Genomic DNA, 112,060 nt, shown 5'->3' with positions numbered 1-112,060 from the left:
CAGTTACAGGCCTTGCAGCGCAGCCTCAGCCAGGCTCAGCTCCAGCAACAGGAGCTGATTCGGTTGGAAGCCGAGGCACTGTCGCTTGCCGTGCCCAGCGCCGACCTCAAGCGTCTGCGAGAGGTCACGGACAGCCTGCGCACCGCTCAAGCCAGGCTGGACGCGGTATCTACGGCATTGGAGTTCGAGCTCGAGCCCGGCGCGAAGGTGCTGGTTGCCGGTGCCAAGGTAAATGCGTCCGACCGGTTGACCGTGGTTGCGCGCACGGGCATCGACATTGAGGGGATCGGGCGCATCACGGTGCTGCCGGGCGGAGAGGATCTGCAAAGCCTGATTGCGGACCGAGATCAAAGGCGTGATGCTTGGTCCGAGCTGCTGCAGCGCCTGGGTGTTGCGAACTTGTCTGCTGCGGAGGAACGGGAGCGACAGCACGGACAGCGCGTGGCCGAAGCCAAAGCAGCGAAATCCGTTGTCGAAGCGCATGCTCCAACGGGTCTGGCTGCGCTAGAGGTGGAAGTGGTGGCGCTGACGACCAAGCTGACCGAGGCCAAGCAAACGCTGGAGACCTTGGCGGCGGCGGTCGGTGCTGAGGCGGTCAGCGTGTCCATATCGCAAGCGGAATCGGACGAGGCTGCGGCACGGTCCACCCTGGACGATGCGACATCCCGAATGAACGAGGCAAAGCTTGCCGCCAACGAAGCAAAGGCCCGAGTCGGCGCTGCACGAGATGAACTGTCCGCGGCCATGGCCACACTCAGCGACCCGTTTCGCGCCGAAAAGAAGACCACCGCCAGCCGTGCCCTGACCGATGCACTCGCGCACGAGACCACGATCCGGGCGGCCGTGGACGGGCTTGCGGAGCAGCTGCGCACGCTCAACGTGACGGTCCTACAGCAGGATGTTGAGCGCCTCGACCGAAGTGCCAGAACGTTAGAGGCCGCGCATGGCCAGCGTGCGAGCGAGATCATCCGGCTTGAAGCGGATCTAGAGGCCAAGGGAGCCTTGGGGTTGGAGGAGGCAGCCGCCGACAAACTGGGCGAACTCGACCAAGTCGGGCGACGGAGCACCGAACTTGAGCGACGCGCCAAAGCACTAAGCCACCTACTCAAACTGCTCACCGAGAAGCGCGCCACGCTGGCGCGACGCCTGCGTGCACCGCTTCAGCGACACCTGAACCACTATCTTCAGATCTTGTTCCCGGGCGCGAGCATCGAAGTAGGCGAAGACCTATCGCCCGGTCGCATCACCCGGGTCGGTACCAACGGCGCGGAGATCGGCGAGTTCGAGGAGCTCAGCGTAGGCGCTCGCGAGCAGATGGGAGTCGTCGCGCGCCTTGCGTACGCGGACCTGCTGCAAGAGGCAGGCAAGCCCACCCTGCTTATCCTCGACGACGCGCTAGTTCACACCGACAAGCATCGCTTAGATCAGATGAAGCGCGTGCTCTACGACGCCGCGAACAGGCACCAAATCCTCGTCTTCAGCTGCCATCCACACGCGTGGCAAGACCTGGGTGTCGCCGCGCGCGAGCTGTCGCAGGTAACTGGCTCCGGGGCAGGCGCCGATGGCCTATCCGCCTCCCAGTAGCGCTCAACTGCAGCTGAGACAAATCCGAGGAACGAACGTGACCGACCGCAGCGCAACCGCGACGATTAAAGGCTACTTCTACCAGTTCGACCAGACGATCGTGCGATTGCTTGAGGCGACCAAGCACGGGAGCGTCACGGTCGAGGGGGTGGAAGACATCGATCTCGACGATGGCGATAAGAGCGCTTTCGTGCAGTGCAAGTACTACGAAGGTACGGAGTACAACCACTCGGTGATCAAGGAGGCGGTCATTCACATGCTGCGGCATTTCCATGCCGCAGGCTGTTCTAGCGGCCAGGCGTTCAGGTACAGGCTGCACGGCCACTACCGCTGCGGCCAGCACAAGCTCACGCTCCCGCTGACGGACGAGTTTCTGAAAGAGCATTTCCTGACCTACACGAAGGAAAAGCAGGTCCACAAGGTGCACGAGGAACTGAAGATCACCGATGTGCAGCTTGCCGACTTTCGAGGCTTGCTGGACCTTGACGTGAATGCGCTGTCCTACGACGAGCAGCGGGCCAAGGTACTCAAACTCCTGGCATCCGAGATCCCTGAGTGCAGCCCCGATAACGCCTTGATCTTCTTCTATCCGATGGCGATCAACGTCGTTCAGGGCTTGGCCATCGAAGCGGATGAGGTCAAGAGAAGAATTACCAAAGATCAGTTCCTGAAGGCCATCAACCGCAAAGACGCGGTCTTCAGTGCATGGCTACGGGATCATCTCGGGCGCGAGTACTTCGCTCGGATGGTCCGCCGCAAGTACTTTTACTTCGGCAAGACAAAGATGCCAAAGGCCGCGAGGTTCTTCGTGATCGACATGACCAATGAGTACGAGGTGGGACAGGCCACTCGCATGCTCGTTCGCATCGGACAGTTCTTCTCACACAAGGAGCTCCAGCGAACGCCGACGGCCGACAGGTTCTGCCCGTACGTGCTGCTGCGAGGCGTGACGCCTGAGCATTTGATCGAGCTTAAAGCCAGCTTGTGGGCGCAGGGTGTGGTCTTCAATGACGGCTACCCCTTCCAAGGCGCCGAGTTCTCGCCCACCATGTTGGCGGCTGACCCGACCAAGGAAAAGCTTTGGACGATCAAGTTTGTCCCCAGTGAGCAACAACTCGCGCCGACCATTGCTGCCTGCACCGGATCGGTCGTCGACGTCTACGATTTCTACAAAGATTCGCCGCTAGACAACAGCCTCGTGCCAAGGGCCCGCGGGTTGCACTCAATCAAGAGTAACAGTGCCTATCTGCTTCAGGAGGTGATGCAGTCATGAGCGATTCTCAAGACATTAAGGCCGAAGTGATCGCTGTCTTCCCGGACAAGGTGAAGATCTCGGTGAGCAACATTTCGGCGTTTGCCAACGACAAGAGCCTCAAGGTGGGCTCGTACCTGCGAATCACCGACAGCGAGGACTGTGCACTCATCGCCATCATCGAAAACTTCTGCATTGAGGTGAATGACAAGGCCGAGCGCCGTCACATCATCGAGGCACTCCCGCTGGGAATCATCGCTAGCGGCAAGTTCATCCGCGGCGGCGACACGCTGACCATTCCGCCGACGGGCGTGACGCCAGCGACGGATGACGACATCAAGAAGATCTTTGAGGAGTCCGTGGAGCCGGCCAAGAAGTTCGCCTTTGGTTCCCTAATATCCAACGACAAGATCACTGTGCCAGTGGATGGCGACCGGTTCTTCAACAAGCACTTGGCCATAGTGGGCTCCACCGGTGCGGGCAAATCTCACACGATCGCCAAGATCATCCAGACAGCGGTGAGCGCAAAAGATGGTCAGTATGCGCTCAACAACTCGCACGTCGTCATCTTTGACATCCATTCTGAGTACCGAACGGCGTTTCCTGATGCGAATTTCCTCGACGCAAGTACCTTGACCTTGCCCTACTGGCTGCTCAACAGCGAGGAGCTGGAAGAGGTGCTGTTGGATACCGGCGAGCGCGACAACTACAACCAGTCGGCAGTGTTCCGCCAATTGGTGACAGAGAACAAGAAGCGCCACAACAAGGGCGCGAAGAACGTCTTCTACGACAGCCCGCTCAAGTTCAACATCCATGAGGTGCTGAACGCGCTGTACAACATCAAGAACGAGACTGTGAACTCGAAGAACGAGGCGCGGTACATGGTGGTGGATGCGAGTTACTCGCTTGGGTCGGATGGGAAGGCGGGACAAACGGATGGCCTTGAGCTGGATCCCGACCAGCGTTTAGACATGTACTTCGCGCGGCGGCTCGATTTCCATCCAACGAAGCGCGAGAGCATCACCTCAGGAAGCTATGCCGACAAGTCGCTGGACAAGTTCTTCACGCGATTTGAGGGCAAGGTAGCGCAGGATCGCTTGCAGTTCCTCTTCGGTCCTTCCGCAGACACGGCCTCGCTAGAGGGGACACTGAAGAGCCTGATCGGGTATGGAAACACGAATTCCAACGTCACGATCATCGACTTGAGCGGCGTCCCCTTTGAGGTCCTCAGCATCACCGTATCGCTAATCTCTCGGATCCTGTTCGAATACGGGTACCACTACAAGGTGATGCGGACTGCGGCGCAGGAAAAGATCAACACCGACGCGCCGCTTCTGCTCGTGTACGAGGAGGCTCACAAGTACGTGCCTAACAGCGATCTAGCGCGCTTTCGCGCGTCCAAGTTCTCGATCGAGCGCATTGCTAAAGAGGGGCGCAAGTACGGCGTGACGCTGCTCCTGTCGAGTCAGCGGCCATCAGAGATCTCCGAGACGATCTTCTCTCAGTGCAGCAACTTCCTCGCGATGCGACTGACCAACCCGAGTGACCAGAGCTACGTAGCGCGTTTGCTGCCCGACACGCTCGGCAACCTGTGCGACAAGCTACCAACTCTAGGCGCCGGCGAGGCTCTGTTAATCGGCGAGTCTGTGGTGATGCCGTCGTTGGTCAAGGTTCAGCGCTGCGACCCAGCGCCATCGTCGACTGACATCCCTTACTACCAGCTTTGGAAAGAAGAGTGGAAGCAGCTCAACTTCGAGCGGATCAAGAAGACTTGGCTCAAGGAGTGACGCGAGGCGCCTCCCCCAGATACCTTGCCCCATGCAGATGTACGTCCAGGTCGTTGAAGATTTGGCCTGCTCGTCATGCGCGGCATTGCGGCATCAAGCAGACGGTGCGCTGAATAATGGGGAAGGTCCGCTTCCTCTCCATAGCGGTCGTATTTCCTACTACACACGCAGCGTGCAACGAAATGGCCAAGGCAAAAAATGGCCGCAATGCGGCCATTTCCAAATTGGATAACGGCCAGCGCTCACTCTCACAAGCACCCACGTCCTATTGCCCTCAACCCGCCAACGCCCGCATCTCCGCAATCAGGTCCGATTTCCCCTCAAACCCAATCCCCGGCAACGCCGGCAGCGTCACATACCCGTCCTCCACCTTCACCCCATCCGGGAACCCGCCATACGGTTGGAACAAATCCGGGTAGCTCTCGTTGCCGCCCAGGCCCAGGCCGGCGGCGATGGCCAATGACATCTGGTGGCCGCCGTGGGGGATGCAGCGGCTGGGGGACCAGCCGTTCTCTTTGAGCATGTCGAGCGTGCGCAGGTATTCGACGAGGCCGTAGCTGAGGGCGCAGTCGAACTGCAGCCAGTCGCGGTCGGGGCGCATGCCGCCGTGGCGGATGAGGTTGCGGGCGTCCTGCATGGAGAACAGGTTTTCGCCCGTGGCCATGGGGCCCTGGTACACCTCGCCGAGTTTGGCTTGCAGTTCGTAGTCGAGCGGGTCGCCGGCCTCTTCGTACCAGAACAGGGGGTATTGGGAGAGGGCCTTGCCGTAGTCGATGGCGGTTTGCAGGTCGAAGCGGCCGTTGGCGTCCACGGCGAGCTGCTGGCCGGGGCCGAGGATTTTCAGGACGGATTCGATGCGCTCGCAGTCGTCGGCCAGGGTGGCGCCGCCGATCTTCATCTTGACGACGGAGTAGCCGCGCGCGAGGTAGCTCTCCATCTCTTTCTTCAAACCGTCCAGGCCCTTGCCGGGGTAGTAGTAGCCGCCGGCCGCATAGACGAACACGCGCGGGTTGGCGGGCGTGCCGTTGCCGTAGCGCTCGGCGAGCAGCTGGTAGAGGGGCTTGTTCGCTATTTTTGCCACGGCGTCCCACACGGCCATGTCGATGGTGCCGACGGCGACGGAGCGCTCGCCGTGGCCGCCGGGTTTTTCGTTGGTCATCATGCGCGCCCAGACCTTGTGGGGGCACAGGTTGTCGCCGGTGTCATCGACCAGGGAGGCGGGGTCGGCCTCCAGCACGCGCGGGATGAAGCGGTCGCGCATGAGCGCGCCCTGGCCGTAGCGGCCGTTGGAGTTGAAGCCATAGCCAATCACGGGCTTGCCGTCGCGGATCACGTCGGTGACGACGGCGACGAGGCTGAGCGTCATCTTCGAGAAGTCGATGTAGGCGTTGCGGATATCGGATTTGATCGGGCGCGTGGATTCGAGGATGTCGATGATTTTCATGGTGGTGAAAGGCTCGGGCCGTGTGGGATGGATGGGGATGGAATGGGACGGAAACGAAGGCGGTTCAGCGGGCGAGGGAGGAGCCGCCGCAGATGGCAATGTCCTGCCCGGTGATGGCGGCGGCCGCGGGCGAGAGCAGGTAGCCCGTGAGCGCGGCGATTTCCGTGGGTTCGATGAGGCGGCCGATGGGCGGCAGGCGCGGCGCGCTGCCGGCGCGGGCCGGGTCGGCGAGCATGCCGGTGGCGGTGGCGGCGGGCGAGACGACGTTCACGGTGACGCCCTGCCCCGCCACCTCGGCCGCCCAGCTGCGCGCGAGCGCGATGAGCGCGGCCTTGGTGGCGGCGTACTGGCCGCGCCCGGGCATGCCCTGGGCCACGCGGCTGCCGATGAAGACGACGCGGCCCCGCCCGCGCGCGGCCATGGCGGGCACGAGCGCATCGGCGAGGCGCGTGGCGGCATCGACGTGCAGGCGCCACATGAGTTCGCCGCCGGCATGGTTCAGCTGGCCGAGCAGGCCTACGCGCAGAACGCCTGCGGCGTGGACCAGGGCATCGGGGACATCGGGGGCCTGGGGTGCGGGGGAAGGGTCCGGCGTGCGGGCGCTGGCGTGGCCCGATGCGTTCGGCGCCGTGGTATCGCGTGGCCCTGCCGTCAGCAGCGCCGCAGCGGCACGGGCGATGGCCGCGCCATCGGCCAGGTCCACCGGCAGGTGCGCGAAGGCCGGGTGCGCGATGGTGGGCGGTGCGACGTCGAGCCCCGTCACGCGCCAGCCGGTGGCGAGCAGAGATTCGGCGATCGCGCGGCCGATGCCGCTGCTGCTGCCGGTGACGACGGCGTGCGGCACGGGGCCTACGGCGTCAGCCACCGAAGAGGGCTCGGGGACGGACGCTGCGGCGGAGGTGGCGTCACTCGGCACGGATGCGGCCCTCGGTCACGATCTTCTGGGAGCGTTCCATGTCCTCGCGCTGGAACTTGGCGAAATCCTCCGCGCTGCCGGGCGTGACGAGCAGGCCCTGCTCCTTGAGCTTGGGGCCGATCTCGGCCAGGGCCTTGTTCACTTCGGCGTTCAGGCGCTGCACGAGCGCGGGCGGCGTCTTGGCCGGGGCCCAGAGGCCGTACCAGCTGTAGAACTCGTAGCCGGGGATGGTTTCGGCCACGGTGGGCACGTCCGGCAGGCTGGGCACGCGCTGGGCCGAGGTGACGGCCACCACGCGCAGCATGCCGCTCTTGTGGTACTGGAGCGAGCCGAGGATCGGGTCGATGAAGCCGTCGATCTGACCGCCGATCAGGTCCTGGAAGGCCGGCGCCGTGCCCTTGTACGGGACGATCAGGTAGTCGATCTTGCCGGCGCGCTTGAGCAGTTCGGTGGATAGGTGCCCGGCCGAGCCGATGGAGCCGACGGCGAAGGTCATCTTGCCGGGGCGGGCCTGGGCGTAGGCGAGCAGGCTCTTGATGTCGGTGACGGGCAGGTCCTTGTTGATCGCGACCGAGAGGGGTGCCTTGGCGACCAGGGCCACGGGCACGAAGTCCTGCGTGACGTGGTAGGGCGCGGACTTGAGCGTCATCGGCGCCGTGGTGTGCGTGGAGGCGCTGAACAGCAGGGTGTAGCCGTCGGCCGCCGCCTTGGCGACGGTGTCGCCGCCGATCACGCCGCTGCCGCCGGGCTTGTTGTCCACGACGAAGGACTGGCCCGTCTGCTCGCCGAGCTTCTGCGCGAGCATGCGGCCGACGGCGTCGAGCGTGCCGCCGGGCGGGAAGGGGATGACCATCCGCACGGGCTTGTTCGGATAGGTCTGTGGTAGCGTTTGCGTCTGCGCGACGGCGCCGGCCGCCGCCGCGAGGGCGGCGGCGCCCAGGGCGGCGCGCAGGAAATGGTTGCGTTGCATGGTGTCTTGTCTCCGTCGTTGTTTCTTGTGAGGCCACCGGGAGAGCTGTCTCGCTCAGCGCTGCAGCAGACCGGCCTGCTTCACCGCGGCGCGCAGGGCATCCATTTCCTTCGCGCTCGGCGCCTCGGTGGGCGGGCGCACGGTGGCGTCGTCGATCACGCCGGCCAGGTACATGCCGCCCTTCATGCGCGCGTGGGCCTCGCCCGTGGGTTCGCCGCCGCCATAGACGGCGTCTTTCAGCGGGGTGATGACGGCCTGCACTTCCATGGCCTTCTTGAGGTCGCCCGCCTTGACGGCGTTCCACAGGTCGATGATGAGCTGGGGGATGAAGGTGGCGAAGCCGACCAGCGCGCCATCGACGCCCTGCACCATGGAGGCGAGCAGGTATTCGTCGTGGCAGGTGAGGATGGCCTTGGAGGCATCGGCCTCGCGGATCGCCTGGATGTCGCGGGCGTATTTGTTCATGTCGCGCTGGCCCACCTTGAAGGCCTGCAGGTAGGGCAGCCTGGCGAGGTCGGCGAGCAGTTGCGACGAGTACGAGGCACGCGTCCAGGCGGGGTAGACGTGGCAGACGAGGTCGGCTTCCGGCGCGGCTTCGTGGATCGCCTCGAAGTACTGCAGCGCATGGCCGGAGGTGAAGCCGAAGCGCAGCCAGTGGTGCGGGGGCATCACGTCGAGCGCGACGGCACCGGCGGCCACGGCGGCGCGGGCATGGTCGGCGGCGTCCTTCAGGCCTTCGCAGACGATGGAGGAGATGACCGGGCAGCGGCCTTCCAACTCGTCCGCCACGATGCGGGTCACTTCCGCGCGCTCGGCCGGGGTGAGCGAGAACACTTCACCGGTGTGGCCGTTGGTCATGATGGCGACCACGCCGTCGTGGCCGGCGAGCCAGGAGGCCAGCTTGCGCAGCGCGGGCTCGTCGATGCGGTGGTCCGGCGTGAAGGGGCACGAAATGGCGGGGATGATGCCGCGATAATTCGCGATGGAAGGCATGTGGGCTGTCTCCGTGGTTCCGGGATGGTCCCGTCGTTGGATCGTTGGTGGAAAAGGAAGGGGAACGCAGCGGATGATTCCCGCCCTGCCCGCGGCCGTCCAATACCCGAATCGCATACAACTATCCGCGTGCCCGGCACGCGCCAGGAGACGCATGGGCCCCGGCAACCGACCGCTGGATCTGGAGTGGCTGGAGGATTTCCTCGCCCTCGCCGAGAGCGGCAATTTCTCGCGCGCGGCCGAGGCCCGCGCCATCGCGCAGCCCGCGTTCAGCCGCCACATCCGTGCGCTGGAGGACTGGGTGGGCGCCGAGCTGTTCGACCGCAGCGCGCACCCGGCCGCGCTCACCGCCGCGGGCCAGCGCTTCCAGCCGCTGCTGGAGGACGTGCTCGCCCGGCTGGAGGCGGCTCGGATCAAGGCGCGCGCGGCGCAGGAACAATCGGCCGCGAGCCTGCGCTTCGCGGCCACGCACGTGCTCTCGCTCACGTTCTTCCCGCGCTGGCTGGGCGGGCTGGAGGCGCAGCTGCGCCTGGGGCCGATCCAGACCAGCTCCGACAGCTACCGTGCCTGCGAGGACCTGGCGCTGCAGCGGCGCGTGCAGTTCGTGCTGTGCCACGGGCACGCGGCCGTGCCGGGGCGGCTCGACGAGGCGGGCTACCCGGTGGTGCGGCTCGCGGAAGACGTGCTGCGCCCCGTCTCCGCGCCGCGTGCGGATGGCACGCCGCTGCACGCGATACCGTCGGCGGACGCAGCGGCGGATGCGCTGGCCGGCGCGTCGGAGCGTGAAGCCTCCCCGCTGCCCGTGCTGGCGTACAGCGATGCGTCCGGGCTGGGGCGCATCATGCGCGCGCTGCGCCGCGGCGTGTTCGAGAGCGGCACGGTGCCCGGCCTGCCCGGCGAGGTGGCGGTGGTGTTCACGGCCCACCATGCGGCGCTGCTCAAGACGCTGGCGCTGGACGGGCGCGGCGTGGCCTGGCTGCCGCAGAGCCTGGTCGCGGACGAGCTGCGCGCCGGCACCCTGGTGCCCGCGGGGCCGGCCGATTGGGACGTGCCGGTGGAGATCCGGCTCTATCGCCAGCGCACGGACATGTCGGACGCGGCGGAGGCGTTCTGGCGCCTCGCGTCCGCGGGCTGAGCCCCGGGCTGCGGCTTCGATAATCCGGGGATGGAAAAAAGGAACCGCGCCACGCTCATCGGCCTCCTCGCCATCGCCCTGTGGGCTTCGATCGTGGGACTGATCCGCGGCGTGGCCGAGGGGCTCGGGGCCACGGGCGGCGCGGCGGCGATCTACACCGCGGCCTCGGTGCTGCTGTGGGCCACGGTCGGCTTCACGCCGCTGCGCGCGTTCCCGCGCCGGTACCTCGCCTGGGGCAGCGTGCTGTTCGTGAGCTACGAGCTGTGCCTGTCGCTTTCCATCGGCTATGCGAATACGCGGCAGCAGGCGATCGAGGTGGGCATGGTGAACTACCTGTGGCCCACGTTCACGATGGTGGCGTCGATCCTGTTCAACGGCCAGCGCGCGGGCTGGCTGGTGGTGCCAGGGCTGGCGGTGTCGCTGGCGGGCATTTGCATGGTGCTGGGCGGCGGCAACGGCGTGAGCGCGGCCGGCATGCTCGGCAACATCCAGGGCAACCCGCTGAGCTACGGGCTGGCGTTCGCCGGGGCGCTGATCTGGGCGGCCTACTGCACCGTCACGGCGCGCATCGCGCGGGGCACGAACGGGATCACGCTGTTCTTCCTGCTGACCGCGATGGTGCTGTGGACGAAATACCTCGCGGGCGGCGCGCCGGCGATGCACTGGAGCCTGCCCACGGTGGTGCACCTCGCGCTGGCCGCTGCGGCGATGGGTTTCGGCTACGCGGCGTGGAACGTGGGCATCCTGCACGGCAACGTGACGCTGCTGGCGGGGGCGTCGTACTTCACGCCGGTGCTGTCGGCGGCGCTGGCGGCCGTGCTGCTGCGGGTGCCTCTCCCGGCCGCTTTCTGGGCAGGGGCCGGCATGGTGTGCGGCGGCGCGGTGCTGTGCTGGCTCGCGACGCGCGGGCGCGCGAAGGTGCCTGCGCACGCCGAGGCGTGCTGACGGCGCCCGCTCTCAGTCGATGGTGAGGTGCGCGCTCTTCACCACCTGCGCCATGCGCGCGGCCTCGCTGCGGAAGAAGGCCGCGGCCTGGTCCGGCGGCGTGAGCTTGATCTCGTAGCCCTGGGCGATGAGCGCATTGCGCGCTTCGGGCATCTCCATCGCCGCCTTGAAGCCGGCGTAGAGGCGCGCGAGTTCGGCCTTCGGGATGCCGGCAGGCGCCACGGGCGCGATCCAGCCGTCCAGCTCGAAGCCCGGCAGGCCCTGCTCCGCGATCGTGGGCACGCCCGGCAGCGTGGGCACGCGCGCCGCGGTGGTCACGCCCAGCGCCCGCAGCGCGCCGGACTGGATGTGCGGTGCGGCGGGCGCGGCGGCCACCACGGCGAGCTGCACCTGTCCGCCCAGCACGTCGTTCATGAGCGGGCCCATGCCCTTGTAGGGGACGTGCTGTATGTCCAGCTTCGCCTGGTCGGCGAACATCGCGGCGCCCAGGTGCAGGATGGTGCCGTTGCCGGAAGATCCGTAGTTGAGCACGCCCGGCTTCGCCTTCGCATAGGCGATCAGCTCGCGCACGTTCGCGGCCGGCACCGCGGGGTTCGCCACCAGCACGAACGGCGTGGCGCCCAGGATGGTGATGGGAGCGATGTCGGCGAGCGAATCGAACGGGATGTTCTTGTAGACGCTGGGGTTCACCACGTGGTTGTTGGAGACCACGCCGATGACGGAGCCGTCCTTCGGCGCGCGCACGATCTGCGCGGTGCCGGTGATGCCGCCCGCGCCGGGCAGGTTCTCGATCATCACGGGCTGGCCGAGCGCCTTCGCCAAGCTGGTGCTGACCGCGCGGATGGCGCCGTCGGCCCCCGAGCCGGCGGACAGCGGCAGGATGATGCGCAGCGGCCTGTCCGGGGGGGACTGGGCGCGGGCGGGCCGCAGGCCGTTCCCGGCGGTGGCGAAGGCCGCGGCGCCGAGGGTGAGGACGGCGCGGCGGGTCAGGGCCGTGGCGGAGCCCGCGGCGGGACCAGCGTGCGCTGTGGGCGCACCGGCATCGGCATCAGAGCGGTGGCGGTGGGGAGCCGCCAGGGTGGGTGGCAGGATCGGCATGCGCATGTCTCCATCGTTGTGGGTGGGCCGCGCGGACTGGCGCCGCGCTCATGTCAAAGGCCCGGGGAAGCGGTCGGCCGTCAGGCCACGGCACGGGCCTCGCGCAGCGCGTCGATGGTGCCGGGCGCGTAGCCCAGGCCTTCGAGCAGTTCGCGCGTGTGCTCGCCGAGCCGGGGCGGATCGGTGCGCACGGGCAGGCGCTCGCCGCCCATGCGCAGCGGCATGAGGGTGACGCGCGCGCGCTCGCCGGCCCGGTCGCCGTCGGGCAGCGTGACCTCGGCCAGGCCGCCGGTGGCGTTCAGGTGCGGATCGTCGAAGAGCTGCTCGGGCCGCAGGATGGGCGCGAACGGCAGGCCGTGGCGCTCGAAGACCGCGGCGAGTTCTTCCGCCGCGTGCTGCGCGAGGCGGCGCCGCAGTTCGGGCAGCAGCGTGGCGCGGGCCCGCACGCGGTCGTTGTTGAGGGCGAGCGCGGCATCGGCCAGCAGGTCCGCATAGCCCATGGCGGTGCAGAAGGTGCGCCACTGCGCGTCGCTCACCGCGGCGAGGAAGATCTGGCCGCCGTCCTTCACGCTGAACACGTCGTACACGGCCCAGGAGGAGATGCGGTCCGGCATGGGCGCCGCGGGCTGGCCGGTCACGGCGTACTGCATCATGTGCTGGCCCACCAGGAAGACGTTGTTCTCGAACAGCGCGGAATCCACCTCCTGGCCGCGGCCGGTCTGCGCGCGCTGCATCAGCGCCGCCATCGCGCCGATCGCGCCGAACATGCCGCCCATGATGTCGTTCACGCTGGTGCCGGCGCGCAGCGGGTCGCCGGGGCGGCCCGTCATGTAGGCGAGGCCGCCCATCATCTGCACCACCTCGTCGAGCGCGGTGCGGTGCTCGTAGGGCCCGGGCAGGAAGCCCGTGTGGTTGACGTACACCAGCCCTTCGTTGAGGCGCGAGAGCGCCGCGTAATCCAGGCCGTATTTCGCCATCACGCCGGGCTTGAAGTTCTGCGCCACCACGTCGGCCGACGAGGCGAGGCGGATCGCCACCTCCAGCCCCTCGGCGCTGCGCAGGTCGATCGCGATGCTCTTCTTGTTGCGGTTGAACATCGGGAAGAAGCCCGCGCCCGCGCCCAGCAGATGGCGCGTGCGGTCGCCCTCCACCGGTTCCACCTTGATGACCTCGGCGCCCAGGTCCGCCAGCACCATGCCGCAGGTCGGGCCCATGACCATGTGGGTGAACTCCACCACGCGCAGGCCCGCCAGTGGCAGGGTGCGTTCCGGGGAAGGGTTTGCGGGAGTGGCGGAAGAAGTCATGGGATTGCGCGAGGACGAAGAGGGAACGAAGAACGGGAGGCGGTGCAGTGCGCTCACGCGAAGACGGGTTCCGCAAGGGCCTCGGACCACGCCACCAGGCCACCCTTGGGCAGGCCCGCGCGCCAGAGTGTCCCATGCAGGGTCTCGCCGGCGAGCCAGCCGCTCACGCGCTCGCGCAACGCCAGCAGGCCGGGCAGGTCGAGGCCGGTGCCGACGCCCATGCGCTCCAGCATGAAGGCGAGGTCTTCGGTGGCGACGTTGCCGCTGGCCCCCGGCGCATGCGGGCAGCCGCCGATGCCGGCCAGGCTTGCGTCGAACCGCGCCACGCCGGTCTGCCAGGCCGCATAGGCGTTCGCCAGGCCCATGCCGCGCGTGTCGTGGAAGTGCGCGCAGGCCAGGCGGTCGCCCACCAGGGCCCGGGCCCGGCCGAAGAGGCGCAGCACCGATTGCGGATCCGCATAGCCCACGGTGTCGGCCAGGCTCACGCGGTCGGCACCGGCATCGAGCAGTGCCTGCATCAGCCGCAGCACCTCGCTCTCCGCCACGTCGCCCTGCAGCGTGCAGCCGAAGGCCGTTCCCACGCCGCCCTCGATCAGCGTGCGGCTGCCGGACGCGTCGCGTGCGGCACGGATGCGCGCCACCTCCGCCACGACCTCGTCGGGCGTCTTGCGCAGGTTGGCGAGGCTGTGCGCATGGCTCGCCGAGAGCGGCACCACCATCAGGTGCGCGCCGCATTCGAGCGCGCGTTCGGCGCCCTTCAGGTTGGGCACCAGCACCGAGGCCACCAGCCCGGGCAGCGTGCGCGCGAACGCCAGCACCTCGGCGGTGTCCGCCAGCTGCGGCAGCAGGCGTGCGGGCACGAAGGAGCCGACCTCAATCTCGCGCTGCCCGGCCGCGTGCGCGGCAGCGATCCAGGCCGTCTTGTGGTGCGTGGGCACGGTGGCCGCGATGCTCTGCAGGCCGTCGCGCAGACCGACTTCGCGCACCTCGGCGCGAGGGCGGACTGCCGGGCGGCCGGATGCGGCGCCAGCGGGAATGCCTGGCAGGCCCGCAGATGCTCCAGGGCCGGACGGAAGGGCGGTGGACGGCGCGGACGGCGCGACGGCGGAAGGATCGGTGGCGGGCATGGAATCTCCCGGACGGGCCGGGCCTGCGTGCGAACAAGGGACGCAGCCATTCTAGAAATTCCCGCACACTCCGTGATCTCAATTTGAGAAGGCCAGAATTTCCCGAATGGAACATCTCTACCCTGCCCCATGCGCTCCCTCGATCTGCTGACCTTGCGGCTCTTCGTGGCCGTCTGCGAGCAGCGCAACATCGCACGCGCGGCCGAGCGCGAATCGATCGTGGGCTCGGCCGTCAGCAAGCGGCTGGCGCAGTTGGAAGACACGGTGGGCACGCAATTGCTGGTACGCAAGCGCCACGGCGTGGCCCCCACCCCGGCCGGCGAGACGCTGCTGGAGCATGCGCGCGAGATGCTCGCCACCGCAGGCCGCATCGAGCGGGACATGGCCGGTTTCGCCACGGGCGTGCGCGGCCACGTGCGCATGCTGGTCACCACGTCGGTCATGGCCGAATCGCTGGCCGACGACGTGGCGGCCTTTCTGCAGGAGCCCGCGCACCGCGACATCCAGGTGAGCATGGAAGAGCGCGTGAGCCCGGAGGTGGTGCGCGGCGTGCGCGAGGGCAGCGCCTCGCTGGGCATCTGCTGGGACGCGGCGGACCTGCAGGGCCTGCACACGCGCGCCTACCGCAGCGACCACCTCGCCATCGCGGCCCATCCCTCGCACCCCGTGGCGGCGCTGGAGAGCGTGCGTTTCGCCGACGTGCTGGGGTACGAATTCGTCAGCATGCCGGCGTTGAGCGCGGTGCAGGTGCTGCTGGCGCGCGCCGCCGCGCTGGAGGGGCGCACGCTGCTGCACCGGGTGTTCGTCTCCAACTTCGACGCGGCGCTGCGCGTGGTGCGCGCCAACCTGGCGATCAGCGTGGTGCCGCGCGAGGTGGCCGGACCGTTCGCCGCCGTGAGCGGGGTGCGCGTGGTACCGCTGGCTGACCCGTGGGCCCGCCGCCGTTTCGCGATCTGCGCCCGCGCGGGCGACGGCCCGCCCGCCGCCGCGGCGCTGCTGGCCGACTACCTCGCCCGCCGCGGCAGAGGCCCGGAGGCGGGGATGCAACCAGGCGGTAACACCTGAGTTTTTTGCAGGGCGCGCCTGCCAGGCAAGCATCTTGAGCTATTAAACTTGTAGCAACCCGATTTCCACGCTATATTTTCACGGTGCCCGGGTGCCCGTCCGTTCCGGGCCATCGCACCGTCCCCGCGCCAAGGAGAACCCGCCATGAGTTCCAAGGAAAACGCCGCCATCAACCAGCTGTTCGAAAAGCTCGAATGCCGTTATGCGCTGCGCGTGCTCTGGGCCCTGCGCGACGGCCATCCGCAGACGTTCCGGCTGCTGCAGGACAGCGTCGGCGGCATCACCCCCAACACCCTCAACACCCGCATCAAGGAACTGCGCGAGGCCGGCCTGCTGGACCACGGCAGCGACGGCTACACGGTCACGCCCTCGGGCGTGGACCTGCTCAAGCGCCTGAGCGACGTGCAGGCCTTCGCCACCCGCTGGGTCGCAGCGCGCGGTGCCCGCGCAGCGGCGGCGGCCGCGGCCGCCAAGTCGCCGGACTGACGCGCCCCGCGGTCCTTCCTTTTTGCGGTTTTTCTTTCCCCTCCCTTTCTTTCCTGGCGCACCGCCACCCACCCCCAAGGAGTTTCGCGAATGGCTTTCACCACCACCCCGTCCGGCCTGCAATACGAAGACACCACCGTCGGCGAAGGCGCCGAGGCCACCGCCGGCCAGCCCGTGCGCGTGCACTACACCGGCTGGCTCTACAACGACGGCCAGCAGGGCGCGAAGTTCGACTCCAGCCGCGACCGCAACGACCCGTTCGAATTCCACCTGGGCGCCGGCATGGTGATCAAGGGCTGGGACGAAGGCGTGCAGGGCATGAAGATCGGCGGCCAGCGCACGCTCATCATCCCCGCGGCCCTGGGCTACGGCGCGCGCGGCGCCGGCGGCGTGATCCCCCCGAACGCCACGCTGAAGTTCGACGTGGAACTGCTCGGCGTCGGCCGCTGAGCGCCCGTCCTTCCCTGTCCGGCGCGCTGCAGCAGCGCGCCGCTCAACCGAACAGCGCCTCCTGCAGGCGCTTGTATTTCTCCTCCCCCACCAGATCGCGGATCCTCGGCGCGAGCGCGGCCAGTTCCTCCACGCTGCGCGCGCCCTCCACCGCCAGGTTCAGGCGGAAGCCCCGCAGGCCGGCGCTGGAAGTGAGCTGCGTGGCCACGAGGTAGGCATTCTGGTAGCGGTCCGCCAGCGTGGCGGACGGGGACGGCGGTGCGGATGCGCCGCTGGCGCCCGGGGCCGCAGGGGCCGCCGCCACCGGCTGCGGCAGGGCCCGCCCATCGGGCGATTCCAGCAGGCCCTGGTCGACCATGGCCCGCACGTCGTCCACCGTGATGCCCATCGCCGCCGTGGCGGACAGTACCTGCTCCAGCGTCCGCTGTCCATCGAACAGGATGAACGCGGAACGCTGGCGCGGCGTGAGGCCGCCATGGCGGTCTTTCAGGGCCAGCTGGCCCGCGGGGGTTTTGACGAGAAGCACGTCGTGGACCTCTGGAGGGAAGCCGCAAGCGGCGAAGTCGGCCCAGCGTCGCACGCGCTCGGCCATTTGTGAATCGGGGTTTGTTGCGATGTGTTGCAACCGCCCCTCCCCCGCTCCGATCGGCCGCCCCGCCAGGGTCCAGGCAGAAACGGGGCGTTCAGGCCGGGGCGTGCGGCCGGGCGTGCGCGGAGCGCGTCGCCAGGCTCACCAGCCAGGCCGCCACGAGGCCCGCCGGTACGCCGAACACGCCGGCCGATACCGGATCGATGCCGAACCACAGCCCTCGCGGCAGCAGCCACGCCGGCGCCACGGCCTGCGCCGCGTCGGTGAATGCGGCGAGGTAGTAGAGCGTGGTCCCGAGCCCGCAGAGCATGCCCGCCACCGCGCCCTGCCGCGTCGCGCCCCGCCAGAAGATGCCGAGCACCATCACGGGCACGAAGGCCGATGCGGCGATGGAGAACGATGCGGACACCATCGGCAGGATCTCCGAGCGCTTGAGCGCGGCCACGAAGGCCGCGACCAGCGCCACCGCGAGCAGCGCGAACTTGGTGAGGATCACCCGGTGCTCCGGCGACACCGGCCGGCCGCGGCCGGACCCGCGCAGGTACAGATCGCGCACCAGGGCATTGCTGATGGTGAGCAGCAGGCCGTCCGCGGTGGAAAGCGCCGCCGCCAGGCCGCCCGCTGCCACCAGCCCCGACACCACGTAAGGAAGGCCGCCCAGCTCCGGCGTGGCCAGCATGATGAGGTCCGCGCCCAGCCGGATCTCGCCGAACTGCACGATGCCGTCGCCGTTGACGTCCTGCACCGACAGCAGCGCCGGATCGACGCGCGACCACTGCCCGATCCACGCCGGCAGCGCATCGAAGCGGCTGCCCACGAGGTTCTGCATGACCTCGAACTTCACCAGCACCGCCAGCGCGGGCGCGCTCAGGTAGAGCAGCGCGATGAAGAACAGCGACCAGGCGACCGAGGCGCGCGCCGCCGAGGGCGTGGGCACGGTGTAGTAGCGCGTGAGCAGGTGCGGCAGGCCGGCGGTGCCGACCATCAGGCAGAACATCAGCGCCAGGAAGTTGCGGCGCGACACCTCGTAGGCCTCCTGCTCCGCGGGCGTGCCGGCCGGGTCGCCGCGATAGGCCAAGCCATGCGGCGGCAGGCCACCGAGCGGGCGGGCGCGCTCCTGGCTCTCGCGCATCTCGCGCGTCCAGAGTTCGCGCGCGGCCTCGGCGTCGCGCGGCAGCAGCGCCAGTTCGCGGCTGGCCGCCACCACGCTCGCCACGTCGGCCTGCGCGTCGCGCAGCCGGTGCACGCGCTCGCGCGCCGCCTCGCGTTCGCGCTCCAGCGCCGCGGGCACGTCGCGAAGCCGCTCCTGCAGCTCCTGCGCGCGGCGCGCGTGCGCGGCCACCACCTCGCGCTCGGCCGGCGATGCGAGCAGCTCCGACTCCAGCGCGGCGATCTTGCCGATCTGCCCGCCATAGACCGCCGCGGCGAGCGGGTTGCCCAGCTGCTTGTACGCGAGCCACGAGACGGGGATCAGGAAGGCCAGCAGGATCACCACGTACTGCGCCACCTGGGTCCAGGTGATGGCGCGCATGCCGCCCAGGAAGGAGCACAGCAGCACGCCGCCCAGGCCCAGCATGATGCCGATCTCGAACTGCACGCCCGTGAGCCGCGAGGCGATCAGGCCCACGCCGTAGATCTGCGCCACCACGTAGGTGAACGAGCACAGCACGGCCGCGAGCGCCGCGATCACGCGCGGCCAGCGGCCGCCGAAGCGCACCTGGAAGAACTCGGGAATCGTGTAGAGGTTCATCGCGCGCAGGTGCGGCGCGATCAGCAGCGCGACGAGGCAGAAGCCGCCCGTCCAGCCCAGCAGGTAGGCGAGCCCCCCGGCCTGCCCCGGACCGCCCGAGAAGCCCTGCAGGTAGAGCGCGCCCGAGAGGCTGATGAACGAGGCGGCGCTCATCCAGTCGGCCGCGGCCGCCATGCCGTTGTAGAACGGCGGAATGCGCCGGCCCGCGACGTAGTATTCCTCCGGGTCGGTGGTGCGGCCGTACACGCCGATGGCCGCATAGACCATCACGGAGAGGAAGAGGAAGATCGGCCCGATCCATTGCCGCGAGAGGCCGCGGTGCTCGGCCCAGGCCATGAGCGCGAGGAAGGCCAGCACCCCCAGGGTGTAGAGCGCGAGCAGGCGGTGCAGGCGCCCGTGGCCCGCGGCACCGGAGCCCCCGGACGGCCCTTCAGCCATGGGAGCGCGGCGCCCTGCCCGTGGCCGGGGCTTGCGCCGGTGCCGCGGCGGCGACCGTGCCGCCCGCCGCCTGCATGTCGGCGGCCACGCGCGCATCCGCGCGCTCGAAGCGGTCCATCGCCACGCAGTAGGCCACCACGATGGCGATGAAGGCCAGCACCGCGCCCTGCGACGCGATCCAGTAGCCCAGGGGCCAGTCGCCCAGGCGCCAGGTGAGGTCCCGCACGAAGTAGCAGGCGCCGAACGACACCGCGGCCCAGGCCAGCAGCAGCACCGCCTTCAGCCAGAGGTGGCGCGCATCGTGCAGGTCGGGGGCGAACGGCGCGGCCTCCGTGCCGCCAGCACGGCCATCGCCATCGCCGTCGCCATGGCCAAGGCCGTGCCCCGCGGCCATCGCGGGCCCCATGGGCCCGTGCGGCCCGCCCGCGGCCCGCGGCGGACTGGAGGGCGGCGGCGGCGCGGGCATGGGCTGGCGTGCGCCGTCAGCCGGCGAGCTTCTGCCAGGTGGCGATCACGCTGTCGGGGTTGAGCGAGATCGACGAGATGCCCTGCTTCGCGAGCCACAGCGCGAAGTCCGGGTGGTCGCTGGGGCCCTGGCCGCAGATGCCGACGTACTTGCCCTGTTTCTTGCAGGCCTCGATGGCGCGCGAGAGCAGTGCCTGCACGGCCGGATCGCGCTCGTCGAAGTCCTGGGCCAGCAGCTCCAGGCCGGAGTCGCGGTCCAGGCCCAGCGTGAGCTGGGTCAGGTCGTTGGAGCCCACCGAGAAGCCGTCGAAGAACTGCAGGAACTCGTCGGCCAGCACGGCGTTGGAGGGCACCTCGCACATCATGATGAGCTTGAGCTCGTTCTCGCCGCGCTTCAGGCCGTGCTCGCCGAGCAGCTGCGTCACGCGGTCGGCCTGGCCGAGCGTGCGCACGAAGGGCACCATCACCTGCACGTTGGTCAGGCCCATGTCGTTGCGCACGCGCTTCAAAGCCTCGCACTCCATGGCGAAGGCCTCGCCGAACTCCTTGCTGATGTAGCGCGCCGCGCCGCGGAAGCCCAGCATCGGGTTCTCTTCCTCGGGCTCGTAGCGGCTGCCGCCGATCAGCTTGCGGTACTCGTTGGACTTGAAGTCCGACAGCCGCACGATCACCGGCTTGGGCCAGAAGGCGGCCGCGATGGTGGCGATGCCTTCGGCGACCTTGTCCACGTAGAACGCGCGCGGGCTGGCGTGGCCGCGGGCCACCGATTCGACGGCCTTCTTCAGGTCGGCGTCGATCTGCGGATAGTCCAGGATGGCCTTCGGATGCACGCCGATGTTGTTGTTGATGATGAATTCCAGCCGCGCCAGGCCCACGCCCTCGTTGGGCAGCTGGCAGAAGTCGAAGGCCAGCTGGGGGTTGCCGACGTTCATCATGATCTTGGTGTCGATCTTCGGCATCTCGCCGCGCTGCACCTCGGTCACCTCGGTTTCCAGCAGGCCGTCGTAGATCTTGCCGGTGTCGCCCTCGGCGCAGCTCACCGTCACCAGCGTGCCGTCCTTCAGCAGGCTGGTGGCGTCGCCGCAGCCCACCACGGCGGGAATGCCGAGTTCGCGCGCGATGATGGCCGCGTGGCAGGTGCGCCCGCCGCGGTTGGTGACGATGGCGCTGGCGCGCTTCATCACGGGCTCCCAGTTGGGGTCGGTCATGTCGGTGACGAGCACGTCGCCGGGCTGCACCTTGTCCATCTCGGCGATGTCGCCCACCAGGCGCACCGGGCCCGTGCCGATCTTCTGGCCGATGGCGCGGCCCTCGGCCAGCACCGTGCCCGTGCCCTTGAGCTTGAATTTCAGTTCGGCCTGGCCCTGCTGCTGGCTCTTCACCGTCTCGGGGCGGGCCTGCAGGATGTAGAGCTGGCCGTCGGTGCCGTCCTTGCCCCACTCGATGTCCATCGGGCGGCCGTAGTGCTTCTCGATCAGCAGTGCGTAGCGCGCGAGCTGCTCGACGTCGGCGTCGGTCAGCGAATAGCGGTTGCGCAGTTCCGTGGGCACGTCGGTGGTCTTCACCAGCTTGCCATTGGCCTTTTTCTCCTCGGGCGAGGCGAAGACCATCTGCACCAGCTTGCTGCCCAGGTTGCGGCGGATCACGGCCTGCTTGCCGGCGGCCAGCATCGGCTTGTGCACGTAGAACTCGTCGGGGTTCACGGCGCCCTGCACCACCGTCTCGCCCAGGCCGTAGCTGGAGGTGATGAACACCACCTGGTCGAAGCCGGATTCGGTGTCGATCGTGAACATCACGCCCGCGGCGCCCAGGTCGGAGCGCACCATGCGCTGCACGCCGGCCGACAGGGCCACCACGTCGTGCGCGAAGCCCTTGTGCACGCGGTAGCTGATCGCGCGGTCGTTGTAGAGGGAGGCGAACACCTCCTTCATCTTGTGCAGCACGTCGTCGATGCCCACCACGTTCAGGAAGGTCTCCTGCTGGCCGGCGAAGGAGGCGTCCGGCAGGTCTTCCGCGGTGGCGGAGGAGCGCACGGCGAAGCAGGCCTCGGCGTTGTCGCCGCACAGCGTGGCGAAGGCGCCGCGGATGGCCTGCTCCAGGTCGGCCGGGAAGGGCTGGGCCTCGACCATGGCGCGGATCTCGGCGCCGGCGGCGGCCAGGGCGCGCACGTCCTCGGTGTCGAGGGTCTTCAGGCGGTCGCTGATCTTCTGGGCCAGGCCGTCGTGGGCGAGGAACTGGCGGAAGGCATGGGCGGTGGTCGCGAAGCCGGTGGGCACGCGCACGCCGTCGGGCAGCTGGGAGATCATCTCGCCGAGGGAGGCGTTCTTGCCACCCACCGACTCGACGTCGGTCATTCTCAGGTTCTCAAACGGAACGACCAGGGCGGTCGATTCGAACAGTGCAGACATGGGAAAGCTCCAGAAGTTGAAACCGGGTCTGCGCGCCGCACAAGGCCGCCCGCGCGCGGGGGCGGGCTGGCGGGGGCGCCGTCGTCACGCATGCACGGCGCGCTGTGGCTTGGCTGTTCTGGTTGTAGGCCGGGCGCGTGCATGGTGGAAATGGGAATAATGGGCGCGATTGTAGGGCGGCCGGCCGCGAGGCGCTTGTGGGACATCACCGGCGTCCCGGTCCAGCCACCCCCGAGCGAATCGATCCACCCCGGAAAGCCCCGACCCACCCATGCACACGCGCACCGTATTCTTCATCTCCGACGGCACCGGCATCACGGCGGAAACCTTCGGCAACGCCATCCTGGCGCAGTTCGACATCAAGCCGCGCCACGTGCGCCTGCCCTTCATCGACACCGAGGACAAGGCCCACCAGGCCGTGCGCCGCATCAACCACACGGCCGAGCTGGAGGGCAAGAAGCCCGTCGTCTTCACCACGCTGGTCAACATGAGCGTGCTGCGCATCATCCAGGAGAACTGCAAGGGCATGCTGCTGGACATGTTCGGCACCTTCATCCGCCCGCTGGAGGGCGAGCTGGGCATCAAGTCGCTGCACCGCGTGGGCCGCTTCGCGGACGTGAGCCTGAGCAAGGAATACACCGACCGCATCGAGGCGATCAACTTCAGCCTGGACCACGACGACGGCCAGAGCCACCGCGACCTGGACGGCGCCGACGTGATCCTGGTGGGCGTGTCGCGCAGCGGCAAGACCCCGACCAGCCTCTACCTGGCGATGCAGTGCGGCCTGAAGGTGGCCAACTACCCGCTCATACCGGAAGACTTCGACCGCAAGCAGCTGCCGCCCGCGCTGGAGCCGCACCGCAAGAAGATCTTCGGGCTCACCATCCTGCCCGAGCGGCTCTCGCAGATCCGCAACGAGCGCCGGCCGGGCTCGAAGTACGCCGACCTCATGAACTGCCGCCACGAGGTGGCCGAGGCGGAGGCGATGATGCGGCGCTCGGGCATCCGCTGGCTCTCCACCACCACCAAGAGCATCGAGGAGATCGCGACGACGATCCTGCAGGAAGTGCGGCCGGAACGGCTGGTGTACTGATTCGCCCGCTCAGGCCACCGTGAGGTGCTCGAAGAGGATCAGCGACCCGATCCCGATGAGCAGGACGCCGCCCAGGCCCTCGGCCCAGCGGCCCACGACGGCTCCCAGCAGGCGGCCGACCATGACGCCCAGCGTGACCATGGTGAAGGTCGCCAGGCCGATGGCCACGGCCACCACGGCGATGTTCACGTCGAGGAAGGCGAGGCCCACGCCGACCGCCATCGCGTCGATGCTGGTGGCGAAACCGGTCACCGCCAGGAGCCAGAATCCGTGCCGGCTCGGCTTCTCGGCCTCCATCTCCCCGGGGCTTTTCATCGACGCGATCAGCATGTGGCCGCCCAGGCACACCAGGAGCACGAACGCGATCCAGTGGTCCCAGGCCTTGACGTAATCCGACGCCATCGAGCCCAGCGCCCATCCGGCGACGGGCGTGAGCGCTTCGATCACGCCGAAGATGGCGCCGGTGCGCAGCGCTTCGGACCAGCGGGGTTTGAGGAGGGCGGTGCCCTTGCCGACGGCGGCGGCGAAGGCGTCGGTCGACATGGCGAAGGCCAGCACCGAAATGGCAGCGAGATTCATGGGGAAGACAACTTGTGATCGGCCGGGCACGAGCGCAACGGCACGCCATCGCTGCCCGGCCTGCGCCGCGATGGAGTGCCGATGGTCTCGCCAACCGATCAACGGATGCCGGCGCCACGGCATGCGGGATGCCGAGTGTGTTGACGCAGGCGCCTTCAGCGGTGAAGGCAGGCTACTCCCCAAGGGAGCCGCGATTCTAGAAGAGGCTGGGCGAACGCACGCCCATGGCCCCGACGGCAGGAAGCCTACTGGAAACGGGTCGCATTCCTGGCCGGTACGTTGCGCCCAGCCCCATCGCCACCTCGCTGCCGTAGAAGCGAACGCTGGATTCTTGCATGGACACGCCAGCCGGCAGGGCTGCCACGGGATTCTTGCAGAAGACGTTAGGCAGCCAGGGGCGTGCAGAATGCGCGTTCAAAACAAACAGAGAGGGAGTGCCGACATGGCCCGAAGACGAGGAAAAACATCCGCCATCGATGACCTGATGGAACTGGTGGCGCTGCTGCCCTGGTGGGCGGGCGTGCTGCTGGCCATCGTGAGCTATCTGGTGCTGCACCGCTGGGCGAATGCGCCGTTGCCGGTGGCGAGCTCGCCGCAGGACATCGCCGGCATGGCCACCAGCAGCATTTGGCGCGGGCTGGCCTATGGCGGCCAGTTCCTGCTGCCGTTCGTGTGTGCGATGGGGGCCCTCGCTTCCGCCCTGCGCCGCCGCGAGCGCCGCCGGCTGATCGACACCGCAGCCCGCAACCCAGCCGCCGACGCCCTGCATGGGATGACGTGGCAGGCGTTCGAAGTGCTCGTGGGCGAAAGCTTCCGAAGGCAGGGGTACCTCGTGGAAGAGACGGGCGGCGGTGGCGCGGACGGCGGCGTCGACCTCGTGCTCGGCAAGGGCGGCGACCGGTTCCTCGTGCAGTGCAAGCAGTGGAAGGCCTTCAAGGTCGGCGTGACCGTGGTGCGCGAGCTCTACGGGGTGATGGCCGCGCGGGGCGCCGCGGGCGGCTTCGTCGTCACCTCGGGCCGCTTCACGCAGGAGGCCACGGACTTCGCCAGCGGGCGGAACATCCGGCTCATCGACGGCGAGGCATTGCTGCAGTGGATACGGCAGGGGCGATCGCCGGCGCGTTCGCATCCGCATTCGCCTTCACAGCCGGCAGCGGCGCACGCTCCGCGGGCCCCCAGGGAGCCGACCATGGACGCACCGCCCCCTGCGCCGGCTTCCACTCCCGCTCCTGCTCAGTCCCCTGCACCCGTATCTGCACCAGATCCCGCGACGGCGCCGTCATGCCCGGCCTGCGCACAGCCGATGGTGCGCCGGGTCGCCAAGCGCGGGGCCTCGGCAGGGCATGCGTTCTGGGGATGTTCGGCGTACCCGCGGTGCCGGGGTACCAAGCCGATGTGATTTTCCGGGTGGGGTCACAATAACAGCACCGCTTGCCAACCGCAGGGCCCCGGACGCCTTGCCGCCGAAGCTTCAGACGGCCCAGGCGCTCACTGCAGCGCTTCCGGCGCCGTGTGCCACAGCCGCCGCTGCAGCTCCGCCGCACTCGGGCCGGCCGGCACCGCAGCCCCCTCCCCCGCCGCCAGGCCCAGCCGCCGGGACCAGCGGTTGTTCAGGTTGCCCGCCATGGTGCGGAAATGCGGCGACAGGCCCTCCATGCGCGCGAGGCTCTCCAGGTGGGCGGCAATCTTGCGGCCCATGGCTTCGCGATCGCCCGTGCGCTCGGTGTGCGCATAGCCGGTCATGAGCGCCAGCGTGCCGGCCAGCAGCGCTTCGGCACAGGGCAGGCCCGGCTCGGCCTCGGAGGGGTGCAGCAGCGGGTTGGCGGATGGACGGGAAGCGTCGGACATGCAGGGAAACTCCTGGGTGCGTTGGTGTGGCTGGCTGCGGGCAGTATATGAGAATGAATATCAATCACAAAATGCCGCCGCGAACCCTTTCCACCGGCAGGGATGCCGGCCAGGACCACCACCGCGGGCCAACGAAAAAGGGAGCGGCATCGCCGCTCCCTTGTCCTTCCGTGGCGCAGGGCGCCATCAGGCCGGGGCCGTGGTGCGGATCAGGTGGTCGAACGCACCCAGGGCCGCCTTCGCGCCGTCGCCGGCCGCGATGATGATCTGCTTGTACGGCACCGTGGTGCAGTCACCGGCCGCGAACACGCCCGGCACGCTGGTGCGGCCATGCGAATCGACCACGATTTCGCCGAAGCGCGACAGCTCCACCGTTCCGCGCAGCCAGTCGGTGTTGGGCAGCAGGCCGATCTGCACGAAGATGCCCTCCACGGCCAGCACGTGGTGCTCTTCGGTGGTGCGGTCCTGGTAGCTCAGGCCGGTCACGCGGTTGCCGTCGCCCTTCACCTCGGTGGTCTGGGCGTTGAGGATCACGTCCACGTTCGGCAGGCTGCGCAGCTTGCGCTGCAGCACGGCATCGGCCTTCAGCTCGCCCGCGAACTCCAGCACGGTGACGTGGGCCACCACGCCGGCCAGGTCGATCGCGGCTTCGACGCCAGAGTTGCCGCCGCCGATCACCGCCACGCGCTTGCCCTTGAAGAGCGGGCCGTCGCAGTGCGGGCAGTAGGTGACGCCCTTGGTGCGGTACTGCTCCTCGCCCGGCACGTTCATGTTGCGCCAGCGCGCGCCGGTGGAGATGATCACGGTGCGCGACGAGAGCGTGCCGCCGTTCTCCAGCTCGACCTCGACCAGGCCGCCTTCGGTGGCGGCGGGGCGCAGCGCGCGGGCACGCTGCAGGTTCATCAGGTCGACCTCGTAGTCGCGCACGTGCTGCTCCAGCGCGGCGGCGAACTTCGGGCCGTCGGTCTTGCTGACCGAGATGTAGTTCTCGATGTCGAGCGTGTCGTTCACCTGGCCGCCGAAGCGCTCGGCCGCGATGCCGGTGCGGATGCCCTTGCGTGCGGCATAGACGGCCGCCGCGGCGCCGGCCGGGCCGCCGCCGACGATCAGCACGTCATACGGTGCCTTGGCCGACAGCTTGGCGGCTTCGCGCTTCGCGGCGCCGGTGTCGAGCTTGGCGACGATCTCCTCGATGGTCATGCGGCCGGAGCCGAACACCTGGCCGTTGAGGAACACCATGGGCACGGCCATGATCTCGCGGTCGGTCACTTCCTGCTGGAAGGTGCCGCCCTCGATCACGGTGGTGCGGATGCGGGGGTTGAGGATCGCCATGAGCGACAGCGCCTGCACCACGTCCGGGCAGTTGTGGCAGGTGAGGCTCATGTAGACCTCGAAATCGAAGTCGCCGTCGAGCGCCTGCACCTGCTCGATCACGTCCTGCTCCACCTTCGGGGGATGGCCGCCCGTCCAGAGCAGCGCCAGCACCAGCGAGGTGAATTCATGGCCGAGCGGCAGGCCGGCGAAGCGCAGGCTCGTCTGCGTGCCGGAGCGCTGCAGCGTGAAGGAGGGCTTGCGGGCGTCGGTGCCGTCGGTGCGCAGGCTGATCTTGTCGCTGCGCAGGGACTGGATGGTCTCCAGCAGTTCGCGCGTCTGGCCAGAGGCTTCGCTGCCGTCGAGGGAGGCCACGATCTCGAACGACTGCGTCACGCGCTCCAGATAGGCGGAAAGTTGGGATTTGAGTTGGTCGTCGAGCATGGATGTCCTTCAGGGGTTTCGAGTTATGCAGGGGAGCCGGGGGCCGGGAACGGGCGGAGAACGGGCAAGATGCGGGCGAAAAAAAGCCGGACGGCAGGGCGCGCGGGCGCACTGCGGAGGTCCGGCCGGGGAAGCGCGCGGGGCGCTTCCGGATCGCGCGGGCGATTAGATCTTGCCGACCAGGTCCAGCGAAGGCGTCAGGGTCTTGGCGCCTTCCTTCCACTTGGCGGGGCAGACCTGGCCGGGGTTCGCGGCGGTGAACTGGGCGGCCTTCAGCTTGCGCAGGGTCTCGGACACGTCGCGGGCGATTTCGTTGGAGTGGATCTCCATCGTCTTGATCACGCCGTCGGGGTTGATCACGAAGGTGCCGCGCAGTGCCAGGCCTTCTTCGGGGATGTGCACGCCGAAGGCGTTGGTCAGCTGGTGCGTCGGGTCGCCGACCAGGGGGAACTTGGCCTTGCCCACGGCGTCGGAGGTCTCGTGCCACACCTTGTGCGAGAAGTGCGTGTCGGTCGTCACGATGTAGACCTCGGCGCCAACCTTCTGGAACTCGGCGTAGTTGTCGGCGGCATCCTCGATTTCCGTGGGGCAGTTGAACGTGAAGGCGGCCGGCATGAAGATCAGGACGGACCACTTGCCCTTCAGGTTCTCTTCGGTCACGGTAATGAACTCACCCTTGCCATTGCGGTTCACGAACGCTTCGGTCTTGAAAGGCTGGACTTGGGTATTGATCAGGGACATTGCTGTTTCCTCGGTTGGTGGTTGCTGATACGGAATGAACGAAGTTTAGGCCCGCGAGAACGATATAGCCAATTAATTGATTCCATCAAATCAATTGCTCATGACTATGACGCATGGGCGAGGCGCATGCCGGTGCGGGGCAATCCCCGTTCCTGCGGCCGAGCCGATGAGAACACAACTCAGTGTCACACGCAGCCAGACCGTGCGCATGGGGGCTTCGCCTTGCGGCGAACGGCGGGGCTCACGACAATCGCGCCCACGGACACCCGTCCACTCTGCATTCCATTATCACAAGGAGAGCCCCATGCAAGGCGACGCACAGGTCATTGGCCATCTGCAGGCACAGCTGAAGAACGAACTCACGGCCATCAACCAGTACTTTTTGCACTACCGGATGCTCAAGCACTGGGGCTTCGACCGGCTGGCGAAGAAGGAATACGACGAGTCGATCGGCGAGATGAAGCACGCCGACCGCATCATGGACCGCATCTTCATGCTCGACGGCCTGCCCAACCTGCAGGACCTCGGCAAGCTCCAGGTGGGCGAGGACGTGCCCGAGATCCTCGAATGCGACCTGCGCTCGGAACGCGGCGCCCAGGCCACGATCAAGGAAGGCATCGCCCACTGCGAGGCCGTGCGCGACTACGTCTCGCGCGACCTGCTGCAGGAAATCCTGGAAGACACGGAAGAACACATCGACTTCCTCGAGACGCAGATCGGTCTCGTGGAGCAGGTGGGCGTGCAGAACTACCTGCAGTCGCAGATGGGCGAGGCGGACTGACGCCGGTCCTCCCGCCGCCGGCATGGCCGGCATGCGACCTGCCGCACGGGCCCTTCGGGGCCCTTTTTGTTTTCGGACGTGCGGCATGGCCCGCCGCGGCGGGTGCGGCCCGCGATGCGGAAGGGCCCGGAAAAGTTGCGCTGCCTACCGGAAATTTGCGTGACTTTCCATTCGCAAATGAGAATGCATATCAAAAATAATTAGAATACGGGACTCGGTCGCAGCCGACGGCCGCCGGTGGCAACGCCCTCCGCGCCGGGTCGGCAGCCTCCAGCAACGTCCGCCAGCCAGTACGTGGACTTCCCCGTCAGCCAGTGCTTCCCGGTCCGTTTTTTCTCGAAGTCCGCGCCCCATGCCGCTCCGTTCCGCCCCATCCCGCCCACGCACTGCCCGCTCCCCGTTCCGCCTGTCCGCGCCCACCCGCGCACTTGCCCGCACCGGACTGTTCTGGGGCGCCGGGCTGCTCGCGGCCGCACCCGTCGCCGGCTGGGCGCAGGCCGAGCCCGTCGCCGCCGCGCTCGGCGAGGTGCAGGTGAGCGCCGACCGCGCGGGCGAGGCCGCCACGCCCGCGCGCCGCGCGCAGAGCGCGTCGCGGCTGGGCCTGTCGGTGCTGGAGACGCCGCGCTCGGTGAGCGTGGTGGAACGCGAGACGCTGGAGCAGCAGGGCGCCACCACCGAGCGCGACGTGCTGCGCAACGTCTCGGGCGTGGCTTCGCGCAGCGAGTACTACGGCTCGTATTCGCAGTTCTCGGTGCGCGGGCTGTGGGCCAACAACACCTACAACTACCTGCGGGACGGCGCCAAGTTCATGCACCTGATCGATCCGCCGCTCTTCAACATCGAGCGCGTGGAAGTGATCAAGGGGCCCGCCGCGCTGGAGTATGGCCAGGTCGCGCCCGGCGGGCTGATCCAGTACGTGAGCAAGCTGCCCCAGGCCGAGGCGCTGCGCTCGGTGCGCGCGGGCGTGGGCAGCCACGGCTGGCGCTCGGGCGAGTTCGACCTGACGGGCCCGATCGACACCGAAGGCACCCTGCTCTACCGCCTGACCGGTGGCGCGAGCCGCGGGGGCAGCGCGGTGGACGGCATCACGCCCGAGAAGCGCGGCCTGGGCGGTGCGCTGGAATGGCGCATCACCCCGCAGACGCGCTGGCGCGTGCAGGCCGAGACGTACCGGCTGGAGACTACCTCCTACCCCGGGGTTCCGGTGCCCGTGCCCGCCGATCCGCGCAGCGCCGATGCGGTGGACGAAAGTAATTTCTACGGCGAACCCTGGCTCACCACCAAGGGCCGCATGCGCTTCTATGCGAGCGAGCTGACGCACCGCTTCAGCGATGCCCTGGATGCGCGCCTCTACGTGTCGCGCAACGAGACGGACCGCGACGTGCTGCTGCCGATGCTGTCGGGCGTGTCCGGCAATCGCGTGGCGCGCGGCTACTGGCTGGCGCCGGGGCAGAGCTTCACCTCGGACACGGTGCTGGCCGAGCTGCGCGGCCGCTGGGCTACCGGCGCGGTCGAGCACCGCCTGCTCGCGGGCGTGGACTGGCGCGCGATGGAGAGCCGCTACGGCTCCAGCGGCACCGGCCCCCTGCCCTCCGTGGACCTGTGGAACCCGGTGACCGGCATCGCCGCGCCCGCCGCGTCCACGGGTTCGCCCGCCGTCGCCAGCGATACGCGCAACCCGGGCGTCTACCTGCAGGACCGCATGGCCTGGGGCCCGTGGGCGCTGACGGCCGGGCTGCGCCACGACCGGCTGAAGGACCGCTACGTCACGCCGCAGCTGGACGCGAGCAAGACCCAGCCGTCGATCGCCCTGAGCTACGAACCCATGCCCGGCACGATGGTCTATGCCAGCCATGCGCGCTCGTTCCAGGCGAACGTCGGAACATTGCTCGCGGGCAACGTGGCCGCGCCGCCCTCCGAGGGCAAGCAGGTGGAGGTGGGCGTGAAGCAGGAATGGCTGTCGCGCCGCCTGCTGACCACGGCGTCGCTGTTCGAGCTGGAACTCACCAACAGCCCGGCGAGCGATCCCGCCAACCCGGGCTACTCCGTGCTCACGGGCCGCCAGCGCATCCGCGGCCTGGAGCTGGAGGCCAAGGGCCGCATCGCGCCGGGCTGGACGGTGACCGCCCAGGCCACCTTCATGGACCCGAAGGTGCTGGCCGACACGGTGGCCGGCGCGAACGTGGGCAACCGCGTGGCGCTGGCGACGAAGCGCACCGCATCGCTCTGGACGCAGTACCGCATCGCCGCGGTGCCGGGCCTCTGGGTGGGCGGGGGCCTCACGCACCAGGGCGACAAGTTCCTGGCCAACGACAACCGGCGCCGCCTGCCGGGCTACACGGTGGCCGATCTCGCGGTGGGCTACGAGATGGCCGGCGGCCTGCGCCTGCAGGCCAACCTGAAGAACGCCGCGGACAAGCGCTACTACCTCGACGGCACCAGCAATGCGGCCGGCTTCACCTCGGTCACGCCGGGCGAGGCGCGCGCGCTGCAGGTCACGCTCGACTACGCCTTCTGACCGGGCGACGCCCCGTCCGCCCGCCCCTTTCTGCAACCACGCCATGAAACCCACCCGCCCGCTCTGGAGATACCGCCTCGCCATCGCCTCCCGCTCCCTGGCCGCCACCGCCGGCGGCTATGCGCTGGCGGCGGCCGCCACGGCGGCGGCCGCGATGGCCCTCACGCTCGCCATGCCGCGCGTGGAAGCCGTGCTCACGGCCACCATGCTGTCGTGGCTGGTCTACGCGGGCGCGGCGGCCTGGGCCTTCTATGCGCGCACGGCATGGTCGGCCTGGGCGGGCGTGCTGGTGCCGGCGCTGGTGCTGGGCGCCTGCGTGCTGGGCCCGCGCTGGTGGGGAGGCGCGGCATGAACGATTCCGTGCGGAACCCGGGCGGCCCCTCCACCGCTGCGGCAGCCGCCGCCGTTCCGGAGCGGGAGGGCTTCCGGCTGGCGATGTCGTGGGTGCACACCTGGGCGGGGCTGGTGCTCGGCTGGCTGCTGTTCGCGATCTTCGTCACCGGCACGCTGAGCTTCTTCAAGAATGAATTCAGCCTGTGGATGCGGCCCGAGATGCACGGGCTGCCCACCACCGCGAGCGCGGACGTGGCCGAGCGCGCGCAGGCCGCGCTGCACCGGCAGGTGCCGGGCGTGACGCAGTGGATCATGCGCCTGCCCGACGAACGCCAGCCCGCGGCCTCGGTGCTGTGGCGCGACGGCAGCGGCGGCCGTTTCCAGAGCCTGCTGATGGACCCGTCCACGGGCGAGAAGATCGCAACCCGCGACACGGTCGGCGGCGACTTCTTCTACCGCTTCCATTTCGAGCTGCGCACCGCGCACGGCGGGCGCTGGACGATCCAGGGCCGCTGGGTGGTGGGCGTGGCCACGATGCTGATGTTCGTCGCGCTGCTCACGGGCGTGGTGACGCACCGCCGCATCTTCAAGGATTTCTTCACCTTCCGGCCGGCCAAGGGCGGGCAGCGCGCGTGGCTGGATGCGCACAACGTCTCCGGCGTGCTGGTGCTGCCGTTCTACCTCGTCATCACCTTCAGCGGGCTGATGATCTTCCACACGCTCTACATGCCCGCGGGCATGCAGGCCGCGTACGCCACGCCCAAGGGCACGGATTCGCAGGCCTACTTCGCGGAAATGCAGGGGGACGAGCCGGGCGCGCGCAGCGCGCGGCGCGGGCGCACCGCCGCGGCGGAGCCGCTGCCGGCGCTGGACCTGGCCACCATGGTGGCGACCGCGCACCGCACCTGGGGCGATGCGCGCATCGGCGGCATCTCCGCGCGCCGCGACGACAGCGGCACGGTGGTGGAGATCACGCGGCACGACGGCGACCGGCTGCAGTACGGCCCCGCGCGGCTGCGCTTCGATGGCGCCACCGCGCAGCCGCTCGCGCTCATCGATCCGCAGACGCCGGCCCTCAAGACCTTCCGGGTGCTGTACGGGCTGCACCTCGCGCGGTTCGCCGGGCCCGGCATGCGCTGGGTGCTGTTCGGCTTCGGCGTGATGGGCAGCCTGATGATCGCCTCCGGGCTGGTGCTGTGGACCGTGAAGCGGCGCGCGCAGGCGCAGCGCAAGGCGGCCGACGCGCGCATGCCGTTCGGCGAGAGGCTGGTGGCGAGCCTCAACGTGGGCCTCATGGGCGGGCTGCCGCTGGCCGTCGCCACGATCTTGGCGGCCAACCGGCTGCTGCCCGTCGGCCTGCCGGGCCGCCCCGACGCCGAACTGGCCTGGTTCTTCGGCGCCTGGGGCGTGGGGCTCGCGGTGGGCATCCTGCGGCCCGACCGCCGCGGCTGGGCGCTGCTGCTGGGCGCGGCGGGCCTGCTGTTCGCGGCGCTGCCCGTGATCAATGCCGCCACCACGGGCACGCATCTGGGCGTGACGCTGCCCGCGGGCGAGTGGATGTGGGCCGGCATGGACCTGTCGTTCCTGGCCGCCGGCCTCGTGTTCGGCGCGCTGGCGCGGCACCTGCTGCGGCGCCGCCCTGCGGCGGCGGCGGCGAAGCCGGCACCCAAAGCGGCCCGCCCTGCCGCCGCACCGGCGGTGCCTGCCGCTGCGCCCGCTGCCCAGAGCGTGCCGCCTTCCGCCACCACGCCGCCCCGGGGAGCCTGAACCATGCTGGAACTGCTGCTGTGCTTCGCCGGCTGGTCCGGCATCGCGCTGGGGATGGACCGCCACCACGAGGACGCCTGGGGCCGCGAGGGTGACGCCGCACGCCTGCGTGCCCTGCGCCGTGCGGGCTGGGCCGTGCTCGCCCTGTCGCTCGCCCTCGCGGTCGGGTGGCCGCGCACGGCGGCCAGCGTGCCGCTCTCGGTCACATGGTGGGCGATCGCGCTCTCCGTATCCGCACTCGCCACCACCGCGGCCGCGACCTGGTGGCCGGGCCGGCTGCCGCGCCTGGCCGCGGCCGCCCTGGTGCTGGCGGCGCTGTGGGCCGTGCTGGGGCCGCTCGCCGCGGGTTGACGGCCGGAATCACCGGCCTCCCTTTTGTTTCCGTTTCCTGGCCCACCCGTCTTCCGACACCGGCGGGCACCTCCGGTTTTTTCACGCAACTTATCTCCAAGGAGCATACCGATGGCATCGACCTTCCAACCCTGGGCCACCGCCCTTTTCGCCGCCTGCGCCGCCGCGGCCGGCACCGCCCAGGCCCACCAGGTGTGGATCGAGTCCAGCGGCAACCAGGCCCGCGTGCAGTTCGGCGAGTACGCCGACAACCTCGTCGAGAAGTCGCCCGGCGCGCTGGACAAGTTCCAGGGCGTGCCGGTGCTGCAGGCCCGGACGGCCGGCGCCGCGGCGCCCACGCGCGTGGAAGGCCAGCGCACGGCCACCGCCTTCACCTATGCGCTGCCGGCCGCCGCCGACACGCTGTTCGCCGAAGCCCGCTACCCGGTGATCGACCGCAGCAAGGGCGGCAAGCCCGCGTTGCTCTGGCGCCCGGCCGCACGCTGGGTGGCCGGGCTCGCGCAGCCGGTGGCGGCGACCGCGCCGCTGGACATGGTGCCCACGGGCCGCGCGGGCGAGCTGCGCGTGGTGTTCAACGGCCAGCCGCTGCCCAAGGCGCAGGTGATGCTGGTGGCGCCCTCCGGCTGGGCCCGCGAGGCCCACACGGGGGCCGACGGCACGGTGCAGTTCGCGCTGCCCTGGAAGGGCCAGTACGTGGCCGAGGTGAAGCACTCCGACCCCACGGCCGGCGAGCGCGACGGCGAGACGTTCGGTGAGACGAGCTACCTGACCACGCTCACGTTCGCCCAGGCAGAAGGCATGGAATCGCCTGCCCTGCCGGCCGCGCCCGGGCGCTGACGCCGCGCGCCGCAGCTGCCGCCCGACCGCCATCGGCATCGCGATCGCCCATCGCGGCGGACAGGCCAGGCGGAGCTGCGGACCGGGTGCCGCATCACTGGCGCCCTCCCTTCTTTTTTACCGTCCACGACAGTCTCCCGCGCGATCGCTGCATCGCTGCGGTAGCACTGCCCATTTCCGACCATGACCCATCCGATTCCGCGCCCCCACCTGCACGCCTGCCTGCCGCCGCACGCACGCCGCCGCGCACCCGCCACCGCCCTGTCCGCGGCCATCCCGGCCGTCCTCGCAGCCCTCTGCGCCGCGGGCACCGGCACGGCCGCCCATGCGCAGCCGGCTCCGGCGCCTGCCGCCAACAGCGCTCCGGCATCGGGCCAGGGCACGGCCACCGGCTCCGGCACCGCGCCTGCCGCGGAGGCCACGCTCGCCCCCGTCACGGTGAATGCCGGCGCACAGCAGGAAAATCCCACCGCCCCGGTCGCCGGCTTCGTCGCGCGCCGTGCGCTCTCCGCCACCAAAACCGACACGCCGCTGATCGAGACGCCCCAGGCCATCAGCGTGGTGACGCGCGACCAGATGGAAGCCCAGGGCGCGCAGACCCTGCGCCAGACCACGGCCTACACGGCCGGCATCGTGTCCAACTACTTCGACAGCCGCGTGGACAGCTTCAAGGCGCGCGGCGGCGACGTGACGCAGTACCAGGACGGCCTGCTGCGCACCTACGGCACCTACAACAACGTCAAGGCCGATCCCTACCTGCTGGAGCGGGTGGAGTTCCTGCGTGGCCCGTCGTCGGTGCTCTACGGCCAGGGCAGCGTGGGCGGGGTGCTGAACCTCACCAGCAAGCGCCCGCAGGCCGAGCCGCTGCGCGAAGTGCAGGTGCAGGTGGGCAACTTCGCCCGCAAGCAGATCGCCGCCGACCTGACGGGCGCGCTCACGCAGGACGGGCAATGGCTCTACCGGCTGGTGGCCGTGGGCCGCGACAGCGATTCGCAGGTGGACCACGTGAGCGACGACCGGCTGATCCTGGCTCCCTCGCTCACCTGGAAGCCCAGCGCCGCCACGTCGCTCACGCTGCAGTTCACGCACCAGAAGGACAAGAGCGGATCGCTGATCGGTTTCTTCCCGTGGCAGGGCACGCGGCTGTCCAGCCCGTATGGGCAGATCCCCACCGCGGCCTTCATCAGCGAGCCCGGCTGGGACGCCTACGACACCGAGAACAACTCGTGGGGCTACCTCTTCAGCCACCGCGTGAACGATGCCTGGACCGTGCGCCAGAACCTGCGCCGCACCGTGAGCGACGTCGATTACCGCAGCATGTACACGAGCTTCACGGCCAACCGCGCCACGGGCCGTCCGGCGCGCCCGGTGTTCGAGGCGGACAACCGCACGCTGCTGCGCGACGCCTCCTGGCAGCGCAACGCCAGCCGCCTGCTGATGGTGGATACGCAGGTCGAAGGCAAGCTCAAGGCCGGCGCCACCGAGCACACGCTGCTGGCCGGCGTGGACGCGCAGCGCAACGCCACCAGCCAGTCGTCGTGGCTCAAGACCGTGAGCGGCATCGACGTCTACGCGCCGGTCTACGGCAACTTCACGCCGCCCTCCGAGTCCGCCCTGGTGCGCCAGCCGGGCGTGACGCAGCGCCAGTGGGGCGTCTACCTGCAGGACCAGATCCGCTGGGACCGCTGGACCGCCACGCTCGGCCTGCGCCACGACAGCGCCAAGACCGAAACGGAAGGCCGCCCCGCCGCGGCCGTGGACGACACGGCATGGACCAAGCGCCTGGGCGCCACCTACCAGATGGACGGCGGCTGGGCGCCCTACGTGGGCTATGCCGAGTCGTTCCAGCCGCTGGGCGGCGTGAACTTCTTCGGCGCCCCGTACAAGCCGCAGCGCGGCGAGCAATGGGAAGCCGGCGTGAAATGGCAGCCCGAAGGCCGCGGCATCTCGGCCTATGCCGCCGTGTACGAGCTGCGCGAGAAGAACCGCAAGACCTCCGACCCGGCCAATCCGCTCAACAACCTGCAGATCGGCGAAACCAAAACGCGCGGCCTGGAGGCGGAACTCACCGCCAGCATCGCCCGCAGCTGGGACGCCACGCTCGCTTATGCCTACACCGACGCGAAGATCGCGCGCAGCAACGCGGGCGACCAGGGGCAGCCGGTGGCGGGGGTCTCGAAGCACACGGCGTCCGCATGGCTGTCGCACCGCTTCGCCACGGGCGGACGCGGCCAGTGGACCGTGGGCGGCGGCGTGCGCTACACCGGCTCGCAGTGGAGCGGTTCCTCCGCGATCTCCACGCCGGCGTCCACGATCGCCGATGCCATGGTGGCCTACGACGCGGGCGACTGGCGCCTGGCCTTCAACGTGGTGAACCTGGCGGACAAGGTGCAGATCACGCAGTGCCTGGCACGCGGCGACTGCTTCTACGGGCAGCGGCGCACCTACATGCTGACGTCGACCTACCGGTTCTGACGACCGCGGCTGCCGCTGCTGCTGCTGCTGCCGCCCGTCACTCGGGCAGCAGCCAGTGGCAGAGCTCCTCGGCCTGCTCCATGCACTGCTCCTGCTGGGCGGTGCCGTAGGGCCAGCCACCCACGAACAGCAGCGGCGGGATGGCGGCGCAGGGCACGCGGCCCTCGCCTTCCTGCCAGCCCTGCACGAAGGCATCGTTGAGGACGCGGATCTCGGAGCGTGCCTGCACGGAGACATCGAGCACGCTGCGCCGGAAAGCGGCCCAGGCCTGGTCGTGGGGCACGGAGCCGGTGCCGGAAGCCGGCTCCCCGGCCGCCCGGTCCGGCCCGGCCGCCCCGGGGCCGTCCGCCGCGCCGGCGCGCCCGGCCCCGCCGGACAGGTCGCCGTCCCACCGGTCCTCCGAGGCGCCTTCATCGTCCCAGTCCGGCCCGTCTTCGCCCCCGTGCTCGCACACGCTGTCGAGGATGCGGCCCAGCCGGGCGCCGAACGCCGCGGTGGCGGTATCGAAGGCGAGCACGCGCACGGCGTCGGCCGGCGCATTCGCCATCACGCAGATGTCGAACACGCGCGAGGCGCCGTCCTGCAGCACCTCCACCATGTCGCTCATCACGCGCACCAGCAGCGCCTCGCCGGTGCGGATCCGCACGGCGACCTGCCGGTCCGAGCGCGCCACCAGATGGGCCGCCAGCGATTCCGCCCATTTGCGCGAGGCGTCGTCGGCGAAGCCGCCCGCGGCCAGCGCGTGGCCCTCGTCCTTCCAGCGGATGTATTCGAGAGCCGCCTGCACCGGCGTGCGCTCCGGGCCCGCCGGATCGCACAGGAACATGGCGGAGATCAGCGGGTAGTAGTAGTCGTCGCGCACCTGCGCGAGGCGGCGCGGCACGTCGGGATGGTTCCAGTCGATGGGCAGGTAGAGCGCGCGGGCGGCGTCGCCGAGGGTCGCCTCGGGGTCGCGCAGGCAATCGTCGAAGAAACGCGCACAGGTGCAGTCGCCCCGGGCACGGCCCCGCAGGTCCATGGAGGCGCGGTGCACGATGCGGATCAGCGAGGCGGTCAGTCCGCCGCCCTCGCGCAGCAGGCGGGCGCCCACGGTTTCGGCAACCGTGGCGGGCCCCTGCGCCGGGTCGGCGGCCGCCCTGCCGAAGCGCCCCGCGCGGGCGTCGAACACGTGCACGTCCAGGCTGGCGCCCAGGCGGCGCGCCCGCTGCATGAGGTGGTAGGCCGATGCGAGGCCCATGGCCCCGCCCCCGACGATGGCCACGTGCAGCACGTCGTCTGCGTCGCCGTGGTTTGACATGTTCTGCCCGTTCCGTCCCGGGATTATCGGCCCCGGACCGCAGCCATAGTTTTCATTTATCGATACCTCTTCAAAATAGAAATATCAATTCCACGGGCGGAATGTAACCGGTTCGCACGTTCCCGTCGCCGCGCCGCATGTGAGAAAGCCCCCGGGATGGCTCCCTGGGGGCTTTTCCGTTGCGCGCAGGCCTCACCGGCCTGCACGGCCGTCACACGTTGGTGATGGACACCGCGCGCGTGTTCAGGTGCGCCTCGATCGCCTCGGGGCCGCCCTCGGAACCGTAGCCCGAGTCCTTGAGGCCGCCGAAGGGCAGCTCGGCGGAGGGCGACGCGGGCTGGTTGATCCACAGCATGCCCACTTCGAGCCGCTGCGACAGCAGGTGCGCATGCTTGAGGGAGCGGGTGAACGCGTAGCCGGCCAGGCCGTACGGCAGGCGGTTCGCCTCGGCGATGGCATCTTCGATCTTCTCGAAGCCTCGCACCGCGGCCACCGGGCCGAAGGGCTCTTCGTTGAAGATGCGCGCGGACACCGGCACGTCGTCCAGCACGGTGGGCTGGAAGAAGTTGCCGTCGCCGCCGATGCGCTCGCCGCCGGCCGCCACCTGGGCGCCCTGCTGCACGGCATCCTGCATCAGTTCGGCCATGGCCGCGATGCGGCGCGGGTTGGCGAGCGGGCCCATCTGCGTGCCGTCGGCCAGGCCGTCGCCCACCTTCAGGCCCTGCGCATGGCGCGCCAGCGCGGCCACGAAATCCTTGCGGATGCTCTCGTGCACCAGGAAGCGGGTGGGCGAGATGCAGACCTGGCCGGCGTTGCGGAACTTCGCGCCGCCCGCGGCCTTGATGGCGAGCTCCACGTCGGCGTCGTCCGCGACGATCACCGGGGCGTGGCCGCCCAGCTCCATGGTCACGCGCTTCATGTGCTGGCCGGCCAGCGCGGCCAGCTGCTTGCCCACGGGCGTGGAGCCGGTGAAGGTGACCTTGCGGATGATCGGATGCGGGATCAGGTAGCCGGAGATCTCGGCCGGGTTGCCGTAGACCAGGCCCACGGTGCCCGCGGGCACGCCCGCGTCGGCGAAGGCGCGGATCAGCTCGGCGGGGCTGGCGGGGGTCTCTTCGGGCGCCTTCACGAGGATGGAGCAGCCGGAGGCGAGCGCGGCGGCCAGCTTGCGCACCACCTGGTTGATCGGGAAGTTCCAGGGCGTGAACGCGGCCACCGGGCCGACCGGGTCCTTCAGGACCAGCTGGCGCACGGCGAGGCTGCCGCGCGCGGGCACGATGCGGCCATAGATGCGCTGGCCTTCGTCGGCGAACCACTCGATGATGTCGGCGGCGGCCATGGCCTCGACCTTCGCCTCGGTCAGCGGCTTGCCCTGCTCCTGCGTGAGGATGCGGGCGATGGATTCGGCGCGCTCGCGCATCAGGGCCGCGGCGCGGCGCATGGTGCGAGCGCGCTCCACGGCGGGCATGTCGCGCCAGACTTCGAAGCCCTTCTGCGCGGCTTCCAGGGCCCGGTCCAGATCGGCACGGCCGGCATGGGCCACGCGCCCGATTTCCTTGCCCGTGGCCGGGTTGTGCACGGCGATGGTCTTGCCATCGGCGGCATCCTGCCATTCACCGGCGATGAAAAGGCGTGTGCTCGGATACGTCATGCAATGTGCTCCTGCGGTAGCTGAATGAAGAGGATGGAATGGGAGGGGACGTGCCCCGGGGGCTTCGCCGGGGCCTGCGGCCCGGCTCGGCAGCCAAAGAAGCACTATAGGCCGGTTGCACGTTTCCTGCAGCCACGCGGGCGAATGACTGCGCCGCGTTTTCCCACGTTACGGATTTTTTCAGCGGTTCCACGCCACCGGCGTGGCGCCGGCCTGCGCGGCGGGCGCCCCGTCGCCCCAGCCGCCGCCGAGCGCGCGGACCAGTCCGACGGTGGCCGCGTACTGCGCCGTGCGCACCTGCAGGGCCTGGCGCCGGTTGCGCAGTTCGCTGCGGCGCGCATCCAGCAGCTCCAGCTGGCTCACGAAGCCGTTGCGGTAGCGGGCGTCGGACAGCCGCGTCGCGCGCACGGCCGCATCCACCGCGCGGCCCTGGGCCTCCGCCTGGGCGGAGAGCAGCCGCAGCGCGCCGAGCTGGTCCTCCACGTCGCGGAAGGCGCCGAGCACCTGGCCGCGGTGCGCCGCCAGCGCCTCGTCCAGCCGGGCGCGCGCGGCGTCTTCCTCGGCCGCGCGGCGGCCGCCGTCGAAGATCGGCAGCGACAGCAGCGCCCCCACGCTCCAGGCGCGGGCGGACCAGCGGAACAGATCGCCCAGCTCGGGCGAGGCGAAGCCCCCGTTGCCGGTGAGCGTGATGGCCGGGAACCAGGCGGCCTGGGCCACGCCGACGCGGGCCTGCGCCGCCAGCACCGCGGCCTGCGCGGCGGAGACGTCGGGCCGCCGCGCCAGCACGGTGCCGGGCACGCCCGGCGGGATCACCGGCAGCGCCGCCTCGGCCGCCGCCGGCTGCACCGCGAAGGCGGAAGCCACTTCGCCGGTCAGCACCGCCAGGGCGTTCTGCAGCGCCACCTGCTGGCGCTCCATCGCCAGCGCCTCGGCCTCGGTGGCGGCCACTTCGGCCTGCACGCGGGCCAGATCCAGCTCGGCCACGTCGCCAGCCTGGTAGCGCCGCTGGGTGAGCCGCAGCGTATCCCGGTAGGCCGCGAGGCTTTCGGCCACGAGCGCTCGCTCGGCCTGCACGGACCGCAGCTGCAGGTAGGTCTGGGCCACGTCGGACTGCACCAGCAGGCGGGTGCTCTGCAACAGCGCCGCGCGGGCCTGCGCATCGAGGCGGGCGGCATCGCTCGCGCGGGACAGCCGGCCGAACAGGTCCGGCTCGTACGCCACGCCGAGGCCCGCCGTGCCGAGCGTGGCGGGGCCCGCGCCGGCCGCACTGCCGGCGCCCGCCTGGCGCGACACCCCGGCGGATGCGCCGATCTGCGGTGCCCGGTCGGCATCCGCCGAGCGCAGCAGCGCCCGCGCGGCGGACAGGCGCGCCGCCGCCTGCGCGATGTCGGCATTGGCCTCGCCGGCGCGTTCCACCAGCGCGGTGAGCACCGGGTCCTGGAACGCGCGCCACCAGGCGCCGCGCGGCTGCGATTCGGCCGGGGGCGCGGTCGTCCAGTGCGCCGCGCTGCCGTCCGTGGCCGCGGCCGTGGCCGGAGCCCGGTCCTGCGCGAACGCGGCGGGAACGGCCACGCCCGCATGCGGGTCCGGCGGCGCGAGCGGCGCGCCCATGCAGCCGGCCAGCACCAGGGCCGCCATCAGCACCGTGGCCGCCAGGGCCGGACGCGGAAGGCGCCGGGCCGGCGCCGGAAGGGATCGGGAAGAGGAATGCATCGCTATCGCTCCTTGTCGTTCATGCCGTGGCGTCATTCATGGCTCCCGCGCGGGGCGGCCAGCACCGGCTGCGCACCCGCGCCGCCACCGTGGCCCGCATCCGCACCGTCACCGGCCAGCGGCGCGGTGTGGCTGCCGTGCTGCTGCAGCGGCCGGTTGCCCGCCATGCGGCGCAGCACCACGTAGAACACCGGCGTGAGGAACAGGCCGAAGGCCGTCACCCCGATCATTCCCGCGAACACCGCCACGCCCATGGCGCTGCGCATCTCCGCGCCCGCGCCGGTCGAAAGCACCAGGGGCAGCACTCCCATCACGAAGGCCAGCGAGGTCATGAGAATGGGCCGCAGCCGCAGCCGGCTCGCCTCGATCGCGGCCTGCACCGGCGTGCGCCCGGCGAACTCCAGCTCGCGTGCGAACTCCACGATCAGGATCGCGTTCTTCGCCGACAGCCCCACCAGCACGATGAGCCCGATCTGCGTGAACACGTTGTTGTCGCCGCCGGAGAGCCACACCCCCGCCATCGCGGCCAGCAGGCCCATGGGCACGATCAGCACGATGGCGATCGGCAGCGTCAGGCTCTCGTACTGCGCGGCCAGCACCAGGAACACCAGCAGGATCGCGATGGGGAACACCAGCACCGCCGAATTGCCCGCCAGGATCTCCTGGTAGGTGAGCTCCGTCCATTCGAAGCCGATGCCCTGGGGCAGCGTCTCGGCCGCGATGCGCTCGATGGCGGCCTGCGCCTGGCCGGACGAGAAGCCGGGCGCGGGCCCGCCGTTCACGTCGGCCGACAGGAAGCCGTTGTAGCGCATCGCGCGCTCGGGACCGAAGCTGGGCTCGATCTTCATGAGCGCCGACAACGGCACCATCTCGCCCGTGGCCGAGCGCACCTTCAGCAGGCCGACGTCCTCCGCCCGCGCGCGGTAGGCCGCATCGGCCTGCACGCGCACGCTGTAGGTGCGGCCGAACTGGTTGAAGTCGTTGGCGTACAGGCTGCCCAGGTAGATCTGCAGCGTCTCGAAGATGTCCGTCACCGGCACGCCGAGCTGGCGCGCACGGGTGCGGTCGATGTTCGCGAACAGCTGCGGCACGTTCACCTGCCAGCTCGTGAACAGGCCCGCCAGCTCCGGCGTCTGGTAGGCCTTCGCCATGAAGGCCTTCACGGCCGCGTCCATCGCCTCGTAGCCCAGCGAGGCGCGGTCCTCGATCTGCAGCTTGAAGCCGCCCGTGGTGCCCAGGCCGGCGACCGGCGGCGGCGGGAACATCGCGATGAACGCGTCCTGGATGCTGCCGAAGGCCTGGTTCAGCTGGCCCGCGACCGCGCCGCCGCTCTGGTCGGCGCGCCTGCGCTCGGCGAAGGGCTTGAGCGTGACGAACACGATGCCGGCGTTGGAGCTGTTGGTGAAACCGTTGATCGACAGTCCCGGGAAGGCGATGGCGTCCTCCACGTTCGGGTTCTTCTTGACGATCTCGCCCATGCGGCGGATCACGTCCTCGGTGCGGTCCAGCGTGGCGCCGTCGGGCAGCTGCGCGAAGCCGACGAGGTACTGCTTGTCCTGCGCGGGCACGAAGCCGCCGGGCACGGCCTTGAACAGCCCCCAGGTGGCGAGCACCAGCACGCCGTAGACCGCCAGCATCAGCGCCTTGCGGCCGATCACGCGGCGCACGCCGCCGCTGTAGGCCTCCGAGCCGCGGTGGAACACCCGGTTGAAGCGCCGGAAGAAGCCGCCCAGCACGCGGTCCATGCCGCGCGTGAGCGCATCCTTGGGCTCATGGTGGCCCTTGAGGAGCAGCGCGCTCAGCGCGGGCGACAGCGTGAGCGAGTTGATCGCGGAGATCACGGTGGAGATCGCGATGGTCACCGCGAACTGCCGGTAGAACTGCCCCGTGAGCCCGCTGATGAAGGCCAGCGGCACGAACACCGCCACCAGCACCAGCGCGATCGCGACGATCGGGCCGCTCACCTCGCGCATCGCGCGGTAGGTGGCCTCGCGCGGGGTGAGCCCCGCCTCGATGTTGCGCTCCACGTTCTCCACCACCACGATCGCGTCGTCCACCACGATGCCGATGGCCAGCACCAGCCCGAAGAGCGACAGCGCGTTGATCGAGAAGCCCAGCAGGTGCAGCACCGCGAACGTGCCCACCACCGACACCGGCACGGCCAGCAGCGGGATGATGGAAGCGCGCCAGGTCTGAAGGAACAGGATCACCACCACGACCACCAGAGCGATCGCCTCCAGCAGCGTCTGCACGACGGAGTGGATGGAGGCGCGCACGAACTGCGTCGGGTCGTAGGCGATGCGGAACTCCACGCCCTCGGGCATGTGCTTCTGCAGCTCCGCCATGGTGGCGCGCACGTTGGCGGAAATCTCCAGCGCGTTCGAGCCCGGGGCCTGGAAGATGCCCATGCCCACGGCCGGATCGTTGTTGAGCAGCGAGCGCAGCGAATAATCCGCCGCGCCCAGCTCCAGCCGGGCCACGTCGCGCAGACGCGTCACCGCCCCGTCGGCGCCCGTCTTGACGATGATGTCGCCGAATTCCTCCTCGGTCGCGAGGCGGCCCTGGGCGTTGATCGACAGCTGCATGTCCACGCCCTGCAGGCCCGGCGATGCGCCCACGACGCCGGCCGCGGCCTGCACGTTCTGCCCGCGGATGGCGGCCACCACGTCGCCGGCCGAGAGGCCGCGCTGCGCGACCTTCTGCGGATCGAGCCAGGCGCGCATGGCGTAGTCGCCGCCGCCGAAGATCTGCACCTGCCCCACGCCGGGAATGCGCGCGAGGCGGTCCTTCACGTTGAGCACGGCGTAGTTGCGCAGGTAGTCGATGCCGTAGCGCCCGTTGGGCGAGACCATGTGCACGACCATGGTCAGGTCGGGCGCGCTCTTGACGGTGGTCACGCCCAGGCGCCGCACTTCCTCGGGCAGGCGCGGCTCGGCCTGCGAGACGCGGTTCTGCACGAGCTGCTGCGCCTTGTCCGGGTCGGTGCCCAGCTTGAAGGTGACGGTGAGGGTCATCACGCCGTCGGTCGTGGCCTGGCTGCCCATGTAGAGCATGCCTTCCACGCCGTTGATGGATTCCTCCAGCGGCGTGGCGACGGTCTCGGCGATCACCTTCGGGTTGGCGCCCGGGTAGGTGGCGCGCACCACGATGGATGGCGGCGCCACTTCCGGATACTCGGAGATGGGCAGCACGCGCATGGCGATGAGCCCGGCCAGGAAGATGATCACCGACAGCACCCCGGCGAAGATGGGGCGGTCGATGAAGAAGCGGGAAAAGTTCATGTTGGCGTCTTTGTCATAGGGAGCGCGGGCCGCTCAGGCCGCCGGCTGGCGCGCGGCGCCGCGGGCCTGCGCGCCCTCGCCGCCCAGTTCCGCCTTGGCGGCCATCGGCACGTCCTGCGGTGCCACCTGCATGCCCGGGCGCACCCGCTGCAGGCCGTTGACGACGATGCGCTCGCCGGGCTTGAGGCCCTCGGTCACCACGCGCAGCCCGTCCACCGGCGCGCCCAGCCGCACCTCGCGGTACTCGGCCAGGTTGCCGGCGCCCACCACGAGCACGAACTTCTTGCTCTGGTCGGTGCCCACGGCCCGCTCGTTGATCAGCACGGCCTGCATGCTGCGCGGCTGCGCCATGCGGATGCGCGCGTACTGCCCGGGGATGAGCGCGCCGCCTTCGTTGTCGAACACGGCGCGCACGCGCACCGTGCCGCTCTTCGCATCCACCTGGTTGTCGATCAGCTGCAGGTGGCCCGCATGCGGCAGCGCGCCGCCGGTGCCGGTGCCCATCTGCACCTCGATGCTCTCGATCAGCGTGCGCGCGCTCTTGCCGGTGCGCAGCCCTTCCAGCGCGCGCGTCACCACCTGCTCGTCGGTGTCGAAGCTCGCGTAGATCGGGCTCACCGACACCAGCGTGGTGAGCACCGGCGCGCCCGCCCCCGAGGCCACGAGGTTGCCCTGCGTGACCTCGATGCGGCCCACGCGGCCGGCCACGGGGGCGCGGACCTGCGTGTAGCCCAGATTGAGCCGCGCCGACTGCAGCGCGGCCTGCGCGGCACGCAGGTTGGCATCGGCCTCGCGCCGGGCGTTCACGCGCTCGTCGTGCTCGCGCTGGGCGATGGCGCGCTCCTCCCAGAGGCGCTGCGAGCGCTCCATCTCGCTGTGGGCATACGACAGGCGCGCCTGCGCGGCCACCACCTGCGCCTCGGCGCGGTCCACCTCGGCGGCATAGGGAGCCGGGTCCACGGTGAAGAGCAGGTCGCCCTGCTTCACCAGCGCGCCCTCGCGGAAGTGCACGGCCTGCACCGCACCCGCCACGCGCGGGCGGACCTCCACGCGCTGCACGGCCTCGAGCCGGCCCGAGAACTCGTCCCAGAGCGTGACGTCCTGCTGCAGCACGGCGGCCACGGACACGGGCACGGCGGGCGGAGCGCCCACGCCGGCGGCGGGCGATTCGGCATGCGAGCTGGAGAGCCCGAACACCGCGCCCGTGGCGGCGGCGAGCGCCGCGGCGGCGCCGGCGGCGGTCCACCAGCGGCGGGCGGGCGAGAAAAGGGAATGGCGGGGTGACGGCATGGCAAGTCCTCCGTGTCTTTGGAATGCAGGAATCGGTTGAAAGAAGGGAAGCGAAAAATCGGCGATCGGCCTGCCGCGGGCAAAGCCATCCCCTCCGGCTGCTGCCAGCCGGAAAAAATCGGGAAAGAAAGGCACCGCGCCGCCGCGGGTGGCGGCAACGGGCCGGATTGTCAAACCTCAACCATCATTGAGGTCAACACCCGCCGGCCGGAAATCCGCCATCGGCCGGACGGCCATCGGTCAGGCCGGCAGGACGGGCCCGGGAGCAGAGGTCAGCGTGGCGCCGGACATCGCCCGGCGGCGAACAGGAACGCGCGGAACCGCTCGCGGGCCTCGTCGGCGCACGGGCAGGCCTCGGGGCCAGGTTCCAGCAGCGCATCGGGCCAGCGCTCGGCTTTGCGCAGCACGTGCAACTCCACCGGCAGGCCCGCGGCATCCAGCCGCGCCGCGTAGGCGAGCGTCTCGTCGTGCATCGCATCGGTGTCGCCCACCAGCAGCAGCGTGGGCGGCAGGCCCGCGAGGCGCTGGGCGGTGCCGGGCACGGCATAGGGATGCTCGGCATCGCGGGCGCAGCGCAGGAACTTCTCCCAGCCCAGCGCCCAGCGGCAGCCGGCCTCGCCCTCGGTCGCGGCCCGCAGCGATGCGGTGCCGGTGCAGGGGTCGAGCATCGGCGACACCAGGATCTGCCCCGCGAGCGGCGGATGGGACTGGTCGCGCGCCATCAGGCACACGCCCGCCGCGAGGTTGCCGCCCGCCTCCTCCCCCGCCACGTAGACCGGCGCGCCCGTGCCGGCCAGCCGCGTGCGGTAGCGGTACACCCACTGCAGCACGGCATAGCCGGTCTCCAGCGGCTGCGGGAACGGATGCTCCGGCGCGAGCGGATAGGCCACCGACACCACCAGGGCCCCGGCCTCCTGCAGCAGCCCGGCGATGGTGCAGCCGCTGTCGAGATCGCCCGACACGAAGGCCCCGCCATGGAAGTGCACCACCAGCGGCGACGTCTCGCCGGGCTTCCTGCGGCCGTACATGCGCACGGCGACGTCCTGCCCCGGCGCCACCGCAATGGTGGATTCGGAGCGGGCGCCGTCGGGCGTGGAGCGGGAAGGTGTCTTGGCAGGCATGGCAGTGGGGGTCGGAAACGTTCCGGTGGTGCAAATGTAGGCGCGTGGACTGCGACGATAAACCAGGCGTTGCGCGCCGCACTGTTTCCAAACCCCGAACAATCGGGGGCCCTGGCGCGTGTGAGAATTTGCCGGCCCGAGAAGAGGCATCGAGGAAGGAACGCCATGGACCAGATCCAGGCCATGCGCATCTACGCGCGGGTGGTGGAAGCCGGCACGTTCACGCGCGCCGCAGACTCCCTGCAACTGCCCAAAGCCACCGTCACCAAGCACGTCCAGGCGCTGGAAGCACGCCTGCGCGTGCGGCTGCTCAACCGTACCACGCGCCGCGTCACCGTCACGCCGGACGGCGCCGCCTACTACGACCGGGCCGTGCGCCTGCTGGCCGATTTCGACGACATCGAAGCCAGCATGACCCACGCACGCGCCACGCCCAGCGGCCGCCTGCGGGTGGACGTGGGCACCGCCATGGCGCGGCTGCTCATCATTCCGCACCTGGAGGAGTTCCACGCGCGCTACCCCGACATCCAGCTCGACCTGGGCGTGAGCGACCGCATCGTGGACCTGATCGGCGACAACGTGGACTGCGTGATCCGCGGCGGCGAACTCACCGACCAGTCGCTCGTGGCGCGCCGCATCGGCCTGCTGGATTTCATCACCGTCGCCTCGCCCGCCTATCTGGAGCGGCACGGCACGCCGCGCGAACCGCTGGACCTCGAACGCGGCCACCAGAGCGTGATCTATTTTTCGCCCCGCACCTCGCGGCGCTACCCGCTGGAGTTCCACAAGGGCGGCGAATCGCTGGAGATCGGCGGGCCCTCGCGGCTGTCGGTGAACGAGAGCAACGCCTACCTGGCCGCCCTGCTCGCCGGCCGCGGCGTGGGCCAGGTCACCACCCTGCAGGCCCAGCGCTACCTCGACCGCGGCGACCTCGTGCGCCTGCTGCCCGAATGGAGCCATCCGCTGCTGCCCGTCTACGTGGTGTACCCGCCCAACCGGCACCTGAGCGCGAAGGTCCGGGCGTTCGTGGACTGGGCGGCGGAGCTGTTCGCGCGCGAACGCCATCTGCAGGGTTGATGCATGCGGGCAGGGTCCGAGCGCCTATGCTCGGGCCCATGAACGCCCCATCGATTCCACCGTCTCCTGATCTTCCGCCCGCCCCGCCCCGGCCTGCGGAAACACCGCCCCCTTCGATCGCCGCAGCCCCCGCGGCCGCCTCTGCGCCCGTGTCCGCGGCCCCTCCCCGCCAGCCCCGCAACCCGCTGCACGGCATCACCCTGGAAGCCATGGTGACCGCGCTGCAGCAGCATTACGGCTGGCGAGGCCTCGCCGAGCAGATCCCCGTGCGCTGCTTCCAGAGCGACCCGAGCGTGTCGTCGAGCCTCAAATTCCTGCGCAAGACACCCTGGGCTCGGGAGAAGGTGGAGAGCCTCTACCTGTTCATGCTGCGCGAGCGCAGGCGGCAGGGCGGTACCTCGTCCTGATCCCGCGCGGCACGGCACCGCAGGGCACCAAGGAACGGCCCCCTCCGAACCGTTCCGGCGCGCTCAGGCCGGCACCGGCACCAGGAAATCGCGGCTGATACCCGCCCCCAGGTGGCTCACGCGGTCCAGGAACTGCGTGAGGTACGCATGCAGGCCGGTCGCGAGGATCTCGTCGATGCGGCCATAGCGCAGGTCCGCCAGCAGGCGCCCCGCGTTGCGCTGCGTTTCCGCCGACTGGTCGTTGGCGACCACGGCGAGGTTGTCCGCCACTTCGCGCAGGCAGGCGTGCAGCGAGCGCGGCATGTCGGCGCGCAGGATCAGCAGGTCGGCCACGCGCTCGGGCGTGATGACGTCGCGGTACACCTTGCGGTAGATCTCGAACGCGGACACGCTGCGCAGGATCGCGCTCCAGTGGTAGAAGTCGAACTCCTGCGGCGCCGCGCGGTTGCGGTTGCGCTCGCGCAGCGAGCCGTGGAAGTCGCTCTGCACGGCGTGGAACTTCACGTCCAGCAGGCGCGCGGTGTTGTCGGCGCGCTCCAGGAAGGTGCCCAGGCGCAGGAAGTGGAAGGCCTCGTCCTGCAGCATCGTCCCCAGCGTCACGCCGCGCGAGAGGTGCGAGCAGTGCTTCACCCACTCGAAGAACGCGCCCGGGTCGCGCTCGAAGTCGCGCCCCTTCAACTGCCGGTGCAGCTCCAGCCAGGTCTGGTTCTGCGTCTCCCACACCTCGGTGGTGAGCGCGCCGCGCACGGCCCGCGCGTTCTCGCGCGCCGCCCGCAGGCAGGACAGTATCGACGACGGGTTGTCGCCGTCGCGCACCATGAATTCGAGCACGCCCTCGCGCGTGACCTCGCCGTGGCGCGCGGTGTAGGCCGGGATCAGCTCGCTGATGGACAGCAGGCCCAGCCAGCTCTCCTGCGCCACGTCGGCCGACTGCGGCAGCAGCGAGGTCTCGTAGCTCACGCTGAGCATGCGGGCGGTGTTCTCCGCTCTCTCCGTGTAGCGGGACATCCAGAACAGATGATCGGCAGTGCGGCTCAGCATCTTTATTTCCCCCCCATCGACTGCGACATGGCCATGGAGCCCGGAGCGCCCATGGACTGCGTCATTCCGCCCAGCGACTGCGCCATGCCCGCGTCCTGCATGCCGTTGCCATTGCCGTTCACGTCGCCCTCGCCCAGCACCCAGGTGTCCTTGGTGCCGCCGCCCTGCGACGAATTCACCACCAGCGAGCCTTCCTTCAGCGCCACGCGCGTGAGGCCCCCGGCCACCATCTGCACCTTCTGGCCCGAAAGCACGAAGGGCCGCAGGTCGATGTGGCGCGGGGCGATGCCCGATTCCACATAGGTCGGGCAGCTGGAGAGCGAGAGCGTGGGCTGCGCGATGTAGCCCGCCGGGTTCGCGAGCAGCGCGGCGCGGAACTCCTCGATCTCCGCCTTGGTCGCGGCCGGGCCGATGAGCATGCCGTAGCCGCCCGCGCCGTGCACTTCCTTCACCACCAGTTCGTGCAGGTGGTCGAGCACGTAGTTGAGGTCGTCCTGCTTGCGGCACATCCACGTGGGCACGTTCGCCAGGATGGGTTCCTCGCCCAGGTAGAAGCGGATCATCTCCGGCACGTAGGGGTAGACGGACTTGTCATCGGCGATGCCGGTACCCACGGCGTTGCAGATCGTCACGTTGCCCGCGCGGTAGGCGGCCATGAGGCCGGCGCAGCCCAGCGTGGACGTGTTGCGGAACACCTGCGGATCGAGGAAGTCGTCGTCCACGCGGCGGTAGATCACGTCCACGCGCTGCAGCCCGCGCGTGGTGCGCATGTAGACGAAGTTGTCCTTCACCACCAGATCCTGCCCCTCGACCAGTTCCACGCCCATCTGCTGCGCGAGGAAGGCGTGCTCGAAGTAGGCGCTGTTGTACATGCCGGGGGTGAGCACCACCACGGTGGGTTCGGCCGCGCCGGCCGGCGCGCTCGCGCGCAGCGTGTCCAGCAGCAGGTCGGGGTAGTGCGCCACGGGCGCCACGCGGTGGCTGCGGAACAGCTCGGGGAAGAGCCGCATCATCATCTTGCGGTTCTCCAGCATGTACGACACGCCGGAGGGCACGCGCAGGTTGTCCTCCAGCACGTAGTAGATGCCGTTGCCCTGCCCGTCCGGCGCACGCACGATGTCGATGCCGGCGATGTGCGCATAGACGCCCTGCGGCACGTCCACGCCCTCCATCTCGGGGCGGAACTGCGCGTTGCCCACGATCAGGTCGGTCGGCACGATGCCCGCGCGCAGGATCTCCCGGCCATGGTAGACGTCGTGGATGAAGCGGTTGAGCGCCGTCACGCGCTGCACGAGGCCCTGCTGCATGCGCGCCCATTCGTGGGCGGGAATGATGCGCGGGATCAGGTCGAACGGGATGAGCCGCTCGGTGCCCGCGCCCTCCTCGTCCTTGGCGCCGTACACCGCGAAGGTGATGCCCACGCGGCGGAAAATCATCTCGGCCTCGGCGCGGCGCGCCTTCATGGCTTCGGCCGGCTGTCGCGACAGCCACTGGCCGTAGCGCTGGTAATGGGAGCGCACATCGCTGCCGTCGAACGGCAGCATTTCGTACATCTCGTCGAACTTCTGCATCAGGGGTGCCTCCTGCAGCCAGCATAGCAAGTTGCAAGCCTGCTCTGCCGCTGGATGCGCCGCGCGTGTGCAGGACGCCGCCGAATCCGTGTGTCAGCGCCGCACGGCCCCACCCCGTCGAGGACCTGCAGCCCCGTCCGCCGCGGCCCTCGCCGATGCGGGCGGCGGCGCATGGTGCCAGTAGCGCCGCGCCGCCACGCGCTCGCACCGCCAGCGCAGCGGCTGGTCCGACCGCCACTCCCACGCACCGCAGGAGGGCGAATCCACCACCTGCGCGCCCCGCGCTCCATAGCGCGCCAGCACGTCCGGCGCAGGATGGCCGTAGCGGTTGCGGTAGCCGGCCTGCACCACCGCGGTGCGCGGCCGTACGACATCGAGCAGCGCCGGGCCCGAGGACGACCGGCTGCCGTGGTGGGGCACCTGCAGCACGTCGGCAGGGACCAGCACGCCCGCTTGCGCCAGCGCTGCTTCCTGGGCCTGCCCGATGTCCCCGACGAGCAGCGCGGAGGCGCCATGGCCCTCTCCTTCGCCTCCCGCCGCACCTTCGTCGCCGCTCTGGCCGGCCCCCTGCGGGCCGCCGCCGTCCGGGCCTGTGGAGCGACTTCCGCCGGGCGCGGCCGCCGTGATGCGCAGCACGCAGCTCGCCGCGTTCGTGCCGTCGTCGCGCGCGCCAGCGGCGGGCTGCAGGGCGCCCTGCGCGCCGGGCATTCCGGGCGGCGGGTGCAGCACGTCGAAGCGCACGCCATCCCACGTCCAGCGCTGGCCGGCTTCGCAGCGGGTGACGGTGCGGGCGCCTCCCGCTTCCAGCGCGTGGCCGTCTTCCAGCGATCCCCAGAGGTCCGCCCGCGGATGCGCGGCCAGCACGGCGGCGGCGCCACCCGTGTGGTCGCTGTCGCGGTGGCTCAGCAGCAACCGGTCCAGCCGCTCCCCCCGCGCCCGCAGCAGCGGCACCAGGACGCGGTCGCCCGCATCGCTGTCCGGCCCGAACCGCGGGCCGGCGTCGTAGAGCAATGCGTGGCCGGCCGTGCGCACCAGCACCGCGCTGCCCTGGCCCACGTCGGGTGCGAGCAGTTCGAACTGCCCGTGCGCGGGCCGCTGCGGCTGCCACCAGAGCGCGGGCAGCAGCAGCGGCAGGCCCAGCAGACGCAGCGGCACCGGCAGCCGCAGCACCAGCAGCACGCCGCCCGCCACCCCGGCCACGCCCGCCCAGAGCGGTGCGGCCGGCAGCGACACCGTGGCCCAGGGCCAGGCCGCGAGCCATTGCAACCACGCCGCGAACGGCACGAGACAGGCGGCGGCCGCCGACCACAGCGGCGCCCACAGCACGCCCAGCAGTGCCAGCGGCGTCACGACCAGCGTCATCCACGGAATCGCCGCGAGGTTCGCCACGAAGCCCACCACCGACATCTGCCCGAACAGCAGCACCGTGAGCGGCGTCAGCGCCAGCGTGACCACCCACTGCTCGCGCAGCAGCGCCAGCGCCCGCCCGCCCCACCGCCGCACCGCCCCGCCGGCCGGCACGCCGTCCCCGGACGCACCCGCATCGGACGCGAACAACACCGCCACCGCCACGAAGCTGAGCCAGAAGCCCGCCTGCAGCAGCGCCCACGGATCGGCCGCCACCACCGCCGCGCCCGCCAGCAGCCACACCTGCGGCCACGGCCAGCGCCGCCCGGACAGCCGCAGCGCGCCGATCACCGCCAGCATGCACACCGTGCGCTGCGCGGGCACCGCCCAGCCGCTGAAGAGCGCATACGCCGCCGCCAGGAGCACCCCGCCCGCCAGCGCCGCCCAGGGCGCCGGCACCGCCAGGCACAGCAGCTCCGACCGTCGCCACAGCCAGCCCACCGCCGCCGCGGCGATCCAGGCGAACAGCGTGATGTGCAGCCCGGAAATGCTCACCAGATGCGCCACGCCCGTCGCGCGGAACACGTCCCAGTCGGCGCGGTCGATCGCTCGCTGGTCGCCCGTCACCAGCGCCGCCACGACGCCCGCGGCACGGCGGCGCGCCTCGGCCTCCGGACTGCCGCGACCCGCCCCGCCCGCACCGCCGTCGGTGCCGGTGCCGGTGCCGGTGCCGTTGCCACGGCCTTTCCCGTCGCCCGTCCCACCCGTTTTGGGTGGTGCCAGCCGCGCGAGGATCGCATCGCGCACCTGCTGCCGCGCCTGCTCCACCGGATGGCGCCACCACGGCGCCGCCTCCCGCCGCACGGGCGGGGCGTCGTGGGTGCCGGCCCGCACGGTGCCGGTGGCCTGCACGCCCTGCTCCCACAGCCACAGCTCGGCGTCGAAGCCACCCGGGTTGCGCAGGCCGTGCGGAGCGGTGAGCCGCACGGTCAGCTCCCAGCGCTCCCCGGCGCGCACGGCGGGCACGGAAGCCGTGGATGCCCCGGGCGACGCCGACGCCGATGCCGACGCCGGCATGCCCTTGCTCGTTGCTTCCCCGCGGGCGAACCAGGGCGCACCGGCGGACCACCCCACGTCGATCAGCGGCGGAACGGCCACGGGACGGCCTGCGGCCTGGAGCGCTACGCCGCCGTCCGGGTCCGGCTCCGCAGCGCCGTCGGCTGCGTCGTTGGCGTTGGCGTTGGCGTTGGCGTTGGCGTTGGCGTTGGCGTTGGCGGCCCCATGCTGCCCGTCCGTGCGCACCCGTCCCCCTTCGCCCCGTGGCCGCTTGCGGGCCGGGGCCTTGCCACGGCGACCCTCCACCAGCCACGCCGACTCCACCGCCAGCCGCAGGCGCACGCCCGCGTCGGTCGGCTGGGGCATCGCCGCCACCACGCCGACGACCCGCACGTCGCGCCCCTCGAGCGCGGGCGCCAGCGCGTCCGACAGAAAAGCCCCCGCGCGCAGCCCGCAGACCGCGAAGGCCATCCAGGCCGCGGCGGCGAAGGCGAGCAGCCGCGGGCCCGGCCGCCACGCACCGGCCAGCCCGGGGCGCCTCCGGCCCGCGGCCACCGCCACGGCGCCGCCGGCCAGCAGCAAGGCCAGGTAGGCGCGCACGGGCCAGAGCGCGGGCTGCGTGAGCTGCACCAACGCACCGGCGATGCTGCCAAGAAGCAGCGCGGGCCAGAGCCGGCCGGGCGCATCGAAGGACGGATGCTCCGGACGGGTTGGCGATAAGGCCCGCGGTGGCGCGGGAGGGGGCGGCACGCTCATGCGGCCAGCATGCTAGGGCGGCATCCACGGCGGGTACAGCCATGAAAAATCATGCAGGCCATGCCGATCCGGGGGTTGCCCCGGCCGATCCCAGCCCGTAGCACCCGGCCGGCACGGCTGCTGGTCGCGTGGGCGGCAGGCCAGGACAGGCGGTGGCCCGGGTGCAGAATGCCCCACGGGGGAGCGCCCACCTCCCCAGGAGATCCCCATGAACATCGAAGGCCAGTGCCACTGCGGCGCCATCGCTTATGAAGCCGAAGTCGAGCCGGGCAGCATGACCGTCTGCCACTGCGACGACTGCCAGATCCATTCCGGCTCGGCGTTCCGCGCCAATATTCCCGCGCCGGCGGCCGGTTTCCGGCTGACCCGGGGCACGCCCCGCACGTATGTGAAAACGGCCGAGAGCGGCGCGAAACGGCTGCTCGCGTTCTGCGGGCACTGCGGCACGCCGCTCTATGCCTGCGCGGCGGAAGCGCCCACGGCCTACTCGCTGCGCACCGGCGCGATCCGCCAGCGGCACGACCTGGGCGCTCCGAAGCGGCAGATCTGGGCGAAGCGCCGCAGGGCCTGGGTGCGGTTGCCCGACGGCGTGGAGTGCTTCGACGGGCAGCCCTGAAGGATTGCGCAGGAACCCGCCGGGCAGGCGCTGCCGCCGCGCCCCCGCCCTGCTCCGCTCCGTTCCGTTCCGTGTGTACCATCGTTCCTGCCGCAGGCCTGCGGGGCCTGCCTCGCCGCGCACGCCCGCGGCCGGCATTCCGCCACCATTTTCCGTGTCTTCACCTTCTTCCCACCGACCGACCATGAGCATCTACGACAAACTCGCCGCCCTGAACATCACGCTGCCTCCCGTCGCCACGCCGGCCGCCGCCTATGTGCCCTACGCGCAGACGGGCAACCTCGTTTTCCTGAGCGGGCACATCGCGCGCAAGGACGGCAAGCCTTGGGTGGGCCAGTTCGGCCGCGACATCGCGACGGAAGACGGCAAGGCCGCTGCGCGGGCCGTGGCGATCGATCTGCTGGGCACGCTGCATGCGGCCACGGGCGGCGACCTGAACCGCGTGCGGCGCATCGTCAAGGTGATGAGCCTCGTGAACTCCACGAGCGACTTCACCGAGCAGCACCTCGTGACCAATGGCGCGAGCGAGCTGCTGGGCGAAGTGTTCGGCGACAAGGGCAAGCACGCCCGCAGCGCCTTCGGCGTGGCGCAGATCCCGATGGGCGCCTGCGTGGAGATCGAACTGATCGCCGAACTCGCCTGACGCGGTGGATGCGATGAGCGCTGCGGTCCCCCCCTCCGCCTCCCCGGCCGCCGCCGTGCCCGGCCCGGCCTCCCCGGCAGAGGCCGGTGATCCGCCGCTGGTGCTCTCCATCCAGTCGCACGTCGCCTTCGGCCACGTCGGCAACGACGCGGCGATGCTGCCGCTGCAGATGCTGGGCATCCAGCCGGTGGCGGTGCACACGGTGCAGTTCTCCAACCACACGGGCTACGGCGAGTTCAAGGGCCAGGTGTTCCCGCCCGCGCACATCGCCGACGTGCTCGACGGCCTGCGCGCCCGGGGCGTGCTGCAGCGCTGCACGGCAGTGCTCTCGGGCTACCTGGGCGATGCCGGCGTGGGCGAGGCCATCCTGGCCGCGGTGCAGGAGATCCGGGCCGTGCGCCCGGCGCTGCGCTACCTGTGCGACCCGGTGATGGGCGACGTGGGGCGGGGCGTGTTCGTGCGCCCGGGCATCCCCGAATTCCTGCGGCGGCGCGCGCTGGCGCAGGCGAGCATCATCACGCCCAACCAATACGAATTCGAACTGCTGCACGGCGCGCCGCTGGCGTCGGTGGACGAGGCGATCAACGCCGCGCGGGCCCTGCTGGGCGACGCGCCGGGCGCCGGGCCCTCGCTCATCGTGGTGACCAGCCTGCGCACGCCCGACCTGCCGCAGGACCGGCTGGCCACGCTCGCGGTGACGGGCGGTGCGGCCTGGCTGGTGCGCACGCCGTATGTCGACCTGCAGCCGCTGCCCAACGGTATGGGCGACGTATTCTCGGCCGTGCTGCTGGGCCACCTGCTGCGCGGCGCGGCCACGCCGGACGCCGTCTCGGGCGCGGTGAGCAGCCTCTATGCGCTGGTGTCGCGCACCACGCCCGGCCAGCGCGACCTGCCCCTGGTGGCCTGCCGCGAGCAGATCGCGCAGCCCTCCGAGTACTTCGCGGCCGAGCCCGTGGGCAGCGCAGCCCGCTGAGCCACGGGCGCTCCGGGCCCACGCGGCCTGCGCGGGCACGCGCTCAAAAGGTTTCCCAGTCGTCGTCGCTCTGGCTGGCCTTGCGCGGCGGCGTGGGGGATTGTGGCACGGGTGGGTGCGCCGCGGACGCGGCGGGTGACGGCCGGCCGGGCAGCGCGGGCGCCTTGCCGCCGACCGCCTTGGCGGTGGCCGGCGTGTGTGGCCGGCCCGGCGCCGCGGCGGCAGGACGCGTCGACGCCGGGGTGGCCGGAGACAACGCGGCTGCAGATACCGCCCTGGCCGCAGGCTGAGGCACGGGCATGGACGCGGCGGGAATGCCGGTCAGGCCGCCCTCGCGCAGCCGGAAGGCGGACATCGCCTCGGACAGCATCGCCGCCTGCGACTTGAGCGAACCGGTCGCCGCGGCGGCCTCCTCCACCAGCGCCGCGTTCTGCTGCGTCACCTGGTCCATCTGCCCGATGGCCTGGCTCACCTGCTCGATGCCGGTGCTCTGCTCCGCGCTCGCCGCGCTGATCTCGCCCATGATGTCGGCCACGCGCCGGATGCTGTCCACCACGGATTCCATCGTGCGCCCGGCCTGCGCGACCTGCTGGGAGCCTTCGTCCACCTTGGCCACCGAATCGCCGATCAGCGCCTTGATGTCCTTGGCGGCCTCGGCGCTGCGCCCCGCGAGCGCGCGCACCTCCGAAGCCACCACGGCGAAGCCCCGGCCCTGCTCGCCCGCGCGGGCGGCTTCGACCGCGGCATTCAGCGCCAGGATGTTGGTCTGGAAGGCGATGCCGTCGATCACGCCGATGATGTCGGCGATGCGGCGCGACGAGGCATCGATGGCGCCCATGGTCTGCACCACGCCGGCCACCACCTGCCCGCCCTCGCCCGCCACCTGCGACGCATGCGCCGCGAGCTGGTTGGCCTGGCGGGCGCTGTCGGCGTTCTGCCGCACGGCGCTGGTGAGCTGCTCGATGGAGGCGGCCGTCTGCTGCAGCGCGCTCGCCTGCCGCTCAGTGCGCGCCGACAGGTCCTGGTTGCCCGCATCGATCTCGCGCGCGGCCACGGCGATGCTGTCGGCGCCGCTGCGCACCCGGCCTGTGACCTGCGCCAGGTTGTCGTTCATCTGGCGCAGCGCCTCCAGCAACTGGCCGGTCTCGTCGCGTCCGGCCTCGGCGACGGTGGTGGTGAGGTCGTTGGCGGCCACGGCCCGCGCCACGCGCACGGCCTCGCCGAGCGGGCGCGTAATGCCGCGGGTGATCCACAGGCCGACCGCGGCACCCAGGGCCAGGGCCAGCACGGTGGCGATGGTCACGGCCGTGCGGGTCTGCAGGTATTCGGCCTCGACCTGGCCGAGGGCGGCATCGATGTTGCCGCGCTGCAGATCCAGGATCCGCTGCACGTTCTGGAGGTATTGCTGGGTGAGCGGCTGGAACTCCTGCGTGAACAGGCGCTGCGCCTCGTCCAGCCGGCCCTCGCGCTTGGCCTTGTAGAGCGCGTCGCGGGACGCGAGGTAGGTGACGCGCGTCTTCTGGATCTCGGCCATCACCGCCTTTTCCTGCTCGGTCTGCGACAGCGAATCGATGCGCTTGAGCATGTCGCCCGACTGGCGCGACGAGGCGGCCGCTTCTTCCGCGAACCGGTCGCTCAGCGCCTGGTCATTGCTGAGCGCCACGGCCTTGGTCCGCTGCACGCTGACGTGGATGTTGCGCGCCCAGTCGCTGATCAGGCGCTCCTTGAGCAGGGCCTCGGATCCGACGCCCTTCACGGAGCGGACCATGGCTCCCATGTTGGTGAGGCCCAGCATGTTCATCAGGAACATGATCAGCAGGATGAGGGCGAACCCCAAGGCGAGCCGCGTGGAAATCTTCAGATTCTTCATGGGCAGGGCTCCAGATCGACCCCACGGAGGAAGCGCGGCTGGAGCCGCCAGAACCTCTCCGTGTTCGCGTGCGCGGATGGTGCACCGGTACACGCCGAAACACCAATGCGCGTTTCCACCATTCCCAGAGGACGATGCGGCGGCGCAACGAAAAAAGGCCGCCATGGCGATGGCGGCCTGGGGGATCGGCAGGTGGATGCCGGCCTGGCGCGGCCCGCAGGCCCGCCGAATGCGTTCTGGCGAGACCGGCTTACTCGACGCGCTGCACGGCGTTCGGCTTGAAGCCCAGGTCCGCCGCACGGCCCTTGCGTCCGCGCGGGAAGCGTGCATTGTTGAGGCTGCGGATCTCCAGCGTCTCGTCGCGCTCCTTGCCGCCGCGGCCCACGCCCGCGATGCGCACGCTGCGGGTGTAGGCCGCCGCGCCGGCCAGCGTGTCCTTGGGCTCCAGGTCGATCAGCATCAGGCCGCGCCCACCGTTGGCCATCTGCTTGAGTTCCGCGATCTCGAAAGTGAGGATGCGGCCGCCCGCCGAGGCGCAGCACACGTGCGTGGCCGGTGCCAGCGGCTGGCTGCCGTTCGCGAACGCCGCGTGCGACGGCCGGCAGAGCTGCTCGCCCTCGCCCAGCGAGATGAACGCCTTGCCGCCGCGGTTGCGCGCAGTCATGTGCTCCACGGCCGCGATGAAGCCGTAGCCGCCCGAGCCCGCGAGCAGCAGCGCCGCGTTGGCCGGCCCGGCGAAGTAGTGCACCGGCTGCGTGCCGGCCTCCAGGTCGATCAGCGTGGTGATCGGCTGGCCGTCGCCCCGGGCGCCGGGCAGTTGCGCGACGGCCACCGAGTACACCCGTCCGTTGCTGCCGAACGCGATGAGGGTATCGACCGTGCGGCACTCGAAGGTGCCGTAGAGCGCATCGCCCGCCTTGAACGCGAAGGTGCCGGCATCGTGGCCGTGGCCCTGGCGCGCGCGCACCCAGCCCTTCTGCGAGACGACCACCGTCACGGGCTCGTCGACCACCTTCACTTCGGCGGTGGCGCGCTTGTCGGCCTGGATGAGCGTGCGGCGCGCGTCGGCGAACTGCTTCGCGTCCTGCTCGATCTCCCGCACCATCAGGCGGCGCAGCGAGGCGGGGTTGGCGAGGATGTCCTCCAGCTTGCCCTGCTCCTCGCGCAGTTCCTTGAGCTCCTGCTCGATCTTGATCGCCTCCAGCCGCGCGAGCTGGCGCAGGCGGATTTCCAGGATGTCCTCGGCCTGCCGGTCCGAGAGGCGGAAGCGCTCTATCAGCGCGGCCTTGGGTTCGTCGGCCGTGCGGATGATCGCGATCACCTCGTCGATGTTGAGCAGCACCGTCTGCCGCCCCTCGAGGATGTGGATGCGGTCCAGCACCTTGGAGAGGCGGTGCTGGCTGCGCCGCGTGATGGTCTGCTGGCGGAACGCGATCCACTCCTCCAGCATGCGCCGCAGCGACTTCTGCACCGGCTTGCCGTCCAGGCCCACCATGGTCAGGTTGATCGGCGCGGAGGTCTCCAGGCTGGTGTGCGCGAGCAGCGTGGTGATGAGCTCCTGCTGCGGCACCTTGCCCGTCTTCGGCTCGAACACGATGCGCACGGGCGCGTCCTTGCTCGACTCGTCGCGCACCACGTCCAGCACGCCCAGCACCGTGGCCTTGAGCTGCGTCTGCTCCTGCGAGAGCGCCTTCTTGCCCGCCTTCACCTTGGGATTGGTGAGCTCCTCGATCTCTTCGAGCACCTTCTGCGCGGAGACGCCGGGCGGCAGTTCGGTGACCACCATCTGCCACTGGCCGCGTGCGAGATCCTCGATCTTCCAGCGCGCGCGCACCTTGAGGCTGCCGCGCCCGGTGCGGTAGGCGTCCTGGATGTCGCTCGGGCTGCTGATGATCTGGCCGCCGCCCGGATAGTCGGGGCCCGGCACCATCGCGGCGAGCTCCTCGTCGGCGAGTTTCGGGTTCTTCACCAGCGCCACGCAGGCGTCGGCGATCTCGCGCAGGTTGTGGCTCGGGATCTCGGTGGCCAGGCCCACGGCGATGCCGCTCGCGCCGTTGAGCAGCGCGAACGGCAGGCGCGCGGGCAGCTGGCGCGGCTCTTCCGTGCTGCCGTCGTAGTTGGGCACGAAATCGACCGTGCCCTGGTCTATCTCGTCGAGCAGCAGGCTGGCGATGCGCGTGAGCCGCGCCTCGGTGTAGCGCATGGCCGCGGCGCCGTCGCCGTCGCGGCTGCCGAAGTTGCCCTGCCCGTCGATGAGCGGATAGCGCTGGCTGAAGTCCTGCGCGAGCCGCACCAGCGCGTCGTAGGCCGACTGGTCGCCGTGCGGATGGAAGCGGCCCAGCACGTCGCCCACCACGCGGGCGCTCTTCACGGGCTTGGCGGGCACGTTGCGCGTGGGGCCGCCGTAGGCCAGGCCCATGCGCTCCATGGCGAAGAGGATGCGGCGCTGCACCGGCTTCATGCCGTCGCACACGTCCGGCAGCGCGCGGCCCTTCACCACCGAGAGCGCGTACTCCAGGTAGGCGCGCTGCGCATAGCCTGCCAGGCCGAGCTGGTCGTCGGACGCGGGCTGGGTGAAGTCGAGGGTGGGTTGGTCGTTGTCGCTCATGCGTGGGAAAGGATGGAAGGAAAAACGCGGCAGCCGGTGCGCCGCGGTGTCGTTCGGTGATTCAGGGCGCGCCCTGCGCCAGCGGCGCCGCCAGCTCCATGCGCACGCGGCCGGCGGCGGCCCCGCGGCCCGCGGCCAGCGGCGATGGCGCGGGCGCCACGGCAGCGGGCTTGAGCAGGGCATAGAGCCCCAGCACGCTCTTCACGTAATTCTGCGTTTCGCGGTAGGCGGGAATGCGCCGGCCGGCGCGCTGCACCGCGCCCTCGCCCGCGTTGTAGGCCGCCAGGGCCAGGTCCAGCCGGCCCTCGAAGAGATCGATCAGGTGGCGCAGGTAGCGCGCGCCGGCCGCCACGTTGGTGCCCGGATCGGTGAGCTTCTGCTCCACCGAACGCTTCGCCTCGCGCGCCACGCCGAAGCGCTGGGCCGTGGCCGGCATCACCTGCATGAGCCCCACCGCGCCGCGCGGCGACACCGCCTGCGGATCGAACCCCGATTCGGTGGCGATCACCGCCTGCAGCAGTTCGTAGTCGAGCCCGTGCTGGTTCGCCGAGGCGCGCAGGAAGTGCTTCACGCGCTTGACCTCCGGCGCGATGTCGAAATACGCCAGCCGCCGCGCGCTCTCCGGCGTGGCTCCGGGCGCCGCGCCGGGCGGCACGAGGCCCGTGCCCGTGGCGCGGCCGTCCTTGGTGGAATCGAACACGTCGCCGCGGAAGAACAGGCTGTAGCGCTCGTCGATGCGCTCGGCCGCGAAATGCGTCACGCCGCGGTCGTCCACGTAGGCCCAGAGGTCCGCATGCGCGGACTGCACCGGCAGCCAGAGCGCCAGGGCCAGCGCGGCCACGCGCGCGCCGGCAGCCGCCTGCCGCCGCAGCCACGCCGCCGCACCACCACCACCGGAGCGCCGCGCCGCCATGGCTCAGATGTCCACGTCCACGGCGTCGCCGTGCAGTTCCATGAGCTCGCGTCGCGCAGCCGCCTCGCCCTTGCCCATGAGCTTGGTGATCAGGCCCTCGGTCTCGGCGAAGCCCATCGCGCCCAGCTGCACGGGCAGCAGGCGGCGGGTGTCGGGATTGAGCGTGGTCTCCCAGAGCTGCTCGGCGTTCATCTCGCCCAGGCCCTTGAAGCGGCTGATCTGGCACTTCTCGCGCGCCACGCCGTCCTTGGCGCACTTGTCGAGGATCGCCTCCAGCTCGCCGTCGTCCAGCGCATACACCTTCGAGGCCGGCTTCTTGCCGCGCGCCGGCACGTCCACGCGGTAGAGCGGCGGCCGCGCCACGTAGATGTGGCCGGTCTCGATCAGCTTGGGGAAGTGGCGGAAGAACAGCGTGAGCAGCAGCACCTGGATGTGCGAGCCGTCCACGTCGGCGTCCGACAGGATGCAGACCTTGCCGTAGCGCAGGCCGGAGAGGTCCGGCGTGTCGTTCGGGCCGTGCGGATCGACGCCCAGCGCCACGGAGATGTCGTGGATCTCGGTGTTGGCGAACAGCCGGTCGCGGTCCACCTCCCAGGTGTTGAGCACCTTGCCGCGCAGCGGCAGCACGGCCTGGCACTCCTTGTCGCGGCCCATCTTGGCGCTGCCGCCGGCGGAGTCGCCCTCCACCAGGAACACCTCGTTGTGCGAGAGGTCGCGGCTTTCGCAATCGGTGAGTTTGCCGGGCAGCACGGCCACGCCGGAACCCTTCTTCTTCTCGACCTTCTGGCCAGCCTTCTGGCGCGTCTGCGCGGCCTTGATGGCGAGTTCGGCGAGCTTCTTGCCGTAGTCCACGTGCTGGTGCAGCCACAGCTCGAGCGCCGGGCGCACGAAGCCGCTCACCAGCCGCACGGCGTCGCGCGAATTGAGCCGCTCCTTGATCTGGCCCTGGAACTGCGGGTCCAGCACCTTGGCCGAGAGCACGTACGAGGCACGCGCGAACACGTCCTCGGGCAGCAGCTTGACGCCCTTCGGCAGCAGCGAATGCAGTTCGATGAAGCTCTTGACGGCATTGAACAGGCCGTCGCGCAGGCCGCTCTCGTGCGTGCCGCCCGCGCTCGTGGGAATCAGGTTGACGTAGCTCTCGCGCATGGGTTGGCCTTCCTCGGTGAAGGCCACGCACCACGCGGCGCCTTCGCCTTCGGCGAAGTTCTCGCTGTGCCGGTCGGCATAGCCGTCGCCCTCGAAGAGAGGGATCACCGGATCGTGCGAAAGGTTCTGGCCGAGGTAGTCGCGCAGGCCGCCCTTGTACTGCCAGGTCTGCGTCTCCTTCGTCTTCTCGTTGACCAGGGACACCGTCACGCCCGGCATCAGCACGGCCTTGCTGCGCAGCAGGTGGACCAGCTCGCCCATGGGCAGCGCCGTCGATTCGAAGTATTTGCCGTCCGGCCACACGCGCACCGTCGTGCCCTGGCGGCGCTCGCCCGCGGCCAGCGGCCGGGACGTGAGCGGCTCGGTGACGTCGCCGCCCTCGAACACGAGGCGCGCGATCTGCCCCTCGCGGTGGGTGGAGGCCTCCAGCCGCAGCGCGAGCGCGTTGGTGACCGAGACGCCCACGCCGTGCAGGCCGCCCGAGAAGCTGTAGGCGCCGCCCTTGCCCTTGTCGAACTTGCCGCCCGCGTGCAGCCGCGTGAAGACCAGCTCGATCACCGGGGCCTTCTCCTCGGGGTGCAGGCCGAACGGAATGCCGCGGCCGTCGTCCTCGATGCCGACGGAGCCGTCGGCATGCAGGGTGACTTTGATGCGCTTGCCGTGCCCGGCCAGGGCCTCGTCGGCCGCGTTGTCGAGCACTTCCTGGATGATGTGCAGCGGGTTGTCGGTGCGCGTGTACATGCCCGGCCGCTGCTTCACGGGCTCCAGGCCCTTGAGCACGCGGATCGAACCTTCGGAATAGTCGCTGGGCGAGACGGAAGAGGGTTTGGCTGCCATGGGCGCGGATTGTAGTGCGGCCCGCCCGGCGACACTGGATGGAAAGACAGTCGCCCGCATGCGGCACGGGTTAACCCCCACCGGCCCGCGAGCGCCGCGCGCCACTTTTGGCTACATTCGCCGGATGTCCTCCGAAACCCCCAAGCTCTCCATGGTGCAGGTCCTCGCCTGCGGCGCGGCCATCGTCACGCTCTCCATGGGCATCCGCCACGGCTTCGGCCTGTGGCTGCAGCCGATCACCCAGGACATGGGCTGGACGCGCCAGAGCTTCGCGCTGGCGATCGCCGTGCAGAACCTCGCCTGGGGCGTGTTCGGCATCTTCGCGGGCATGGCGGCCGACCGCTTCGGCGCCTTCCGCGTGCTGATCGGCGGCGCGGTGCTCTACGCCGCGGGCCTGGCCGGCATGGCGCTATCGCCCACGCCGCTGCTGTTCGCGCTCACCGCGGGCGTGCTGATCGGCGCCGCCCAGGCGGGCACCACCTACGCGGTGATCTACGGCGTGCTGGGGCGGCAGATCCCGGCCGAGAAGCGCTCCTGGGCCATGGGGGTCGCGGCGGCCGCGGGCTCGTTCGGGCAATTCCTCATGGTGCCGGTGGAAGGGCAGCTCATCGCCCGCCTGGGCTGGCAGGAGTCGCTGCTCGCGCTCTCGGTGATGGTGCTGCTGATCGTGCCAATCGCCTTCGGCCTGCGCGAGCCGGGGTTCGGGCGCGCGGCCGCGGGCGCCGCCGGTAGTGCCCGCCCGCCGCGCGGCCAGAGCGTGGGCGAGGCCCTCTCCGAAGCGCTGCGCTATCCCAGCTTCCTGCTGCTCACGGCCGGCTACTTCGTCTGCGGTTTCCAGGTGGTCTTCATCGGCGTGCACATGCCGAGCTACCTCAAGGACCACGGCCTCTCGCCCCAGGTGGCGAGCTACGCGCTGGCGCTCATCGGCCTCTTCAACGTCTTCGGCACCTACATCGCGGGCACGCTGGGCCAGCGCATGGCGCGCCGGCACATCCTGGCGTTCATCTACTGCGCCCGCGCCGTGGCGATCACCGTGTTCCTGATCGCGCCGCTCACGCCGGTGTCGGTGTACGTGTTCTCGGCGGTGATCGGCTTCCTGTGGCTCTCCACCGTGCCGCCCACCAACGCGACGGTGGCGCAGATCTTCGGCGTGCAGCACCTCTCGATGCTGGGCGGCTTCGTGTTCTTCAGCCACCAGATCGGCAGCTTCCTGGGCGTCTGGCTGGGAGGCTATCTCTACGACCGCACGGGCAGCTACGACGTGGTCTGGTACCTCGCCATCGCGCTGGGCGTCGCGGCCGGCCTCATCAACCTGCCGGTGCGCGAATCGCCGATCGTGCGCTCCCCGGCCCGGGCAGGCGCCGCCGTGTGAGCCGCGGCATGCACGCCATGGTCGACACCGCCCGGCCCGCATCCACTCCGCGCCGCCCCGCCTGGAAACGGCGGCTGGCAATGGCCGCCGCGGCCGCCGCGGCGCTGTCCGCCGCTTTCGCGCTGTACGCGGAGCCCGGTTTCGTGGTCATGATGGCGGACCAGGTCTGGTCCTGCTTCTGACCGATCCATCGCGGGCCCGTCCCGGCCCTCCCCCGCGTCCCGCCGGCCTTCGCCATGCAGCCCTCCCCTCCTCTCCCGCGCACCGCAGCGCCCGGCCACGCCGCCCCCTCCGACTGGATCGTGCGCTGGGCCCATCTGGTGCCGCCCCATGGCCGCGTACTGGACGTGGCCTGCGGCGGCGGCCGGCACCTGCGCTGGTTCCACGCGCGCGGCCATGCCGTCGCGGGCGTGGACCGCTCCGGGCCCGAGGTCGCCGCGCTGGCGGGCCTGGGCGAGCTGGTCTGCGCCGACATCGAACAGGGCCCCTGGCCGTTCGCCGGTCGCCGCTTCGATGCCGTCGTGGTCACCCACTACCTCTGGCGTCCGCTGCTGCCCACCCTGGTGCAGAGCGTCGCGCCCGGCGGCGTGCTGCTCTACGAGACCTTCGCGCACGGCAACGGCACCGTGGGCCGTCCATCGCGGCCGGACTTTCTGCTCGAACCCGGGGAACTGCTGGGTGCCTGCGCGGGTCTGAGGATCGTGGCCTACGAGGACGGCTTCCTGCCGTCGCCGGAACGCTTCGTGCAGCGCATCGCGGCCGTCCGGCAGGCGCCCGGCGACGCACCGCCTCGCCACCCCCTCGTGCCGCCGCCCCCCGGTTAACCCCCCGGCCGGGCCGGTTACACACTCGTTAGAATGCCCCTTTACCGTTTTCCTTCGCGGACATGACCTCTTCCAGCGCCACCCTCACCGGCAGCATCGTCGCCCTCGTCACCCCCATGCATGAGGACGGCAGCGTGGACTACTCCACCCTGCGCAAGCTGATCGACTGGCACGTCGCCGAGGGCACCGACTGCATCGGCGTCGTGGGCACCACGGGCGAATCGCCCACGGTGAACGTCGAGGAGCACTGCGAGATCATCCGCGTCGCGGTCGAGCAGTCCGCCGGCCGCGTGCCGATCATGGCCGGCTGCGGCGCCAACTCCACGGCCGAGGCGATCGAGCTGGCCCGCTTCGCCAAGAAGGTGGGCGCCGACAGCCAGCTGCAGGTCGTGCCCTACTACAACAAGCCCACCCAAGAGGGCCAGTACCAGCACTTCAAGGCGATCGCCGAGGCCGTGGGCGACCTGCCCACCATCCTCTACAACGTGCCCGGCCGCTCCGTCGCGGACATGCTGCACGACACGGTGCTGCGCCTCGCCCAGGTGCCCGGCATCATCGGCATCAAGGAAGCCACCGGCAACATCGAGCGCGCGCAGTGGCTGATCCGCGACGTGCCCAAGGGCTTCGCCGTCTATTCGGGCGACGATCCGACGGCCGTGGCGCTCATGCTCTGCGGCGGCCAGGGCAACATCAGCGTCACCGCCAACGTGGCGCCGCGCCTCATGCACGAGCTCTGCGTGGCCGCGATCGCGGGCGACACGCGCCGCGCCATGGAGATCCAGCTGCGCCTGATGCCGGTGCACAAGCACCTCTTCGTCGAAGCCAACCCCATCCCCGTGAAGTGGGCCCTGCAGCGCATGGGCCTGTGCGGCGGCACGATGCGCCTGCCCATGACGCCGCTGTCGTCCGCGAGCGAACCCGTGGTGGAAGCCGCGCTGCGCTCCGCCGGCCTGCTCTGAAGCGCGCCGGCCCACGCTCCGTCCGACCGCCCGCGCCTTCCGCCGCAGCACACTCCAGAGACACCGTTTAAGGATTTCCGCGTGAACGCTATCAACCGCCTGGGCCTGCTCGGCCTTGCCATGGCCCTCTCCGCCTGCTCCGTGCTGGAGAACGACAAGATCGACTACAAGAGCGCCACCAAGGGCCCGACCCTCGAAGTGCCGCCGGACCTGACCCAGCTCTCGCGCGACTCGCGCTACACCATTCCCGGCGGCGTGGTCTCCGCCGCGGCCTTCCAGGCCGGCCAGGCGCAGCGCCAGCCCGGCACCGTCAACGCCGCCTCGCAGTCGCTGGGCGACGTGCGCATCGAGCGCGACGGCAACCAGCGCTGGCTGGTCGTGAAGCGTCCGGCCGATACGCTCTGGGAGCCCGTGCGCGACTTCTGGAACGAGAACGGCTTCGTGCTGCAGATCGACCAGCCCAACCTCGGCATCATGGAAACCGACTGGGCCGAGAACCGCGCCAAGCTGCCGCAGGACATCATCCGCTCCACGCTCGGCAAGGTGTTCGACTCGATCTATTCCACCGGCGAGCGCGACAAGTTCCGCACGCGCCTGGAGCGCGCCTCCGATGGCTCGACCGAGATCTACATCAGCCACCGCGGCATGGTCGAGGTCTACAGCTCCGCCCAGAAGGACAGCACCGTGTGGCAGCCCCGCCCGGTCGATCCGGAGCTGGAAACCGAATTCCTGCGCCGCCTGATGGTCAAGCTCGGCGTGAGCGAGGAGCAGTCCCGCGCCGTGGCCGCCGCGCCCGTGCAGACGCCGCCGACGGCCCGCATCGCCCGTGTGGGCAACGCGCCGGTGGTGCAGCTCGACGAGAACTTCGACCGCGCATGGCGGCGCGTGGGCCTGGCCCTCGACCGCACCGGCTTCACCGTCGAAGACCGCGACCGCGCCCAGGGCGTGTACTTCGTGCGCTACGTGGAGCCCACCGAGAAGAAGGACCCGGGCTTCTTCGCCAAGCTGCTGGGCCGCTCGAACGATGCGGCGCCGCCGGTCAAGTACCGCATCCAGGTGCGCAGCGAAGGCGGCAAGAGCACCGTGGCGGTGCTGAACGCATCGGGCGCGCCCGACGCGTCGGCCAACGCGGACCGCATCGTGCGCGTGCTGTCGGACGACCTGAAGTGAGCGGCACGGCCGCCCGCTGAGGAGCACCCCACCGCGTGCTGCGATTCAAGAGCCTGGGCAGCGGCAGCTCGGGCAACGCCACCATCGTCGAGGGGCGCAGCGGCACGCAGGTGCGGCGCCTGCTCATCGACTGCGGGCTGGGGCCGCGCCAGCTCGCCGCGCGGCTGGGCGAATCCGGCCTCGCGATCGACGACATCGACGCGATCTTCATCACCCACGAGCATTCCGACCACGTGGGCTGCATGCAGAAGATCGCGCTGCGCCACCGCATCCCGGCGTGGATGAGCCACGGCACCTATTCCGCGATCGGCGCTCCCGACCTGGACGGCCTGCTGCACGTCGCCGCCGACGGCCAGGCGATCGACCTCGGCGCCTTCGAGGCACGCGCCTTCACCGTGCCGCACGACGCGCGCGAGCCCCTGCACCTGCGCTGCAGCGACGGGGCCACGCACGTCGGCCTGCTCACCGACCTCGGCCACGCCACCGAGCACGTGCTCTCCCACCTGCGCGGCTGCCATGCGCTGCTGCTGGAGACCAACCACGACCGCGAGATGCTGTCCGTCTCCAGCTACCCCGCGTTCCTCAAGCGGCGCATCGGCGGTGCCTACGGCCACCTGGGCAACCACGTGTCCGCGGAAATCCTGCGGGCGGTGCACCACGGCGGACTGAAGCGCGTGGCCGCCGCCCACCTCAGCCTGCAGAACAACCGTCCCGACCTCGCGCGCGCGGCGCTCGCCCAGGCAATCGGCTGGGCCCCCGAGCAGATCGACGTCGCCGACCCGCGCACCGGCACCGGCTGGATCGCCGCCGACTGACGATCGCGCCGCCGCGCCAGGGCGAAAAAAAGCCCCGACCTCGCGGTACGGGGCTTCGTGCCGGACCTGCCGCCACGGGCTGGTGGCCCCGCGGCAGGAACGACGATCGGCCAGTGGCTTACTTGGCGGCGGAAGCGCCGGCAGCAGCGGCGGCAGCAGCAGCGTCGGCAGCGGCCTTGGCGGCGTCGCTGGCGGCAGCGGATGCATCGGAAGCAGCGGCGGATGCCTCGGCAGCGGCAGCGGGGGCTGCAGCGGAAGCCTCGGGAGCGGGCACCACGGCAGGGGCGGGAGCGGGTGCTTCGACCGGAGCCGGTGCGGGCGCCGGAGCTTCTTCCTTCTTGCCGCAAGCGGCGAGAGCGACGGACGCGACCAGGGCAGCCAGAACGAGAGAGTTCTTCATTTCGGTATTTTCCTTATGGGACAGACGGATCTTGGAAACTTGCCGCCACGCCGCCCTCTTTCAGCGATGCGCTTTGGCCGGGTGCGGTGCACCCCGTGGCGCTCGGCACGTCGCAACAACGTGTCCGGACATCAATCGCAAATTATAGGGAGATTGCGTCAATACCGACTAACACTGATACGCCGTTTTCCAGCGCTTTACCTCACAGTCCCAGCGTGGTGGCCGGAAACGCCGGCGTGCTGCGCCGCAGCAGCCATTCGTCCAGCGCCTCGCGCACCTGCAGCCGCCGCTCCGGCTCGCTGCCGGCCACGCCCGTGCTGCGCTCCGGGTCCAGCCGCTGCAGCACCCAGCGGTCCGACCACAGCACGCCGGGCAGCTCCTGCCGGTCCCTCGCCGGCGCCCGGCGGCACTCGATGATGTGGTCCCAGGTGGCGCGCCAGCGCACGAAGCGGGCATGCCGGCGCACGATCTCGTCATAACCGGCCGCCAGCAGCGTGAGCCGCCGCCCGCGCCCCGCCCAGGCCTGCAGGCACGCCTCGACATCGCGCTCGCCGAGCGGCCAGTCGTGGAAATCGAAATCGCACAGCACGAGTTCCCGCCAGCCTTCGCGGGCGGCACAGGCAAGCGCGGCGCGCACGCCGTCGGCGAACGCCGCGCGGCCCTCGAAACGGCCGGACGGCAGCGGCCCCTCACCGGCCAGGGCCTGCGAAAAATCCATGGAGACCTCCTTTGCTGCTGCGTTGGCGGGCGGTCCCGCGCCGGGGCTAGCGGCCGGTTTCCGCGTGCACCCAGCCGGCTTCGCACCAGGAAGCCAGCAGGTCCAGCGCATCGTCGCTCGCGCGGGCCAGGTCGCGCGCCTCCAGGCCCCGCTGGTCGGCGAGGCGCCGCATGAGCGCCGCATCGCGACCGCCGGCCAGGTAGCTTTCGCCGTTGATGAACACATGGCGCGCGTCGTACATCATGCGCGTGCGGCGGTCCAGGCGCACGCCCTGCTCCAGCCCCTCGGGCTCGCCGGGCTCGAACCAGACGTTCGGCTTGGGCTCGGTCAGGCTCTCGCCCAGCGCGCGTTCCACCGCCAGGGGCTCGGCCAGCGCGCGCGCGAGCGCATCGCGCGCGAACTCGACCAGCGCGGCCGGCACCTCGCCCGGCCGGTCCACCGCGCCCTGCGACGGATCGCGGTAGAGCTGCGGATGCCCCGGTCCGTCCTCGTCCGGGCCGTCGGACAGGCGCGTGAGCAGGTCGTGCGCGAGGCCCGTGCGCGACGGCGAGCGGAAGCCGATCGAATAGGTCATGCACTCGCCTTCCGCGATGCCGTCGTGCGCCCAGCGCGGCGGCAGGTAGAGCATGTCGCCGGGCTCCAGCACGAACTCCTGCTCGGGCTCGAAGTTCTCCAGGATCTTGAGCGGAATGCCGTCCTTGAGCGACAGGTCCTTCTGCCGGCCGATGCGCCAGCGCCGCCGGCCATGGGCCTGCAGCAGGAACACGTCGTAGCTGTCGAAATGCGGCCCGACGCCGCCGCCCTCGGAGGCGTAGCTGATCATCAGGTCGTCGAGGCGGGCCTGCGGGACGAAGCGGAACTGCTGCAGCAGCGCATGCACGGCGTCGTCGTGCAGATCCACGCCCTGCACCAGCAGCGTCCAGTCGGGCGTGGCCAGCGGCGGCAGCGCGCGGCGCGCGAACGGACCGTGCCGCAGGCTCCAGGCGCCCTGCTTCTGCTGCACGAGGCGCGATTCGACGGTTTCCTGCGCCGCCAGCGCGAACAGTTCCTGGCGGCCCACGGGCGGCACGAACGGGGCGATGGCCTGGCGCACCAGCAGCGGCTTCTTCTGCCAGTGGCGGCGCATGAACTGCGCGGGGGTCATTCCGCCCAGCAGGGCGAGGGGGGTGTGGGTATCCATGGGGGAAAAGCGGAGGGCGCACGCCACAGTGGCGCGGCCGGTGGACGAACTGCGACAATTCTCCTATGGAAATCAACCAACAATGCGTGGTCGCTTTGACCTGGATCCTGAAAGACACATTGGGCGAGGAGCTGGACGTGCTCGACGACCCGGTGGAATTCCTCGTCGGCGGCGATGACCTGTTCGCCCGCATCGAAGAGGGGCTGCAGGGCCACACCGCGGGCGACACCGTCGCGCTGCACCTGGAGCCCGAGGAGGCCTTCGGCGACTACCAGGACCAGCTGCTGTTCCTCGAACCCCGCAGCCGCTTCCCGGCCGACCTCGAGGAAGGCATGACCATCGAGGGCAGCGCCCTGCCCGAGGGATCGAACCCGGATGCCCCGCGCGACGTGCTCTACACCGTGGCGCAGATCTATCCCGAACACGTGGTGCTGGACGGCAACCATCCGCTCGCCGGCATCGCGCTGCGCCTGCACCTCACCGTGCAGGGCGTGCGCGAGGCCACGGAAGAGGAGATCGGTCGCGGCACGGCCGGCACGGGCTTCTTCCGCATCCAGCCACCCGACGCGGACGAACCGCTGCTGCACTGAATCCGGACGGAGCGGCGAATGCGGCGTCGCCGGCCGCGCGCCGGAATGCACGGCCATGAAAAGCGAAAAAGGACCCGAGGGTCCTTTTTTTCAAGGGGGCCACGGCATGGCTGCCGGACCCTGTCCCGCAATCACTTACATGCGCGAGATCTGACCGCCATTCAGGCGCACGCGGTCGCCGGGGCGCAGGTCGCCGGGCGAGCCCACGTCGTAGGCGCGCTGGCCGCCCTGGTCGAGCTGGATGGTGATGCGGTAGCCTTCGATGCGGCCGTCGTTGTTGTTGCCGGTGCGGCCCTCGATCTGGTTGCCCACCACGCCGCCGCCGACCGCGCCGAGCACGGTGGCCGCGGCACGGCCGGTGCCCTTGCCCACTTGGTTGCCCAGCACGCCCCCGATCACGGCGCCCGCGACGGTGCCCACGCCCACGCTGCTGCCGCTGCTGCGGCCCTGCAGGGTCTCGATGTTCGTCACCGTGCCGTATTCCATGCCGGCCGGTGCGGGAGCACCCTGGGGGTAGCTGGAGTACGTCGGCTGAGACGCGGGGTACTGCGAGCCGTAGCGGGGCTGCTCGGCGCAGGCGCCAAGGGCGCCAGCGAGGGCGACGGTGGCGATCACTGCGGTGGTGCGGGAAAACTTCTGCATGTTCGACTCCTTGTTGGGTGCTCGAAGGGGGCAAGGTCCTGGCCCCGCCGGTCGATGCATTGAAGCATGGGGCCGGCCGCGGCCTCCGCCGGGAGATGGCAGCGGCCACCGTAGGCACCATCGCCTCGGGCGGATAGGACGATACCTACAGCTTGCCCGTGGAACCGTAACCGTTTCCGCCGCGTTCGCTGGCCGGGAAATCCTCCACCACGTTGAACTGCGCCTGCACCACCGGCACGATCACGAGCTGCGCGAGGCGCTCCATCGGCTGCATCGTGAACGCGACGTCGCTCCGGTTCCAGGCGCTCACCATGAGCTGGCCCTGGTAGTCGCTGTCGATCAGGCCCACGAGGTTGCCCAGCACGATGCCGTGCTTGTGGCCCAGGCCCGACCGGGGCAGGATCAGCGCCGCGTAGCCGGGGTCTTTCAGGTAGATGGCGATGCCGGTCGGCACCAGCTGCCAGGCATTGGGCGCGAGCACCAGGGGCTCGTCCAGGCAGGCGCGCAGGTCGAGGCCGGCACTGCCGGGGGTGGCGTAGGCGGGCAACTGCTGCGCCATCCGCGCGTCGAGGATCTTGACGTCGATTTTCACAAGTGCTTTCAAAGTGGCGCGGGAATGCAACGCTCCGCGCCGGGGGAAGTGATGGGTGGGCAAGCCGGGGCCGCCTGGGCCGCCCGGCCGCCCGCATGAACGGACGGATCGCCCAGCGGCCCGCGCGGGCGGGGCGGCCTCAGCGCGCGGCCAGCCGGCGGGCGATGTCCGCCACGAGCTGCCAGGCCAGCTCGCGCTTGGAGGCGCGCGGCAGCATGCGGTGGCCTTCGGCATCCACGAGCAGCAGGGCATTGTCGTCCTGGCCGAAGGTCTCGGGACCGATGTTGCCGACCAGCAGCGGCACGCCCTTGCGGGCGCGCTTGGCGGTGGCGTGCTCCAGCAGGTTGTCGCTCTCGGCCGCGAAGCCCACGCAGTAGGGCGTGCCGCCCTGCGCGCGGGCCGTGGCGGCGACGGTCGCCAGGATGTCGGGGTTCTCCACGAAGGCGAGCGCCGGCACCTCGCCGGAGCCGTCCTTCTTGATCTTGCGCGCCGAAGCCTCGGCGGGCCGCCAGTCCGCCACCGCGGCCGTGGCCACGAACACGGTGGCCTGCTGCGCGAGCGCGGTGGTGGCGCCCAGCATCTCGCGCGCCGAGCGCACGTCCACCCGGCGCACGCCGCGCGGCGTCGGCTGGTGCACCGGGCCGGCCACCAGATCCACCTCTGCGCCCGCTTCGCGCGCGGCGCGGGCGATGGCGAAGCCCATCTTGCCGCTGGAGAGATTGGTGATGCCCCGCACCGGGTCGATCGCCTCGAAGGTCGGGCCGGCCGTGACCAGCACGCGCTGGCCCGCGAGCAGCTTGGGCGCGAAGAAGGCCGCCAGTTCCTCCAGCAGCTCCGCGGGCTCCAGCATGCGGCCGTCGCCGGTTTCGCCGCAGGCCTGCTCGCCCGTGCCCACGCCCAGCACCACGGCGCCGTCCGCCGCCACCTGGGCGAGGTTGCGCTGCGTGGCGGGATGCGCCCACATCTCGCGGTTCATCGCGGGCGCGAGCAGCAGCGGCACGCGCTGCGCGGGGCGGGCCAGGCACAGCAGGCTGAGCAGCTCGTCGGAGCGCCCCTGTACCAGCCGCGCGATGAAATCCGCGCTGCAGGGGGCGACCAGGATCGCATCGGCCTCGCGCCCCAGGTTGATGTGCGGCATGTTGTTCGGTTCGCGCGCGTCCCACTGCGAGGTGTAGACGGTGCGGCCCGTGAGCGCCTGCATCGTCACGGGCGTGATGAAGCGCTCGGCCGCCTCGGTCATCACCACCTGCACGGTGGCGCCCGCCTTGGCGAGCAGCCGGGCCAGTTCGGCCGATTTGTAGCAGGCGACGCCGCCCGAGAGGCCCAAGAGGATGTGTTTGCCGGCCAGTTCGTTCATGGGCGCGCAATTTAGCAGACGCCCCGCGGCCGCGCGGGGGAAAGGGCCGGGTCCTGCCGGGCATGCCCGGGCCGGCCTCTATAATCCCGATTTCCCACCACCATAAAAGACATGACCAAATTTGTCTTCGTCACCGGCGGTGTGGTGTCTTCCCTGGGCAAGGGAATCGCCTCAGCCTCCCTTGCTGCGATCCTCGAATCGCGCGGCCTCAAAGTCACCCTCATCAAGCTCGACCCGTACATCAACGTGGACCCGGGCACCATGTCCCCGTTCCAGCACGGCGAGGTGTTCGTCACCGACGACGGCGCCGAGACCGACCTCGACCTCGGCCACTATGAGCGTTTCATCGAAACGCGCATGAAGAAGACCAACAACTTCACCACGGGCCGGATCTACCAGTCCGTGCTGGAGAAGGAACGCCGCGGCGACTACCTCGGCAAGACGGTGCAGGTGATCCCGCACGTCACCAACGAGATCCAGGAATACGTCAAGCGCGGCGCCGGCATCGGCACCGACGACGCGGTGGACGTCGCCATCGTCGAGATCGGCGGCACGGTGGGCGACATCGAATCGCTGCCGTTCCTCGAGGCCGTGCGCCAGATGAGCCTGCGCATGGGGCCGAACAACTCCGCGTTCGTGCACCTCACCTACCTGCCCTACATCGCGGCAGCCGGCGAGCTCAAGACCAAGCCCACCCAGCACACGGTGCAGAAGCTGCGCGAGATCGGCATCCAGCCCGACGCCCTGCTCTGCCGCGCCGACCGCCGCATTCCCGAAGAGGAGCGCGGCAAGATCTCGCTGTTCACCAACGTGGCCGAATGGGGCGTGATCAGCATGTGGGACGTGGACACCATCTACAAGGTGCCCCGCATGCTGCACGAGCAGGGCCTGGACGGCCTGATCTGCGACAAGCTGCGCCTGAACACCCCGCCCACCAGCTTGAAGCGCTGGGACCAGCTCGTGTACGAGACCGAGCACCCGCAGGGCGAGGTCACCATCGCCATGGTGGGCAAGTACGTCGATCTCTCCGACAGCTACAAGTCGGTGAACGAGGCGCTGCGCCACGCGGGCATGAAGAACCACGTGCGCGTGAAGATCGAGCACGTCGACTCCGAAACCATCGCCCCGGGCGATGCGGCCGAGAAGCTCGCCAAGTACGACGCCATCCTGGTGCCCGGCGGCTTCGGCGCGCGCGGCGTGGAAGGCAAGATCTGCACGGCGCGCTACGCCCGCGAGCAGCAGGTGCCCTACCTCGGCATCTGCCTCGGCATGCAGGTGGCCACCATCGAATACGCGCGCCACGTGGCGGGCCTCGCGAACGCCAACAGCACCGAGTTCGACGCCGCCACGCCCCACCCCGTGATCGCGCTGATCACCGAGTGGAAGGATTCCGACGGCACCATCCAGACGCGCAGCGAGACCTCCGACCTGGGCGGCACCATGCGCCTGGGCGCGCAGAGCTCCGACGTCGCCGCCGGCACGCTGGCGCACGAGATCTACGGCAACATCGTCACCGAACGCCACCGCCACCGCTACGAGGCGAACGTGAACTACCTCGACCAGCTCCGCCGCGCCGGCCTCGTGATCTCCGCGCTCACGCAGCGCGAACAGCTCACCGAGATCGTAGAGCTGCCGCGCGAGGTGCATCCGTGGTTCATCGGCGTGCAGTTCCACCCGGAGTTCAAATCCACCCCGTGGGACGGCCATCCGCTCTTCAACGCCTTCATCAAGGCGGCGATCGAGCACCAGAAGAGCCGCCAGCCCGCCCTGCCCGCCGCCGCGGCCTCCTGAGCCGCAGGCACCCTCCCACAAGGCCCCTTCCATGAAACTCTGCGGCTTCGACGCCGGCCTCGACCGGCCCTTCTTCCTCATCGCAGGCCCCTGCGTCATCGAGTCCGAACAGCTGCAGATGGACGTGGCCGGCCGCCTGAAGGAGACCACGGCGGCGCTGGGCATCCCGTTCATCTTCAAGAGCAGCTTCGACAAGGCCAACCGGTCCTCGGGCACGAGCTTCCGCGGCCCGGGCCGCGAGAAGGGCCTGGAGATCCTGTCCAAGATCCGCCGCGAACTGGACGTGCCCGTGCTGACCGACGTGCACACCGAGGACGACATCACCGAGGCCGCGAAGGTGGTGGACGTGCTGCAGACGCCCGCGTTCCTCTGCCGCCAGACCGACTTCATCCGCGCCGTGGCGCAGTCGGGCAAGCCGGTGAACATCAAGAAGGGGCAGTTCCTCGCGCCCCACGACATGAAGAACGTCATCGACAAGGCCCGTGCCGCCGCGCGCGAGAAGGGCCTGCCGGAAGACAGCTTCATGGCCTGCGAGCGTGGCGCGAGCTTCGGCTACAACAACCTCGTCTCCGACATGCGGAGCCTCGCCATCATGCGCGAGACGGGCGCGCCCGTGGTGTTCGACGCCACCCACAGCGTGCAGCTGCCCGGCGGCCAGGGCACCAGCAGCGGCGGCCAGCGCGAGATGGTGCCGGTGCTGGCGCGCGCGGCCGTGGCCGTGGGCGTGGCCGGCCTCTTCATGGAAACGCACCCCGACCCCTGCAACGCCCTCTCGGACGGCCCCAACGCGGTGCCGCTCAAGCACATGAAGGCGCTGCTGGAAACCCTCGTCGCCCTGGATTCCGTCACCAAGCGGAACGGCTTTCTCGAAAACGACTTCGGAGCTTGAGACATCCCATGAGCAGCGCCTACATCATCGCGTCCGTCACCGTCACCAACCCCGAGCAGTACGAAGAGTACCGCCGCCTCAGCACCCAGGCCATGCAGGCGCACGGCGCCGAAGTGTGCGTGCGCGGCGGCCGCGTGGAGGTGCTGGAGGGCGACTGGAACCCGGGCCGCACCGTGGTCCTGAAATTCCCCACCATGGAGGCCGCCCGCGCCTTCTACGAATCCGCCGAGTACCAGCAGGCGAAGTCCGCGCGCCTGGGTGCGGCGGTCATGCGCATGGTGTGCGTCGAAGGGATCTGACGTCTTCGCCGGCCCGGAGCGGCCCACGCCCTCACGGCCTCCCCCTTTCCGCAGCCGCATGCCCGGCGCGCCCGTGTCAGGCGCCCGCGGCGCGCCTGCCCCACCCCTCATCAAACTCCTCAAAGGAAACCCATGAGTGCCATCGTTGATATCGTCGGCCGCGAAGTGCTGGACAGCCGCGGCAACCCCACCGTCGAGTGCGACGTGCTGCTGGAATCGGGCGTGATGGGCCGCGCGGCCGTGCCCTCCGGCGCCTCCACCGGCAGCCGCGAAGCCATCGAGCTGCGCGACGGCGACAAGGGCCGCTACCTCGGCAAGGGCGTGCTCAAGGCCGTCGAGCACATCAACACCGAGATCTCCGAGGCCGTGCTGGGCCTGGACGCCTCCGAGCAGGCCTTCCTGGACAAGACCCTGATCGACCTGGACGGCACCGACAACAAGAGCCGCCTGGGCGCCAACGCCATGCTGGCCGTCTCCATGGCCGTGGCCCGCGCCGCCGCCGAGGAATCCGGCCTGCCGCTGTACCGCTACCTGGGCGGCATGGGCGGCCTGCAGCTGCCCGTGCCGATGATGAACGTCATCAACGGCGGCGCGCACGCCAACAACAGCCTGGACCTGCAGGAGTTCATGATCGTTCCCGTGGGCGCGCCGAGCTTCCGCGAGGCCGTGCGCTGGGGCGCCGAGGTGTTCCACGCCCTGAAGAAGATCATCAACGACAAGGGCATGAGCACCGCCGTGGGCGACGAAGGCGGCTTCGCGCCCAGCGTCGAGAACCACGAAGCGGCCATCCAGCTGATCCTGCAGGCGATCGACCAGGCGGGCTACACGGCCGGCGAGCAGATCGCCCTGGCCCTGGACTGCGCGGCCAGCGAGTTCTTCAAGGACGGCAAGTACGTGCTCGAAGGCGAAGGCGGCCTGCAGCTGACGGCCCAGCAATGGACCGACATGCTGGCCACCTGGGTGGACAAGTACCCGATCATCTCCATCGAGGACGGCATGGCCGAAGGCGACTGGGACGGCTGGAAGCACCTGACGGAACGCCTCGGCGAGAAGGTGCAGCTGGTGGGCGACGACCTGTTCGTCACCAACACCAAGATCCTGAAGGAAGGCATCGACAAGCGCATCGGCAACTCGATCCTCATCAAGATCAACCAGATCGGCACGCTGACCGAAACCTTCGCCGCCATCGAGATGGCCAAGCGCGCGGGCTACACGGCCGTGATCTCGCACCGCTCGGGCGAGACGGAAGACTCCACCATCGCCGACATCGCCGTGGGCACCAACGCCGGCCAGATCAAGACGGGCTCGCTGTCGCGCTCGGACCGCATCGCCAAGTACAACCAGTTGCTGCGCATCGAGGAAGACCTGGGCGACATCGCGCACTACCCCGGCCGCGAGGCGTTCTACAACCTGCGCTGACGCCGGGCGGATTCCGGGGCCTGCGGCCCCGGACCGCGCTTGGCGCTCCCCATGCCGGCCCGCGCCGGCACGCGGAGCGCGGCGCGATGGCCGCCGCCACCCCACCTTCCGATCCACGTTCCCGCGGCGCCTGCGCACCATGAATCCCCGTATCGTTCCCCTGGTGCTGCTGCTCCTGCTCGTGGCCGTGCAGGCACAGCTCTGGACGGGCCGCGGCAGCGTCGTCCACGTCCAGGAGATGAAGGAGAAGATCGCCGCGCAGAAGCAGGCCAACGACCGCGCCCGGCAGGAGAACGAGCGCCTGGCCTCGGAGGTGAGCGATCTGCGCGACGGCCTCGACATGGTCGAGGAAAAGGCCCGCAGCGAGCTGGGCATGGTCAAGCCCAACGAGGTCTACGTGCACGTGACCCCGCGCTGACAAGCGGCGGCCGGTCCCTGCTGCGCCCTGCGCCCTGCACCGCGCGCACCCATGCCCTCTTCCACCCCCTTGTCGACCGCTCTCCGGCCCGCTTGCCGCGCGACCGTGCGCACGGCCGTGCTGGGTGCGCCGGGCGCGGGTGCCGATGCGCTGGTCGCCGCGCTGCACGCCGCGGCCCCCACAGGCGGCCCGGCACGCGGCTGGACCTGCATGCCGGTGCATCTGGAGGCAGACACCGCACACCCCGCGCGGGCCCTGCAGGCCCTGCGCGCGAGCGGCTGCACGCAGGCCTGGCTGATGGGGCTGGATGGCCTGCCGGCCCCCGGCGGGGATGGCGGCGATGCCGCGGTCCTCGAGCGGCAGGACGCCATGTTGCGCGACCTGCTGCACACGCTCGGCTGGACCTACGTGGTGTTCTACGGCCCGCCCGCCGCGCGCCTGCGGCAGGCGCTGGCCCTGCTGCAGCCGGCCGGCGCGCCCATGGCCGCACCGACGGCCTCTCCCGCGGCACGCCCGCGGCCCGCGAACCAGCGGGAACCCGCCTGGGGGTGCGAGAAATGCAGCGATCCGGACTGCGAGCGCCGGCTGTTCCAGCGCCTGCTCACGCAGGACGCGGAGCGGGCCTGAGCTCTCTCGGAGCGGCTCACACGACCCAGCGAAGCGGTTCTGGCTGGGCGCCGCATCGCAGGCAGTACGAGTAGTACGACAAGATGCGGCAACAACGCCGGAAGGGTCGTGTCAGCCGCTATTACTGCACGGCCTTCGTTCCGGGCGGCAGCTCGGTTGCGTTCGTGAAGATCTGGGCGGCATCCACCGCGTCGAACCGGTACTGCTGCCCGCAGAATTCGCAGCCCACCTCGATCTCCGGGCGCTCGGCCAGGATGCTCTCGGCCTCTTCCGCGCCCAGGCTGCGCAGCATGGCGCTCACGCGGTCGCGGCTGCAGGTGCAGGCGAAGCGCGGGCCGTCCACGCCCTCCTTGGGCACGAAGCGCAGCAGCTTCTCTTCCCAGAAGAGGCGGTGCAGCACGGTGTCCACGTCCAGCGACAGCAGCTCCTCGCGCGTGAGGCTCGCCGCCAGCGTGGCGATGCGGTTGTAGTCCTCGTTGCGGCCGATCTGGTCCTCGTTCTCGCTGTGGCTCAGCTCGGCGCCGGCGAGGTTGCCCTCGCCCTTGATCGGCATGCGCTGGATGAGCAGGCCCGCGGCCACCTTGTCGTCAGCGGCGAGCACGAGCGTGGTGTCGAGCTGCTCCGACTGCAGCATGTAGTGCTGCAGCACCTCGCTGAGCTTTTCCAGCTTCTCGTGCCGGTCGCCGTGCAGCGGCACCACGCCCTGGTAGGGCTGCTGGCCCGGCAGCCGGTCCTTCGGATCGAGCGTGATCGCGCAGCGCCCGCCGCCGCCGGCGTTCACCATCTCGGACAGGCGCGCGCCCACGGGCACCTCGCCCTGGATGGAGGCCGTCGCGCGCAGTCCCAGGTCGGACTGCACCTCGGCCACCGCCAGCTTGACCGGCCCGTCGCCGAAGACCTGCAGCACCAGCGCGCCGTTGAACTTGATGTTCGACTGCATGAGCACGCCGGCCGCGGCCATTTCGCCCAGCAGTTCGCGCACTTCGGGCGGGTAAGCGCCGGTGGCGGAGTTGCCGGCGCGGCGCGCGAGGATTTCGGTCCACGCGTCCGTGAGCCGGACGATCATGCCGCGCACGGGCAGGCCATCGAAGAGGAACTTGTGGAGTTCTGACACCCTGGAATCTTTCTGCATCTGCAATCAAATGGGCCGCGGCCGCGCGGATTCAACCGATGCGGTGCAGGCCCGCCCGGAAACGCCGGGCATTGGCCACATAGGTCTGCGCGCTCTTGCGCAGGCCCTCGATCTGTTCCGGCGTGAGCTGCCGCACCGCCTTGGCCGGACTGCCGAGGATCATCGAGCCGTCCGGGAACTCCTTGCCTTCCGTCACCAGCGCGCCCGCGCCCACGAGGCAGTGGCGGCCGATCCGCGCGCCGTTCAGCACCACGGCACCGATGCCGATCAGCGACTCGTCGCCCACGGTGCAGCCGTGCAGCACGACCTTGTGGCCGACCGTCACGCGCTCGCCGACCGTGAGCGGCTGCCCGAGGTCGGAATGCAGCACGCTGCCGTCCTGCACGTTGCTGCCGGCGCCGATGGAGAGCGTCTCGTTGTCGCCGCGCAGCACCGCGCCGAACCAGATGCTGGCGTCCTCGCCGAGCACCACGTTGCCCATCACCTCGGCGCTGTCCGCCACCCAGGCCGATTCGGCCACGCGGGGGGTGGTGCCGTCGAGTTCATAAAGCGCCATCGTCTGTCTCCTGTGGGTGGTTCTCAGCGCCGCATTGTCCCCAACTGGGGGCGGAAATCTAGAATTGTAGGTATGGAGCTTCGCCACCGCGCACTGCAGGTCCTGTGCCTGACCGATCCCGAACACAAGGCGGCCGAGGCGCTCGCGCTGCACGCCGCGGCCGCGTCGTGCGCGGTGGAGCCGGATGCCGCGCTGCCACCCGCCCCGGAAGGCCTGCCCGGCCGCCCGGACCGGCCGGAACTGCTGCACCACACGGCCGTCGCGCGGCGCTCGCCCGCCACGCCGCTCGGCCGCGCGGTACTGCTGCACGCCATCGCCCACATCGAGTTCAACGCCATCAACCTGGCGCTCGACGCCGTCTGGCGCTTCCCCGGCATGCCCGCGCAGTATTACCGCGACTGGCTGCGCGTGGCCGCCGAGGAAGCCTCGCATTTCCGCATGCTGCGCGACCACCTGCGGGACATGGGCCACGACTACGGCGACTTTCCCGCCCACCAGGGCCTGTGGACGATGTGCGAGAAGACCGCCCACGACATCGTGGGCCGCATGGCCCTCGTGCCGCGCACGCTGGAGGCGCGCGGCCTGGACGCGACGCCGCTCATCCAGCGCAAGCTCACGCAGGTGGGCACGCCGGACGCGCTGGCGGCCGTGGCGATCCTCGACGTGATCCTGCGCGAGGAAGTCGGCCACGTGGCCATCGGCAACCACTGGTACCGCTGGCTGTGCAAACGCGAAGGCCACGACCCCGAAAGCCACTACGGCGAACTCGTGCGGCGCTACGAGGCTCCGCGCCTCAAGCCGCCGTTCAACACGGCGGCGCGCCTCGCCGCGGGCTTCAGCGAAACCGAACTGCTCTGGCTGCAAAGCGAATGACAAGTCGCGGTCGGGGGCATGGGGAATTTTCTACAATCCCCCTGCTCTCCCCGCATGCCGCGGGGCGGCATCCGTCCACGTGTCCGGCATGCACCCCACCCCACCTACCACCCTTCCCCCAGCGGGCCCGGCCGGCACGCCCCCCGGTGCCATGATCGCCCGGCAGGCGATCGTCAACGCGCAGCACTCGGTGATCGGCTACGAGCTGTTCAACCGCTCGCGCGCGGGCGTCGCCCACACCGCGGCCACGGACGTGTTCCTGGTCTTCACGGCGCTCTCGCACGCGGGCACCGAGGAGCTCGTGGGCAAGAAGCTCATCTTCGTCAACTGCACGCACGAGAGCCTCGCCGGCGGCCACCTGGAACTGGTCGATCCCGACAAGGTGGTGCTGGAGATCCCCCCGCTCGGCCATGCGGCCGCGGCCGAGGTGGGCACGCGGCTGCCGATCCTGCAGGCGCTGCGCGAGCGCGGCTTCCACCTGGCGTTCAACCACACGGTGCTGGAATCCGCCTATGCCCCGTGGCTGCCGCTGGCCGACTACATCAAGCTCGATCTCTCGCTGCTGGCGCCGGACCAGCTCGCCGTGCTCGTCAAGTACGCGGGGCGCCATTCGCGGGCGGAACTCATCGCCGAGAAGGTGGAAAGCGCGCAGCAGTACGACATGGCCTCGCGCATGGGCGTGCAGCTCTTCCAGGGTTTCTGGTTCTCGCGGCCCTCGGTCGTCGAGGCGAAGCTGCTGACGCCTTCGCAGGCCAACATCCTGAACCTCATCAACCTGGTGCGGCAGCAGGCCAGCACCGACGAGATCGAGGAAGTGCTCAAGAAGGACGCCGGGCTGGCGTTCAACCTGATGCGCCTCATCAACTCGTCCGGCTTCGGCCTGGCGCGCGAGATCACCTCGTTCCGCCAGGCCGTCATGCTGATGGGCCTGAAGCGGCTGTTCCGCTGGGCGGCCCTGCTGCTCACCGCCTCGCGCATCGGCGGCATCCCGGCCTCGGTCGGCCACACGGCCGTGGTCCGGGGGCGGCTCATGGAGCTGGTCGCCCTGGAAACGCTGTCGCAGGAAGACGCCGACCAGGCCTTCGTCGTGGGCATCTTCTCGATGCTGGACGTGATGCTGAGCATGCCGATGGAGTCCGCCATCGGGCTGCTGCACGTGCCCGAGCCGGTGGCCGCCGCGCTGCTGCGCCGCGAGGGCGTGCTGGGCGAGCTGCTGCGCCTGGCGGAGGCCTGCGAGTCCAGCGACGACGCGATGTTCGACCAGGCCGCGACCACGCTGCACCTGACCAGCCAGCAGATCAACTGGGCCCACCTGCAGGCGCTCGCCTGGGCCGACCAGATGGCGGACTGACACGGCCGGGCAGGCGGGCGCGAACGGTCGCGCAGGACGCCGTCCGACAGGGAACGCGGGGCCGCGGGAAGCGCACCGCAGGGCCCGCTTGGTGGTAAGGTGGGAGGCTGCAAGGGCCCAGAGCCTGTCATCCCCTCTCATCCAGCCCATGTCGAGCAGCAACGAAAACGCACCGGCCTTCGAACCCACCCAGCCCCAGGACGGCCCCCCGCCGGACGACGGCAGCCTGGCGATCGCCCGGCAGCCGATCGTGGACGAGCACCGCGCCGTCTACGGCTACGAACTCTTCGACCGCTCCACCGCTTCCGACGCGCACACCGCCGCCAGCGACGCGGCCCTGCTCTTCAACGCCCTGTCCTATGCCGGCACCGAGGCACTGGTCGGCAAGAAGACGGTCTTCATCAACTGCACCCACGAAAGCCTCGCGGGCGGCCACCTGGAACTCATCCATCCCGAGAAGGTGGTGCTGGAAGTGCCCACCCTCGCCGACAACGCCAGCGTGGAAGAGGTCGAGGGCCGCCTTTCCACCCTCGAAGGCCTCAAGGCCCGGGGGTTCCGCCTCGCGTTCAGCCAGAACGTGCTGCGCCGCAACTACGGCAGCTGGCTGCGCATGGCCTCGTTCGTGAAGCTCGACATGCAGGCGTTCCGGCCGGAGCTCGCCGAGCCGCTGGTGAAGTTCGCGCGTGCCAACAGCCAGGCCGTGCTGGTGGCCGAGAAGGTGGAAACCGCCGAGCAGCACGAGCGCATGGCCGCGCTGGGCGTGAAGCTCTTCCAGGGTTTCTGGTTCGCCAAGCCCGCCCTGGTGAAGGCGCAGACCATCCGGCCTTCGCAGGCGACGATCATCCAGCTCATCAACCTCGTGCGGAAACAGGCCAGCACCGCCGAGATCGAGGAGCTGCTCAAGAAGGACCCGACGCTGTCCTTCAACCTGCTGCGCTTCATCAACTCGTCCGGTTTCGGGCTGTCGTGCGAGATCACCTCGTTCCGCCACGCCGTCATGATCCTCGGCCTCAAGAAGCTCTTCCGCTGGGCCGCGCTGCTCATGACCACCTCGCGCGCGGGCGGCTCGCCCCCGGCGGTCGGGCAGACGGCGGTGGTGCGCGGGCGGCTCATGGAGCTGCTCGCCGCCGAACTGCTGCCGCCCGAGGAGTGCGACAACGCCTTCGTGGTGGGCGTGTTCTCCCTGCTCGACACCATGCTCGGCGTACCGCTGGACAAGGCCCTCGAATCGGTGGCCCTGCCCCAGCCGGTGGTGGACGCGCTGCTGCACAACACGGGCGTGTTCGCACCGTTCCTCGAACTCACCAAGGCCTGCGAGAGCGGCGACGAAGTGGCGTTCGCCCAATCGGCGGAAGCCCTGCACCTCTCGAACCGGCAGGTCAACTGGGCACACCTCCAGGCGCTGACCTGGGCCGAGAGCCTGAACGACTGAGGCGCGCGGCCCCGGGGCCGCGTGCGGCCGGACGCCCTGCCCGGCGACCGGCCTCCCCGTGGTGCGTCAGTCCAGGCGGATGTTCGCCGCCCGGATGATGTTCGCGTTGGCCTGCGATTCCTGCGCGATCTCCCGCGCGAAATCGGCGGCGGCACCACCCGTCGGCACATTGCCCGTGGTGAGCAGCCGGTTGCGCAGATCCGGCGCTGCCAGCGCCTTGTTGACTTCTGCGTTCAGCCGCTCCAGCAGAGACGCGGGCAACCGCCCCGGCGCGAAGAGGCCGAACTGCGAACTCAGGTTGGCGGCCGGCAGGCCCAGTTCGGCCAGCGTGGGGGTTGCCGGCATGCCGTCCACGCGCTGCGGCGCCCCCACGGCCAGGGGGCGCAGCTTGCCCGCCTGGATCTGCTGCGCGACGGCAGGGCCCGCGTTCGTGGACAGCACCTCGAACTGGCCGCTGAGCGCATCGGTGAGCTGCTGGCCGCCGCCCTTGTAGGGCACGTGCGTGATCTTCGCCTGCGTGCCCAGCATGATCTGCTCCAGCATGATGTGGCCGAGCGACGCCAGCCCCGAGGTGGCCCAGCGGATGTCGCCGGGCCGGGCCTTGGCCTGCGCGACCAGTGCGGGGAAATCCCGCGCGGTGCAGGCCGGCGTGGCCAGCAGCAGCACCGGGGACACCATCACGCTGGCGACCGGCGCGATGTCGCGCACCGGGTCGTACGGCAGCCGGCCCAGATGCGGGCTCAGCACCAGCGGGCTCACCGACGAGAAGCCGAGCGTGTAGCCGTCCGCCGGCGCCTTGGCGACCATGTCCATGGCGATGGCGCCGCCCGCGCCGGCCTTGTTCTCCACGATCACGGGCGAACCCAGCTGCGTGGAGAGGCGGTCGGCGAGCGCGCGGGCGACGACGTCGCTCACGCCGCCCGCCGGATAGGCGACCACGATGCGCAGGGGCCGCGAGCCGGGCCAGGCCGCGACTGCGCCCTGCGCGAAGGCGCGTGCGGGAAGGCCGGCCGCCGCAGCCAGCGCGGCGGAGGCACCAAAAGAGAGCGCACGTCGGCGCGAAAGCGAATCGATCATCACGGATACCGTCTCGGAAACAGGGGGCACACAAAGGAAAGCGCGATTGTGCGCGTGCCCGCGGAGCCCCGCGCGGCGCACCCCGCACATTCCACGTCCGGGCTCAGCCGCGTGGGTGGTGCTGGGCGTGCAGCGCCTTCAGCCGCTCGCGCGCCACATGGGTGTAGATGGTGGTGGTGGAAATGTCCGCATGCCCGAGCAGCAGCTGCACCACGCGCAGGTCGGCGCCGTGGTTCAGCAGATGCGTGGCGAAGGCATGCCGCAGCGTGTGCGGCGACAGTGCCACCGCGATGCCGGCCGCCCGGGCATGTTTTTTCACGACCACCCAGAACATGGCCCGCGTCATGCCGGCGCCGCGCGCCGTCACGAACAGATCGTCGGTCTGCTGCCCGGCCAGGATGCCGGCACGGGCTTCGGACAGATACCGCGCGAGCCATTCCGCGGCCACCTCGCCGAACGGAACGAGGCGTTCCTTGCCGCCCTTGCCCATCACGCGCAGCACGCCTTCGGCCGCGCCGACGTGGTAGGTCTTGAGCGTGACCAGTTCGGTCACGCGCAGGCCGCTGGCATACATGAGCTCCAGCATCGCGCGGTCCCGCAGGCCGAGGGGCGTGGTGGTGTCGGGGCCGTGCAGCAGGGCCTCCACCTGCGCGGCCGAGAGCGTCTTGGGCACGCGCAGCGGCTGGCGGGCCGCCTGCAGGCGCACGGTGGGATCGGCGGCGATGCGCTGCTCGCGCAGGGCCCACTGGAAATAGCGGCGCAGCACGGTCAGCCGCCGGTTCGCCGAGGTGGCGCGCGTCGCCGCATGGCGCGCCGCGAAATAGGCCTGCAGATGGCCTTCGGCCGTGGCGTCCAGCGCGCCGGCGGTCTCCGGCACCGCCTCCAGCAGCCACCGCGCATAGAGCGTGAGGTCACGGCGATAGGCGGCCAGGGTATTGCGCGAGAGGCCGTCCTCGAGCCAGAGGGCGTCGATGAACGCGTCGATGGCAGTCTGGCTGCCGGGCGAAAGGGTCATCGCATCACGTTAGCACGCCGCCGCCGCGGCAAGCCCGGCCGGGACGCACCAGCCCCCCCGCCAGCCCGGGCACCGGCGGAAGGCTCAGTCCAGCGTGAGCTTCTGCTTCTGCACCACGCTCTTGTAGACCTCGAACTCGGCCTTGATCTGCTCGGAGAACTGCTCGGGCGTATTGCCCACGATGAGCGAGCCGGTGTCTTCGATGCGCTTGCGCACGGCCGGATCCTCCAGCGCCTTGCGCACGCCCGCGTTGACCTTGTCCACCACCTCCTTGGGCAGGCCCTTGGGGCCGAGGATGCCGTAGTAGGCCATGCGGTTCACGGGCTCCAGGCCGATCTCCTTGAAGGTGGGCACGTTCGGCAGTGCCGCGACCCGCTGCGGCGCGGCCACCACGATCGGCACCAGGCGGTTGTCCTTGATGAAGGGCAGCGCCGACGGCAGGTTGTCGAAGATCATCGGCACCTGCCCCGCGACGGTGTCGTTGAGCGCGGGCCCCGCGCCCCGGTAGGGAATGTGCGTGACGAACGCCTGCGTCAGGCTCTTGTAGAGCTCCATCTGCAGATGCCCGATGCCGCCCGTGCCCGAGGTCGAGTACGAGTACTTGCCCGGCGACTTCTTGATTTCGGCGAAGAAGCTCTTGTAGTCCTTCGCCGGGAAGGCCGGGTTCACCGCGATGATGTTGGGCGTCGCGGCGATGTTGATGATCGGCGTGAAATCCGTCAGCGGGTTGTACGGGGTGCGCGGATTGATGGCCGGGTTGGCCGCCGTGGTGGACACGGTGGCGATCCCCAGCGAGTAACCGTCCGGCGCGGCCTTGGCGGTTTCCGACGCGCCGACGATGCCGCCGCCCCCGGACTTGTTCTCCACCACCACCGGCTGGCCGAGTGCGCGCGACAGCGGATCGGCGATCACGCGCGCGATGATGTCCGTCGTGCCCCCGGGCGCGAACGGCACCACCAGGCGGATGGGCTTGGCCGGATAGGCCTGGGCCCACGCGCCCCCTGCGGCGGCCAGAAGGGCGAATCCGAACCAGTGGCGGCGGTGCATAAGTCGTCTCCTTGTCACTGCGTGCAAACGATGTACGGCATCCTAAGCGCGGATGCACCGACATCGTTGCGCGCAGCCCCCAGCCTGGATCGGGAGTTACCCGCATCCATGTGACCGTTGCCGCACCGGCGATGACAAAAATTGGTTACAGAGGGGCCATGGCATCCCACAACAGTTTCGACCCCAGCAGGACCGAGAACACGAGGAACATCGATTTCATGACGGCGGGCGACAGCGTCTTCACGGTCCAGGTGCCCATCGCCCCGCCCAAGGCACAGCCCAGCAGCAACGGTACGCCCAGCTGGAAATCGATGGTTCCCTTGCTCGCGAACGTGGCCACGGAGGACCCCACCACCAGCAGGTTGATGCGTGTCATCACCGAGGCGCTCTGCACGAAGCTGAGCCCGAAGAACCGCATGAGCGCGAAGATGAGGAAGGTGCCGAACCCGGCGCCGAAGAACCCGGAATAGACGCACAGGCCGAACACCACGGCGACGCCCAGCGGCGGGATGCGCCGGCCCTCGCCCGCCGGCCGCACGGGCACGGCGGACAGGTCGGTGCGGTAGGTGATCCACAGCACGGCGGCCATGAGGACGACGACCAGGATCTTCAGGAAGCGCTCGTCCAGCCCGGTGGTCAGCAGCGAGCCGGCCACGGAGCCGAGCACGCACAGCGGCCACAGCAGCCAGGGAACCTCCACCGCCGTATCGCGGTTGCCTCCGTGCATCAGCGCCCCGGTGGCGAACGAGCCGATCAGCGCGAACTTGATGGTGGCGATCGCGGTGGCAGCCGGCTGGCCGAGCAGCAGCAGCAGCGGCACCCCGAGCGTGACGCCGCCGCCCACCGTGACGGCGACGATGCCGACGATTCCTCCCACGCCCGCGAGGGCGGCACCCCAGAGCATCACCATGCGAGCGAAGCCTCCGGGGTGGCTGCGGGAGCGATGTCCAGGCACAGCCGGTCGCCCACCCAGGCGGCCGCCGTGGACCGGCGGAACCGGCCGAGGTAGCGCTGCAGCACCGCCATGCGGACAGGGACACCGGCGGCGGCCTGGCGGAAGTAGTGGTTGAACGGCGTGCCGTCCATGTCCTCCGGCAGCTCCTCGCCGCGCGGCAGGCAGTGCAGCACCGCGATGTCCTTCCCGCAGGCCCGCATGAGGCGCGAGTCCACGCGGCAGCGGCGCAGCTGCGCCTGATAGGCAGCGGCATCCTGGAATTGCTCGCGCTGCACGCGCACGACGTACAGCACGTCGACGAGGCCCAGCATGTCGGCGACGCAGGCGTGCTCCTGCACGCCGGTGCCCGCGATCTGGGCCAGGCACGGCCGCGGACCGCTCCCGTGGCAGGCATCCGACACGGCGTCCACCACGTGGATGCACACGTCCCGGAAGGCGCGCAGCCCTGCCAGCAGCGACTTGGCGGCGCGCGAATACCGCAATCCGCCGACGATGCCCACGCGCAGCCCGTCGAGCGTGCCGAAATGCCGCCGCATGGTGAAGAGGTCGATGAGCGTCTGGGTGGGATGGCGGCACTGGCCCTCGCCCGCGCTGACCAGGGGCACGTCGAGCACGCCGGACAGGCGCTCGAACGTGCCGTCCGACGCATGGCGTGCCACGACGAGGTCCGCGTAGTAGCCGGCCATGCGGAGCGTGTCGGCCACGCTCTCGCCCAGGCCCATGCGGGTGCTCTGCGTGTCGCCCATGCAGAGCACCTTGGCGCCCAGCCGGTGCGCGGCGGCTTCGAAGCTCAGACGGGTGCGGGTGCTGGGCTCGAAGAATGCGGTGCAGACCAGCGTGCCGGCGAGGCTGTAGGCGAACTCGCCGGGATGGCAGCGGATGTCGTCCGCCACCGCCAGCAGGCCTTCGATGTCGGAGCGCGACCAGTCTGCGATGGAGACCAGGTTCTGGATCCCCGCGCGCGGTGCGGAATGGCGCGGGAGCCCGTCAAGGGGCAGGGAGCGGGAGCATGTCGACACTGGAAACAAAGTAGTTGTGCGGATGAGCTGACTTTCTGCTTCAATCTTCATCCGGGGGCTTCCATAAGAGAAGTTTTTCTTACTTATACGAAACATAAAAAATATTTTGGAAACAACGATCGATCTGGAGCAGCTCCGCACCTTCGCCCTGGTGCTCGAGCTGGGGAGTTTTTCGGCGGCGGCGGAACGCCTGGGTCTCACCCAGCCCGCCGTCAGTGTGCAAGTCAAGAAGCTGGAGCGCGCCCTCTCCGTGCGGCTGGTGGAGCGGGTGGGCCGCCGCGTCAGCGCCACGCCGGCGGGCTGCGACCTGATGGCGCACGTGCCGCACGTGTCGGCGGCCGTGGCGAACGCCGTGAGCGCGGCGACCTTCCACGCGGCCGGGGTGTCGGGCACGGTGCGGCTGGGCACCGGCCTCACGCCCTGCCTGTATTTCCTGCCTGCGGTGCTGCGCGATCTGCGCAAGCGCTATCCGTCGCTGCAGATCGTCGTGAGCACGGGCAATACGGAGGACTACGTGCGGCAGGTCGAGGGCAACGTCGTGGACGTGGCGCTGGTCACGCTGCCCGTGACATCCCGGGCCATCGCCTCGACGCCGGTGCTGGACGACGACTTCGTCGCCATCTGCCGGCGCGGCACCTGCGAATGGCCCGACGCCGTGACCGCGCAGATGCTGAACGAGCAGCCGCTGGTGAAGCTCGGCACCAGCACCACCACGCGCATGCTGGTGGACGAGTGGCTGCGCCGCGGCCGCGGCCCGCTGCCCCCGCCGGCGATGGAGTTCGACAGTGTCGAGGCCATCAAGGCGATGGTGGCCGCGGGCCTCGGCTGCGCCGTGCTGCCGCGCATGGCGGTGACCGGCGCGGGCCGGCACAAGGACCTCGACATGCGGCCGCTCCAGCCCCGCCTGCGGCGCACGCTGGCGTTCGTGCTGCGGCAGGACAAGCCCGTGAACCGGGGGCTGCAGAAGGTGCTCGAGGCGATCGCCGACGGCGCGCGGGCGTTCAAGTCCAGGGACTGAGAGCGCGGCGGCGTTTTCCACGCGGCGGCGTCTCCCGGGGCGCCCCAGGGGTATCCTGCGCGCGGTGAACTACGCGCAGCTTCTCTTCCCCGATTTCTCGCTCATCCTCTTCGGGTACCTCGTGTGCCGGTACACGGCGCTCAACCGCACGGTGTGGCAGCCGGTCGAAAGCCTCGTGTACTACCTGCTGTTCCCGGTGCTGCTGTTCCAGTCGATCGTGCGCAGCCCGATCCGCGTGGGCGAGGCGTCGGGCCTGATCGGCGCGGGCGTGCTCACGGGTCTGTGCGGCATCGGGCTGGCCTACCTGCTGCCGCGCCTGCCCGGACTGGCGGGCCGCATCGACACGCGCGACCACGCCGCCAGTGCGCAGGTCGCCTTCCGCTTCAACTCCTTCATCGGCCTGGCGCTGGCCGAGCGGCTGGCGGGGGCGCAGGGGCTGCAGATGATCGCGGTGCTGATCGGCGTGTGCGTGCCGCTCTTCAACATCGCCGCGGTGTGGCCGATGGCGCGCGCGGGGCAGCACGGGTTCCTGAAGGAGCTGGCGCGCAATCCGCTGATCGTGGCGACGGCCACGGGCCTCGCGGCCAACCTGCTGGGGTTCCGCATTCCCGGGTGGATGGAGCCGTCGGTGGCCCGGGTCGGCGCGGCGTCGATCGCGCTGGGACTGATGTCGGCGGGCGCGGGCATGCAGCTCGGGCTGCTCACGCGCAGTGCGCTGCTGTCGGTGTCGGTGCTGTCCATCCGGCACCTCGTGCAGCCGCTGGTGGCCTGCGTGCTGGCGCGCTGGTTCCGCCTGGATGCCGTGCAGACCACGGTGCTGATGGCGTTCTCCGCGCTGCCCACCGCCTCCACCTGCTACGTGCTGGCAGCGCGCATGGGCTACAACGGGCCCTACGTGGCCGGGCTGGTGACGCTGTCGACGGTGCTGGGCGTGCTGAGCCTGCCGCTGGCGCTGGGCTGGCTCGCCCCCTGACCCCCGTCCCCAGGGCAGGCGCTCCCGTTGCGGCCTCAGGGCTGCGTGGCGGCCGCTGGAGCGGTGCCCACGCCCTCTTCCTGCGCGAGTGCCCACGCCACGTGCTCGCGCACCAGCGCGCTCGGGTCGCCGGCCCGCGCGACGAGGGCCGCGCGCAGGGCCGGATCGCGCGTGGCGCGCAACGCATTGCCGAGCGCGACGGCCACGTTGCGCAACCAGCGTTCATGGCCGATGCGGCGGATCGGGCCGCCCTCGGTGCAGCGCAGGAAGGTGGCCTCGTCCCACGCGAACCACTCGGCCAGCGGCCTGCCGGCCAGCGCCGGGCGCTCGTCGAAATCGGGCACGGCGGCGGGCCGCGCGAACTTGTTCCAGGGGCAGGCGAGCTGGCAATCGTCGCAGCCGTACACGCGGTTGCCCATCAGCGGGCGCATCGCCTCGGGGATGGCCCCCGCATGTTCGATGGTGAGGTAGGAGATGCAGCGCCGCGCATCCACCCGGTGGGGCGCGACGATGGCCTGCGTCGGGCAGACGTCGATGCAGGCGCGGCACGCGCCGCAGTGCGCGCTGACGGGCTCGCTGGGCGGCAGGGCCAGGTCCACGAAGATCTCGCCCAGGAAGAACATCGAGCCGGCCTCGCGGTGCAGCACCAGCGTGTGCTTGCCGCGCCAGCCCTGGCCGCTGCGGCGCGCGAGTTCGGCCTCCAGTACCGGCGCCGAATCGGTGAACACGCGGTGGCCGAACGGCCCCACGGCCTCCGCGATGCGATCCGCCAGCTTCTGCAGCCGCGCGCGCAGCACCTTGTGGTAGTCGCGCCCCCGGGCATAGACGGAGACGATGCCCTCCGCCGGGCGACCCAGCCGCGCCAGTTCGGCCGCCTGCCAGCCGCCACGGCCGGTGCGGGTGACGGCACGAGAATCCGCATCCGCATCCGCATCCGCATCCGCATCCGTATCCGTATCGATTCCGTCATCCGCGCCCGTGCCACGCTCCAGCGTGCGCCGAGGCAGGTAGTCCATGCGCGCGGTGATCACGCTCACCGTGCCCGGCACCAGCTCGGCAGGGCGCGCACGCTTCAGGCCATGGGCCTGCATGTAGTGCATGTCGCCATGGAACCCTTCCGCCAGCCACTGCACCAACCCCGGCTCCGCGGAGGACAAATCCACGCCGGCGACGCCGATTTGGGAAAATCCCAGTTCGCGGGCCCAGCCTTGCATTTGAGGAACGAGTTGACTGCTGCACGACATCACCCCGGGATTGTAGAAAGTCCCTCCCCGACCGGCATCCTGCGGCTGGAATGGCCGGACGAGGACGGCACGGCCGGCTTCGCCCGCCGTCTGGCCGCACAGCCCGCCCTGGCCGACGCCTTCGTCACGCTGCACGGCGACCTGGGCGCGGGCAAGACCACGTTCGTGCGGCACCTGCTGCGCGCGCTGGGCGTGCAGGGCCGGATCAAGAGTCCCACCTACGCCGTGGTCGAGCCGCACGACACGGCGGCCGGGCCGGCATGGCATTTCGATTTCTACCGTTTCGGCGATCCGCGCGAATGGGAGGATGCCGGCTTTCGCGACATCTTCGCCGGGCCCGGGCTGAAGCTCGCCGAGTGGCCGGAGAAGGCCGCCGCGCTCCTGCCGACCGCCGACCTCGCCCTACACATTGAAGCGGCCGAACCGGCCGATGGCGCGTACGATGGCGGCGGCCCGCCCCGCCAGGTCCTTTTGCGCGCCGGCACACCCCGTGGCCACGCCCTGGTGCAAGCACTCACAACAGCATGAGCGACGACGCCTCCTCCCCATTTCCCCCTTCCCCTGCGTCTTCCGCCTGCGCGCCCGGGCCGTCCCGTCGCGGGCTGCTGCAGGCCGGCACCCTGGTGCTGTTGCTCGGCGCCAGCCAGATCGCGCGCGGCGCGGGCATCATGGCGGTGCGCGTCTGGCCGGCGCAGGACTATTCCCGCGTCACCATCGAATCGGACCGCCAGCTGGTGGCCAAGCAGTTCTTCGTGGCCACCCCGCCGCGGCTGGCCGTCGATATCGAGGGCATCGATCTGAACCCCGAGCTGCGCGAGCTGGTGGCGAAGGTGAAGGCCGACGATCCCAACATCGCGGGCATCCGCGTGGGCCAGAACGCGCCCGGCGTGGTGCGGCTGGTGGTGGACCTCAAGCGCGCCGCGCTGCCGCAGGTGTTCACGCTGCCGCCGATCGCCGCCTACCGCCACCGGCTGGTGTTCGACCTCTACCCCGCCGAGCCCGAAGATCCGCTGGAGACCCTGATCGCCGAGCGCCTGCGGGATGCGGGGCCGGGCGGCGGCGCCCCGGGGGCACGCCCCCCCACGCCGGCGCCGCTGCCCAACATCGCGGCGGCGCGGCCCGGCACGGCCGGCGATCCGCTCGGCGACCTGATCGCGCAGCACAACCAGCGCCCGGCGGGCGCCCCGCCCGCACCGCCGGGCGGGCTGCCCCAGCCCACGCCCGGACCGACGGCGCCGGTGGCCACGCCTTCGGGCGCGCCGGCCGCCGCCCCGCCCGCGGTCGCGGCAGGCCCCACGCCGCCGCATTCGGGCGGCGGCACGGCACCGTCCGCCCCGGCCATCGCACGGGCCACCGACCGGCTGATCATCGTCGCGCTCGATCCGGGGCACGGCGGCGAAGACCCGGGCGCCATCGGCCCGGGCGGCACGCGCGAGAAGGACGTGGTGCTCCGCGTCGCCCACCTGCTGCGCGACCGCATCAATGCCACCACGGTGGGGGGCAACCCGATGCGGGCCTTCCTCACGCGCGACGCCGACTTCTTCGTGCCGCTGGGGGTGCGCGTGGAGAAGGCGCGGCGCGTGCAGGCGGATCTGTTCGTCAGCATCCACGCCGATGCGTTCACCACGCCGGCGGCCCGCGGCGCGAGCGTGTTCGCGCTGAGCCAGAGCGGGGCCTCCAGTTCCGCCGCGCGCTGGCTCGCCAACAAGGAGAACCAGTCGGACCTGGTGGGCGGACTGAACGTGCGCTCGCAGGACCGGCACGTGCAGAGCGCGCTGCTGGACATGAGCACCACGGCGCAGATCAACGACAGCCTGAAGCTCGGCAGCGTGCTGCTGGGCGAGATCGGCGGCATGGCGCGGCTGCACAAGCCGCGTGTCGAGCAGGCGGGGTTCGCCGTGCTGAAGGCGCCGGACATTCCCAGCGTGCTGGTCGAAACGGCCTTCATCAGCAATCCGGAGGAAGAGGCGAAGCTGCGCACTGCGGCCTACCAGCAGCAGCTGGCCGATGCGCTGATGCGCGGCATCACGCGGTACTTCGCGAAGAACCCGCCGCTGGCGCGCAGCCGGTCGGTCTGAGGCTGCGGAAAAGAGGGGAATCCATTGCCATGCGAGGGCGGCTGGGCCACAGTGGCGCCATCCCATGACACGATGCCCCGCCTGCGGGGGCCGAGGAGTTTTCCCATGGCTTTGCAGCATGCCCGTTCCGCCGATGTCGTCAGCGTCCGTCCGCTGGGCGCAGCCCTGGCCGGCGCCACCACATCCGCCATCCTCAAGGCGGCGCAACTGGAGGTGATCCGGGCCGTCCTGCCGGCGGGGAAGGAACTGCGGCAGCACGAAACGCCGGGCGAGCTCACGATCCAGTGCCTGGAAGGCGAGGTGGAGCTGCACACCGCCGCGGGTGCGAGCCTGCTGCGCGCAGGGGAGCTGGTGCATTTGCAGGCGCACGCCTCCCACTCGCTGCGCGGGCTGACCGATGCCTCGCTGCTGTTGACGCTGTGCCTCGCGCCGGGGTGAGCACGCCCACCCAGGCCTGGCGGCGGCGCTGCAGCAACGTCCTACAACCGCCGGTTGGTGCTGCTTACATACGGCGGGCTCCGACAGGACGATAGTGGAGGCATGGGCGAAGGGACCATTCCCGGGCCCTCCACTTTTCCCAACAAGGAGCACACCATGAACTACCGCCATCTCGTCTCCGCCGCCGCCTGCGCCGCCGCCCTGGGCCTGGTCGGCTGCTCTTCCAACCCGTCCAACGCACAGCTCGGCACCGGCGTAGGCGCCGTGGCCGGCGGCGTGCTGGGCAGCGCAGTGGGCGGTACCGCCGCCACGGTGGGTGGCGCCGCAGCCGGTGCGCTCATCGGCCATGAACTGGGCGAAGACCGCGATCAGCGCCGCCGCTGACCGGGCCCCGCGGGCAGTTCACCTGCCCGCTTGATCCAGGGTTACGTCACTCCACATTGCCCGCCGGGTCCGCCCGGCGGGCAATGTCGTTTCTGAGACACGTAACCCCTGCGAACCTGGCGGTGACTGCGCACTTCGTTGCCAAACTTTTCGTTATGCCTGCGCTTAGTTCCACAAATGTCACCAAAGGTTAACCGCCGCTAGCATCCGGTGTCCGACTCTTCCGTACAAGGATCACCGCCATGTCCCGATGCTTTCCAGCATTCCTGATCGGGAAGTCGTGCCGCATGGCCGGCAGCAGGTACCGCCGCCACGCTGCCTGGCCACCCATGCCGCCTGTGGACCCACTGGTGGCGGGCGAGGGCTCCGTCAACGATTTCAGCACCTTCGCCGCGGGCCAGGCGATGCGGCTCGCGGGTTCCGGCGACGGCCTGCTGCACTACCAGGACCGGGGACGGGGGCCTGCCGTGCTGCTCGGGCATGGCTATCTCTGGGATTCGGCCATGTGGGAGCCGCAGATCCAGGCACTGTCGCGGCAGTACCGCGTCATCGCGCCGGACCTCTGGGGTCATGGGGCATCGGGCCCGCTGCCGCCCGGAACCGAATGCCTGGATCACCTGGCGGAGCAGATGCTGCAGCTCATGGATGCGCTGGACATTCCCGAATTCGCGGTGGTGGGGCTGTCGGCAGGGAGCCTCTGGGGCGCGGAGCTGGCGCTGCGGGCGCCGCAGCGCGTGCGCGCCCTCGTGATGCTGGACCCCTGTCCGGCAGCCGAGCCGGGCGGGCCCTCGCGGTACCTCGGCATGCTGGACGCGGCCCAGGCCGAAGGCCGCATCGCCCCGGAGTCCGTGGCGGCGATCGTGTCGGTCTTCTTCCGGTCCGCGACCGCCCCGGCCACCCCGCTCGTCCAGGCGTTCGCGCGCAGCCTGCTGTCCATGCCGGCCGACCGGTTGCGCGAGTCGGTGGTGCCGCTCGGGCGCATCCTGCTCGGCTGCCGGGACGCACCGGACCGGCTGGCCCGGCTCGATTCCGCCACCACGCTGCTGATGTGCGGCGACGCGGACCGCCTCTGCACGCCGGCCGTGCTGCAGCGGATGGCCGCGCGGATCGGCTGCGAAGCGCTGCAGGTGCCGGAGGCTGGCCATTTCCCGAGCCTGGACCAGCCGGAGTTCGTCAACCGCTGCCTGCTGCAGTGGCTGGCGCGCACGCTGCGCTGAAGCCCGGCGGGGCTGCGGCGTTCTCGTCAGGCGGCCGTCGTCTTCTGGCGCCCGGCGCGCCAGGCGCCGAAGATGGCGATGAGGCCGGGCACCAGGATCAGCGCCCAGATGATCTTGTCGAGGTTGGCCTGCACCCAGGGGAAATTGCCGAAGAAGTAGCCGGCCGTGCAGATGCCCAGCACCCAGAGCAGCGCGCCGCCCACGTTGAAGGCCGTGAACTTGCCGCGGTGCATTTCGGCCACGCCCGCCACGAACGGGGCGAAGGTGCGGATGAAAGGCATGAAGCGGGCCAGCACGATGGTGATGCCGCCATAGCGCTCGTAGAACGCGTGGGCCTGCTCGAACGCGCGTCGGTTGAACCAGCGCGAGTCGGGCCACTGGAAGACCTTGGGGCCGAAGTAGCGGCCGATGGAGTAGTTGCACTGGTCGCCGAGGACCGCGGCCACGATCAGCACCACGCAGGCGATCGGGAAGCTCATGAGCCCCGCGCCGCACAGCGCGCCGACGATGAAGAGCAGCGAGTCGCCCGGCAGGAAGGGCATGACCACCACGCCGGTCTCCACGAACACGATCGCGAACAGCAGCGCATACACCCACGGGCCGTAGGCGGCCACGAAGGCCGCGATGTGCTTGTCCACGTGCAGGATGAAATCGATGAGGAACTGGATGGCTTCCAAGGCGGGACCTTCAGGATCGGAGGAATGGACGGGGCGGGCTTGCCGCCGCGGCGCGTACTCTAACCGCACTGCCTACAATGCCGCCCGATGACCCCAGAGCCCGCCCTCCCGCGCCGTCCGATCCGCGATCTTCCCGATGAACTGATCAGCCAGATCGCCGCGGGCGAGGTGGTGGAGCGGCCCGCCTCGGCCGTGCGCGAACTGGTCGACAACGCGCTCGACGCGGGTGCCCGCCAGGTCACCGTGCGCCTGCTCGCGGGCGGCGTGCGCCTGATCGCGGTGGAGGATGACGGCTGCGGCATCCCGCCCGAGGAACTGCCGGTCGCCCTGCGGCGCCACGCGACCAGCAAGATCACCAACCTGCACGACCTGGAATCGGTGGCCACGATGGGGTTCCGGGGCGAGGCGCTGGCCGCCGTGGCGTCGGTGTCGGAAATGGCCCTGCTCTCGCGCACCGACGACCAGCCTACCGCCTTCCTGCTGGACGCGCGCAGCGGCGAGCTGCGGCCCGCCGCGCGCAGCCGCGGCACGACCGTGGAGGTGAAGGAGCTGTTCTTCTCCACGCCCGCGCGGCGCAAGTTCCTGAAGACGGATGCGACCGAGCTGGCCCACTGCATCGAGGCCGTGCGGCGCCATGCGCTGGCCCGTCCGGACGTGGGCTTCGCGATCTGGCACGAAGGCAAGCTGGTCGAGCAGTGGCGCGCCACCCTGGCCCCGGCCGAAGGCGACGCCCCGGTGGACGAAGCCGCGCTGGAGGCGGCCTTCGGGCGGCGGCTGTCGGACGTGCTGGGGGAAGATTTTCTGCGCGACTCCGTCCCGGTGCGCCACCGCTCGGGATACGTCACCGTCACCGGGCGCGCGGGCCTGCCGGATGCGGCGCGCTCGCGGGCCGACCAGCAGTTCTGCTACGTCAACGGCCGCTTCGTGCGCGACAAGGTGCTCACCCATGCGGCCCGCAGCGCCTATGAAGACGTGCTGCACGGGCAGAAGCAGCCGGTGTATGCGCTCTACGTGGCCATCGACCCGATGCGCGTGGACGTGAACGTGCACCCCACGAAGATCGAGGTGCGCTTCCGCGACAGCCGGGAAGTGCACCAGGCCGTGCGGCATGCGGTGGAGAACGCGCTGGCGGCGCCGCGCGCGCAGGCGCTGGCGGCCGCGGCGGAAGGCGGTGCCACGCAGGCGGGCATGCCCCCCCCGGCCTCTGCATCCTCTGCGGCGGCAGCGTCCCGCACGCCGCAGTCCCCGCTGCCCCGGCAGGCCGCCATGCCGTTCGATGCCCGGCCCGGGTACCGGGTGACCGATCTGGAAGCGCTCTGGGGCCGCAAGGACGCCGCGCCCGCTCCGCTCCCGGACGGTGCCGCAGCGGCGTTCGCGCCGCCGTCCGGCCCGCATGCACCGTCGCCCGCCGCCGGGGTGCCGGAGGCTGCCGTCACCGTGCAGGAGGCGCCCGCCGGCTATTCGGCGGCCAGCGGCTCCCTGCCGGCCACGCATGCGCCCCAGGCGCCCGCCGACGGCATCCCGGCCGGCGCGGGTGCCGCCGCGGCATCCCCCGGCGCCACCGTGCCGGCCGCGCCTGCGTCCGCTTCCGACCCCGACGTCTGGCCCCTGGGGCGCGCCGTGGCCCAGATCCACGGCGTCTACATCCTGGCGGAGAACGCCCAGGGCATGGTGATCGTGGACATGCATGCGGCGCACGAGCGCATCGTGTACGAGCGCCTCAAGGCCCAGGTCGATGCCAGCCAGCGCATCGCGAGCCAGCCGCTGCTGATTCCCGCGACCTTCGCCGCCACGCCCGAGGAAGTGGCCACGGCGGAAGCCCATGCCGACACGCTGGACATGCTCGGCCTCGAAGTCTCGCCCTTCTCGCCGCGCACGCTGGCGGTGCGCGCCGTGCCCACCTCGCTCGCCCAGGGTGATGCGGTGGAACTGGCCCGCAGCGTGCTCGCGGAACTGGCGGCGCACGACGCCACCACCGTGGTGCAGCGCGCCCGCAACGAGATCCTGGGCACCATGGCCTGCCATGGCGCGGTGCGCGCGCACCGGCGGCTCACGATCGACGAAATGAACGCGCTGCTGCGCCAGATGGAAGTGACGGAACGCTCCGACCAGTGCAACCACGGCCGGCCCACGTGGCGGCAGTTGTCGATACGTGAGCTGGACGCGCTGTTCCTGCGCGGGCGCTGAGCCGCCCGGACGGGCAGCCCGGGCGCCCCGCCCCGCGCGCGGGGCCTGCATTCCGCGGTGGAGGGCCGGTGGTCAGTTGCCGTCGCGGGCGGCCTTCGCCTGGTCGGGGAAGTCCGAGAACACGCCGTCCACGCCCAGGCGGAAGAACTGCCGGTACTCGGCCTTGGGATCGCCGCGGTAGTCGGAGGCGAGCCGCTTGGCCTCGCTGCGGAAGGTGTACGGATGCACGAACAGGCCGGCCGCGTGGGCGTCGGCCACCACGCGGGTGGGCGCCATCACGATGCGGTCGCGCTCGTCGATGGCGCCGTCGCCGTTCAGGTCGTCCGGCTTGCCGTCGTTGTTCGCGTCCTGCAGCCGCGTCGGGATCAGGTAGGGCTTCCAGGGGCCGATGCCGTCCGCATAGGTCCTGACCTCGCGCAGGCCCTCGGGCGTGAGCAGGCTGGCGAAGGTGCGGCGGTCGCCGGCCACCGCGAAATCGTAGGGCTTGTCGTAGGGCGCGGTCAGGTCGATGCTGCCGTCGGGCTTCACGTCGTTGCCGTCCACGAGCTGCACCAGCCGCACCTGCGTCTTCGTGCGCAGGTACTTGAGGTTGGAGACCTCGAAGGACTGCACCATGACCGGCGAGTTCGCCTTGGTGTAGCCGTATTGCGCCAGGGTGTCGAGCAGCCGGTCTTCGAGCTTCAGGTTCAGGTTGGCGTGGTAGGTGGGGTGCTTGGTCTCGATGTAGACGCCCACGGTGCGGCCGGCCTTCGTGCCCTCCGTGCGCGCCAGCTCCAGCACCTCGGTGAGCGTCGGGATCTGGAAGCGGCCGTTGAAGGATGGGTCGCGGTCGGCGAGCGGCTGGATGGCGCGCAGGGTCTTGATCTCGGCGAGCGTGAAATCGGAGGCGAACCAGCCCTCTTCCTGCGCGCCGTCCACCATCCTGCGGGTCTTGCGGTCGGCGAACTCGGGGCGCTGGGACACGTCGGTCGTGCCGGTGATGTTGGGCTCGTGGCGCGCGATGAGCACGCCGTCCTTCGTCGCCACCAGGTCCGGCTCGATGAAGTCGGCGCCCAGCTCGATGCCGCGGCGGTAGCCCTCCAGCGTGTGGTCGGGCAGGTAGCCGGCGGCGCCCCGGTGGCCGATCACCAGCGCCTTCGAGCCGTCGAGCGTGGAAGGGATGCTGCCGCCGTCGCCTCCGCAGGCGGACAGGGCGGTGCAGGCGGCCGCCACGGCCCATGCCGAGCGGCGGGACCACAGCCGGGTCGCGGCCAGGCCGCGCGCGGGTTGCTTCGTCGTCTTCGTCATTCGTCTCTTCTCCCTGGATCAATGGGTGGATGGATGGTCGTACCCGCGTGCACTCTGTCGGTGCTCCATGACGGCCCCATGACGCTGCCGTGGCCTGCGATCACGCCCATGGGCGGCAGCCGCGGACGGCCGCCCCTGGCCCGCCCCCGTAGCGCCGGCGGCCGCGAACCCCCGATCAGCGGGGTCGGCGCAGGGTATTTCCGGGGTTGGGCCCGTCAACCGGAGCCGCCATGGTGCGTTTTTTGCTGCATGCCGCGGTGCCCTCAGGGGCCCTCCGAACTTTACTCCCCGCCCGGACTCTGTTCCTTTCGATGAAACGCTGGCCCCTTTTCTCCTCCCTCGCGCTCGCCCTCGCAGTGACGGCGGGCTGCGCCACCCTCGATGCCAAACAGCGCGAATGGATCTTCCAGCCCAGCGACCGGGCCTGGGGCGGCGCGCAATCCACCGACGACATGCAGGACGTGTGGATCGCCTTCGACTCCCGCGCCTCGGGCAAGGCGGAAAAGCTGCACGGGCTCTGGATGCCCTCCGAGCGGGCCGGCGCGCCCGTGCTGCTGTACCTGCACGGCGCGCGCTGGAACGTCTCCGGCTCGGCCGGCCGCATCCGGCGCATGCACGACATGGGCTTCTCGGTGCTGGCGGTGGATTACCGCGGCTTCGGGCGCAGCAGCCCGGCCCTGCCCTCCGAAGCGACGGCCCTGGAAGACGCCCGGGCGGCCTGGGACTGGCTCGCGGCGCGCGAGCCCCAGGCACCGCGCTACATCTTCGGCCATTCGCTGGGCGGGGCGATCGCCATCGATCTCGCCGCCATGGTGCCGGACGAAAAAGGCACGATCGTGGAGGGCACGTTCACCAACATTCCCGAGGTGGTGGCCACGTTCAAGTGGGGCTGGCTGCCGATCTCGGGACTCATCACGCAGCGCTTCGAGTCGATCCGCAAGGTGGCCCACATCGGCTCGCCGCTGCTCGTGGTGCACGGCAGCGACGACAGCCTGATCCCGCCGTCGCTGGGCCGGCGGCTCTACGAGGCGGCCCAGGGGCCGAAGCGCTTCGTCCTCGTGGAGGGTGGCACCCACCACAGCACCAACACCGTGGGCGAGGCGCAGTACCGGGAGGCGCTGGCGGATCTGTTCCAGTTGCCCGCCGTGCCGGTGCAGGCACGCGCGCCGGCGCAGCGGGCCTCCGCGGCCGGCACCGCCGCCTGATCGGGCTCCGCCCCCGGCCCGGGGCAGGGAGAGGCCGGCCGCGCGGGCGGCACGCTGCTGCACGCCGCGCCGGCACCGTCAATCCTTCGGCGCCGCGGCGGCCTCCACCTGCGCACGCGCCGCCAGGATGTCCGGCAGATGCCCGCCGATCCAGTCCGCGAGCGCCTGCACGTGCAGGCCCACCTCGCGCCCCAAGGGAGTCAGCCGGTAGTCGACGTGCGGCGGCACGACGGGATAGGCGCGGCGTTCCACGAAACCGTCGCGCTCCAGCACCTGCAGCGTCTGCGCGAGCATGCGCTCACTCACCACGCCCACCTTGCGGCGCAGTTCGCTGAACCGCAGCGTTCCGCCCTGCAGCGCCACCAGCACCAGCACGCCCCAGCGGCTGGTGACGTGCTGCAGGATCTCCCGCGCGGGGCAGGAGGGCGACAGTACGTCGCCACGGCGCATCAGTTCGGCCAGGGGCGGGGAGGGTTCGGCGAGCGATCCCATCGCGGGCATGGCGTGCGCATCCACGGAAGCTTCGCTCATCACTTCACTTACCTTTTTGTAGGTACTTACTAAAAGTTTGCTCACGGGCTATTGTGGCGTCTTCTTCCACCTGTCTCAAGGAAAACCATGATCGCCCTCACCGGAGCCTCCGGCCAGCTCGGCCGCCTCGCCATCGACGCCCTGCTGCGCACCGTCCCCGCCCAGCACATCGTGGCGCTGGTGCGCACCCCCGCCAAGGTGCAGGATCTCGCTGCCCGCGGGGTCGTCGTGCGCCAGGCCGACTACGCCGATCCCGCCGGCTGGGATGCGGCCCTGCAGGGCGTGCAGCGTCTGCTCTTGATCTCCAGCAGCGAAGTCGGGCAGCGGGTGGCCCAGCACCGCAACGTCATCGACGCGGCCCGGCGCGCAGGCGTGGAACTGCTGGCCTACACCAGCGTGCTGCATGCCGACACCTCGGCCCTGGAACTGGCCCGCGAGCACCGCGACACCGAGGCCCTGCTGCGCGCCTCCGGCGTGCCCCACGTGCTGCTGCGCAACGGCTGGTACACCGAGAACTACCTGGCCGGGGTCGGCGCCGCGCTGCAGCATGGGGTGCTCGCGGGCAGCGCGGGCGAAGGCCGCATCGCCTCGGCCGCGCGGGCGGACTATGCCGAGGCGGCCGCCGCCGTGCTGCGGGCACCGGAGCAGGCAGGCAAGGTCCACGAGCTGGCCGGCGACAGTGCCTACACCCTGGCCGAACTGGCGGCGGAGATCTCCCGCGCCGCGGGCCGCGCCATTCCGTACCGTGATCTGCCCGAGGCGGACTACGCCCGGATGCTGGAAGGGGCCGGCCTGCCCCCGGCGTTCGCCGCGATCCTGGCGCAGTCCGACGCCGCGGCGGCGCAGGGCGCGCTGTTCGACGGAGGCGGCCAGCTGTCCCGCCTCATCGGCCGGCCGACCACGCCCTGGCAGGCCCAGGCAGCCGACGCCGTCCGCGCCGCCGCCGCGGGCTGATTCCGCATGCCGCGGGTGGGCTCCGCGCGCTGTTACGCTCCGGGGAATCATGTCTGCCTCCCCTTCCCCGCCGGCCGCCGCGGTGCCGGCACCCTTCCTGGCCCGCCGCACGGACGCTCCGGAATTCCCCTCCTGCATCGCGCTCGCGGGCCCCACCGCATCGGGCAAGACGGCCGGCGCGCTCGCGCTGGCCCGCGCGCTCGCACCGCACCGGCCGGTGGAGATCGTGAGCGTGGATTCGGCGCTGGTGTACCGCGGCATGGACATCGGCACGGCCAAGCCGACGGCCGCCGAGCAGGCCGCCGTGCCGCACCACCTGATCGACATCCGCGATCCGCTGCAGGCCTACAGCGCGGCCGAGTTCGTGGCCGATGCGCAGCGGCTCGTGCAGGAGATCCAGGCGCGCGGCGCACTGCCCCTGCTGGTGGGCGGCACGATGCTCTACTTCAAGGCCTTGTGGGACGGGATCGACGACATGCCGCCCGCCGACCCTGCCGTGCGCGCGCGGTTGGAAGCCCAGGCCACGGCCGAAGGCTGGCCCGCCCTGCATGCCGAACTGGCGCGCGTGGACCCGCAGACCGCTGCCCGGCTCGCGCCCGGCGACAGCCAGCGCATCCAGCGTGCACTGGAGGTGTGGCACGTCTCCGGCCGCCCGCTCTCGAGTTTCCATACCCGTTCCCGGCCCGCGGACGAAGCGGCGGGCGCTGCACGCCCGTCCATGCCGCTCTTTTCGCTGGAACCCCAGGACCGCGCCTGGCTGCACGGCCGCATCGCCCAGCGTTTCGACGCGATGCTGAGCGAGGGCTTCGTGGACGAGGTCCGCCGCCTGCGCGCACGCGGGGACCTGCACCCGGACCTGCCTTCGATGCGGTGTGTGGGCTACCGCCAGGCCTGGGAGGCGCTCGACGAGGAAGCGCGCACCGGCCGGCTGCCGCTGGCGAATCTGCGCGAGCGCGGCATCGCGGCCACGCGGCAGCTCGCCAAGCGGCAGGTCACCTGGCTGCGCAGCATGCCCTGGCGCCATGCGATCGCCTGCGACGCGCCGCAGGCGACCGAGCGCTGGGTGGCAGCCGCGCTGGATGCGCTCGGGGTGGCGGCATGACGGCCGGCGTGCACGCCGCATCGCCTGCAGCCAAACCGTTGCTGCAGGCACGCGGCCTGACACGGCACTACGGCACCGGCACGCCCGTCTTCCGCGACGTGGACCTCGCCGTGCAGCCCGGGGAGTTCGTCGCCATCGTCGGTGACTCCGGCGTGGGCAAATCCACCCTGCTCAACTGCCTCGCCGGGCTGGACGACTGGCAGGCCGGCAGCGTGCGACACGGCGCGATCGATCTGGGTGCCCTGGACGAAACGGAGCGCGCCCGCTGGCGGCGCGCGCACGTGGGCTTCGTGTTCCAGGCGTTCCACGTGCTCCCACACCTCGACGTGGCGCAGAACGTGGCGCTGCCCCTGATGCTGCTGGGCAGGCACGACCCCGCGCGCGTGCAGGACATGCTGGAGGCCGTGGGCCTGCAGGGCCTGGGCGCTCGGCTGCCGCAGCAGTTGAGCGGCGGCCAGCTGCAGCGCGTGGCGATCGCGCGCGCCCTGGTGCATGCGCCCGGCCTGCTGCTGGCCGACGAGCCCACCGGCAACCTCGACCCCGCCACCGCCGGGCGCGTCATGGATCTGCTCGTGGCGCAGACGCGCGACCACGGGGCCGCGATGGTGCTCGTCACCCATTCGCAGGCCGCGGCGCAGCGCGCCGACCGCATGCTGCGGCTGACGGCCGACGGCATCCGGCCGGTGGCCGGGACGCGCGCGGACTGAGTGGTCTCTCCGCATGCTCGCCCTGCTCCGCACCTTCTCCTGGCTGGAACTGCGCCGCCATCCCTGGCGCGCCACCGTGGCCGCGGCCGCGGTGATGCTGGGGGTGGCACTGGCGTTCGCCGTGCACCTGATCCACGCGTCCGCCCTTTCGGAGTTCGGCCAGGCCGTGCGCGCCGCGAGCGGCCAGCCGGATCTGCAGCTGCGCGCCGCGCAGGGCGACCTGCCCGAAACCCTGTACGGGCAGGTGGCCCGGCATCCGCTGGTGGCCCGCGCCGGGCCGGTGCTGGAGGTCGCCGCGCAGGCGGCTCCGGCGCAGGGGCCCGCCGCCGCTTCGGTCGCCTTGCGCGTGGTGGGCGCGGATGCCCTGCTGCTCGCTGCCATGGCGCCCGAGCTGGCGCCCCGGCCTTTTCCGGACGCCGACCGGCTGGCCATGCTGTCGCCCGGCACCGTTTTTCTGAACCCTGCCGCGCTCCAGGCCCTGGGACTGGGGGAGACGCAGGGCGCGGGGCGCAGCACCACGGTGACGCTGCGCGGTGCGACCACTGAGGGACCCGCGCGGGTCGCGGGAACGGTGCCCGCCGGCGGCCCGCCGCTGGCCGTGATGGACATCGGCGCCGCGCAGGACTTCTTCGCCCGCCTTGGACGGTTGAGCCGCATCGACGTGCAATTGCGCCCGGGCCAGCGTGCCGAGGATTTCCAGGCCGCCCTGCCCGCGCTGCTGCAGGCGGCCGGCCTGGAGCCCCGGGCGGCGGCGGGCATCGCCGTGGTGCGCCCGCAGGACACCGCCCAGCGCACGGACGACCTCTCCCGCGCCTACCGCGTGAACCTGACGGTGCTGGCGCTGGTGGCGCTCTTCACCGGGGCCTACCTGGTGTTCTCGGTGCTCGCCCTCAGCGTGGCGCAACGCGCGCCCCAGTTCGCGCTGCTGGGCGTGCTCGGCGCCACGCCGCGCATGCGGCGGGGCCTGGTGCTGGCCGAATCGGCGCTGCTGGGCGCGGCGGGCAGTGCCGCGGGCATCGCCCTGGGCACGGCCCTGGCCCAGCTGGCCCTGCGGTGGATGGGCGGCGATCTGGGAGGGGGCTACTTCGAAGGCGTGCAGCCCTCGCTGCAGTGGAGCCCGGGCGGCGCACTGCTCTACGGGCTGCTCGGCACCGCCGCCGCCGTAGTGGGCGGCTGGTGGCCGGCGCGCACGGCCGAACGGCTGGCGCCGGCCCAGGCCCTCAAAGGCCTGGGCGCGGCCGCCGGAAGCCACGCCCGCATGGCACCGCCGGCGCTGGCCGTGGCCGCCGGGGCCGCGCTGGCCTTCGCCCCGCCGGTGGCGGGTCTGCCGCTGGCGGCCTACGCCTCCGTCGCGCTCCTGCTGGTGGGCAGCATCGGCCTGCTCCCGCTGCTGGTGCGCGGCCTGCTGGGCCTGCTCGCGCCCTGGGCGGCCCGACGCGCACTGCCCATGCTCGCGGTCGAACGTGCGCGCCGCATGCACGGCATGGCCGCCGTGGCCGTGGGCGGCGTGGTCGCGAGCCTGGCGCTGTCCGTCGCGCTCACGGTGATGGTGGCGAGCTTCCGCGGCTCGGTGATGCAGTGGCTGGACGCGGCGCTGCCCGCTCCCCTCTACGTGCGCGCCGCGGGCGCCGCCGCCGGCGACGACAGTGCCGCGCTCCCCGCCGGCGGTGACCGGACGGTGGCCGGGCTGCCGGGCGTGGAGCGCGCCGAAGCGCTGCGCGTCACCAGCCTGCTGCTCGATCCCGCACGGCCGCCGGTCGCCCTGCTGGCAAGGCCGTTCGGGCGTGGCGCGGCACAGACGCTTCCGCTCCGCGAGGGGCCGCTGCCCGTGCCCGAAGGCCGCATCGCCGTGTACGTGAGCGAGGCGATCGTCGACCTGTACGGGGCTCGGCCGGGCGCGGACTGGCCGGCGCTGTCCCGGGCCTTCGGCCTGCAGGCGCCGAATGCCGGCGGCGGGGCCGCGGGGTTTTTCGTGGCGGGCGTCTGGCGCGACTACGTGCGCCAGTTCGGCGCCGTCGCGATGGAGCGTGAGGACTTCATCCGCCTCACGGGCGATGCACGCATCAACGACCTGGCGGTATGGCCCGCACCCGGTGCCGACGAAGCACTGCTCAAGACAGCCATCTCGGCCGCGCTGCGGGAAACGGCGGCAGGCCAAGCGGCCTCTCCCGCGCTCGAATTCAGTTCCGCCCAGGCCATCCGCGAGCGTTCCCTCGCGCTCTTCGATCGCAGCTTCGCGGTCACCTACTGGCTGCAGGCCGTGGCCATCGGCATCGGGCTCTTCGGCATCGCCGCGAGCTTCTCGGCGCAGGTGCTGGCGCGGCGCAAGGAATTCGGCCTGCTCGCGCACCTGGGGCTGACACGCGCCCAGATCCTTGCCGTGGTGGCGGGCGAAGGCGCGGCCTGGACGGCCGTGGGCGCGGCCGCCGGCACCGCGCTCGGATGGATGCTGTCGGCCGTGCTGGTGTACGTGGTGAACCCGCAGAGCTTCCACTGGACCATGGACCTGCGTTTTCCGGCGGCACGGCTCGCGCTGCTCGGCCTGGCCGTGGTGGCCACGGGCACTGCAGCTGCGTGGCTTTCAGGCCACTCGGCCGCATCCCGTTGGGCGGCATCTTCAGTGAAAGAGGACTGGTGAGCAAAAGAAGTTAGCGCATGTAATGGTTTTTGTCTTATGTTTCGGAAACACTGACCAATTGCCAAAGACTATTGGCAGCGACGGCCACGGTCACCCGAGCCGGTCAGTTCGTTTTCGTTCATTGGCAAAACCATTGCTGGAGCAGGCCATCGCACAGGCACTGCCGGCTCAGGAGGAGATTTTCATGCGTCCACATTCCCTGCGTTGGGTGGCCGGTGCCGCCTTGCTCGTCTCGCTGTGCGCGCCGGTGGCGGCGCAGGTGGTGGTGCCGCCCGGCAGTTCGCTCGACGTGGCCGGCGGGGTCATGGACATCGCCTGCACCTCGCTCGAGATGCAGGGCACGCTCAACCTCGGCGGCGGGACGCTGTCGGTCGATACCAACGCGACCTTCGCCTCGGGGTCGGACGTCACCGGCTCCGGCGGCACGATCTCCGTCGGGGGCGACGTCATCGCCACGGGCCCCCTCAACACGGGCAACAACACGCTGGTGCTGCGCGACGGCTGCAACGCCGGCAACACCTCCCAGCTGAGCGGCACCATCGTGGTCCAGAACCTCGTGCTGCAAAGCACCACCGGCCGTACCTTCGTGCTGCCCCAGGGCGCCAACATCACCGTGCTGGGCGCGCTCACCGTCCAGGGAACCGCCGCGCAGCCGGTGCAGCTGACGTCCGCCAGCGGGACGGCCGTGGTCAACCTGGGCCCGAACGCCACGGTCACGCGCAACTTCGCCAGCGTGCCCCCCACCGTGCAGATCGGCGCCGCGCCCCCGTCGGTGACCTCGATCCCCACGCTCAGCGAATACGGCCTGATGCTGCTGTCGCTGCTGGTGGCCGGACTGGCGTTCTGGAAGCGCCGCGAGTTCGCAGCGCCCGGCACCCCCCGTCTGCGCTGATTTTCTGCCCGCCGCGGCGGTCCGCAAACCCCATATCGACCACAAACTCTGACAGAGAGAGAGGGATCACCCATGTCCAAATCCAACCAACGCGTCGCCCGCCACTGGGCCGCCACGGCACTGTGCTCCGTCATCGCCCTGCATGCCACCGGCGTGCTGGCGGCGGACATCACCGCCACCCCGCCTGTGGGCGGCGGCTTCGTCATCAAGGGCTCGGGCGGCCAGGAACGCCTGCGCGTGCAGGGCACGGGCGAGGTCTACGTGCCGGGCCTGCCGTCCACGGGCACCAGCAGCAACCTCACCTGCCATGACGGCGCCACGGGCCAACTCACCAACTGCCAGCCCGGACTGGGCAACGGAGCCACCGGCGCCACGGGTGCGACCGGGCCGGCCGGCGCCACGGGCCCGACGGGTGCGACCGGCGCCTCGGGCACCGGCGCGACGGGTGCGACGGGACCGACGGGCGCTACCGGCGTGACCGGCCCCACCGGCGTGACGGGCGCCACGGGTGCCAGCGGCGCGACAGGCGTCACGGGGGCCACCGGCGTGACGGGCGTGACCGGCCCGGCCGGCGTGACGGGCGCCACCGGTGCGAACGGCGCCACGGGCGTGACCGGCCCTGCCGGTGCCACGGGCGTCACGGGCCCTGCCGGTGTGACGGGCGCCACCGGGCCTGCAGGCGTCACGGGCGCCACCGGGCCTGCAGGCATCACGGGCGCGACTGGATCGAGCGGCGCCACGGGCGCGACCGGCCCGCAGGGCCCTCAGGGCATCCAAGGGGTACAAGGCAACACCGGAGCGACGGGCCCCGCGGGGATCACCGGAGCGACCGGGGCCAATGGCGCGACCGGGGCGACCGGGGCGACCGGAGCGACAGGGGCCACGGGGAGCGTGGGCACGCTGACGACGTCCGTATCCAACACCACCAACTGCAATGGCGGCACGGGCCAGGACAATCTGACGGCCACATGCTCTTCCGGCAACGTGGTGTCCGGCGGCTGCAACTCGACCGACTTCCTGAACACGATTGCTTCGTCGTACCGCCCTCAGGCCAACCAATGGACCTGCAAGTTCAACTGCACTTCGGCAGCCAACGTAAGGGCCGAAGCCTATTGCCAGTGATTCGGCGACATGCGCACCCCTAGCGTCCCGGCGGACGCGAGCACAAATGCGGACCCTCTGCAGTGACCCGCCCCCGCATCTGCCTCAACATGATCGTGAAGAACGAGGCACCGGTGATCACCCGGTGCCTCGCTTCCGTGCGTCCGCTCATCGACCACTGGGTGATCGTGGACACCGGCTCCACGGACGGCACGCAGGACATCGTGCGGGATTTCCTCCGGGACGTGCCCGGCAGCCTGCACGAGCGGCCCTGGAAGAACTTCGCCCACAACCGCAACGAGGCGCTGGAGCTCGCGCGGCCGCAGGCCGAATACCTGCTCTTCATCGACGCGGACGAGCAATTGCGCATGCCCGACGGCTTCGCATGGCCCCGGCTGGATGCGGAC

The 112,060-nt window shown here is 70.6% G+C and carries 99 protein-coding genes and 1 riboswitch (2 of these 100 running past the window's edge); of the genes, 54 read left to right on the top strand and 45 right to left on the bottom strand.

The features are described 5' to 3' along the window. The 3 genes in view from Q9R47_RS14570 to herA are tightly spaced (at most 37 nt apart) and all read left to right on the top strand, a layout consistent with a single transcriptional unit that may run on beyond the window. Window positions 1–1,584, top strand: partial view of an AAA family ATPase gene (locus Q9R47_RS14570; protein ID WP_311233913.1) — the 3' portion only. 1,101 nt of this gene lie to the left of the window's left edge; the window shows 1,584 of its 2,685 coding nt (coding positions 1,102–2,685); the start codon falls outside the window, past its left edge; the stop codon is at window positions 1,582–1,584. 37 nt (window positions 1,585–1,621) lie between these two features. Further along, a complete protein-coding gene (locus tag Q9R47_RS14565; protein WP_311233912.1) occupies window positions 1,622–2,857 on the top strand; it encodes a DUF4297 family anti-phage-associated protein in 1,236 nt (411 codons plus the stop codon). Then, a complete protein-coding gene (herA, locus tag Q9R47_RS14560; protein WP_311233911.1) occupies window positions 2,854–4,623 on the top strand; it encodes an anti-phage-associated helicase HerA in 1,770 nt (589 codons plus the stop codon). The genes Q9R47_RS14565 and herA overlap by 4 nt, the downstream gene beginning before the upstream one ends. A gap of 274 nt (window positions 4,624–4,897) precedes the next feature. Here herA and Q9R47_RS14555 read toward each other — a convergent pair whose 3' ends face one another. From Q9R47_RS14555 to Q9R47_RS14540, 4 genes are all read right to left on the bottom strand, one after another. Beyond that, window positions 4,898–6,067 (bottom strand): mandelate racemase/muconate lactonizing enzyme family protein, encoded by a 1,170-nt coding sequence (locus Q9R47_RS14555; RefSeq protein ID WP_311233910.1) that lies wholly within the window; start codon window positions 6,065–6,067, stop codon window positions 4,898–4,900. 64 nt (window positions 6,068–6,131) lie between these two features. After that, window positions 6,132–6,932, bottom strand: a complete 801-nt coding sequence (locus Q9R47_RS14550; protein WP_311233909.1) for an SDR family oxidoreductase — start codon at window positions 6,930–6,932, stop codon at window positions 6,132–6,134. A 40-nt stretch (window positions 6,933–6,972) separates the two neighbouring features. Further along, entirely contained in the window at window positions 6,973–7,953 is a 981-nt protein-coding gene (locus Q9R47_RS14545; protein ID WP_311233908.1) for a tripartite tricarboxylate transporter substrate binding protein, read from the bottom strand. A gap of 54 nt (window positions 7,954–8,007) precedes the next feature. Then, window positions 8,008–8,946 (bottom strand): dihydrodipicolinate synthase family protein, encoded by a 939-nt coding sequence (locus tag Q9R47_RS14540; protein WP_311233907.1) that lies wholly within the window; start codon window positions 8,944–8,946, stop codon window positions 8,008–8,010. A 154-nt stretch (window positions 8,947–9,100) separates the two neighbouring features. On the opposite strand from Q9R47_RS14540, the gene Q9R47_RS14535 reads away from it, so the two are divergent. Together Q9R47_RS14535 and yddG are read left to right on the top strand one after the other, a co-directional pair. Then, window positions 9,101–10,081, top strand: coding sequence for a LysR family transcriptional regulator (locus Q9R47_RS14535; protein ID WP_311233906.1), 981 nt, complete (start codon window positions 9,101–9,103; stop codon window positions 10,079–10,081). A 30-nt stretch (window positions 10,082–10,111) separates the two neighbouring features. Further along, window positions 10,112–11,026: an aromatic amino acid DMT transporter YddG gene (gene yddG, locus Q9R47_RS14530; protein ID WP_311233905.1), complete on the top strand. Its 915-nt coding sequence runs from the start codon at window positions 10,112–10,114 to the stop codon at window positions 11,024–11,026. A 12-nt stretch (window positions 11,027–11,038) separates the two neighbouring features. On the opposite strand, the gene Q9R47_RS14525 is transcribed toward yddG, so the two are convergent. The 3 genes from Q9R47_RS14525 to Q9R47_RS14515 form a co-directional block, all read right to left on the bottom strand. Continuing rightward, window positions 11,039–12,124, bottom strand: a complete 1,086-nt coding sequence (locus Q9R47_RS14525; protein ID WP_311233904.1) for a tripartite tricarboxylate transporter substrate binding protein — start codon at window positions 12,122–12,124, stop codon at window positions 11,039–11,041. Window positions 12,125–12,204: 80 nt separating this feature from the next. Continuing rightward, a complete protein-coding gene (locus tag Q9R47_RS14520) occupies window positions 12,205–13,428 on the bottom strand; it encodes a CaiB/BaiF CoA-transferase family protein (RefSeq protein WP_311233903.1) in 1,224 nt (407 codons plus the stop codon). Window positions 13,429–13,481: 53 nt separating this feature from the next. Then, window positions 13,482–14,555, bottom strand: a complete 1,074-nt coding sequence (locus Q9R47_RS14515; protein WP_311233902.1) for a hydroxymethylglutaryl-CoA lyase — start codon at window positions 14,553–14,555, stop codon at window positions 13,482–13,484. A gap of 129 nt (window positions 14,556–14,684) precedes the next feature. On the opposite strand from Q9R47_RS14515, the gene Q9R47_RS14510 reads away from it, so the two are divergent. The 3 genes from Q9R47_RS14510 (at window position 14,685) to Q9R47_RS14500 (ending at window position 16,556) form a co-directional block, all read left to right on the top strand. Further along, window positions 14,685–15,620 (top strand): LysR family transcriptional regulator, encoded by a 936-nt coding sequence (locus tag Q9R47_RS14510; protein ID WP_311233901.1) that lies wholly within the window; start codon window positions 14,685–14,687, stop codon window positions 15,618–15,620. A gap of 144 nt (window positions 15,621–15,764) precedes the next feature. Then, entirely contained in the window at window positions 15,765–16,106 is a 342-nt protein-coding gene (locus Q9R47_RS14505; RefSeq protein ID WP_311233900.1) for a winged helix-turn-helix transcriptional regulator, read from the top strand. A 90-nt stretch (window positions 16,107–16,196) separates the two neighbouring features. Further along, window positions 16,197–16,556, top strand: coding sequence for an FKBP-type peptidyl-prolyl cis-trans isomerase (locus Q9R47_RS14500; RefSeq protein WP_311233899.1), 360 nt, complete (start codon window positions 16,197–16,199; stop codon window positions 16,554–16,556). Between the two features lie 43 nt (window positions 16,557–16,599). Here the strand turns inward: Q9R47_RS14500 and Q9R47_RS14495 are convergent, their stop codons facing one another. The 4 genes from Q9R47_RS14495 to ppsA all read right to left on the bottom strand — a co-directional run bounded on the left by Q9R47_RS14495 (window position 16,600) and on the right by ppsA (window position 22,206). Continuing rightward, a complete protein-coding gene (locus Q9R47_RS14495) occupies window positions 16,600–17,082 on the bottom strand; it encodes a hypothetical protein (protein WP_311233898.1) in 483 nt (160 codons plus the stop codon). Between the two features lie 157 nt (window positions 17,083–17,239). Beyond that, on the bottom strand, window positions 17,240–19,333 hold the full coding sequence (locus Q9R47_RS14490; RefSeq protein ID WP_311233897.1) for a VC_2705 family sodium/solute symporter: 2,094 nt from the start codon (window positions 19,331–19,333) through the stop codon (window positions 17,240–17,242). After that, a complete protein-coding gene (locus tag Q9R47_RS14485; RefSeq protein WP_404977149.1) occupies window positions 19,326–19,799 on the bottom strand; it encodes a DUF4212 domain-containing protein in 474 nt (157 codons plus the stop codon). The genes Q9R47_RS14490 and Q9R47_RS14485 overlap by 8 nt, the downstream gene beginning before the upstream one ends. Before the next feature lie 16 nt (window positions 19,800–19,815). Continuing rightward, window positions 19,816–22,206 (bottom strand): phosphoenolpyruvate synthase, encoded by a 2,391-nt coding sequence (gene ppsA, locus Q9R47_RS14480; protein WP_311233896.1) that lies wholly within the window; start codon window positions 22,204–22,206, stop codon window positions 19,816–19,818. A 271-nt stretch (window positions 22,207–22,477) separates the two neighbouring features. On the opposite strand from ppsA, the gene Q9R47_RS14475 reads away from it, so the two are divergent. Continuing rightward, window positions 22,478–23,299: a pyruvate, water dikinase regulatory protein gene (locus Q9R47_RS14475; RefSeq protein ID WP_311233895.1), complete on the top strand. Its 822-nt coding sequence runs from the start codon at window positions 22,478–22,480 to the stop codon at window positions 23,297–23,299. Window positions 23,300–23,308: 9 nt separating this feature from the next. Here the strand turns inward: Q9R47_RS14475 and mntP are convergent, their stop codons facing one another. Beyond that, window positions 23,309–23,878, bottom strand: a complete 570-nt coding sequence (gene mntP, locus Q9R47_RS14470) for a manganese efflux pump MntP (protein ID WP_311233894.1) — start codon at window positions 23,876–23,878, stop codon at window positions 23,309–23,311. Between the two features lie 14 nt (window positions 23,879–23,892). Further along, a riboswitch (yybP-ykoY riboswitch) is annotated at window positions 23,893–24,061 on the bottom strand. Between the two features lie 259 nt (window positions 24,062–24,320). On the opposite strand from mntP, the gene Q9R47_RS14465 reads away from it, so the two are divergent. Then, window positions 24,321–25,277 carry a restriction endonuclease gene (locus Q9R47_RS14465; RefSeq protein WP_311233893.1) on the top strand — a complete coding sequence of 319 codons (957 nt, stop codon included), beginning with the start codon at window positions 24,321–24,323 and terminating at the stop codon, window positions 25,275–25,277. Between the two features lie 89 nt (window positions 25,278–25,366). On the opposite strand, the gene Q9R47_RS14460 is transcribed toward Q9R47_RS14465, so the two are convergent. The 3 genes from Q9R47_RS14460 to ahpC all read right to left on the bottom strand — a co-directional run bounded on the left by Q9R47_RS14460 (window position 25,367) and on the right by ahpC (window position 28,222). Further along, window positions 25,367–25,726 (bottom strand): hypothetical protein, encoded by a 360-nt coding sequence (locus tag Q9R47_RS14460; protein ID WP_311233892.1) that lies wholly within the window; start codon window positions 25,724–25,726, stop codon window positions 25,367–25,369. 186 nt (window positions 25,727–25,912) lie between these two features. Next, the gene (gene ahpF, locus Q9R47_RS14455) at window positions 25,913–27,481 is read right to left on the bottom strand and encodes an alkyl hydroperoxide reductase subunit F (protein ID WP_311233891.1); all 1,569 of its coding nucleotides are present in this window, start codon (window positions 27,479–27,481) and stop codon (window positions 25,913–25,915) included. A gap of 165 nt (window positions 27,482–27,646) precedes the next feature. Continuing rightward, window positions 27,647–28,222, bottom strand: a complete 576-nt coding sequence (ahpC, locus tag Q9R47_RS14450; RefSeq protein ID WP_311233890.1) for an alkyl hydroperoxide reductase subunit C — start codon at window positions 28,220–28,222, stop codon at window positions 27,647–27,649. A gap of 304 nt (window positions 28,223–28,526) precedes the next feature. Between ahpC and bfr the strand changes: the two genes are divergently transcribed. The 7 genes from bfr (at window position 28,527) to Q9R47_RS14415 (ending at window position 37,284) form a co-directional block, all read left to right on the top strand. Next, complete coding sequence (bfr, locus tag Q9R47_RS14445; RefSeq protein WP_311233889.1) at window positions 28,527–29,003, top strand: bacterioferritin; 477 nt, start codon at window positions 28,527–28,529, stop codon at window positions 29,001–29,003. A 352-nt stretch (window positions 29,004–29,355) separates the two neighbouring features. Continuing rightward, window positions 29,356–31,521 (top strand): TonB-dependent siderophore receptor, encoded by a 2,166-nt coding sequence (locus Q9R47_RS14440; RefSeq protein WP_311233888.1) that lies wholly within the window; start codon window positions 29,356–29,358, stop codon window positions 31,519–31,521. Window positions 31,522–31,564: 43 nt separating this feature from the next. Further along, on the top strand, window positions 31,565–31,873 hold the full coding sequence (locus tag Q9R47_RS14435) for a DUF3649 domain-containing protein (protein WP_311233887.1): 309 nt from the start codon (window positions 31,565–31,567) through the stop codon (window positions 31,871–31,873). After that, entirely contained in the window at window positions 31,870–33,621 is a 1,752-nt protein-coding gene (locus Q9R47_RS14430) for a PepSY-associated TM helix domain-containing protein (RefSeq protein ID WP_311233886.1), read from the top strand. Before Q9R47_RS14435 ends, Q9R47_RS14430 begins: the two co-directional genes overlap by 4 nt. A 3-nt stretch (window positions 33,622–33,624) precedes the next feature. Next, entirely contained in the window at window positions 33,625–33,972 is a 348-nt protein-coding gene (locus Q9R47_RS14425; protein WP_212534316.1) for a DUF3325 domain-containing protein, read from the top strand. Between the two features lie 111 nt (window positions 33,973–34,083). Next, window positions 34,084–34,809 (top strand): DUF4198 domain-containing protein, encoded by a 726-nt coding sequence (locus Q9R47_RS14420; protein WP_311233885.1) that lies wholly within the window; start codon window positions 34,084–34,086, stop codon window positions 34,807–34,809. 183 nt (window positions 34,810–34,992) lie between these two features. Next, window positions 34,993–37,284, top strand: a complete 2,292-nt coding sequence (locus tag Q9R47_RS14415) for a TonB-dependent siderophore receptor (RefSeq protein ID WP_311233884.1) — start codon at window positions 34,993–34,995, stop codon at window positions 37,282–37,284. A 37-nt stretch (window positions 37,285–37,321) separates the two neighbouring features. Here the strand turns inward: Q9R47_RS14415 and Q9R47_RS14410 are convergent, their stop codons facing one another. The 6 genes from Q9R47_RS14410 to Q9R47_RS14385 all read right to left on the bottom strand — a co-directional run bounded on the left by Q9R47_RS14410 (window position 37,322) and on the right by Q9R47_RS14385 (window position 47,637). Next, a complete protein-coding gene (locus Q9R47_RS14410; protein ID WP_311233883.1) occupies window positions 37,322–38,581 on the bottom strand; it encodes an FAD/NAD(P)-binding protein in 1,260 nt (419 codons plus the stop codon). 211 nt (window positions 38,582–38,792) lie between these two features. After that, complete coding sequence (locus Q9R47_RS14405) at window positions 38,793–40,232, bottom strand: NAD-dependent succinate-semialdehyde dehydrogenase (RefSeq protein WP_311233882.1); 1,440 nt, start codon at window positions 40,230–40,232, stop codon at window positions 38,793–38,795. Between the two features lie 180 nt (window positions 40,233–40,412). After that, a complete protein-coding gene (locus tag Q9R47_RS14400) occupies window positions 40,413–41,870 on the bottom strand; it encodes an efflux transporter outer membrane subunit (RefSeq protein WP_311233927.1) in 1,458 nt (485 codons plus the stop codon). Between the two features lie 107 nt (window positions 41,871–41,977). After that, window positions 41,978–45,226 carry an efflux RND transporter permease subunit gene (locus Q9R47_RS14395; protein ID WP_311233881.1) on the bottom strand — a complete coding sequence of 1,083 codons (3,249 nt, stop codon included), beginning with the start codon at window positions 45,224–45,226 and terminating at the stop codon, window positions 41,978–41,980. Between the two features lie 33 nt (window positions 45,227–45,259). Then, entirely contained in the window at window positions 45,260–46,516 is a 1,257-nt protein-coding gene (locus Q9R47_RS14390; RefSeq protein WP_311233880.1) for an efflux RND transporter periplasmic adaptor subunit, read from the bottom strand. Window positions 46,517–46,788: 272 nt separating this feature from the next. Further along, a complete protein-coding gene (locus Q9R47_RS14385) occupies window positions 46,789–47,637 on the bottom strand; it encodes an alpha/beta hydrolase (RefSeq protein ID WP_311233879.1) in 849 nt (282 codons plus the stop codon). Between the two features lie 165 nt (window positions 47,638–47,802). Between Q9R47_RS14385 and Q9R47_RS14380 the strand changes: the two genes are divergently transcribed. Both Q9R47_RS14380 and Q9R47_RS14375 read left to right on the top strand, forming a co-directional pair. Continuing rightward, the gene (locus Q9R47_RS14380; RefSeq protein ID WP_311233878.1) at window positions 47,803–48,714 is read left to right on the top strand and encodes a LysR family transcriptional regulator; all 912 of its coding nucleotides are present in this window, start codon (window positions 47,803–47,805) and stop codon (window positions 48,712–48,714) included. A gap of 38 nt (window positions 48,715–48,752) precedes the next feature. Beyond that, complete coding sequence (locus tag Q9R47_RS14375; protein ID WP_404977148.1) at window positions 48,753–49,121, top strand: VF530 family DNA-binding protein; 369 nt, start codon at window positions 48,753–48,755, stop codon at window positions 49,119–49,121. A gap of 63 nt (window positions 49,122–49,184) precedes the next feature. On the opposite strand, the gene Q9R47_RS14370 is transcribed toward Q9R47_RS14375, so the two are convergent. The 3 genes from Q9R47_RS14370 to Q9R47_RS14360 all read right to left on the bottom strand — a co-directional run bounded on the left by Q9R47_RS14370 (window position 49,185) and on the right by Q9R47_RS14360 (window position 54,892). Then, complete coding sequence (locus Q9R47_RS14370; protein WP_311233876.1) at window positions 49,185–50,162, bottom strand: alpha-E domain-containing protein; 978 nt, start codon at window positions 50,160–50,162, stop codon at window positions 49,185–49,187. Between the two features lie 2 nt (window positions 50,163–50,164). Further along, window positions 50,165–51,733: a circularly permuted type 2 ATP-grasp protein gene (locus Q9R47_RS14365; RefSeq protein WP_311233875.1), complete on the bottom strand. Its 1,569-nt coding sequence runs from the start codon at window positions 51,731–51,733 to the stop codon at window positions 50,165–50,167. A 93-nt stretch (window positions 51,734–51,826) separates the two neighbouring features. Further along, entirely contained in the window at window positions 51,827–54,892 is a 3,066-nt protein-coding gene (locus tag Q9R47_RS14360; RefSeq protein WP_311233874.1) for a DNA internalization-related competence protein ComEC/Rec2, read from the bottom strand. A gap of 208 nt (window positions 54,893–55,100) precedes the next feature. Here Q9R47_RS14360 and Q9R47_RS14355 point away from each other — a divergent pair, with 208 nt between their 5' ends. From Q9R47_RS14355 to pdxY, 3 genes are all read left to right on the top strand, one after another. Next, entirely contained in the window at window positions 55,101–55,508 is a 408-nt protein-coding gene (locus Q9R47_RS14355; RefSeq protein ID WP_311233873.1) for a GFA family protein, read from the top strand. Between the two features lie 184 nt (window positions 55,509–55,692). Continuing rightward, window positions 55,693–56,151 carry a RidA family protein gene (locus Q9R47_RS14350; RefSeq protein ID WP_311233872.1) on the top strand — a complete coding sequence of 153 codons (459 nt, stop codon included), beginning with the start codon at window positions 55,693–55,695 and terminating at the stop codon, window positions 56,149–56,151. A gap of 13 nt (window positions 56,152–56,164) precedes the next feature. Continuing rightward, window positions 56,165–57,124, top strand: coding sequence for a pyridoxal kinase PdxY (gene pdxY / locus Q9R47_RS14345; protein ID WP_311233871.1), 960 nt, complete (start codon window positions 56,165–56,167; stop codon window positions 57,122–57,124). A gap of 43 nt (window positions 57,125–57,167) precedes the next feature. Here the strand turns inward: pdxY and Q9R47_RS14340 are convergent, their stop codons facing one another. The 4 genes from Q9R47_RS14340 to Q9R47_RS14325 form a co-directional block, all read right to left on the bottom strand. Beyond that, a complete protein-coding gene (locus Q9R47_RS14340) occupies window positions 57,168–58,994 on the bottom strand; it encodes a methyl-accepting chemotaxis protein (RefSeq protein ID WP_311233870.1) in 1,827 nt (608 codons plus the stop codon). A gap of 250 nt (window positions 58,995–59,244) precedes the next feature. Further along, complete coding sequence (parC, locus tag Q9R47_RS14335; RefSeq protein WP_311233869.1) at window positions 59,245–61,602, bottom strand: DNA topoisomerase IV subunit A; 2,358 nt, start codon at window positions 61,600–61,602, stop codon at window positions 59,245–59,247. A 61-nt stretch (window positions 61,603–61,663) separates the two neighbouring features. Continuing rightward, the gene (locus Q9R47_RS14330; RefSeq protein WP_311233868.1) at window positions 61,664–62,515 is read right to left on the bottom strand and encodes a lytic transglycosylase domain-containing protein; all 852 of its coding nucleotides are present in this window, start codon (window positions 62,513–62,515) and stop codon (window positions 61,664–61,666) included. 3 nt (window positions 62,516–62,518) lie between these two features. After that, window positions 62,519–64,501: a DNA topoisomerase IV subunit B gene (locus tag Q9R47_RS14325; protein WP_311233867.1), complete on the bottom strand. Its 1,983-nt coding sequence runs from the start codon at window positions 64,499–64,501 to the stop codon at window positions 62,519–62,521. A 124-nt stretch (window positions 64,502–64,625) separates the two neighbouring features. Between Q9R47_RS14325 and Q9R47_RS14320 the strand changes: the two genes are divergently transcribed. The 6 genes from Q9R47_RS14320 (at window position 64,626) to Q9R47_RS14295 (ending at window position 69,641) form a co-directional block, all read left to right on the top strand. Continuing rightward, the gene (locus Q9R47_RS14320; RefSeq protein WP_311233866.1) at window positions 64,626–65,873 is read left to right on the top strand and encodes an MFS transporter; all 1,248 of its coding nucleotides are present in this window, start codon (window positions 64,626–64,628) and stop codon (window positions 65,871–65,873) included. Window positions 65,874–65,881: 8 nt separating this feature from the next. Further along, window positions 65,882–66,055: a hypothetical protein gene (locus Q9R47_RS14315; protein WP_311233865.1), complete on the top strand. Its 174-nt coding sequence runs from the start codon at window positions 65,882–65,884 to the stop codon at window positions 66,053–66,055. A gap of 54 nt (window positions 66,056–66,109) precedes the next feature. Continuing rightward, window positions 66,110–66,697 (top strand): class I SAM-dependent methyltransferase, encoded by a 588-nt coding sequence (locus Q9R47_RS14310; RefSeq protein ID WP_311233864.1) that lies wholly within the window; start codon window positions 66,110–66,112, stop codon window positions 66,695–66,697. A 62-nt stretch (window positions 66,698–66,759) separates the two neighbouring features. Then, complete coding sequence (gene dapA / locus Q9R47_RS14305) at window positions 66,760–67,656, top strand: 4-hydroxy-tetrahydrodipicolinate synthase (RefSeq protein ID WP_311233863.1); 897 nt, start codon at window positions 66,760–66,762, stop codon at window positions 67,654–67,656. A gap of 81 nt (window positions 67,657–67,737) precedes the next feature. Beyond that, on the top strand, window positions 67,738–68,826 hold the full coding sequence (gene bamC / locus Q9R47_RS14300; RefSeq protein ID WP_311233862.1) for an outer membrane protein assembly factor BamC: 1,089 nt from the start codon (window positions 67,738–67,740) through the stop codon (window positions 68,824–68,826). A 35-nt stretch (window positions 68,827–68,861) separates the two neighbouring features. After that, entirely contained in the window at window positions 68,862–69,641 is a 780-nt protein-coding gene (locus Q9R47_RS14295) for an MBL fold metallo-hydrolase (RefSeq protein ID WP_311233861.1), read from the top strand. Window positions 69,642–69,759: 118 nt separating this feature from the next. Here Q9R47_RS14295 and Q9R47_RS14290 read toward each other — a convergent pair whose 3' ends face one another. The 3 genes from Q9R47_RS14290 to Q9R47_RS14280 all read right to left on the bottom strand — a co-directional run bounded on the left by Q9R47_RS14290 (window position 69,760) and on the right by Q9R47_RS14280 (window position 71,939). Next, a complete protein-coding gene (locus tag Q9R47_RS14290) occupies window positions 69,760–70,041 on the bottom strand; it encodes a hypothetical protein (RefSeq protein ID WP_311233860.1) in 282 nt (93 codons plus the stop codon). Window positions 70,042–70,243: 202 nt separating this feature from the next. Continuing rightward, window positions 70,244–70,759, bottom strand: coding sequence for a hypothetical protein (locus Q9R47_RS14285; protein WP_311233859.1), 516 nt, complete (start codon window positions 70,757–70,759; stop codon window positions 70,244–70,246). Between the two features lie 46 nt (window positions 70,760–70,805). Next, window positions 70,806–71,939 carry a cupin domain-containing protein gene (locus Q9R47_RS14280; protein WP_311233858.1) on the bottom strand — a complete coding sequence of 378 codons (1,134 nt, stop codon included), beginning with the start codon at window positions 71,937–71,939 and terminating at the stop codon, window positions 70,806–70,808. Between the two features lie 65 nt (window positions 71,940–72,004). On the opposite strand from Q9R47_RS14280, the gene Q9R47_RS14275 reads away from it, so the two are divergent. Next, window positions 72,005–72,529 carry a peptidylprolyl isomerase gene (locus tag Q9R47_RS14275; protein WP_311233857.1) on the top strand — a complete coding sequence of 175 codons (525 nt, stop codon included), beginning with the start codon at window positions 72,005–72,007 and terminating at the stop codon, window positions 72,527–72,529. Window positions 72,530–72,664: 135 nt separating this feature from the next. Here the strand turns inward: Q9R47_RS14275 and Q9R47_RS14270 are convergent, their stop codons facing one another. The 3 genes from Q9R47_RS14270 to coaBC all read right to left on the bottom strand — a co-directional run bounded on the left by Q9R47_RS14270 (window position 72,665) and on the right by coaBC (window position 75,120). Next, entirely contained in the window at window positions 72,665–73,171 is a 507-nt protein-coding gene (locus Q9R47_RS14270) for a glycine zipper 2TM domain-containing protein (RefSeq protein WP_311233856.1), read from the bottom strand. Between the two features lie 145 nt (window positions 73,172–73,316). Next, complete coding sequence (gene dut / locus Q9R47_RS14265) at window positions 73,317–73,763, bottom strand: dUTP diphosphatase (RefSeq protein ID WP_311233855.1); 447 nt, start codon at window positions 73,761–73,763, stop codon at window positions 73,317–73,319. A gap of 139 nt (window positions 73,764–73,902) precedes the next feature. Beyond that, window positions 73,903–75,120, bottom strand: a complete 1,218-nt coding sequence (gene coaBC, locus Q9R47_RS14260; RefSeq protein WP_311233854.1) for a bifunctional phosphopantothenoylcysteine decarboxylase/phosphopantothenate--cysteine ligase CoaBC — start codon at window positions 75,118–75,120, stop codon at window positions 73,903–73,905. A 111-nt stretch (window positions 75,121–75,231) separates the two neighbouring features. Here coaBC and Q9R47_RS14255 point away from each other — a divergent pair, with 111 nt between their 5' ends. The 6 genes from Q9R47_RS14255 to Q9R47_RS14230 all read left to right on the top strand — a co-directional run bounded on the left by Q9R47_RS14255 (window position 75,232) and on the right by Q9R47_RS14230 (window position 80,563). Next, the gene (locus Q9R47_RS14255) at window positions 75,232–76,911 is read left to right on the top strand and encodes a CTP synthase (protein WP_311233853.1); all 1,680 of its coding nucleotides are present in this window, start codon (window positions 75,232–75,234) and stop codon (window positions 76,909–76,911) included. A gap of 31 nt (window positions 76,912–76,942) precedes the next feature. Beyond that, window positions 76,943–77,800: a 3-deoxy-8-phosphooctulonate synthase gene (kdsA, locus tag Q9R47_RS14250; protein WP_311233852.1), complete on the top strand. Its 858-nt coding sequence runs from the start codon at window positions 76,943–76,945 to the stop codon at window positions 77,798–77,800. An 8-nt stretch (window positions 77,801–77,808) separates the two neighbouring features. Next, window positions 77,809–78,099: a DUF1330 domain-containing protein gene (locus Q9R47_RS14245; RefSeq protein WP_311233851.1), complete on the top strand. Its 291-nt coding sequence runs from the start codon at window positions 77,809–77,811 to the stop codon at window positions 78,097–78,099. Between the two features lie 132 nt (window positions 78,100–78,231). Then, the gene (gene eno / locus Q9R47_RS14240) at window positions 78,232–79,518 is read left to right on the top strand and encodes a phosphopyruvate hydratase (RefSeq protein ID WP_311233850.1); all 1,287 of its coding nucleotides are present in this window, start codon (window positions 78,232–78,234) and stop codon (window positions 79,516–79,518) included. 139 nt (window positions 79,519–79,657) lie between these two features. Then, on the top strand, window positions 79,658–79,936 hold the full coding sequence (locus Q9R47_RS14235; protein ID WP_311233849.1) for a septum formation initiator family protein: 279 nt from the start codon (window positions 79,658–79,660) through the stop codon (window positions 79,934–79,936). 69 nt (window positions 79,937–80,005) lie between these two features. Next, entirely contained in the window at window positions 80,006–80,563 is a 558-nt protein-coding gene (locus tag Q9R47_RS14230) for a hypothetical protein (protein ID WP_311233848.1), read from the top strand. A gap of 121 nt (window positions 80,564–80,684) precedes the next feature. Here Q9R47_RS14230 and Q9R47_RS14225 read toward each other — a convergent pair whose 3' ends face one another. Together Q9R47_RS14225 and Q9R47_RS14220 are read right to left on the bottom strand one after the other, a co-directional pair. Further along, window positions 80,685–81,695, bottom strand: a complete 1,011-nt coding sequence (locus Q9R47_RS14225) for an Hsp33 family molecular chaperone HslO (protein WP_311233847.1) — start codon at window positions 81,693–81,695, stop codon at window positions 80,685–80,687. A gap of 31 nt (window positions 81,696–81,726) precedes the next feature. Beyond that, entirely contained in the window at window positions 81,727–82,251 is a 525-nt protein-coding gene (locus Q9R47_RS14220) for a gamma carbonic anhydrase family protein (protein ID WP_311233846.1), read from the bottom strand. Window positions 82,252–82,323: 72 nt separating this feature from the next. Here Q9R47_RS14220 and Q9R47_RS14215 point away from each other — a divergent pair, with 72 nt between their 5' ends. From Q9R47_RS14215 to Q9R47_RS14205, 3 genes are all read left to right on the top strand, one after another. Continuing rightward, on the top strand, window positions 82,324–83,124 hold the full coding sequence (locus Q9R47_RS14215; protein WP_311233845.1) for a ferritin-like domain-containing protein: 801 nt from the start codon (window positions 82,324–82,326) through the stop codon (window positions 83,122–83,124). A gap of 88 nt (window positions 83,125–83,212) precedes the next feature. Then, the gene (locus tag Q9R47_RS14210) at window positions 83,213–84,475 is read left to right on the top strand and encodes an HDOD domain-containing protein (RefSeq protein WP_311233844.1); all 1,263 of its coding nucleotides are present in this window, start codon (window positions 83,213–83,215) and stop codon (window positions 84,473–84,475) included. Between the two features lie 148 nt (window positions 84,476–84,623). Beyond that, window positions 84,624–85,907, top strand: a complete 1,284-nt coding sequence (locus tag Q9R47_RS14205; protein WP_311233843.1) for an HDOD domain-containing protein — start codon at window positions 84,624–84,626, stop codon at window positions 85,905–85,907. A gap of 66 nt (window positions 85,908–85,973) precedes the next feature. Here the strand turns inward: Q9R47_RS14205 and Q9R47_RS14200 are convergent, their stop codons facing one another. The 5 genes from Q9R47_RS14200 to pyrB all read right to left on the bottom strand — a co-directional run bounded on the left by Q9R47_RS14200 (window position 85,974) and on the right by pyrB (window position 91,020). Next, window positions 85,974–86,984, bottom strand: a complete 1,011-nt coding sequence (locus tag Q9R47_RS14200) for a tripartite tricarboxylate transporter substrate binding protein (protein WP_311233926.1) — start codon at window positions 86,982–86,984, stop codon at window positions 85,974–85,976. A 103-nt stretch (window positions 86,985–87,087) separates the two neighbouring features. Further along, window positions 87,088–87,999 carry a site-specific tyrosine recombinase XerD gene (gene xerD, locus Q9R47_RS14195; RefSeq protein ID WP_311233842.1) on the bottom strand — a complete coding sequence of 304 codons (912 nt, stop codon included), beginning with the start codon at window positions 87,997–87,999 and terminating at the stop codon, window positions 87,088–87,090. Window positions 88,000–88,083: 84 nt separating this feature from the next. Beyond that, complete coding sequence (locus Q9R47_RS14190) at window positions 88,084–89,046, bottom strand: tripartite tricarboxylate transporter substrate binding protein BugE (RefSeq protein WP_311233841.1); 963 nt, start codon at window positions 89,044–89,046, stop codon at window positions 88,084–88,086. Between the two features lie 145 nt (window positions 89,047–89,191). Next, complete coding sequence (locus Q9R47_RS14185; RefSeq protein WP_311233840.1) at window positions 89,192–89,956, bottom strand: sulfite exporter TauE/SafE family protein; 765 nt, start codon at window positions 89,954–89,956, stop codon at window positions 89,192–89,194. Next, window positions 89,950–91,020 (bottom strand): aspartate carbamoyltransferase, encoded by a 1,071-nt coding sequence (gene pyrB, locus Q9R47_RS14180; RefSeq protein ID WP_311233839.1) that lies wholly within the window; start codon window positions 91,018–91,020, stop codon window positions 89,950–89,952. The genes Q9R47_RS14185 and pyrB overlap by 7 nt, the downstream gene beginning before the upstream one ends. 106 nt (window positions 91,021–91,126) lie before the next feature. Between pyrB and Q9R47_RS14175 the strand changes: the two genes are divergently transcribed. After that, window positions 91,127–92,038, top strand: coding sequence for a LysR family transcriptional regulator (locus Q9R47_RS14175; protein WP_311233838.1), 912 nt, complete (start codon window positions 91,127–91,129; stop codon window positions 92,036–92,038). 64 nt (window positions 92,039–92,102) lie between these two features. Continuing rightward, window positions 92,103–93,011, top strand: a complete 909-nt coding sequence (locus Q9R47_RS14170) for an AEC family transporter (protein ID WP_311233837.1) — start codon at window positions 92,103–92,105, stop codon at window positions 93,009–93,011. Window positions 93,012–93,046: 35 nt separating this feature from the next. Here Q9R47_RS14170 and queG read toward each other — a convergent pair whose 3' ends face one another. Continuing rightward, a complete protein-coding gene (gene queG, locus Q9R47_RS14165; protein ID WP_311233836.1) occupies window positions 93,047–94,225 on the bottom strand; it encodes a tRNA epoxyqueuosine(34) reductase QueG in 1,179 nt (392 codons plus the stop codon). A gap of 12 nt (window positions 94,226–94,237) precedes the next feature. Between queG and tsaE the strand changes: the two genes are divergently transcribed. The 5 genes from tsaE to Q9R47_RS14140 all read left to right on the top strand — a co-directional run bounded on the left by tsaE (window position 94,238) and on the right by Q9R47_RS14140 (window position 98,372). Continuing rightward, window positions 94,238–94,783, top strand: a complete 546-nt coding sequence (gene tsaE, locus Q9R47_RS14160; RefSeq protein ID WP_311233925.1) for a tRNA (adenosine(37)-N6)-threonylcarbamoyltransferase complex ATPase subunit type 1 TsaE — start codon at window positions 94,238–94,240, stop codon at window positions 94,781–94,783. After that, complete coding sequence (locus Q9R47_RS14155; protein WP_311233835.1) at window positions 94,780–96,333, top strand: N-acetylmuramoyl-L-alanine amidase; 1,554 nt, start codon at window positions 94,780–94,782, stop codon at window positions 96,331–96,333. Before tsaE ends, Q9R47_RS14155 begins: the two co-directional genes overlap by 4 nt. A 105-nt stretch (window positions 96,334–96,438) precedes the next feature. Next, window positions 96,439–96,771 carry a cupin gene (locus Q9R47_RS14150; protein WP_311233834.1) on the top strand — a complete coding sequence of 111 codons (333 nt, stop codon included), beginning with the start codon at window positions 96,439–96,441 and terminating at the stop codon, window positions 96,769–96,771. 156 nt (window positions 96,772–96,927) lie between these two features. Then, the gene (locus Q9R47_RS14145) at window positions 96,928–97,155 is read left to right on the top strand and encodes a glycine zipper domain-containing protein (protein ID WP_311233833.1); all 228 of its coding nucleotides are present in this window, start codon (window positions 96,928–96,930) and stop codon (window positions 97,153–97,155) included. 404 nt (window positions 97,156–97,559) lie between these two features. Beyond that, window positions 97,560–98,372, top strand: a complete 813-nt coding sequence (locus Q9R47_RS14140) for an alpha/beta hydrolase (protein WP_311233924.1) — start codon at window positions 97,560–97,562, stop codon at window positions 98,370–98,372. Window positions 98,373–98,398: 26 nt separating this feature from the next. Here Q9R47_RS14140 and Q9R47_RS14135 read toward each other — a convergent pair whose 3' ends face one another. Beyond that, window positions 98,399–99,049 carry a DedA family protein gene (locus tag Q9R47_RS14135; protein WP_311233832.1) on the bottom strand — a complete coding sequence of 217 codons (651 nt, stop codon included), beginning with the start codon at window positions 99,047–99,049 and terminating at the stop codon, window positions 98,399–98,401. A gap of 87 nt (window positions 99,050–99,136) precedes the next feature. Between Q9R47_RS14135 and mutL the strand changes: the two genes are divergently transcribed. Then, on the top strand, window positions 99,137–101,236 hold the full coding sequence (mutL, locus tag Q9R47_RS14130) for a DNA mismatch repair endonuclease MutL (protein ID WP_311233831.1): 2,100 nt from the start codon (window positions 99,137–99,139) through the stop codon (window positions 101,234–101,236). Between the two features lie 72 nt (window positions 101,237–101,308). Here mutL and Q9R47_RS14125 read toward each other — a convergent pair whose 3' ends face one another. Continuing rightward, entirely contained in the window at window positions 101,309–102,523 is a 1,215-nt protein-coding gene (locus tag Q9R47_RS14125) for a glycerophosphodiester phosphodiesterase (RefSeq protein WP_311233830.1), read from the bottom strand. A gap of 311 nt (window positions 102,524–102,834) precedes the next feature. Here Q9R47_RS14125 and Q9R47_RS14120 point away from each other — a divergent pair, with 311 nt between their 5' ends. Further along, the gene (locus tag Q9R47_RS14120) at window positions 102,835–103,728 is read left to right on the top strand and encodes an alpha/beta fold hydrolase (RefSeq protein WP_311233829.1); all 894 of its coding nucleotides are present in this window, start codon (window positions 102,835–102,837) and stop codon (window positions 103,726–103,728) included. Between the two features lie 78 nt (window positions 103,729–103,806). Here Q9R47_RS14120 and Q9R47_RS14115 read toward each other — a convergent pair whose 3' ends face one another. Continuing rightward, window positions 103,807–104,229 carry a helix-turn-helix domain-containing protein gene (locus tag Q9R47_RS14115; RefSeq protein ID WP_311233923.1) on the bottom strand — a complete coding sequence of 141 codons (423 nt, stop codon included), beginning with the start codon at window positions 104,227–104,229 and terminating at the stop codon, window positions 103,807–103,809. Window positions 104,230–104,346: 117 nt separating this feature from the next. Here Q9R47_RS14115 and Q9R47_RS14110 point away from each other — a divergent pair, with 117 nt between their 5' ends. The 7 genes from Q9R47_RS14110 to Q9R47_RS14080 form a co-directional block, all read left to right on the top strand. Next, the gene (locus Q9R47_RS14110) at window positions 104,347–105,213 is read left to right on the top strand and encodes an SDR family oxidoreductase (RefSeq protein WP_311233828.1); all 867 of its coding nucleotides are present in this window, start codon (window positions 104,347–104,349) and stop codon (window positions 105,211–105,213) included. A gap of 49 nt (window positions 105,214–105,262) precedes the next feature. Beyond that, on the top strand, window positions 105,263–106,315 hold the full coding sequence (miaA, locus tag Q9R47_RS14105; RefSeq protein WP_311233827.1) for a tRNA (adenosine(37)-N6)-dimethylallyltransferase MiaA: 1,053 nt from the start codon (window positions 105,263–105,265) through the stop codon (window positions 106,313–106,315). After that, window positions 106,312–107,022: an ABC transporter ATP-binding protein gene (locus Q9R47_RS14100; RefSeq protein ID WP_311233826.1), complete on the top strand. Its 711-nt coding sequence runs from the start codon at window positions 106,312–106,314 to the stop codon at window positions 107,020–107,022. The genes miaA and Q9R47_RS14100 overlap by 4 nt, the downstream gene beginning before the upstream one ends. A gap of 13 nt (window positions 107,023–107,035) precedes the next feature. Continuing rightward, a complete protein-coding gene (locus Q9R47_RS14095) occupies window positions 107,036–109,660 on the top strand; it encodes an ABC transporter permease (RefSeq protein ID WP_311233825.1) in 2,625 nt (874 codons plus the stop codon). Window positions 109,661–109,844: 184 nt separating this feature from the next. Continuing rightward, window positions 109,845–110,552, top strand: coding sequence for an IPTL-CTERM sorting domain-containing protein (locus tag Q9R47_RS14090; RefSeq protein ID WP_311233824.1), 708 nt, complete (start codon window positions 109,845–109,847; stop codon window positions 110,550–110,552). Window positions 110,553–110,624: 72 nt separating this feature from the next. Continuing rightward, window positions 110,625–111,674 (top strand): collagen-like protein, encoded by a 1,050-nt coding sequence (locus Q9R47_RS14085; protein WP_311233823.1) that lies wholly within the window; start codon window positions 110,625–110,627, stop codon window positions 111,672–111,674. 89 nt (window positions 111,675–111,763) lie between these two features. Next, on the top strand, window positions 111,764–112,060 hold the beginning of the coding sequence (locus tag Q9R47_RS14080) for a glycosyltransferase (RefSeq protein WP_311233922.1). The gene runs 753 nt beyond the window's last position; the window shows 297 of its 1,050 coding nt (coding positions 1–297); it begins with the start codon at window positions 111,764–111,766; the stop codon falls past the right edge of the window.

The sequence above is a fragment of the Acidovorax sp. PRC11 genome (assembly GCF_031844105.1).
In the GTDB taxonomy this organism is placed as follows: Bacteria; Pseudomonadota; Gammaproteobacteria; order Burkholderiales; family Burkholderiaceae_C; genus Paracidovorax.
Note: the sequence above shows the minus strand (reverse complement) of the source record. Positions and strands in the feature narration are given on the sequence as shown.

What these genes read in the sequence shown, in the direction of transcription:
- Q9R47_RS14255 (WP_311233853.1), top strand. Translation starts at nt 75,232, where the DNA reads ATGACCAAATTTGTCTTCGTCACCGGCGGTGTGGTGTCTTCCCTGGGC.
- Q9R47_RS14500 (WP_311233899.1), top strand. Translation starts at nt 16,197, where the DNA reads ATGGCTTTCACCACCACCCCGTCCGGCCTGCAATACGAAGACACCACC.
- Q9R47_RS14355 (WP_311233873.1), top strand. Translation starts at nt 55,101, where the DNA reads ATGAACATCGAAGGCCAGTGCCACTGCGGCGCCATCGCTTATGAAGCC.
- Q9R47_RS14420 (WP_311233885.1), top strand. Translation starts at nt 34,084, where the DNA reads ATGGCATCGACCTTCCAACCCTGGGCCACCGCCCTTTTCGCCGCCTGC.
- Q9R47_RS14140 (WP_311233924.1), top strand. Translation starts at nt 97,560, where the DNA reads ATGCGGCTCGCGGGTTCCGGCGACGGCCTGCTGCACTACCAGGACCGG.
- Q9R47_RS14440 (WP_311233888.1), top strand. Translation starts at nt 29,356, where the DNA reads ATGCCGCTCCGTTCCGCCCCATCCCGCCCACGCACTGCCCGCTCCCCG.
- Q9R47_RS14115 (WP_311233923.1), bottom strand. Translation starts at nt 104,229, where the DNA reads ATGCCCGCGATGGGATCGCTCGCCGAACCCTCCCCGCCCCTGGCCGAA.
- Q9R47_RS14200 (WP_311233926.1), bottom strand. Translation starts at nt 86,984, where the DNA reads ATGATCGATTCGCTTTCGCGCCGACGTGCGCTCTCTTTTGGTGCCTCC.
- miaA (WP_311233827.1), top strand. Translation starts at nt 105,263, where the DNA reads ATGTCTGCCTCCCCTTCCCCGCCGGCCGCCGCGGTGCCGGCACCCTTC.
- yddG (WP_311233905.1), top strand. Translation starts at nt 10,112, where the DNA reads ATGGAAAAAAGGAACCGCGCCACGCTCATCGGCCTCCTCGCCATCGCC.
- Q9R47_RS14235 (WP_311233849.1), top strand. Translation starts at nt 79,658, where the DNA reads ATGAATCCCCGTATCGTTCCCCTGGTGCTGCTGCTCCTGCTCGTGGCC.
- Q9R47_RS14090 (WP_311233824.1), top strand. Translation starts at nt 109,845, where the DNA reads ATGCGTCCACATTCCCTGCGTTGGGTGGCCGGTGCCGCCTTGCTCGTC.
- Q9R47_RS14510 (WP_311233901.1), top strand. Translation starts at nt 14,685, where the DNA reads ATGCGCTCCCTCGATCTGCTGACCTTGCGGCTCTTCGTGGCCGTCTGC.
- Q9R47_RS14545 (WP_311233908.1), bottom strand. Translation starts at nt 7,953, where the DNA reads ATGCAACGCAACCATTTCCTGCGCGCCGCCCTGGGCGCCGCCGCCCTC.
- Q9R47_RS14270 (WP_311233856.1), bottom strand. Translation starts at nt 73,171, where the DNA reads ATGCAGAAGTTTTCCCGCACCACCGCAGTGATCGCCACCGTCGCCCTC.
- Q9R47_RS14380 (WP_311233878.1), top strand. Translation starts at nt 47,803, where the DNA reads ATGGACCAGATCCAGGCCATGCGCATCTACGCGCGGGTGGTGGAAGCC.
- Q9R47_RS14085 (WP_311233823.1), top strand. Translation starts at nt 110,625, where the DNA reads ATGTCCAAATCCAACCAACGCGTCGCCCGCCACTGGGCCGCCACGGCA.
- Q9R47_RS14515 (WP_311233902.1), bottom strand. Translation starts at nt 14,555, where the DNA reads ATGCCCGCCACCGATCCTTCCGCCGTCGCGCCGTCCGCGCCGTCCACC.
- Q9R47_RS14475 (WP_311233895.1), top strand. Translation starts at nt 22,478, where the DNA reads ATGCACACGCGCACCGTATTCTTCATCTCCGACGGCACCGGCATCACG.
- Q9R47_RS14185 (WP_311233840.1), bottom strand. Translation starts at nt 89,956, where the DNA reads ATGGTGATGCTCTGGGGTGCCGCCCTCGCGGGCGTGGGAGGAATCGTC.
- Q9R47_RS14100 (WP_311233826.1), top strand. Translation starts at nt 106,312, where the DNA reads ATGACGGCCGGCGTGCACGCCGCATCGCCTGCAGCCAAACCGTTGCTG.
- Q9R47_RS14405 (WP_311233882.1), bottom strand. Translation starts at nt 40,232, where the DNA reads ATGACGTATCCGAGCACACGCCTTTTCATCGCCGGTGAATGGCAGGAT.
- Q9R47_RS14425 (WP_212534316.1), top strand. Translation starts at nt 33,625, where the DNA reads ATGCTGGAACTGCTGCTGTGCTTCGCCGGCTGGTCCGGCATCGCGCTG.
- Q9R47_RS14365 (WP_311233875.1), bottom strand. Translation starts at nt 51,733, where the DNA reads ATGCAGAAGTTCGACGAGATGTACGAAATGCTGCCGTTCGACGGCAGC.
- Q9R47_RS14320 (WP_311233866.1), top strand. Translation starts at nt 64,626, where the DNA reads ATGTCCTCCGAAACCCCCAAGCTCTCCATGGTGCAGGTCCTCGCCTGC.
- Q9R47_RS14410 (WP_311233883.1), bottom strand. Translation starts at nt 38,581, where the DNA reads ATGTCAAACCACGGCGACGCAGACGACGTGCTGCACGTGGCCATCGTC.
- Q9R47_RS14525 (WP_311233904.1), bottom strand. Translation starts at nt 12,124, where the DNA reads ATGCCGATCCTGCCACCCACCCTGGCGGCTCCCCACCGCCACCGCTCT.
- Q9R47_RS14390 (WP_311233880.1), bottom strand. Translation starts at nt 46,516, where the DNA reads ATGCCGTCACCCCGCCATTCCCTTTTCTCGCCCGCCCGCCGCTGGTGG.
- coaBC (WP_311233854.1), bottom strand. Translation starts at nt 75,120, where the DNA reads ATGAACGAACTGGCCGGCAAACACATCCTCTTGGGCCTCTCGGGCGGC.
- ahpF (WP_311233891.1), bottom strand. Translation starts at nt 27,481, where the DNA reads ATGCTCGACGACCAACTCAAATCCCAACTTTCCGCCTATCTGGAGCGC.
- Q9R47_RS14555 (WP_311233910.1), bottom strand. Translation starts at nt 6,067, where the DNA reads ATGAAAATCATCGACATCCTCGAATCCACGCGCCCGATCAAATCCGAT.
- parC (WP_311233869.1), bottom strand. Translation starts at nt 61,602, where the DNA reads ATGAGCGACAACGACCAACCCACCCTCGACTTCACCCAGCCCGCGTCC.
- Q9R47_RS14370 (WP_311233876.1), bottom strand. Translation starts at nt 50,162, where the DNA reads ATGCTGAGCCGCACTGCCGATCATCTGTTCTGGATGTCCCGCTACACG.
- Q9R47_RS14325 (WP_311233867.1), bottom strand. Translation starts at nt 64,501, where the DNA reads ATGGCAGCCAAACCCTCTTCCGTCTCGCCCAGCGACTATTCCGAAGGT.
- Q9R47_RS14290 (WP_311233860.1), bottom strand. Translation starts at nt 70,041, where the DNA reads ATGAAGAACTCTCTCGTTCTGGCTGCCCTGGTCGCGTCCGTCGCTCTC.
- Q9R47_RS14275 (WP_311233857.1), top strand. Translation starts at nt 72,005, where the DNA reads ATGGAAATCAACCAACAATGCGTGGTCGCTTTGACCTGGATCCTGAAA.
- Q9R47_RS14280 (WP_311233858.1), bottom strand. Translation starts at nt 71,939, where the DNA reads ATGGATACCCACACCCCCCTCGCCCTGCTGGGCGGAATGACCCCCGCG.
- Q9R47_RS14150 (WP_311233834.1), top strand. Translation starts at nt 96,439, where the DNA reads ATGGCTTTGCAGCATGCCCGTTCCGCCGATGTCGTCAGCGTCCGTCCG.
- dapA (WP_311233863.1), top strand. Translation starts at nt 66,760, where the DNA reads ATGACCTCTTCCAGCGCCACCCTCACCGGCAGCATCGTCGCCCTCGTC.
- Q9R47_RS14120 (WP_311233829.1), top strand. Translation starts at nt 102,835, where the DNA reads ATGAAACGCTGGCCCCTTTTCTCCTCCCTCGCGCTCGCCCTCGCAGTG.
- Q9R47_RS14315 (WP_311233865.1), top strand. Translation starts at nt 65,882, where the DNA reads ATGCACGCCATGGTCGACACCGCCCGGCCCGCATCCACTCCGCGCCGC.
- Q9R47_RS14465 (WP_311233893.1), top strand. Translation starts at nt 24,321, where the DNA reads ATGGCCCGAAGACGAGGAAAAACATCCGCCATCGATGACCTGATGGAA.
- Q9R47_RS14460 (WP_311233892.1), bottom strand. Translation starts at nt 25,726, where the DNA reads ATGTCCGACGCTTCCCGTCCATCCGCCAACCCGCTGCTGCACCCCTCC.
- Q9R47_RS14520 (WP_311233903.1), bottom strand. Translation starts at nt 13,428, where the DNA reads ATGACTTCTTCCGCCACTCCCGCAAACCCTTCCCCGGAACGCACCCTG.
- Q9R47_RS14205 (WP_311233843.1), top strand. Translation starts at nt 84,624, where the DNA reads ATGTCGAGCAGCAACGAAAACGCACCGGCCTTCGAACCCACCCAGCCC.
- Q9R47_RS14360 (WP_311233874.1), bottom strand. Translation starts at nt 54,892, where the DNA reads ATGAGCGTGCCGCCCCCTCCCGCGCCACCGCGGGCCTTATCGCCAACC.
- Q9R47_RS14215 (WP_311233845.1), top strand. Translation starts at nt 82,324, where the DNA reads ATGGAGCTTCGCCACCGCGCACTGCAGGTCCTGTGCCTGACCGATCCC.
- Q9R47_RS14385 (WP_311233879.1), bottom strand. Translation starts at nt 47,637, where the DNA reads ATGCCTGCCAAGACACCTTCCCGCTCCACGCCCGACGGCGCCCGCTCC.
- Q9R47_RS14225 (WP_311233847.1), bottom strand. Translation starts at nt 81,695, where the DNA reads ATGCAGAAAGATTCCAGGGTGTCAGAACTCCACAAGTTCCTCTTCGAT.
- kdsA (WP_311233852.1), top strand. Translation starts at nt 76,943, where the DNA reads ATGAAACTCTGCGGCTTCGACGCCGGCCTCGACCGGCCCTTCTTCCTC.
- Q9R47_RS14430 (WP_311233886.1), top strand. Translation starts at nt 31,870, where the DNA reads ATGAACGATTCCGTGCGGAACCCGGGCGGCCCCTCCACCGCTGCGGCA.
- Q9R47_RS14535 (WP_311233906.1), top strand. Translation starts at nt 9,101, where the DNA reads ATGGGCCCCGGCAACCGACCGCTGGATCTGGAGTGGCTGGAGGATTTC.
- Q9R47_RS14400 (WP_311233927.1), bottom strand. Translation starts at nt 41,870, where the DNA reads ATGGCGGCCCTGGTGCTGGCCGGCTGCATGGGCGCGCCGCTCGCGCCG.
- bfr (WP_311233889.1), top strand. Translation starts at nt 28,527, where the DNA reads ATGCAAGGCGACGCACAGGTCATTGGCCATCTGCAGGCACAGCTGAAG.
- mntP (WP_311233894.1), bottom strand. Translation starts at nt 23,878, where the DNA reads ATGAATCTCGCTGCCATTTCGGTGCTGGCCTTCGCCATGTCGACCGAC.
- Q9R47_RS14190 (WP_311233841.1), bottom strand. Translation starts at nt 89,046, where the DNA reads ATGCACCGCCGCCACTGGTTCGGATTCGCCCTTCTGGCCGCCGCAGGG.
- Q9R47_RS14210 (WP_311233844.1), top strand. Translation starts at nt 83,213, where the DNA reads ATGCACCCCACCCCACCTACCACCCTTCCCCCAGCGGGCCCGGCCGGC.
- Q9R47_RS14310 (WP_311233864.1), top strand. Translation starts at nt 66,110, where the DNA reads ATGCAGCCCTCCCCTCCTCTCCCGCGCACCGCAGCGCCCGGCCACGCC.
- Q9R47_RS14110 (WP_311233828.1), top strand. Translation starts at nt 104,347, where the DNA reads ATGATCGCCCTCACCGGAGCCTCCGGCCAGCTCGGCCGCCTCGCCATC.
- Q9R47_RS14350 (WP_311233872.1), top strand. Translation starts at nt 55,693, where the DNA reads ATGAGCATCTACGACAAACTCGCCGCCCTGAACATCACGCTGCCTCCC.
- mutL (WP_311233831.1), top strand. Translation starts at nt 99,137, where the DNA reads ATGACCCCAGAGCCCGCCCTCCCGCGCCGTCCGATCCGCGATCTTCCC.
- Q9R47_RS14395 (WP_311233881.1), bottom strand. Translation starts at nt 45,226, where the DNA reads ATGAACTTTTCCCGCTTCTTCATCGACCGCCCCATCTTCGCCGGGGTG.
- Q9R47_RS14125 (WP_311233830.1), bottom strand. Translation starts at nt 102,523, where the DNA reads ATGACGAAGACGACGAAGCAACCCGCGCGCGGCCTGGCCGCGACCCGG.
- Q9R47_RS14540 (WP_311233907.1), bottom strand. Translation starts at nt 8,946, where the DNA reads ATGCCTTCCATCGCGAATTATCGCGGCATCATCCCCGCCATTTCGTGC.
- Q9R47_RS14415 (WP_311233884.1), top strand. Translation starts at nt 34,993, where the DNA reads ATGACCCATCCGATTCCGCGCCCCCACCTGCACGCCTGCCTGCCGCCG.
- Q9R47_RS14375 (WP_404977148.1), top strand. Translation starts at nt 48,753, where the DNA reads ATGAACGCCCCATCGATTCCACCGTCTCCTGATCTTCCGCCCGCCCCG.
- Q9R47_RS14155 (WP_311233835.1), top strand. Translation starts at nt 94,780, where the DNA reads ATGAGCGACGACGCCTCCTCCCCATTTCCCCCTTCCCCTGCGTCTTCC.
- Q9R47_RS14505 (WP_311233900.1), top strand. Translation starts at nt 15,765, where the DNA reads ATGAGTTCCAAGGAAAACGCCGCCATCAACCAGCTGTTCGAAAAGCTC.
- herA (WP_311233911.1), top strand. Translation starts at nt 2,854, where the DNA reads ATGAGCGATTCTCAAGACATTAAGGCCGAAGTGATCGCTGTCTTCCCG.
- Q9R47_RS14490 (WP_311233897.1), bottom strand. Translation starts at nt 19,333, where the DNA reads ATGGCTGAAGGGCCGTCCGGGGGCTCCGGTGCCGCGGGCCACGGGCGC.
- eno (WP_311233850.1), top strand. Translation starts at nt 78,232, where the DNA reads ATGAGTGCCATCGTTGATATCGTCGGCCGCGAAGTGCTGGACAGCCGC.
- xerD (WP_311233842.1), bottom strand. Translation starts at nt 87,999, where the DNA reads ATGACCCTTTCGCCCGGCAGCCAGACTGCCATCGACGCGTTCATCGAC.
- pdxY (WP_311233871.1), top strand. Translation starts at nt 56,165, where the DNA reads ATGAGCGCTGCGGTCCCCCCCTCCGCCTCCCCGGCCGCCGCCGTGCCC.
- Q9R47_RS14340 (WP_311233870.1), bottom strand. Translation starts at nt 58,994, where the DNA reads ATGAAGAATCTGAAGATTTCCACGCGGCTCGCCTTGGGGTTCGCCCTC.
- ppsA (WP_311233896.1), bottom strand. Translation starts at nt 22,206, where the DNA reads ATGTCTGCACTGTTCGAATCGACCGCCCTGGTCGTTCCGTTTGAGAAC.
- ahpC (WP_311233890.1), bottom strand. Translation starts at nt 28,222, where the DNA reads ATGTCCCTGATCAATACCCAAGTCCAGCCTTTCAAGACCGAAGCGTTC.
- Q9R47_RS14435 (WP_311233887.1), top strand. Translation starts at nt 31,565, where the DNA reads ATGAAACCCACCCGCCCGCTCTGGAGATACCGCCTCGCCATCGCCTCC.
- queG (WP_311233836.1), bottom strand. Translation starts at nt 94,225, where the DNA reads ATGCAAGGCTGGGCCCGCGAACTGGGATTTTCCCAAATCGGCGTCGCC.
- Q9R47_RS14095 (WP_311233825.1), top strand. Translation starts at nt 107,036, where the DNA reads ATGCTCGCCCTGCTCCGCACCTTCTCCTGGCTGGAACTGCGCCGCCAT.
- Q9R47_RS14145 (WP_311233833.1), top strand. Translation starts at nt 96,928, where the DNA reads ATGAACTACCGCCATCTCGTCTCCGCCGCCGCCTGCGCCGCCGCCCTG.
- Q9R47_RS14330 (WP_311233868.1), bottom strand. Translation starts at nt 62,515, where the DNA reads ATGGCGGCGCGGCGCTCCGGTGGTGGTGGTGCGGCGGCGTGGCTGCGG.
- Q9R47_RS14220 (WP_311233846.1), bottom strand. Translation starts at nt 82,251, where the DNA reads ATGGCGCTTTATGAACTCGACGGCACCACCCCCCGCGTGGCCGAATCG.
- Q9R47_RS14285 (WP_311233859.1), bottom strand. Translation starts at nt 70,759, where the DNA reads ATGGATTTTTCGCAGGCCCTGGCCGGTGAGGGGCCGCTGCCGTCCGGC.
- Q9R47_RS14485 (WP_404977149.1), bottom strand. Translation starts at nt 19,799, where the DNA reads ATGCCCGCGCCGCCGCCGCCCTCCAGTCCGCCGCGGGCCGCGGGCGGG.
- Q9R47_RS14245 (WP_311233851.1), top strand. Translation starts at nt 77,809, where the DNA reads ATGAGCAGCGCCTACATCATCGCGTCCGTCACCGTCACCAACCCCGAG.